The 115,343-nt window shown below is 43.7% G+C and carries 106 protein-coding genes, 1 rRNA gene and 1 riboswitch (1 of these 108 running past the window's edge); of the genes, 40 read left to right on the forward strand and 67 right to left on the reverse strand.

The features are described from left to right. Window positions 1-46: 46 nt before the first annotated feature. The 4 genes from BET10_RS13625 to BET10_RS13640 form a co-directional block, all read right to left on the reverse strand. Window positions 47-1,585 (reverse strand): 16S ribosomal RNA (locus BET10_RS13625). Window positions 1,586-2,149: 564 nt separating this feature from the next. Next, window positions 2,150-4,030 (reverse strand): methyl-accepting chemotaxis protein, encoded by a 1,881-nt coding sequence (locus BET10_RS13630; protein WP_070986151.1) that lies wholly within the window; start codon window positions 4,028-4,030, stop codon window positions 2,150-2,152. Window positions 4,031-4,146: 116 nt separating this feature from the next. Further along, window positions 4,147-5,199 (reverse strand): MJ1255/VC2487 family glycosyltransferase, encoded by a 1,053-nt coding sequence (locus tag BET10_RS13635; RefSeq protein WP_070986152.1) that lies wholly within the window; start codon window positions 5,197-5,199, stop codon window positions 4,147-4,149. After that, complete coding sequence (locus BET10_RS13640) at window positions 5,196-5,717, reverse strand: phosphatase PAP2 family protein (RefSeq protein ID WP_070986153.1); 522 nt, start codon at window positions 5,715-5,717, stop codon at window positions 5,196-5,198. Before BET10_RS13640 ends, BET10_RS13635 begins: the two co-directional genes overlap by 4 nt. Window positions 5,718-5,882: 165 nt before the next feature. Between BET10_RS13640 and rraA the strand changes: the two genes are divergently transcribed. Both rraA and BET10_RS13650 read left to right on the forward strand, forming a co-directional pair. After that, complete coding sequence (gene rraA / locus BET10_RS13645; RefSeq protein WP_070986154.1) at window positions 5,883-6,383, forward strand: ribonuclease E activity regulator RraA; 501 nt, start codon at window positions 5,883-5,885, stop codon at window positions 6,381-6,383. Window positions 6,384-6,389: 6 nt separating this feature from the next. Beyond that, window positions 6,390-7,439 (forward strand): formimidoylglutamase, encoded by a 1,050-nt coding sequence (locus BET10_RS13650; protein WP_070986155.1) that lies wholly within the window; start codon window positions 6,390-6,392, stop codon window positions 7,437-7,439. On the opposite strand, the gene BET10_RS13655 is transcribed toward BET10_RS13650, so the two are convergent. Together BET10_RS13655 and hutI are read right to left on the reverse strand one after the other, a co-directional pair. Continuing rightward, the gene (locus BET10_RS13655) at window positions 7,436-9,199 is read right to left on the reverse strand and encodes a GGDEF domain-containing phosphodiesterase (protein WP_083330557.1); all 1,764 of its coding nucleotides are present in this window, start codon (window positions 9,197-9,199) and stop codon (window positions 7,436-7,438) included. The genes BET10_RS13650 and BET10_RS13655 overlap by 4 nt on opposite strands. Before the next feature lie 20 nt (window positions 9,200-9,219). After that, complete coding sequence (hutI, locus tag BET10_RS13660; RefSeq protein WP_070986156.1) at window positions 9,220-10,449, reverse strand: imidazolonepropionase; 1,230 nt, start codon at window positions 10,447-10,449, stop codon at window positions 9,220-9,222. A gap of 95 nt (window positions 10,450-10,544) precedes the next feature. On the opposite strand from hutI, the gene hutC reads away from it, so the two are divergent. After that, window positions 10,545-11,279 (forward strand): histidine utilization repressor, encoded by a 735-nt coding sequence (hutC, locus tag BET10_RS13665; protein ID WP_070986157.1) that lies wholly within the window; start codon window positions 10,545-10,547, stop codon window positions 11,277-11,279. A 43-nt stretch (window positions 11,280-11,322) separates the two neighbouring features. Here the strand turns inward: hutC and BET10_RS13670 are convergent, their stop codons facing one another. Genes BET10_RS13670 through ompR form a run of 3 tightly spaced genes read right to left on the reverse strand, consistent with a single transcriptional unit; the run spans window position 11,323 to window position 14,133 of the window. Further along, window positions 11,323-12,081: a Rossmann-fold NAD(P)-binding domain-containing protein gene (locus BET10_RS13670; RefSeq protein WP_070986158.1), complete on the reverse strand. Its 759-nt coding sequence runs from the start codon at window positions 12,079-12,081 to the stop codon at window positions 11,323-11,325. Window positions 12,082-12,099: 18 nt separating this feature from the next. After that, a complete protein-coding gene (envZ, locus tag BET10_RS13675; RefSeq protein ID WP_070986159.1) occupies window positions 12,100-13,404 on the reverse strand; it encodes a two-component system sensor histidine kinase EnvZ in 1,305 nt (434 codons plus the stop codon). Between the two features lie 9 nt (window positions 13,405-13,413). Then, on the reverse strand, window positions 13,414-14,133 hold the full coding sequence (gene ompR / locus BET10_RS13680; RefSeq protein ID WP_070986160.1) for an osmolarity response regulator transcription factor OmpR: 720 nt from the start codon (window positions 14,131-14,133) through the stop codon (window positions 13,414-13,416). Window positions 14,134-14,318: 185 nt separating this feature from the next. Between ompR and greB the strand changes: the two genes are divergently transcribed. Next, the gene (gene greB, locus BET10_RS13685; protein ID WP_070986161.1) at window positions 14,319-14,792 is read left to right on the forward strand and encodes a transcription elongation factor GreB; all 474 of its coding nucleotides are present in this window, start codon (window positions 14,319-14,321) and stop codon (window positions 14,790-14,792) included. Between the two features lie 93 nt (window positions 14,793-14,885). Then, a complete protein-coding gene (locus BET10_RS13690; protein ID WP_070986162.1) occupies window positions 14,886-17,204 on the forward strand; it encodes a Tex family protein in 2,319 nt (772 codons plus the stop codon). Window positions 17,205-17,247: 43 nt separating this feature from the next. On the opposite strand, the gene BET10_RS13695 is transcribed toward BET10_RS13690, so the two are convergent. From BET10_RS13695 to bioH, 3 genes are all read right to left on the reverse strand, one after another. Then, complete coding sequence (locus BET10_RS13695; protein WP_070986163.1) at window positions 17,248-18,165, reverse strand: putative metalloprotease CJM1_0395 family protein; 918 nt, start codon at window positions 18,163-18,165, stop codon at window positions 17,248-17,250. Window positions 18,166-18,181: 16 nt separating this feature from the next. Then, complete coding sequence (locus BET10_RS13700) at window positions 18,182-18,490, reverse strand: hypothetical protein (protein WP_070986164.1); 309 nt, start codon at window positions 18,488-18,490, stop codon at window positions 18,182-18,184. A gap of 101 nt (window positions 18,491-18,591) precedes the next feature. Continuing rightward, window positions 18,592-19,329, reverse strand: coding sequence for a pimeloyl-ACP methyl ester esterase BioH (gene bioH, locus BET10_RS13705; protein WP_070986165.1), 738 nt, complete (start codon window positions 19,327-19,329; stop codon window positions 18,592-18,594). A 78-nt stretch (window positions 19,330-19,407) separates the two neighbouring features. Here bioH and BET10_RS13710 point away from each other — a divergent pair, with 78 nt between their 5' ends. Beyond that, window positions 19,408-20,076, forward strand: coding sequence for a ComF family protein (locus BET10_RS13710; protein ID WP_170829159.1), 669 nt, complete (start codon window positions 19,408-19,410; stop codon window positions 20,074-20,076). Here the strand turns inward: BET10_RS13710 and BET10_RS13715 are convergent. Further along, complete coding sequence (locus BET10_RS13715; RefSeq protein WP_070986167.1) at window positions 20,062-22,593, reverse strand: M14 metallopeptidase family protein; 2,532 nt, start codon at window positions 22,591-22,593, stop codon at window positions 20,062-20,064. The genes BET10_RS13710 and BET10_RS13715 overlap by 15 nt on opposite strands. Before the next feature lie 149 nt (window positions 22,594-22,742). Here BET10_RS13715 and nfuA point away from each other — a divergent pair, with 149 nt between their 5' ends. After that, the gene (gene nfuA, locus BET10_RS13720; RefSeq protein ID WP_070986168.1) at window positions 22,743-23,318 is read left to right on the forward strand and encodes a Fe-S biogenesis protein NfuA; all 576 of its coding nucleotides are present in this window, start codon (window positions 22,743-22,745) and stop codon (window positions 23,316-23,318) included. A gap of 3 nt (window positions 23,319-23,321) precedes the next feature. After that, window positions 23,322-23,597: a hypothetical protein gene (locus BET10_RS13725; RefSeq protein ID WP_070986169.1), complete on the forward strand. Its 276-nt coding sequence runs from the start codon at window positions 23,322-23,324 to the stop codon at window positions 23,595-23,597. Here BET10_RS13725 and BET10_RS13730 read toward each other — a convergent pair. Then, on the reverse strand, window positions 23,542-24,873 hold the full coding sequence (locus BET10_RS13730) for an MATE family efflux transporter (protein ID WP_170829160.1): 1,332 nt from the start codon (window positions 24,871-24,873) through the stop codon (window positions 23,542-23,544). The two genes, BET10_RS13725 and BET10_RS13730, sit on opposite strands and share 56 nt — an antisense overlap. On the opposite strand from BET10_RS13730, the gene BET10_RS13735 reads away from it, so the two are divergent. After that, window positions 24,853-25,878, forward strand: coding sequence for a polysaccharide deacetylase family protein (locus BET10_RS13735; RefSeq protein ID WP_070986170.1), 1,026 nt, complete (start codon window positions 24,853-24,855; stop codon window positions 25,876-25,878). The two genes, BET10_RS13730 and BET10_RS13735, sit on opposite strands and share 21 nt — an antisense overlap. 4 nt (window positions 25,879-25,882) lie before the next feature. Here the strand turns inward: BET10_RS13735 and BET10_RS13740 are convergent, their stop codons facing one another. The 13 genes from BET10_RS13740 to BET10_RS13800 all read right to left on the reverse strand — a co-directional run bounded on the left by BET10_RS13740 (window position 25,883) and on the right by BET10_RS13800 (window position 38,234). After that, window positions 25,883-26,917, reverse strand: coding sequence for a protein-glutamate methylesterase/protein-glutamine glutaminase (locus BET10_RS13740; RefSeq protein WP_070986171.1), 1,035 nt, complete (start codon window positions 26,915-26,917; stop codon window positions 25,883-25,885). A gap of 8 nt (window positions 26,918-26,925) precedes the next feature. Continuing rightward, the gene (cheD, locus tag BET10_RS13745; RefSeq protein WP_070986172.1) at window positions 26,926-27,543 is read right to left on the reverse strand and encodes a chemoreceptor glutamine deamidase CheD; all 618 of its coding nucleotides are present in this window, start codon (window positions 27,541-27,543) and stop codon (window positions 26,926-26,928) included. Further along, a complete protein-coding gene (locus BET10_RS13750; protein WP_070986173.1) occupies window positions 27,536-28,357 on the reverse strand; it encodes a CheR family methyltransferase in 822 nt (273 codons plus the stop codon). Before BET10_RS13750 ends, cheD begins: the two co-directional genes overlap by 8 nt. 67 nt (window positions 28,358-28,424) lie before the next feature. Then, the gene (locus BET10_RS13755; RefSeq protein ID WP_070986174.1) at window positions 28,425-31,088 is read right to left on the reverse strand and encodes a methyl-accepting chemotaxis protein; all 2,664 of its coding nucleotides are present in this window, start codon (window positions 31,086-31,088) and stop codon (window positions 28,425-28,427) included. Window positions 31,089-31,110: 22 nt separating this feature from the next. Then, window positions 31,111-31,617 (reverse strand): chemotaxis protein CheW, encoded by a 507-nt coding sequence (locus BET10_RS13760; protein ID WP_070986175.1) that lies wholly within the window; start codon window positions 31,615-31,617, stop codon window positions 31,111-31,113. Further along, window positions 31,617-33,692, reverse strand: a complete 2,076-nt coding sequence (locus BET10_RS13765) for a chemotaxis protein CheA (protein WP_070986176.1) — start codon at window positions 33,690-33,692, stop codon at window positions 31,617-31,619. The genes BET10_RS13760 and BET10_RS13765 overlap by 1 nt, the downstream gene beginning before the upstream one ends. Window positions 33,693-33,709: 17 nt before the next feature. Further along, window positions 33,710-34,072, reverse strand: a complete 363-nt coding sequence (locus BET10_RS13770) for a response regulator (RefSeq protein WP_070986177.1) — start codon at window positions 34,070-34,072, stop codon at window positions 33,710-33,712. A gap of 9 nt (window positions 34,073-34,081) precedes the next feature. Then, window positions 34,082-34,354, reverse strand: a complete 273-nt coding sequence (locus tag BET10_RS13775) for an STAS domain-containing protein (RefSeq protein WP_070986178.1) — start codon at window positions 34,352-34,354, stop codon at window positions 34,082-34,084. 139 nt (window positions 34,355-34,493) lie between these two features. Then, a complete protein-coding gene (locus tag BET10_RS13780; protein WP_070986179.1) occupies window positions 34,494-35,096 on the reverse strand; it encodes an SCO family protein in 603 nt (200 codons plus the stop codon). Then, entirely contained in the window at window positions 35,096-35,998 is a 903-nt protein-coding gene (gene cyoE / locus BET10_RS13785; protein ID WP_070986180.1) for a heme o synthase, read from the reverse strand. Before cyoE ends, BET10_RS13780 begins: the two co-directional genes overlap by 1 nt. After that, complete coding sequence (locus BET10_RS13790; RefSeq protein WP_070986181.1) at window positions 35,995-37,008, reverse strand: COX15/CtaA family protein; 1,014 nt, start codon at window positions 37,006-37,008, stop codon at window positions 35,995-35,997. The genes cyoE and BET10_RS13790 overlap by 4 nt, the downstream gene beginning before the upstream one ends. A gap of 9 nt (window positions 37,009-37,017) precedes the next feature. Next, window positions 37,018-37,518 carry a transmembrane cytochrome oxidase associated protein gene (locus BET10_RS13795; protein ID WP_070986182.1) on the reverse strand — a complete coding sequence of 167 codons (501 nt, stop codon included), beginning with the start codon at window positions 37,516-37,518 and terminating at the stop codon, window positions 37,018-37,020. Then, on the reverse strand, window positions 37,515-38,234 hold the full coding sequence (locus BET10_RS13800; protein WP_070986183.1) for an SURF1 family protein: 720 nt from the start codon (window positions 38,232-38,234) through the stop codon (window positions 37,515-37,517). Before BET10_RS13800 ends, BET10_RS13795 begins: the two co-directional genes overlap by 4 nt. 11 nt (window positions 38,235-38,245) lie before the next feature. On the opposite strand from BET10_RS13800, the gene BET10_RS22030 reads away from it, so the two are divergent. Beyond that, window positions 38,246-38,548, forward strand: a complete 303-nt coding sequence (locus BET10_RS22030) for a DUF2909 family protein (RefSeq protein WP_083330558.1) — start codon at window positions 38,246-38,248, stop codon at window positions 38,546-38,548. On the opposite strand, the gene BET10_RS13805 is transcribed toward BET10_RS22030, so the two are convergent. The 4 genes from BET10_RS13805 to coxB are packed head-to-tail and all read right to left on the reverse strand — an operon-like array spanning window position 38,454 to window position 42,612. Then, the gene (locus BET10_RS13805; protein WP_070986184.1) at window positions 38,454-39,329 is read right to left on the reverse strand and encodes a cytochrome c oxidase subunit 3; all 876 of its coding nucleotides are present in this window, start codon (window positions 39,327-39,329) and stop codon (window positions 38,454-38,456) included. The two genes, BET10_RS22030 and BET10_RS13805, sit on opposite strands and share 95 nt — an antisense overlap. A 6-nt stretch (window positions 39,330-39,335) precedes the next feature. Beyond that, on the reverse strand, window positions 39,336-39,887 hold the full coding sequence (locus BET10_RS13810) for a cytochrome c oxidase assembly protein (RefSeq protein ID WP_070986185.1): 552 nt from the start codon (window positions 39,885-39,887) through the stop codon (window positions 39,336-39,338). Continuing rightward, complete coding sequence (gene ctaD, locus BET10_RS13815; protein ID WP_070986186.1) at window positions 39,887-41,470, reverse strand: cytochrome c oxidase subunit I; 1,584 nt, start codon at window positions 41,468-41,470, stop codon at window positions 39,887-39,889. The genes BET10_RS13810 and ctaD overlap by 1 nt, the downstream gene beginning before the upstream one ends. Then, window positions 41,467-42,612, reverse strand: coding sequence for a cytochrome c oxidase subunit II (gene coxB, locus BET10_RS13820; protein ID WP_070986187.1), 1,146 nt, complete (start codon window positions 42,610-42,612; stop codon window positions 41,467-41,469). Before coxB ends, ctaD begins: the two co-directional genes overlap by 4 nt. Window positions 42,613-43,238: 626 nt before the next feature. On the opposite strand from coxB, the gene BET10_RS13825 reads away from it, so the two are divergent. Further along, complete coding sequence (locus BET10_RS13825) at window positions 43,239-44,405, forward strand: M23 family metallopeptidase (RefSeq protein WP_070986188.1); 1,167 nt, start codon at window positions 43,239-43,241, stop codon at window positions 44,403-44,405. Between the two features lie 16 nt (window positions 44,406-44,421). Here the strand turns inward: BET10_RS13825 and BET10_RS13830 are convergent, their stop codons facing one another. The 6 genes from BET10_RS13830 to queA all read right to left on the reverse strand — a co-directional run bounded on the left by BET10_RS13830 (window position 44,422) and on the right by queA (window position 50,637). Next, complete coding sequence (locus BET10_RS13830; RefSeq protein WP_070986189.1) at window positions 44,422-44,985, reverse strand: hypothetical protein; 564 nt, start codon at window positions 44,983-44,985, stop codon at window positions 44,422-44,424. Between the two features lie 63 nt (window positions 44,986-45,048). Next, window positions 45,049-45,993: a protein translocase subunit SecF gene (gene secF, locus BET10_RS13835; RefSeq protein WP_070986190.1), complete on the reverse strand. Its 945-nt coding sequence runs from the start codon at window positions 45,991-45,993 to the stop codon at window positions 45,049-45,051. An 11-nt stretch (window positions 45,994-46,004) separates the two neighbouring features. Then, entirely contained in the window at window positions 46,005-47,864 is a 1,860-nt protein-coding gene (secD, locus tag BET10_RS13840; RefSeq protein ID WP_070986191.1) for a protein translocase subunit SecD, read from the reverse strand. Between the two features lie 32 nt (window positions 47,865-47,896). Then, window positions 47,897-48,235 (reverse strand): preprotein translocase subunit YajC, encoded by a 339-nt coding sequence (gene yajC / locus BET10_RS13845; protein WP_070986192.1) that lies wholly within the window; start codon window positions 48,233-48,235, stop codon window positions 47,897-47,899. Window positions 48,236-48,266: 31 nt separating this feature from the next. Beyond that, window positions 48,267-49,391, reverse strand: a complete 1,125-nt coding sequence (gene tgt, locus BET10_RS13850; RefSeq protein WP_070986193.1) for a tRNA guanosine(34) transglycosylase Tgt — start codon at window positions 49,389-49,391, stop codon at window positions 48,267-48,269. A 205-nt stretch (window positions 49,392-49,596) separates the two neighbouring features. After that, a complete protein-coding gene (queA, locus tag BET10_RS13855; protein WP_070986194.1) occupies window positions 49,597-50,637 on the reverse strand; it encodes a tRNA preQ1(34) S-adenosylmethionine ribosyltransferase-isomerase QueA in 1,041 nt (346 codons plus the stop codon). A 250-nt stretch (window positions 50,638-50,887) separates the two neighbouring features. On the opposite strand from queA, the gene BET10_RS13860 reads away from it, so the two are divergent. Together BET10_RS13860 and BET10_RS13865 are read left to right on the forward strand one after the other, a co-directional pair. Further along, complete coding sequence (locus BET10_RS13860; protein ID WP_070986195.1) at window positions 50,888-53,398, forward strand: GGDEF/EAL domain-containing response regulator; 2,511 nt, start codon at window positions 50,888-50,890, stop codon at window positions 53,396-53,398. A gap of 152 nt (window positions 53,399-53,550) precedes the next feature. After that, a complete protein-coding gene (locus BET10_RS13865; protein WP_070986196.1) occupies window positions 53,551-53,748 on the forward strand; it encodes a hypothetical protein in 198 nt (65 codons plus the stop codon). A 30-nt stretch (window positions 53,749-53,778) separates the two neighbouring features. Here BET10_RS13865 and BET10_RS13870 read toward each other — a convergent pair whose 3' ends face one another. The 7 genes from BET10_RS13870 to BET10_RS13900 form a co-directional block, all read right to left on the reverse strand. Continuing rightward, complete coding sequence (locus tag BET10_RS13870; protein ID WP_070986197.1) at window positions 53,779-54,696, reverse strand: hydrogen peroxide-inducible genes activator; 918 nt, start codon at window positions 54,694-54,696, stop codon at window positions 53,779-53,781. 146 nt (window positions 54,697-54,842) lie between these two features. Then, window positions 54,843-56,111: an inorganic phosphate transporter gene (locus BET10_RS13875; RefSeq protein ID WP_070986198.1), complete on the reverse strand. Its 1,269-nt coding sequence runs from the start codon at window positions 56,109-56,111 to the stop codon at window positions 54,843-54,845. Between the two features lie 35 nt (window positions 56,112-56,146). Continuing rightward, window positions 56,147-56,824: a TIGR00153 family protein gene (locus BET10_RS13880; protein ID WP_070986199.1), complete on the reverse strand. Its 678-nt coding sequence runs from the start codon at window positions 56,822-56,824 to the stop codon at window positions 56,147-56,149. Between the two features lie 140 nt (window positions 56,825-56,964). Continuing rightward, the gene (phoU, locus tag BET10_RS13885; RefSeq protein WP_070986200.1) at window positions 56,965-57,666 is read right to left on the reverse strand and encodes a phosphate signaling complex protein PhoU; all 702 of its coding nucleotides are present in this window, start codon (window positions 57,664-57,666) and stop codon (window positions 56,965-56,967) included. Window positions 57,667-57,688: 22 nt separating this feature from the next. Continuing rightward, window positions 57,689-58,516, reverse strand: a complete 828-nt coding sequence (pstB, locus tag BET10_RS13890; RefSeq protein WP_070986201.1) for a phosphate ABC transporter ATP-binding protein PstB — start codon at window positions 58,514-58,516, stop codon at window positions 57,689-57,691. A 28-nt stretch (window positions 58,517-58,544) separates the two neighbouring features. Then, the gene (pstA, locus tag BET10_RS13895) at window positions 58,545-60,194 is read right to left on the reverse strand and encodes a phosphate ABC transporter permease PstA (RefSeq protein ID WP_070986202.1); all 1,650 of its coding nucleotides are present in this window, start codon (window positions 60,192-60,194) and stop codon (window positions 58,545-58,547) included. Window positions 60,195-60,211: 17 nt separating this feature from the next. Beyond that, window positions 60,212-62,446: an ABC transporter permease subunit gene (locus BET10_RS13900; RefSeq protein WP_070986203.1), complete on the reverse strand. Its 2,235-nt coding sequence runs from the start codon at window positions 62,444-62,446 to the stop codon at window positions 60,212-60,214. Between the two features lie 320 nt (window positions 62,447-62,766). Between BET10_RS13900 and BET10_RS13905 the strand changes: the two genes are divergently transcribed. The 3 genes from BET10_RS13905 (at window position 62,767) to BET10_RS13915 (ending at window position 66,977) form a co-directional block, all read left to right on the forward strand. Beyond that, window positions 62,767-63,273 (forward strand): glycine cleavage system transcriptional repressor, encoded by a 507-nt coding sequence (locus BET10_RS13905; protein ID WP_070986204.1) that lies wholly within the window; start codon window positions 62,767-62,769, stop codon window positions 63,271-63,273. A gap of 144 nt (window positions 63,274-63,417) precedes the next feature. Further along, window positions 63,418-65,505, forward strand: coding sequence for a polyphosphate kinase 1 (ppk1, locus tag BET10_RS13910; protein WP_070986205.1), 2,088 nt, complete (start codon window positions 63,418-63,420; stop codon window positions 65,503-65,505). Then, window positions 65,502-66,977 (forward strand): Ppx/GppA phosphatase family protein, encoded by a 1,476-nt coding sequence (locus BET10_RS13915; RefSeq protein ID WP_070986206.1) that lies wholly within the window; start codon window positions 65,502-65,504, stop codon window positions 66,975-66,977. The genes ppk1 and BET10_RS13915 overlap by 4 nt, the downstream gene beginning before the upstream one ends. On the opposite strand, the gene BET10_RS13920 is transcribed toward BET10_RS13915, so the two are convergent. Beyond that, window positions 66,974-68,242 (reverse strand): EAL and HDOD domain-containing protein, encoded by a 1,269-nt coding sequence (locus BET10_RS13920; protein ID WP_070986207.1) that lies wholly within the window; start codon window positions 68,240-68,242, stop codon window positions 66,974-66,976. The two genes, BET10_RS13915 and BET10_RS13920, sit on opposite strands and share 4 nt — an antisense overlap. Before the next feature lie 161 nt (window positions 68,243-68,403). Here BET10_RS13920 and BET10_RS13925 point away from each other — a divergent pair, with 161 nt between their 5' ends. Together BET10_RS13925 and BET10_RS13930 are read left to right on the forward strand one after the other, a co-directional pair. After that, entirely contained in the window at window positions 68,404-69,141 is a 738-nt protein-coding gene (locus BET10_RS13925; protein ID WP_070986208.1) for a substrate-binding periplasmic protein, read from the forward strand. A 36-nt stretch (window positions 69,142-69,177) separates the two neighbouring features. Continuing rightward, window positions 69,178-69,744, forward strand: coding sequence for a PhnA domain-containing protein (locus tag BET10_RS13930; protein ID WP_070986209.1), 567 nt, complete (start codon window positions 69,178-69,180; stop codon window positions 69,742-69,744). A gap of 70 nt (window positions 69,745-69,814) precedes the next feature. Here the strand turns inward: BET10_RS13930 and BET10_RS13935 are convergent, their stop codons facing one another. Further along, window positions 69,815-70,651 (reverse strand): 23S rRNA (adenine(2030)-N(6))-methyltransferase RlmJ, encoded by an 837-nt coding sequence (locus BET10_RS13935; protein WP_070986210.1) that lies wholly within the window; start codon window positions 70,649-70,651, stop codon window positions 69,815-69,817. Window positions 70,652-70,829: 178 nt separating this feature from the next. Between BET10_RS13935 and BET10_RS13940 the strand changes: the two genes are divergently transcribed. The 7 genes from BET10_RS13940 to BET10_RS13970 all read left to right on the forward strand — a co-directional run bounded on the left by BET10_RS13940 (window position 70,830) and on the right by BET10_RS13970 (window position 76,033). Beyond that, window positions 70,830-71,060, forward strand: coding sequence for a cell division protein ZapB (locus tag BET10_RS13940; RefSeq protein WP_070986211.1), 231 nt, complete (start codon window positions 70,830-70,832; stop codon window positions 71,058-71,060). Next, window positions 71,060-71,347: a cell division protein ZapA gene (locus tag BET10_RS13945; protein ID WP_070986212.1), complete on the forward strand. Its 288-nt coding sequence runs from the start codon at window positions 71,060-71,062 to the stop codon at window positions 71,345-71,347. Before BET10_RS13940 ends, BET10_RS13945 begins: the two co-directional genes overlap by 1 nt. A 65-nt stretch (window positions 71,348-71,412) precedes the next feature. After that, entirely contained in the window at window positions 71,413-72,387 is a 975-nt protein-coding gene (locus BET10_RS13950) for a hypothetical protein (protein WP_070986213.1), read from the forward strand. Beyond that, entirely contained in the window at window positions 72,374-73,915 is a 1,542-nt protein-coding gene (locus BET10_RS13955) for a LysM peptidoglycan-binding domain-containing protein (protein ID WP_083330559.1), read from the forward strand. Before BET10_RS13950 ends, BET10_RS13955 begins: the two co-directional genes overlap by 14 nt. 57 nt (window positions 73,916-73,972) lie before the next feature. Further along, the gene (locus BET10_RS13960) at window positions 73,973-74,461 is read left to right on the forward strand and encodes an FKBP-type peptidyl-prolyl cis-trans isomerase (protein WP_070986214.1); all 489 of its coding nucleotides are present in this window, start codon (window positions 73,973-73,975) and stop codon (window positions 74,459-74,461) included. Between the two features lie 10 nt (window positions 74,462-74,471). Further along, window positions 74,472-75,200: an SDR family NAD(P)-dependent oxidoreductase gene (locus tag BET10_RS13965; RefSeq protein ID WP_070986215.1), complete on the forward strand. Its 729-nt coding sequence runs from the start codon at window positions 74,472-74,474 to the stop codon at window positions 75,198-75,200. Further along, the gene (locus BET10_RS13970) at window positions 75,197-76,033 is read left to right on the forward strand and encodes an amidohydrolase family protein (protein WP_070986216.1); all 837 of its coding nucleotides are present in this window, start codon (window positions 75,197-75,199) and stop codon (window positions 76,031-76,033) included. Before BET10_RS13965 ends, BET10_RS13970 begins: the two co-directional genes overlap by 4 nt. Here the strand turns inward: BET10_RS13970 and BET10_RS13975 are convergent. The 5 genes from BET10_RS13975 to BET10_RS13995 form a co-directional block, all read right to left on the reverse strand. Continuing rightward, window positions 76,030-76,797 (reverse strand): YggN family protein, encoded by a 768-nt coding sequence (locus BET10_RS13975; RefSeq protein ID WP_070986217.1) that lies wholly within the window; start codon window positions 76,795-76,797, stop codon window positions 76,030-76,032. The genes BET10_RS13970 and BET10_RS13975 overlap by 4 nt on opposite strands. Window positions 76,798-76,860: 63 nt before the next feature. Then, complete coding sequence (locus tag BET10_RS13980; RefSeq protein WP_070986218.1) at window positions 76,861-77,379, reverse strand: Lcl C-terminal domain-containing protein; 519 nt, start codon at window positions 77,377-77,379, stop codon at window positions 76,861-76,863. Window positions 77,380-77,387: 8 nt separating this feature from the next. Then, complete coding sequence (locus BET10_RS13985; RefSeq protein ID WP_070986219.1) at window positions 77,388-79,067, reverse strand: Lcl C-terminal domain-containing protein; 1,680 nt, start codon at window positions 79,065-79,067, stop codon at window positions 77,388-77,390. A 20-nt stretch (window positions 79,068-79,087) separates the two neighbouring features. Then, the gene (locus BET10_RS13990) at window positions 79,088-79,420 is read right to left on the reverse strand and encodes a hypothetical protein (RefSeq protein WP_070986220.1); all 333 of its coding nucleotides are present in this window, start codon (window positions 79,418-79,420) and stop codon (window positions 79,088-79,090) included. Window positions 79,421-79,456: 36 nt separating this feature from the next. Further along, complete coding sequence (locus tag BET10_RS13995; RefSeq protein WP_170829161.1) at window positions 79,457-80,152, reverse strand: DUF2982 domain-containing protein; 696 nt, start codon at window positions 80,150-80,152, stop codon at window positions 79,457-79,459. A gap of 229 nt (window positions 80,153-80,381) precedes the next feature. Here BET10_RS13995 and BET10_RS14000 point away from each other — a divergent pair, with 229 nt between their 5' ends. The 3 genes from BET10_RS14000 to msrA are packed head-to-tail and all read left to right on the forward strand — an operon-like array spanning window position 80,382 to window position 85,083. After that, window positions 80,382-81,437, forward strand: a complete 1,056-nt coding sequence (locus tag BET10_RS14000; protein ID WP_070986221.1) for an efflux RND transporter periplasmic adaptor subunit — start codon at window positions 80,382-80,384, stop codon at window positions 81,435-81,437. 9 nt (window positions 81,438-81,446) lie between these two features. Next, window positions 81,447-84,548 carry an efflux RND transporter permease subunit gene (locus BET10_RS14005; RefSeq protein ID WP_070986222.1) on the forward strand — a complete coding sequence of 1,034 codons (3,102 nt, stop codon included), beginning with the start codon at window positions 81,447-81,449 and terminating at the stop codon, window positions 84,546-84,548. Further along, on the forward strand, window positions 84,538-85,083 hold the full coding sequence (msrA, locus tag BET10_RS14010; protein ID WP_070986223.1) for a peptide-methionine (S)-S-oxide reductase MsrA: 546 nt from the start codon (window positions 84,538-84,540) through the stop codon (window positions 85,081-85,083). The genes BET10_RS14005 and msrA overlap by 11 nt, the downstream gene beginning before the upstream one ends. 65 nt (window positions 85,084-85,148) lie before the next feature. On the opposite strand, the gene BET10_RS14015 is transcribed toward msrA, so the two are convergent. Together BET10_RS14015 and BET10_RS14020 are read right to left on the reverse strand one after the other, a co-directional pair. Continuing rightward, window positions 85,149-87,023 carry a TonB-dependent receptor domain-containing protein gene (locus BET10_RS14015; RefSeq protein WP_070986488.1) on the reverse strand — a complete coding sequence of 625 codons (1,875 nt, stop codon included), beginning with the start codon at window positions 87,021-87,023 and terminating at the stop codon, window positions 85,149-85,151. A 36-nt stretch (window positions 87,024-87,059) separates the two neighbouring features. After that, a riboswitch (cobalamin riboswitch) is annotated at window positions 87,060-87,212 on the reverse strand. Between the two features lie 159 nt (window positions 87,213-87,371). Next, window positions 87,372-87,854, reverse strand: a complete 483-nt coding sequence (locus tag BET10_RS14020; protein WP_070986224.1) for a YajQ family cyclic di-GMP-binding protein — start codon at window positions 87,852-87,854, stop codon at window positions 87,372-87,374. Between the two features lie 140 nt (window positions 87,855-87,994). Here BET10_RS14020 and BET10_RS14025 point away from each other — a divergent pair, with 140 nt between their 5' ends. Both BET10_RS14025 and BET10_RS14030 read left to right on the forward strand, forming a co-directional pair. Further along, a complete protein-coding gene (locus BET10_RS14025) occupies window positions 87,995-88,345 on the forward strand; it encodes a VanZ family protein (RefSeq protein ID WP_070986225.1) in 351 nt (116 codons plus the stop codon). Further along, a complete protein-coding gene (locus BET10_RS14030; protein WP_070986226.1) occupies window positions 88,338-89,231 on the forward strand; it encodes a ketopantoate reductase family protein in 894 nt (297 codons plus the stop codon). The genes BET10_RS14025 and BET10_RS14030 overlap by 8 nt, the downstream gene beginning before the upstream one ends. Before the next feature lie 27 nt (window positions 89,232-89,258). Here BET10_RS14030 and thiI read toward each other — a convergent pair whose 3' ends face one another. Together thiI and BET10_RS14040 are read right to left on the reverse strand one after the other, a co-directional pair. Continuing rightward, window positions 89,259-90,719, reverse strand: coding sequence for a tRNA uracil 4-sulfurtransferase ThiI (gene thiI, locus BET10_RS14035; RefSeq protein WP_070986227.1), 1,461 nt, complete (start codon window positions 90,717-90,719; stop codon window positions 89,259-89,261). Between the two features lie 105 nt (window positions 90,720-90,824). Continuing rightward, complete coding sequence (locus BET10_RS14040; RefSeq protein ID WP_070986228.1) at window positions 90,825-91,481, reverse strand: TetR/AcrR family transcriptional regulator; 657 nt, start codon at window positions 91,479-91,481, stop codon at window positions 90,825-90,827. Window positions 91,482-91,670: 189 nt separating this feature from the next. On the opposite strand from BET10_RS14040, the gene coaD reads away from it, so the two are divergent. Next, window positions 91,671-92,153: a pantetheine-phosphate adenylyltransferase gene (coaD, locus tag BET10_RS14045; protein ID WP_070986229.1), complete on the forward strand. Its 483-nt coding sequence runs from the start codon at window positions 91,671-91,673 to the stop codon at window positions 92,151-92,153. Then, entirely contained in the window at window positions 92,150-93,520 is a 1,371-nt protein-coding gene (locus BET10_RS14050) for a capsule assembly Wzi family protein (protein WP_070986230.1), read from the forward strand. Before coaD ends, BET10_RS14050 begins: the two co-directional genes overlap by 4 nt. Before the next feature lie 217 nt (window positions 93,521-93,737). Here the strand turns inward: BET10_RS14050 and BET10_RS14055 are convergent, their stop codons facing one another. The 7 genes from BET10_RS14055 to argC all read right to left on the reverse strand — a co-directional run bounded on the left by BET10_RS14055 (window position 93,738) and on the right by argC (window position 100,509). Continuing rightward, complete coding sequence (locus tag BET10_RS14055; protein ID WP_070986231.1) at window positions 93,738-94,265, reverse strand: hypothetical protein; 528 nt, start codon at window positions 94,263-94,265, stop codon at window positions 93,738-93,740. Window positions 94,266-94,294: 29 nt separating this feature from the next. After that, on the reverse strand, window positions 94,295-94,459 hold the full coding sequence (locus BET10_RS21520; RefSeq protein WP_170829162.1) for a hypothetical protein: 165 nt from the start codon (window positions 94,457-94,459) through the stop codon (window positions 94,295-94,297). A gap of 213 nt (window positions 94,460-94,672) precedes the next feature. After that, complete coding sequence (gene argH, locus BET10_RS14060) at window positions 94,673-96,538, reverse strand: argininosuccinate lyase (protein ID WP_070986232.1); 1,866 nt, start codon at window positions 96,536-96,538, stop codon at window positions 94,673-94,675. A 23-nt stretch (window positions 96,539-96,561) separates the two neighbouring features. Continuing rightward, complete coding sequence (locus BET10_RS14065; RefSeq protein ID WP_070986233.1) at window positions 96,562-97,767, reverse strand: argininosuccinate synthase; 1,206 nt, start codon at window positions 97,765-97,767, stop codon at window positions 96,562-96,564. A 13-nt stretch (window positions 97,768-97,780) separates the two neighbouring features. Next, window positions 97,781-98,701, reverse strand: a complete 921-nt coding sequence (locus BET10_RS14070) for an ornithine carbamoyltransferase (protein WP_070986234.1) — start codon at window positions 98,699-98,701, stop codon at window positions 97,781-97,783. A gap of 9 nt (window positions 98,702-98,710) precedes the next feature. Continuing rightward, window positions 98,711-99,490 (reverse strand): acetylglutamate kinase, encoded by a 780-nt coding sequence (gene argB, locus BET10_RS14075; RefSeq protein ID WP_070986235.1) that lies wholly within the window; start codon window positions 99,488-99,490, stop codon window positions 98,711-98,713. After that, on the reverse strand, window positions 99,484-100,509 hold the full coding sequence (gene argC / locus BET10_RS14080) for an N-acetyl-gamma-glutamyl-phosphate reductase (protein ID WP_070986236.1): 1,026 nt from the start codon (window positions 100,507-100,509) through the stop codon (window positions 99,484-99,486). Before argC ends, argB begins: the two co-directional genes overlap by 7 nt. A 178-nt stretch (window positions 100,510-100,687) precedes the next feature. On the opposite strand from argC, the gene argE reads away from it, so the two are divergent. Both argE and BET10_RS14090 read left to right on the forward strand, forming a co-directional pair. Continuing rightward, window positions 100,688-101,842: an acetylornithine deacetylase gene (argE, locus tag BET10_RS14085; protein WP_070986237.1), complete on the forward strand. Its 1,155-nt coding sequence runs from the start codon at window positions 100,688-100,690 to the stop codon at window positions 101,840-101,842. 60 nt (window positions 101,843-101,902) lie between these two features. Then, a complete protein-coding gene (locus tag BET10_RS14090) occupies window positions 101,903-102,946 on the forward strand; it encodes a LacI family DNA-binding transcriptional regulator (protein WP_070986238.1) in 1,044 nt (347 codons plus the stop codon). Window positions 102,947-102,972: 26 nt separating this feature from the next. On the opposite strand, the gene gtfA is transcribed toward BET10_RS14090, so the two are convergent. Continuing rightward, window positions 102,973-104,442 carry a sucrose phosphorylase gene (gtfA, locus tag BET10_RS14095; protein ID WP_070986239.1) on the reverse strand — a complete coding sequence of 490 codons (1,470 nt, stop codon included), beginning with the start codon at window positions 104,440-104,442 and terminating at the stop codon, window positions 102,973-102,975. Window positions 104,443-104,605: 163 nt separating this feature from the next. Between gtfA and BET10_RS14100 the strand changes: the two genes are divergently transcribed. The 3 genes from BET10_RS14100 to BET10_RS14110 all read left to right on the forward strand — a co-directional run bounded on the left by BET10_RS14100 (window position 104,606) and on the right by BET10_RS14110 (window position 109,361). After that, complete coding sequence (locus tag BET10_RS14100; protein WP_070986240.1) at window positions 104,606-105,802, forward strand: MFS transporter; 1,197 nt, start codon at window positions 104,606-104,608, stop codon at window positions 105,800-105,802. Between the two features lie 201 nt (window positions 105,803-106,003). Continuing rightward, on the forward strand, window positions 106,004-108,400 hold the full coding sequence (locus BET10_RS14105; protein WP_070986241.1) for a TonB-dependent receptor domain-containing protein: 2,397 nt from the start codon (window positions 106,004-106,006) through the stop codon (window positions 108,398-108,400). A gap of 10 nt (window positions 108,401-108,410) precedes the next feature. Beyond that, complete coding sequence (locus tag BET10_RS14110; RefSeq protein ID WP_240503703.1) at window positions 108,411-109,361, forward strand: carbohydrate kinase family protein; 951 nt, start codon at window positions 108,411-108,413, stop codon at window positions 109,359-109,361. 51 nt (window positions 109,362-109,412) lie between these two features. On the opposite strand, the gene BET10_RS14115 is transcribed toward BET10_RS14110, so the two are convergent. Next, entirely contained in the window at window positions 109,413-111,839 is a 2,427-nt protein-coding gene (locus BET10_RS14115; RefSeq protein ID WP_070986242.1) for a zinc-dependent metalloprotease, read from the reverse strand. Window positions 111,840-111,997: 158 nt separating this feature from the next. Here BET10_RS14115 and BET10_RS14120 point away from each other — a divergent pair, with 158 nt between their 5' ends. Beyond that, window positions 111,998-112,966 carry a class 1 fructose-bisphosphatase gene (locus BET10_RS14120; protein ID WP_070986243.1) on the forward strand — a complete coding sequence of 323 codons (969 nt, stop codon included), beginning with the start codon at window positions 111,998-112,000 and terminating at the stop codon, window positions 112,964-112,966. Between the two features lie 30 nt (window positions 112,967-112,996). Here BET10_RS14120 and BET10_RS14125 read toward each other — a convergent pair whose 3' ends face one another. Together BET10_RS14125 and BET10_RS14130 are read right to left on the reverse strand one after the other, a co-directional pair. Further along, window positions 112,997-113,476, reverse strand: a complete 480-nt coding sequence (locus tag BET10_RS14125; protein ID WP_070986244.1) for a GNAT family N-acetyltransferase — start codon at window positions 113,474-113,476, stop codon at window positions 112,997-112,999. A gap of 15 nt (window positions 113,477-113,491) precedes the next feature. Further along, complete coding sequence (locus BET10_RS14130) at window positions 113,492-113,821, reverse strand: hypothetical protein (protein ID WP_070986245.1); 330 nt, start codon at window positions 113,819-113,821, stop codon at window positions 113,492-113,494. A 29-nt stretch (window positions 113,822-113,850) separates the two neighbouring features. On the opposite strand from BET10_RS14130, the gene BET10_RS14135 reads away from it, so the two are divergent. Continuing rightward, the gene (locus BET10_RS14135) at window positions 113,851-114,180 is read left to right on the forward strand and encodes a C1orf53 family protein (RefSeq protein WP_070986246.1); all 330 of its coding nucleotides are present in this window, start codon (window positions 113,851-113,853) and stop codon (window positions 114,178-114,180) included. Here BET10_RS14135 and BET10_RS14140 read toward each other — a convergent pair. After that, window positions 114,177-115,004 (reverse strand): sulfurtransferase, encoded by an 828-nt coding sequence (locus tag BET10_RS14140; protein ID WP_070986247.1) that lies wholly within the window; start codon window positions 115,002-115,004, stop codon window positions 114,177-114,179. The genes BET10_RS14135 and BET10_RS14140 overlap by 4 nt on opposite strands. Window positions 115,005-115,099: 95 nt before the next feature. Between BET10_RS14140 and BET10_RS14145 the strand changes: the two genes are divergently transcribed. Continuing rightward, window positions 115,100-115,343: the 5' portion of a glycosyltransferase family 9 protein gene (locus BET10_RS14145; RefSeq protein ID WP_070986490.1), read on the forward strand. 776 nt of this gene lie beyond the right edge of the window; the window shows 244 of its 1,020 coding nt (coding positions 1-244); it begins with the start codon at window positions 115,100-115,102; its stop codon lies beyond the right edge, outside the window.

Genomic DNA, 115,343 nt, shown 5'->3' on the forward strand with positions numbered 1-115,343 from the left:
AACAATCATCTGTGTGGACACTTCGAACAAATCTGTTCTAAATCGTTAAGGAGGTGATCCAGCCCCAGGTTCCCCTAGGGCTACCTTGTTACGACTTCACCCCAGTCATGAATCACTCCGTGGTGAACGTCCTCCCGAAGGTTAGACTATCCACTTCTGGAGCAACCCACTCCCATGGTGTGACGGGCGGTGTGTACAAGGCCCGGGAACGTATTCACCGCGGCATTCTGATCCGCGATTACTAGCGATTCCGACTTCATGGAGTCGAGTTGCAGACTCCAATCCGGACTACGACGTACTTTAAGTGATTCGCTTACTCTCGCAAGTTCGCAGCACTCTGTATACGCCATTGTAGCACGTGTGTAGCCCTACACGTAAGGGCCATGATGACTTGACGTCGTCCCCACCTTCCTCCGGTTTATCACCGGCAGTCTCCTTAGAGTTCCCGACCGAATCGCTGGCAACTAAGGATAGGGGTTGCGCTCGTTGCGGGACTTAACCCAACATCTCACAACACGAGCTGACGACAGCCATGCAGCACCTGTATCAGAGTTCCCGAAGGCACCAATCTATCTCTAGAAAGTTCTCTGTATGTCAAGTGTAGGTAAGGTTCTTCGCGTTGCATCGAATTAAACCACATGCTCCACCGCTTGTGCGGGCCCCCGTCAATTCATTTGAGTTTTAACCTTGCGGCCGTACTCCCCAGGCGGTCTACTTAATGCGTTAGCTTTGAAAAAGTTGTCCGAGGACCCCAGCTTCTAGTAGACATCGTTTACGGCGTGGACTACCAGGGTATCTAATCCTGTTTGCTCCCCACGCTTTCGTACATGAGCGTCAGTGTTGACCCAGGTGGCTGCCTTCGCCATCGGTATTCCTTCAGATCTCTACGCATTTCACCGCTACACCTGAAATTCTACCACCCTCTATCACACTCTAGTTTGCCAGTTCGAAATGCAGTTCCCAGGTTAAGCCCGGGGCTTTCACATCTCGCTTAACAAACCGCCTGCGTACGCTTTACGCCCAGTAATTCCGATTAACGCTCGCACCCTCCGTATTACCGCGGCTGCTGGCACGGAGTTAGCCGGTGCTTCTTCTGTAAGTAACGTCACAGCTAAGCCGTATTAAGACTTAACCTTTCCTCCTTACTGAAAGTGCTTTACAACCCGAAGGCCTTCTTCACACACGCGGCATGGCTGCATCAGGCTTGCGCCCATTGTGCAATATTCCCCACTGCTGCCTCCCGTAGGAGTCTGGGCCGTGTCTCAGTCCCAGTGTGGCTGATCATCCTCTCAAACCAGCTAGGGATCGTCGCCTTGGTGAGCCATTACCTCACCAACTAGCTAATCCCACTTGGGCCAATCTTTAGGCGTGAGGCCCGAAGGTCCCCCACTTTGGTCCGTAGACATTATGCGGTATTAGCAGTCGTTTCCAACTGTTGTCCCCCACCTAAAGGCATGTTCCCAAGCATTACTCACCCGTCCGCCGCTCGACGCCGAATAGCAAGCTATTCTCGTTTCCGCTCGACTTGCATGTGTTAGGCCTGCCGCCAGCGTTCAATCTGAGCCATGATCAAACTCTTCAATTAAAAGTTTTTTTGTTTGAAGTAAACTTCAAACGGCGCTCATTGAATTCTGATTTTGTTCTTGTTACCAAGAACGAATTGACTGTGCTGCAACAAATTAAATTTATTGCCGTTGGTCACTCAGTTCAATTGAGACTCTAAATNTTTTGTTAGAACTCAATCTGTACGAGTGCCCACACAGATGATTGCTTCATATTTTTAAAGAACGTTGCGATGATTCAGCGCTTGACTTCATCTCGTTAGGGGTGTGCATTCTAAGCATTCCCTATTTTTTGTCAACACTTAATTTTAAGTTTTCTTGGTAAGAAAAAAGCAAAGTTAAGTTTTACTCGACGCTGACTCGTTGTTGCTTTGCTTATTCAGCGTAGCGCTCCGTGTCAGTGGGGTCGCATTATAGGGCGATCCTTTTTTTGATCAAGCTTTTTTTGAAGAAAAGTGATGAAAACAGATTGTTTGAACAAAATCCATACTAAAACCTCAAAAGTTGTAGACTTTCTATACTTCCCACTCCTTCTACAAACAAAAATGCCGCTTCATTGCAGCGGCATTTCATTTCTAGAGATAACTTTACACTTTATATTTAGCCACCGCATCTCTTAAGACTTTAGCTTGTTCAGACACTTCTTCACTGCTTTGCGCATTTGCATTGGCATGTTGAGATGCCACTTGTGCGATATCCCTGATACGAACCACGTTTTGATTCACTTCACTTGCAACCTGATTCTGCTCATCAATTGCCGTGGCTATATGTGTACTCATATCCATGATGGTTTGTACATCTTCTGTGATCATACTAAGCAACTCACCCGCCTTCTCTGCTTGCGCAACACTTTCAGCACCCTGATCACGGCATTGCTGCATAATATTGACCACTTCTCTGGTTCTTTGTTGAAGTGTAGAAATAATACTTTCAATCTCTTGTGTTGAATCTTGTGTGCGCTGTGCAAGTGAGCGAACTTCATCAGCTACAACTGCAAAGCCTCGACCTTGCTCACCGGCACGAGCCGCTTCGATCGCAGCATTCAAGGCCAGTAGATTAGTTTGTTCCGCTATACCTCGAATTACATCGAGAACAGAACCAATTGTTTCACCATCTTTTTCTAACTGTGAAACTACCCCAGATGCACCACTTAATGATTCTGACAGTGCAATGATATGCTTAATTGTAGCATCCACCTCATTGCGCCCCTGCTGAGCATTACCATTGGTTGACTCCGCTTTTTGAGAAGCTGCTTCAGTGTTGTGTGAGATATCCTGAATTGTCGCTTGCATTTGGGTAGCCGCAGTTGCAACCATATCCGCCTCATGAAGCTGCTCGTTCATACCTGCACTCGTCTGAGCCGTTGACTCTGTTAAATGAGAAGTCGCATCATTAATGGTACTTAGAGCACTATTTACTTCGGAAATTAAAATCTTAAAGTCATTGATTAAGCTGTTAAAGTCTCTAGTCATAATGGTGATTTCATCATTCCCACTTTGCTCTATCGTCAGCCCCAAGTTGTTCTCTCTGCGTATTCTTTCTATTGTGAGATAGACCCGCTCAACAGGCTTGATGATTGAGTTACTGGTAGATAAAACAAGTACCATAACGAACAGCGCGGCTATGCCAAAGATAATAAAAGCAACATACTGAACATTGCTAGAGCTTTCCTCGATAGCTGACTTGGTCAGTGCAACCACATCAACCACTAATCTATCGCTCGCCTCCACGCTTTTCTTCATTTTGCCCAGCGCACCATCATCAAGATGTAATCCAAGTTTAACCTGCGCATCTACTAATGCCTTAAACTTAGTTTGGTACTCCGATAATAGACGAAGTAAGTCTGCTTCATAATTAGCTGGGAAGCCCGCTGTCTTTATTTGTTTTGAAAAAGTATCAACTAATCCAGAGAACTTAGATAAATACTTTAAATCAAGACGTAGCATGAAATCTTTTTCAGCGCGGCGAAGTTGTAACATAGTGGCAAGCAGTTCGTAGTTCTCTCGCTCTTTTAGCAGCGTTTCAACCTCATGGACTGCACTTCTTAATTCACCATACAAAGCATCTTTTGGGTGCATACCAATTGCTTTTTGCAACTCGATAACTTTTTGAAAATCAGCATTGTACTGTTCAGACAAGCGCCTAAACTCACTAAGCTTAGTCCTATCGATACCAAAGTCGTCAAAGATTTTCTCCAGCTGAACTATCGTGCCTTTCAAGCTGCTATATTCTTGGTCGAACAGCTCCAACGCGGCTTCTTCTTTATAAAACAAGAAGTTCTTTTCATGCTTGCGCATCGTGAGCTCATGTATATTTAGCTCCTTCGAATACTGAATACCATTATTAAGCTGAAGCATTGTTCTCGCTTCGTAAATAATGACGACTAACATCACAATTAATGCAACACCGACAACCAATGCATTAAGTTGCAATCGACGTTTAATAGTTAGATTTTCTAACAAAGCCATACCTTTACCTAGTTATTGCCAATCTAGGGCAAAGTATAGCCGAGATGTTTCTTCACTGCTTCTGTTAAAGTTGCACTAAGTGAAATTTACCGAAAAAAGGGATAATTACATCGTCATTACGCAGCATTCGAGGAGGCATGGCCAACATTTAACCACAACTGATGATGCAATGAATCAACATCATGCCACTGACGATTTATCAACCAGTTGACCAAAGGTGCGGGGTCAGACGGAAAATGCACAACTTCAGCCATTGGTAATTCTAAAAATTCTTCTAGCGCATTAGAACTGAGGTAATGCATTACTTTGGCCCGGCCCATATTCTCCAATGTTAACGCATTGGTGAGTTGTTCAAATTGACCACTTAAGGGTTTGAGCAGAAGTTTCTTGCCAAACTTCATTGCTTCACTGGATAGCTCAAAGCCCGCATTAGCAACGATTCCGCTGGTATTGGCTAAGTCTTTTAAAAACCCACTTCGACTCGGTGTACGCAGGTGCACGTTTGATAATGACTGGTTCTGGGCATCAGGGTGATAACAATAGAATTCCTTGTCAGGAAAGTCTCTAAGCAACTCCATGATTTTTGATAGCTCTTCAAATGGCAAATACACAAGTACCTTATTCGCAATCGACTGACATTGGTTATCTGGCGCTTTATATGGAATAAACGGTGGTATGATATTTTTTGCAAAAGGCTGCCAATGGACGCCTAAGTGAATATCCGCAGGTGCAAACTGCTTCATTAAATGGCGCGTAAAAAAGCCGCCGCCCGCTAATGGTACCTCAGGGAATAAAAATGATGCTTGATGACTCATAGCGATAACGGGTACTTTCGCCAGTTTCGCAGCCCAGGCTGTGATAGGCTCAAAATCATTAAACACTAAGTCATATTTGGATAGGTTTAACTTCCTGACATCCTTAATGAATTTACCTAACTTCAATCTTTTTAGCGTCTCAAACTTATCTACTTGCCCATTTTGTGATGCAAAGCTCAAACCATCTCGGCTTTGATAATTACCAAACACATCCATATCGAAATATTTATCTCGTGCTCTCCCCGAGAAAAAATAATCTACCTCAACACCAAGCTGAGCAAAGCTCGCAGCCATGATGCGCGCCCGAGTTGTATGACCATTTCCAGTCCCTTGCACTCCATACAATATTTTCATAGCGTTCCTACTATACCAATCGCCAAACTTGCGCATCCAACTCCCATCAATGCACCAACTATCACATCTAACGGGTAATGCACGCCTACAACAACACGAGATAACGACACACCAATAGCCCAGATCACAAGCGGAATTGATAATATAGGTAAATGCTCTGATAGACACGTCGCATACAACCAAGCTCCCGCACTGTGCCCTGATGGCAAACTAAATTTATCGCTGGGTGTTAACAATGCTTTTTGAGCAAAACAATCGCATGGACGCACTCTGGCAATACGATTTTTTACGTAAAAGTAAATTGGCCGCTCCATTGCAAAAGCCAGTACAGTCGTCAGAGCAAATAGCTGCCCTAGTTGCTCTAAAAACACCGCACATAATAGCGCCAGCAAAACATACAGTCCGCCGTTACCACTTTTTGACAAACCGAGTGCAATCAACCGCCACCAATGCTTCGGACTGGGCGTAAAAACCTTGAAATATAACGCCGTATCGAGCTGAGCCAGCTTACTTTTCATAACATTTCACTCACATGCTGTGTATAAATTCAGCATAGAAGAGCTAAATAACAAAACCGTGACAATTTTAAGACACTAATATGTAAGTTACTGTTTACCATTGCTAAGGCGTCATATGCGAGTATACTGGGCCTGACTTAATGTTATTTTCTGAGGATAATAGTTATGGATTACAGCACTTCCGACTTATGTGATCACTTTGCCGATGTGGTTGATGTGCTCGAGCCGATGTTCATTAACTTTGGGGGCCAGCCTGCTTTTTGTGGCCGCATTAAAACCGTTAAGTGTTTTGAAAATAACGAGCTTATCCAAAGTATGTTGGAGCAAGATGGTACAGACTGTATTTTGTTGATTGATGGTGGTGGCTCAACACGACGCGCGCTCATTGATATAGATCTTGCTGAACTAGCAGTAGAAAATAATTGGCAAGGCATCGTTGTATATGGCGCTGTACGTCATGTAGATGAACTAGAAGAATGCGATATCGGCATTCAGGCCATTGCATCGATACCTGTTGCCGCCGACAGCGAAGGCTCAGGTGAACAAGGTATTCCTGTCAACTTTGCTGGTGTATCATTCTTTGAAGATGATTATCTATATGCAGATAGTACTGGCATCATTATCTCCGCTGAAGAGTTGTTATTAGAACCGGAAGAACAAGAATAATCCTATATGGCAAAATGGTTACATGTCTACAGTGAGGCTGATGTCACAAGCCTCACAAGCACTCGTGCAAATGAACAACGTTTTTGGCAAGCACTGACTTTTTTGGATTCAAGTTCACAATTAGAGTCAGCACTTAAAGATGCAGCTGCATTTGGTATCAAGTACGTTTTACTAGGAATCAATGAAGACTTTGGCCCTAAAGCAAACTGCGGAAAAGGTGGTGCAACACTTGGATGGCAGGCTTTCTTACAACGCTTTTTGAACCTCCCATGCAATGACTTTCTGACACCGAACAATGTGCTTTTGTTAGGGGAAATTGATTGTGACGACCTCCAGCAACTGAGCGATCAGTTGGACAATGCAAATCCAGAACAATTAACCGCATTAAGAAATTTGTGTGAACAGTTAGACGAGCGCGTGTCGCAAGTTTTAGCGATGGTTTTCGCCGCAGGACTTGAGCCTATCATTATTGGTGGTGGCCACAATAACTGCTATGGCATATTAAAAGCTCTATCACAAACATCAGGCATGCCTTGCAACGCGATTAACTTTGACCCTCACGCTGATTTTCGAGCACTTGAGGGAAGACACAGTGGTAATGGCTTCCATTATGCTTATGACCAATCCTTTTTAGGGGATTATCATGTTGTGGGCCTACACGAACAAAAAAATAATCAAGCGATTGTAACAGCGCTTAAACAAGCTAGATTCAGCTTTACCAGTTACCAAGAGATTCAAGTCAGTAGAGAATACTCACTTACTAAAGCATGCGAAATTGGCCTACAACGTTTTGCGAATAAAGCGCCACTGGGCATTGAAGTTGACGTCGACAGTATTAGCTATATGCCAGTTAGTGCTTTTACCAACTGTGGATTTAGCGTAAGCGATGCGGAGCATTTCGTTTATCTGGGAGCCAAACAGGAGAGCTCACGCTACTTACATTTATGCGAAGCGGCACCTGCAAACCATCCACAAGGCTTACCTCAAGGTATGCTTGAATCTGGCCAGGTTTTAAGTGCCCTTGTATGTAGTTACCTAAGAGGTAAAGTCGATTAATCATTGCGTTGCAGATGCCACTTGTGCAACCAACTCATCATGTTTTTAGTGTTCATAGGTGAGGCTAAGTGATGCCCTTGTATGGCATCGCAATTCAACTTTTGAGCGAGCACTAACTGCTGCTCGCTTTCAACACCTTTACAAATCACTTTTATGCCTCGCAATCGCTGCATCGCTATCAGATCAGATAGCACTTTGTCGATCCCTTGTGGCTTTGGGGGCTGCGTCAAAATAGGTGATAATTTGAGATAATCCACATGCAAATTCGCTAGCGTGCTTAAAGTTATAGGGTGTTCACCAAATCTATCAATACCCACATCGACACCTCGTTGACGCAATTCTTCGATACGGCTTTGGCTTTTCTTATCCAAGTGTTCATGCAAATACGATGGATATTCAAGGTGAATTTCACCAGCTTGAAGGTAGTGCTCTAATAATACGTGCTCCATAAAATCTAAAAAGCCATCTTTAAACATTTCAGGCCCGAATATGTTAACTGACAAAGGCACCTGAATATCTTCCATCTTCAATGCCATTGCAATTTCAGCCGCACGCTCTATAACAAAGTGCGCGACGGGAGTGGCCAATCCTGCCAAACGGATATCATCAATAAACTGCTCTGCGCTTAAAAGACCCAATTTCGGGTGCGGCCATCGAAGCAATAATTCTAAATAAGCAATATCTCCGCTTGGATGAGTAAATGCAGGTTGAAAATAGACCTCAAACGCTTCATTTATTACGATATCGGCAAGCTCTCGTAATCTCATTTGCTGGTCTACTTGGGAAATTTGCATATTTTGCTGATAGGCACAAATGGCGTGCCTAGGCATTTTATCTAGCGCTAAATACGCACACGAAATAAGACTATCAAATTGGCCTAGCTCTTCATCACAATGCACATAGCTAGCTCTTGCCGAGATCTCTAGCGTACAATTTCCAACGTAAAAGGGCTGTAGAGTAGATTGTAATATATCGTCGATGAGCTGTTCATGAAGATGCTCATAACGAACAAGACGACAAACAAAGGCAAAGTGAAGCCCACCTAAATGGGCTAACCTAGAGACCGAGTTTCCATGTGGAATAGGAAAGATATCGTTGCTGTGTAATTGCTGTTTAATACGATTTGCAGATTCGGATAACAAAGTATCACCGAATTCTCGTCCTAGTTGCCGATTTATCTGCTCTACCCCTTCCAGAAAGATTACCACTAACATTGCCGCGCCAGGGTCCAGTTTTCTTTGATTTTCATACGCTTGACGTAGACTGGCTCTGTCAGGTAAACCAAGATCATTGCCTAGTTTTCCCTGTTCATGCTCATCTTCATGAGAGAGCTCAATGTTGTAATCATCGTTTATCGCATACATGAACCCAAAATATATAGGGAGTAAAGCAGTTGCACTAAGCATTATGGGCCATTGGGAGAGCAAATAACCTGAGAGTAAGACCGCATATATGCATGTACATATTGCAATAAGCCGCGCAGGCCAAGGCGATGAAAAAGATAAAGAGTAAATAAAATATACGGCAAATACGATAGCCAGCAAATACATTGCCAACGGAACATTCAATGAAAGGAGCAACAAGGTGATGGCGCAAAGGGCTGCATGCAACCCTTTTATTAGCATTTCTCTTGCTGCAATTGTAAGCATAATACCAGCACAGCAAACAGCTCCTAACAACATAGCCTCAAGTATCGAAATCATACCGACGCTCACACTGCTAAAAGTTGGTGCCAACCAAGTCGAAATGAGTATTAGCACTCGCTTACCATAATAAAAATCTATGAGTAGTTTATAAGTTTACCCGAGATCCATAGATTTGACAGATCGCTAACACCAAATTGATAACTAAGCTGAGCTGGATGCTCAACTTGCCATGCAGCAATATCGGCGCGCATACCAACTTTAAGCACACCGCGATCACTCAAGCCAAGTGCTTTGGCAGCGTTAACTGTGACACCTTGCAACGTCTCAAGCGGCGTCATTTTAAACAAAGTACAAGCCATATTGAGCATCAGCCTAAGTGAGCATAAAGGTGCAGTGCCTGGATTAAAATCGCTGGCGATAGCCATTGGAACTTGATGCTTTCTCAACAAATCTATTGGAGGTTGCTGTGTTTCACGTAGGAAATAAAAAGCTCCCGGTAATACAACAGCTGTCGTACCTGCTTTTGCCATTGCGATAACACCTTGCTCATCTAAGTACTCTATATGGTCCGCTGATAGCCCGCCAAACTCTGCTACCAACTCACTACCATGCTGATTTGACAACTGCTCTGCATGGCACTTTATCTTTAACCCTAATTGCTTTGCTTTAGTAAACACCCGTTTAGTTTGCTCGTAGCTAAAGCCTACGTTTTCACAAAACACGTCAACGGCAACTGCGAGCTGCTGCTTTGCAACCTGTGGCAGCATTTCTTCACACACTAGTGTGATGTAGTCATCCGCCCGTTCCTTGTACTCTGGCGGTAAAGCATGCGCGCCTAAAAATGTACTCTGTACATCTACGGGATGATTTTCATTGAGCAACTGATTGACTGTTAGCAGTTTGATTTCATTCTCACAATCAAGTCCATATCCAGACTTACTTTCTACTGTAGTCACGCCCTCACGTAACAAACTACTCAGTCGCTCTTTGCCCAGTACAAACAGCGTTTCTACGTCAGCCTCGCGGGTCGCTCGTACCGTACTGGCAATGCCCCCACCTTGTTGTGCAATTTGTTGGTATGACACACCATTTAAACGCTGCTCGAACTCCGTAGCACGGTTACCTGAAAACAGAATATGAGTATGGCAATCAATGAGGCCAGGCGTTACCAGTTGCCCCTTTGCATCGTGAAGTGGCGTCGCCAAAACGTCAAACTCAGGCATATCTTGCATCTGACCAAGCCAAATTATGCTTCCTCCTTTAATCATCACAGCCCCTTGTTCTATTAAGCCATAAGGTGCTGGAATATCTGCATCCATCGTTGCCAACGTGGCGTTGGTGATCACTAAATCTACATCAAGCATACATAGCCTCTTAAAAAATCAAGTTGCTAGGAGTGTAGCAAGCTTACTTGTATATACAATATAAGTGTGCCATCTTTATTTTATAATAATTAAACATGAGTACTAAGGCATTGGATGCGCAACCTAAATTTGCCCAAATAAAGCAGTACATTATTGATAATATCCGTGCGGGAACTTGGCATGAAAATCAGAGGGTTCCCTCTGAAAATGAGCTTGCCGAACAATTTAACGTAAGCCGGATGACGGCAAGACGGGCACTTAGTGAGTTAACCGACACAGGGATTCTAACTCGCTCTCAAGGTCTTGGAACCTTTGTTGCGAGTTTTAAATCGCAGTCTTCGCTCCTTGAAATAAAAAATATTGCAGACGAAGTACGACTTCGCAATGGTCACTATTCATGTACAGTTTTATCACTAGAGTCGATGGCTGCAGTCGCCCCAATTGCGATTGCATTAGGTGTTGAAGTCGACAGTCAGGTGTATCGTAGCGTCTTGATACATAACGAGAATGACACACCCTTGCAGGTTGAAGAGCGTTTTGTAAACCCAACTCTAGCAGGAGACTACTTGCAACAAGATTTCGCTGACTTTACACCACACGAATATTTATCTCATGTTGCCCCTTTAACCGAAGCTCGACATACCGTAGAGGCCATTATGCCCAGTAATGAAGTTTGCCAGTGGCTAGGCTTATTTAATGAGGAGCCTTGTTTACAAGTGATCCGTCGCACTTGGAGCGCTGAAGGCATTGTGAGTTTTGCTAGGCTCATTTCACCTGGCAGCAAATATCGCTTAGGTGGCCACTTAACCTTTAAGAAAAAGCAGCCTTAGTATCACAGGAACAAAGCGAACCAAAACCTATCGGATTATTAGCTTATATGGGGTGCTGGTAGTTAAAGCCCAACTGGCAAATTGCCGTGCCATCGATGATCCGCTCTACTTTCTCATCACTAGCAAAAGTTGGCGCAGGAGTACCTAACTGTTCACACTTTTGCTGATAGTACGCCTCACGGCTCGGGTGAGATGGGTAACAAACATTGTAGATATCCTTCGCCTCATGCCAGTTATTAAGCACTGTAAATACAGCATTGAGCACATCTTGCTGTTGAACCATATTTACGCTTCCCTGTGAAGAACTTCGCAACTGTTTTGCTGACACAAAGCGTCCAGGTTCTCTTCCTTGGCCTACCAATCCTGCAAGCCTGAGTACCTTTCCACCGTAACTCAAAACTTGCTGCTCCGCACTAACTAGCACATGCTGTCTTGATGATGCTAGACTTGTCTCACTTTGCTCACTATAACAGCCGCTATCATTGCTATAAACGCCCGTGCTTGAGCATAATAAAAAACCTTGGCAATCAAGTTTTTTACTCAACAACAACGACTGTTCTAGAGTAGCTAAATAATTACTTTCCTCACTGCGAGCCCTCGGTGGAATTGCACATACCCACCACGCATCACGAAGCGTCACATTATGTTGCAATAATGCTCCGTCTAGGTGAAGTTTTCGTTCAAATTCATCTTCCTGCCGAGGTTGCGTTCGTGTCCCTTCAACGAGCCATCCTTTAGCCATTGCTTGTACGCATAATGGCCTCCCTAACCAGCCAGCTCCAAGTACTACAAGTTTGTTCATTGTGATGATTTAACCTTATTAATTCTTTGTGGTAGGCAGCACAACTTCAGCACTTAAACCGCCTTCGGCCCTGTTTCTTAAGCGAACTTTACCACCATGAGTGGTGACGATACGCTTGATGATTGCCAAGCCAAGGCCGCTGCCCTCACTGCCTCTTGCTTGGTCGCCTTGTTTGAACGGCTCAAACACATTTTCAAGCTCCGATTCTGGAATGCCGGGGCCCCTGTCCTTAACTTTTATAGTCACCTCCCTCTGGCGAGCATTGTAATGTGTACTTACATCTACCGCAGCTTCGGAATAACGAATAGCATTTTCTATCATGTTAGTAACCACGCGCTTGAGTGCTACAGTATTCATAACAACTGGTGGGATATTCTCAGCTTGGGCAAACCGAATCGTGCGTTTGTGCTTCTTTTCCGCCTGAACAACATCGTCAACCACTGCATTAATGTCTTCAGCGGCCATTTGTCCACTATGATGATGGCGAAGATATTCAATAAACTGGTCAATGATCGCATTCATATCCTCTATATCATCGATAATTCCTTCTTTTAGATAATCTTCTTCATCAGCCATCATTTCGGTGGCCAAGCGAATGCGAGTCAGCGGTGTACGTAAGTCATGGGAGACACCCGCCATAAGGAGCCGACGATCATTTTCTAATTGCGCTATCCCCTTTGACATTTGGTTAAATGCTCTCGTTACTTCTCGGACCTCTGTGGAGCCATCTTCGACTAAACGGGTGGAGAAGTCCCCAACACCCACACGGCCCGCTGCCGTTTGTAATGCCTTGAGAGGCCTATTTAAATGACGAGCGAACCACCAACCACCTAACACACTTAAAAAACCAATACTGGAGAGGTAAAACACCAAGAACTCCAACTTTGTTTCACTCAAACCCGTCAGCGGTACCCTAACCCAATAACCTGGAGCTTGTGGGGCTTCCACCCAATAAACTATTGGATCGCCTTGACTAATTCTCACCCTAGCGGAGCCATTCAATTGCTCAGACATACTCTTGGAAAGCAAACTATACTCTTTCGCTCTATCCAAACCATTAATATAGGCTTGGCGCTGAGTCATCACCTCTATCCCAGTGATTTCGAAGAACTTATTGGATAGTTCATCGTTAGTTTCAACCCCATCCTCCCAGTCGATAAACACCGTTTTAACCTGCTTAGCAAGCATCAAATTAACTTGTTCAAATGTAGGTTTAAACACATAAAGCGTGACGGTAATGTAGGACACTATCTGGTTTAAAAGTAGCAGGGCCCCGACAAAGAATACCGTTTGCCCGAAGGCACTTCTAGGAAATAGACTCATAGCCAATAACTATTTTTGACCATCAGGCACAAATACGTACCCTAAGCCCCATACTGTTTGTATGTAACGTGGGTTTGCAGCGTCCTCTTCAATCATACGGCGAAGCCTCGACACTTGAACATCGATACTACGTTCAAGCGCGCTATAATCTCGACCTCGAGCCAAATTCATTAATTTGTCTCGGCTAAGAGGTTCTCTTGGATGACTCACCAGCGCTTTTAAAACTGCAAATTCGCCGCTAGTCAAAGACAGCACTTCATCTGCCTTATGCATCTCACGTGTCGCCAAATTTAGCTTAAATATGCCAAATGCGACTTCATTCTCTTCTGCTGAAGGCGCACCTGGTACTTCTTTTGCGCGGCGACGCAATATGGCTTTAATGCGAGCAAGCAGCTCTCTTGGGTTGAATGGCTTTGGAATATAGTCATCTGCACCTAGCTCTAACCCTATGATGCGGTCTACTTCGTCTCCTTTAGCGGTCAACATAACGATGGGAATGTCATTTTCTTTTTGCCTTAATCGGCGGCAAATAGACAACCCATCCTCTCCAGGTAGCATGAGATCAAGGACCATTAAATGAAAATTTTCACGCTCCAATAGCCTATCCATTTGCTCACTATTTGCAGCAGTACGCACGATAAAGCCTTGTTCCACTAGGTAACGCTCTAAAAGGCTGCGTAAACGCATATCGTCATCAACAACCAACACTTTGGTAGTTTCATTTCCCATACTATGTTCTTCTTGTTATTAAACACATTGGCTTAATATAATTGAAAAATGTCTAACTAGACACCATACCATATAAGAACTTTTGTTACCGAACGTTACAAATTGAATAATGAGTGTCATTAGCTAATAGCTTGAGTACAATCCGAACTGTATTTTACGTTCACAAACCTGATAAATAGCAAAATATGAAAACCAACCTGATCACCCCTGAAGGCTATCGACAACTTCAACAAGAGCACGATCACCTATGGCATGAAAAACGGCCTGAAATAACGAAGATTGTTTCTTGGGCAGCCAGCTTAGGCGATCGCTCAGAAAATGCCGACTATACGTTTAACAAACGTTTGCTCAGACAAATAGACCGCCGTGTGCGCTACTTACGTAAACGACTACCTGACTTGCAAATTGTTGAGTATTCTCCACAGCAGGCCGGCAAAGTCTATTTTGGCGCTTGGGTTGAAATAGAGAATGAACAAGGTGACATCAAACGCTTCAGAATTGTCGGTCCTGACGAGATATACGAGCGCAAAGACTATATCTCCATCGATGCTCCGATGGCGCGTGCCTTACTCGGAAAGCAGGTAGATGATGAATTTAGTGTTCGAACTCCTGAGGGAGAAAAAACCTGGTTTGTAAACAGTATTGAATATTGTATCTAAGCTTCTTATTCAATGTGGCTATGGTATGATTTGACTTATTCACGCTGCGCCTGTTGGCCACGCGTATGTAACTGAACTTTATAAGGATTTTGCATGAGCAACATCTCGGCTCGTTTAGCACAAGAACTAAACGCCAAAGAGCAACAGGTTATCGCGGCAACCGCGTTACTTGACGAAGGAGCAACTGTCCCCTTTATTGCACGTTATCGTAAAGAGGTCACAGGTGGCCTTGACGATACTCAATTACGTTTACTTGAACAGCGCTTAAGCTATTTACGCGAGCTGGAAGAGCGTCGCAGTTTTATACTCAATACGATTGCTGAACAGGGTAAGTTAACGGACGCGCTAACAGCAGATATCAATGAAGCTCAGAGTAAAACAGAGCTGGAAGATCTCTACCTTCCCTATAAGCCCAAGCGCAGAACTAAAGGTCAAATCGCGATTGAAGCAGGCCTAGAGCCACTTGCCGATACATTGTTTGGCGATCACACGCTCGACCCAGAGCGTGAAGCTCAACAGTTTATAAATAAAGAGCTTGGCATAGATGATGCCAAAGCAGCACTTGATGGTGCAAAATTTATCCTAATGGAGCGATTTGCCGAAGATGCTAAACTGCTCGCTAAGTTTCGTCGTCACATAAAACAAAATGGACAACTTGAAGCTAAAGTCATCTCGGGTAAAGAAGAAGCTGGTAGCAAATACCGCGACTATTTTGAGCACAGCGAAAAGTTACTTAAAGTTCCGTCTCACAGAGCACTTGCCATGCTTAGGGCTCGTAATGAAGGCATACTTCAATTGGCGATCAATCCAGAGCCAGAGGTTGAAGACTCGCAACAGTTTTGTGCACAAATGATAGCTGATCATTATCAACTCAATGTAAGCAACGCTAACGCAAGTAAATGGCTTATGAGCGTTGTTCAATGGGCATGGAAAGTTAAGCTTGCTCTACACTTAGAAAATGAGTTTCTGGGTGCTTTACGGGAGAGTGCTGAAACAGATGCTATTGATGTTTTCGCAAAAAATCTAAAAGATTTACTTATGGCAGCGCCCGCTGGACCTCGTGTCACGATGGGTATTGATCCTGGCCTGCGTACGGGATGTAAGGTCGCTGTTGTGGATGCAACAGGAAAACTGTTAGCCACCAATACCATCTATCCCCATGCTCCACAAAACCATTGGGACAAGTCGTTACGTACTTTAGAACAGGTATGTCGTCAGCACAAAGTCGAACTCATCGCTATTGGTAATGGTACAGCTTCAAGAGAAACGGATAAGCTTGCCTCTGAACTACTGAAAAGCGCTTCTGAGTTGAAACTTAACAAGATCATGGTGAGTGAAGCTGGTGCATCGGTATATTCCGCGTCAGAATTCGCCGCCAATGAATTCCCAGATTTAGATGTATCACTGCGTGGTGCAGTCTCGATCGCACGTCGCTTGCAAGACCCGCTTGCAGAACTGGTAAAAATCGAGCCCAAATCAATTGGTGTTGGTCAATACCAGCACGACGTTTCACAAAGCCAATTGGGACTGAGCCTTACTTCTGTTGTTGAAGACTGTGTAAACTCGGTGGGTGTGGATGTTAATACCGCATCAGTCCCATTACTTACGCGAGTATCGGGATTAAATAAAACACTTGCGACTAACATCATAAAATATCGTGATGAACATGGTTCTTTCACCAATCGCAGTCAACTCAAAAAAGTTGAGCGTCTTGGGCCAAAAGCATTTGAACAAGCTGCTGGCTTTTTGCGGATAATAAACGGTAAAGATCCACTAGACAGTTCAGCTGTCCACCCTGAGGCTTACCCTGTCGTGAAGCAGATTTGTGAAACGAAACAGATTCCGGTTACAACCTTGATAGGTAATACAGAGTTGCTTAACTCTCTTGTTGCAAATGATTTTACTAGCGACAAGTTCGGCTTACCAACGGTAACTGACATTATCAAAGAGCTTGATAAACCAGGACGAGATCCGCGCCCTGAATTCAAAACAGCAACCTTTAAAGCAGGCGTTGAGACCATCAACGACTTGAAAGTTGGTATGATTTTAGAAGGCGTTGTCTCAAACGTTGCCAATTTCGGTGCTTTTGTTGATGTGGGCGTACATCAAGATGGCCTCGTTCATATCTCTGCTATCACCAATAAGTTTATCTCTGATCCAAGAGAAGTCGTTAAAGCTGGCGATATTGTAAAAGTAAAAGTGATCGAAGTGGATGCCTCTAGAAAACGGATCAGCTTTACTATGCGCTTGGATGATGACGTCCACAACACGCCAAAGAGTGTGCAGCAAAATACACTACAGAAAAAAGCACCACACACCAAGCCTGCCAACAAACCAAAGCCCAAGCGAGATGCAGGCAATGCAGCAATGGGTAATGCGTTTGCAGAGGCCTTTGCTAAGTTGAAAAAGTAAAAGAAAAAAGCCGTATCGCAAGATACGGCTTTTGGTTTAGAAGCTATACCCGAAGTGACAGCGAAGCTGGTGTATCGGGTGATGCTATATGTTGATAAAAGTCGTTAATTCTAAGCGCCCTTGCTTGTATCTGTGGGTCTCGTTCAATCGGTAACGCAACGGCATATGGATCCGCATCATCTTTGAGCGTTGCACTCTCGCGTTGAACTAAACGCTCCTCTTCATCTTCGTCTTTCAGACGTCGAGTTTGATAAGTACCTATGCTACTGGCTTGCTTCTTCTCACCATCGTCACCACTGATTTGCTGTTTCGCAAGTTCAGCCTGAGCTGAAGAGATCTTTTGCGTTGCGTCTGCTGCAATAGCTCTATCTGCACCCGATGGTTCCGCAGGGGCTAAGGCTGCAGCCCTTACCGTTTGCATCTTATCAATAGTTTGCGCCGGATCCCCTGGGATCTCAGCGACGTCGATCATGACCTCTCCACCAACGGCGTAATTGTTACCATCAGGGCCGCGTTGATACTCATAGCTTGGCGAACCTGCATACTGACCGCCCACCCTAGCATGTGCTTGCTCATGCAAGCGAACTTCTTGGTCTCTTGCTTTGAGCTCTTTAATTTCTTGCTGCTGTGCCTTTTCTTCGCTATCAGAGCGAGAATCCTGTTTCTGTTTCTCTTCCTCGTCACCCTGTTGCTGCTGACCTTGCTGCTGTCCTTGCTGCTCTTTCTCTTCTATGGTTTTGTTTTTGGCCAGTTGCCCATTATTTGTATATAAAGAGGAGTCGTCAGGCGAGCTTGCCCGAGTTTTATCTCCCTCATTCGCAGGCTTATTCTCTGTAAAACTAGCTGAAGTGGGAGGAGCTTTTGGGATTATTTCACGCAGCTGATTATCACGCTTAGCCGTTTCGGTATAAACGTTTGCTGTGTTGAGGTTCATCGCCGGTGGAGGCGTTACTATGTTCATAACATATACAGGACTACTAAACTTTAATATCTATCAAAGTACCTAATACTTCATCTGCTGTTCGAATTGTCTGTGTATTTGCCTTCGCGTTAAACTCTTCAACTTTCAAGTTTACTAATGCTTCATCAAGCTTGGCAGGCTGAGATACTGGTGCTGTAGTCGCTTCATCACTACTGGCAGCTTGTAACTGACGCTGCTGCGCCTGTTGCTCATCCGTCTGCGTTTGAACTGTCGCACGATTAATCTCAGCCGTGGCTCGTTCAACCCCTTGACTTGCTCGGTTGAAACCTTCCAGTCCCGTGTTTAACACATCACCTATAGGCATAAGTTACTCTCGACTCAAATACACATGGTTAATTATTGCGCAAAAATGAGTAAAAATAAAGTATGATTAAATAAAACTTTCCCCACCCTAAAGCGCTACTTTTAAAGTATTGATTTTAGGTAAGATATAAACTCTGCTCGGTGTGAAATAAAAGGTGCATGAGATGCCTTTGGCGCAATTTCATACTTAAAACTAGGGTTCAATTGCGCCATTTTGCTACATACTTTCTTAGGAACTAAGGCGTCCAAACGACCAAAAAAACCAAAAACGGGCTGTTGCAACTGGCTAAATGTCTGCCGTAAATCTTGAGTTTTGAGCATATCTAATCCAGCACTTAAAGCTTCTTCATGGGGTTGTGGATGTTTTTTTAGTAATATTCTAAGCTGCTTGATATCCTCTTTGGCATGTTCACTTCCCATTGCTTGAATTGCCAAAAATCTCTCTATCGTTTTGTTACTGTCTTGACTAAGCTGCTGCTTAAAATCATCCAACACATGCTCTTTTATACCAGCCCAATTCGTGCTTTCTACAAAATAAGGGGTAGAAGCTAACATAACTAGCTTTGATACTTTTTCTGGATAATGCTTTGCCAAATATAGTGCAACCAACCCCCCTAGTGACCAAGCAACGATCACACTGTTCGGCGCAATCTTTTTAGCCAAAGTACCTGCGACCGATGCCAAAGTATATTCTCCCTGCGGAAGGTCTGCGCCACCAAACCCTGGTAGATTTAAACAGTGAATGTCTCCGCTGTAATGAGTGCTAAGCTCTTCTATACACACCTGCCACACGGCTTTGTTCATTCCCCAACCATGTAAAAATACCAAGCTGTTTTGCATTTCTATACTTCCTAAACCAAACTTCGAGATATGATAACGTCTTAGCAAGATAAAGTAACGAAGGGACTCGGTATGATTATGGAGTGGTTATTTCCTTCCCAATGCGTTTGCTGCCAAACTTTTACATCTCGCCGAACGAAAATATGTGAATTTTGCCTTGATGACTTCCCATTTTTTGCACTCGAGCAAAGTAATTTATTATTGCGCCCTGACATCGCTCGACTTATGAACCTACCCCATTGCGATGGGCTAATAGCCTGTGGTTGGTATCAAGGCGCATTAAAAGTTTGGCTCAGTGATTATAAGTTTCATCGCAGAACACACCACAAAGCGATTTTGCAGCAATTAATTACCCACCAAATGCAGCGATTCTGTCAAACAAGTAACTTTTCACCCGATCTGTGCTTGATAATGCCACTCACCTATCGACGCTATTTTTGGCGAGGATACAATCAAGTTAGCCAAACTTGGAGGCCAGCATTAGAAAACATAGCTCCGATAAATAGCTGTTTAATGCGTGTAAAACAAACCAAGCCACAGAGCGAATTGAATCGAAGACAACGCCGTAACAATATCAAAGGCGCATTTTGTGTTACACAAAGTCTACGCGGGAAGAATGTAATAGTCGTTGATGATGTTATAACAACAGGCAGCACAATGGATGAGGCAGCACGAGCTTGCTTAGAAGCCGGTGCTGCCAAGGTTTGGGCGTTTGCAACCGCCTTAACGCCTTTATTCAGTAAGTAGGCCACCAAAGAATAGTGCGTTGGTGAGCACTCTGCTGGTGCCATACCAATATCCCCTAAATACGGGGTTATCTGTCATAGCGATTACAGAACCTCGACCAAAACGATGCGCTATGACACTGGCGTTGTTAGCAATCTTTTCAACATTTTCAGGGGCTGTATATCCCGCAAGTTGAGGGTTTTTTAGATAATATCCAACAGTAAGAAATGGCTGCTCTGTAGGCTTCAGTAGCCAAGTGCTATTTTTAAACACAGGTAACAACTCCCTTTGCAAACCAAAACTTAGCGGGTGAGAGAGGTCCATATGAGTCGCAAAAATCGCTCCCGCAATGCGCTGTTTTGCGGATAAATGGTCGCGATCTTTGTAACTTAGATTCTTAGTATCAAACTGTTCTGACATCTCCTGACGTGAGATGCTTTGTGCTTTAACTAGTTGATTATCAACCAACCATTTTGCGCCACGTTTGTGTCCCCAGATTACACCGCCGGCTTTCGTCCATTGCTTTAACTTACTTTTCAGCTGTTCAGTAAACTCTGAATAACTACCATCAACCAAGATGATGTGGCTATATTCGTCAAGCGAAATGTGAGATAAACGCCCTTGTTCGACAATACTAGGGGCTAGCTCGAGGTGTCTATCCAAGTGATACCACACTTCTCCTAGCTCATACTGACTTACTCCTTCGCCGCCAACGAGTAATACTTTTGGGGCCTGTACTGGACGCATAAATCGTGAGCCTAGATCAATTCCTTCGCTCGTCAGGCCACTTTGGATTGCTGCGATATCTATATCAAATTTGTTCTGTGCTTGATTTAATATCGTTAACCACTTTTCGTTATTTTGTAACCCCGCTGCAATGATCACACTGCCAGCTTTGAATTGGCTAATACCCTGAGTGGTTTTTGCACTAAACCCCTCCAGTGCAACACGTGCTTCTATACCATTTTTTAATAGGTAATTGAGCATTTTCGGCGCATTAAACTGCTGCCATGAAAAACCAAAAGCATAACCATCCACTAACTCGCTTTTGGGCTTGGTCGGCTGCTTTTGCCATGCGCGAGCATCAAGCTTTAATGAGCGCGTGCTTTTAATAGTCTCAAATGGCAGGTTGAAAGCATGAGGTAATGTCCATCCTGATACATCGTAGAATGTATTGTCTTTAAAGTTCTTTTGTTCAGAAAAGGCGGCCTTGATTAAACGATACTGAGGTTGTTCAAGGGGAATAAAAACATCCCCTACCTTATAAGTCTTATAGTCACTCTTTAGAGGATAAGCTTCAATTTGGTGTTGCTTTAGTAAGTACAGAAACTCAATCAACTTTTGCTCATCACCCTCTGCAGCCACGAGATAACCTGAATAATCTTCTTTTGCCGCGAGCTTTTTAGCCTCACCATAGAAGTTTTGCTGATAAGTCAATAATTGTGCTTTATGTTTCATCACACCTGCAAAAGTGGATAAGCTTGTGGTCAGTTGGTTTTTTATGGTTTGAGCAAAATGCAAAGTGCCATTAATAGTCTCCTGAACGTGTCCACGACTGCTCGCCTGTTCAAACAAAACTCCCACAGAACCGTTAATATCGGGGTAGGTTGACCCTTTACCGTAATAGAAGTCATCAAAACTTTCTTGAGTGAAATACAATTGCTGCTCATTATCCAGCGCGTTAGCATGGAAGCTTGCCAACATATTTGTGAGTTCGACATTGCCATCAGGGGTTAAAGGGTGTGTTCTAGATGGGATCCCAGGTTGGAAAAAGTAGCTGCTATTTGGGCCCATTTCATGGAAATCAGTGAGAACATTAGGCTTCCAATCGTGAAACTTAGCTATGCGGGCTTGTGACTCTGGATGTTGTAACAATAACCAATCGCGGTTTAAATCAAACAAATAATGATTAGTACGCCCCGAAGGCCATGCCTCAACATGCTCCCTATGCTGTGGATCAGCAGACAATGTCATCCCTCTATTGCTGTTAGCCCACTGTGCAAAGCGTGCTAGGCCGTCAGGGTTTAGAGAAGGGTCTAGAAGAATAACCGTGTTATCGAGTAACTTTTCAACCTCAGCTCCTTGAGCGGCTGCTAAATAATAGGCAACCAACATTGCCGCATTACTGCCTGAAGGTTCATTGCCATGAACACTGTAGCCCATCCATAATACTGCAGGTCCATTGTTATCTTTTGACGAATCTTTTAAGCGTGCCAAATGCTGCTTTCGTATATTTTCTATATTATCTAGCTGGGCTTTGTTAGAAATGGTTAGCAATATTAGCGGACGTTGTTCGTGGCTGTAACCGATAGTTTCAATGTTGATGCGTTCACTTTGCTGAGCCAATATGCTTAGGTACTGTACTAACTGGTCATGACGTACATGCCACTGACCCACCTCATAACCCAATACATCTCTGGGCTTAGCAATACTTGGGTCAAATGTGATTGAGTCTGAAAAATAATAATCAAGTGGCTTTGCTGTTACAAAGAACAAGCTTTGTATAAACAGTATTGCCAGAGCCAATGAGTAGCGCATAAACTTAAACCTTTTTCTTAATTGAATGGCTCCACGCTAGCAGGTGTTGCCAAGCCCTGCCAAATTTTTACGCTCAACACTGGCGACAATACGATGAGGGGAGTATCATAGGCATTAACCGAGTAATTTAGTCAAGTATAGTCAGAGTTATGATCACAATTTCAGAATCAGCCCAAACGCATTTTGCTAAACTGCTTTCAGATCAAGCTGAAGGCACCAACATTCGAGTATTTGTAGTAAACCCAGGTACCTCTCAAGCAGAGTGCGGTGTTTCATACTGCCCAGCTGACGCGGTGGAAGAAACTGATATTCGCTTACCATTCAATGGCTTCGATGCCGTAGTCGATCAAGAAAGTGCACCGTTTTTGGAAGATGCAGAAATTGACTTCGTCACCGATAAGATGGGTACCCAGTTAACCTTGAAAGCGCCGAATGCGAAAGCTAAAAAGCTAGGTGAAAATGCGACGCTACATGAGCAAGTTGAGCACATGCTTACAACCGAGGTTAATCCTCAATTGGCAAACCATGGTGGCCAAGTGAGCTTGGTAGAAATCACCGCTGATGGTATTGCTGTCGTACAGTTTGGCGGTGGTTGTAACGGGTGCTCCATGATCGATGTGACCCTCAAAGAGGGCATTGAAAAGGAAATGATCGCCAAGTTTGATGAGATCACCGGTGTGAGGGATATCACAGAGCACCAAGCTGGCGAGCACTCATACTACTAAACCATGCTTAAGCAGCTCATTTATCGTTTAGGGCAACAACCCAAAGTTAGCCTCAAACGCTTTTTAATAGGCATCGCTTTGTTTGGCTGCGCACTTGCAGCCATTGCCTATGGTTATTACTTCCAGCCCGTAGTGCAAATTGTTGGCCTGATAATTCTTGGCCCTGCAATGTTTTTTGCACTTTGGGGTTATCTGGGTATTTTTGCCAATCGCTTCGCTCAGATTATTGTAACAATGTACCCTGACGACAAAGTTGAGAATAACGATAAAGCAAAGTAGCGCCCCTCAGAGCCATAAAGCAGCTCATAGCGAACCATAGCCCATGATTTTGCCATGATACCGTTAACGCAAAAGGTAGAAAGAAGCCAAAGGCTGCCGAGAACAACATACTATTGCGCATTGCCTTGGCCCTCGTTAAACCAACAAATACACCATCAAAGATAAAACATCCCATCGCAATAAGCGGTAAAAGGGTTAACCAAGGTAAATACTCCTGTGCATGTGCCACGACCTCTGGTATGTCCGTAAGTAACTGGATTAGCTTTCTGCCCAAAGTAGCAAAAAACAAAGCATATAAAAGCGCGAATATGCTTCCCCAAAACACGCTAATACGTACCCAAAGCCGCAGCTCGCTCATGTTTTTCTGCCCTTTTGCATGCCCGACTTTGGCTTCAGCAGCATAAGCTATCCCATCCAACGCAAAGCTTACAAGCATTAAGAAGTTTAGTAACACAGCATTGGCAGCAAGCGTTGTTTCTCCCAAACGTGCACCATAAAATGTCATAAAACTAAAACACAGTTGGAGTAGCAAAGAACGTATAAAAATATCTCTATTGAGGCTCAATAATTGCTTTGTCTGTGTAAGCGTTGGCAATGTCCAACACCAAGCAATCTGGTGCTTGACAAATAATTTTTGCACCAGAAATATCGCCAAGCCCAAAGCACTGTAATCAGCTATTAAAGAAGCCCAAGCAGCCCCAGCGACACCCCATTCAAATACAACCACGAACAAGATATCCAAAATAATATTGACCACATTGGTAAACAGCACTAGGTAAAACGGCCCTTTCCCGAAGTGCATTCCCAACATAAAACCCAATAATACTAAATTACACAATGCTGCTGGCGCGCTGTAAATTCTTATTGAAAAGTATAACTGTGCTTGATGGACAACCTGCTCAGTTGCACCTGACAGCTTAGCAATCGCTGCCATCAATAATGGCTGTAATAAAACTAGAGTAATCGCAAAAGTCATAGCCAAAATAATACTGCTTTGAAAGAGCATTCTGAGCCTGTTAGTATCTTTTGAACCCAGAGCTTGTGCGATGACTCCGGTGGTACTCATTCTCAAAAAGCTGGCAAGCCAGAATAGTACCGCTATGCTGCTCGCACCCAGCGCAATTCCAGCAAGATAATGCGCCGATGATAAATGACCAATAACAGCGGTATCAACCAAACCTAGCAGGGGCACAGAAATGTTTGATAAAATCATTGGCCCTGCCAAAAACAACAAACTCAGGTGGTAAGATTTATAATGGCTAAAAAAATTCTTCATTTATTGTCCGCGTTGCTATTGATAAATATGAAATGCGTTTCAGCGGCGGTGATCTTACAGTATCACCATGTGAGCGAAAAGCTGCCAGCTGTTACCTCTTTGAGTGCTGAGCAGTTTAGGGCCCATTTAAATTACCTAAAAGAGTCACAGTTCAAGGTATTACCGTTGGATGAACTGCTTGAATCGCTGCGTAAAGGCGACACATTACCAACAAAAGCCGTTGCCATCACCTTTGATGACGGATATGACAATAATATCGAGCAGGCCGCGCCGATTTTGGAAGAGTTTAACTTCCCCTACACGATTTTCGTAAACCCAAAACTGATCGATGAGCAGCAAAGCTATGTTATGACTTGGTCACAATTACGGCAACTCGCATCTCAAGGAGCGCTCATCGCCAATCACAGCGCCAAGCACGACTATTTACATAAACGTCTGCAAGGTGAAAACCTAGAGCAATGGAAAGTAAGGATTAGCCACGACATTTCTTGGTCAGAACAACGCATCAAAGAAGAGGTTGGTCACAATGCAAAGTTACTGGCTTACCCATATGGGGAATTTAATCATGACTTAAAGGAACTAGTTACATCTCTTGGATTTATTGGCATAGGGCAGCACTCTGGTGCGGTAGGTGTAGATTCAGACTTCACGCGCCTCCCTCGCTTTCCCGCATCTGGAGTATACAGTGACCTCAACACACTTAAGGTAAAACTAAATTCTAAACCTTTCGCCATCGCTGATCTAAATTATGCGGATTCGGTGACTGACAATCAACAACCCACGTTAGTCATTAACTTTAAAGAGGTTAACTTCAACCCCAAACAGTTTACCTGTTATATATCGGGGCAAGGGAAAGGGAATGTTGAATGGTTAGATGACAAGCAAGTAAGCGTCGAGGCGGTAAAAGCCTTACCAAAAGGACGTTCACGATATAATTGCACTGCGCCAGCAGCCGGAGAATCAGGACAGTTCTTTTGGTTCTCTCAGCCCTGGGTGATTAACTGACCAGCTATTTTTTACAGGCATTTAGTAACGCGCGTGTTACCTCATGAAGCGGGGCTATGAGTTTCACAGCATTCAACTCCACCGCTGCTTTGGGCATTCCCCAAACAACCGATGTGGCTTCATCCTGAGCGACGGTAAAGGCTCCAGCTTGAGCTAAGCGTAACATAGCTTTGGCGCCGTCACTCCCCATGCCTGTCAGTAGTGCTGCGTATACAGATTTACCAAAAGGCACGAGCGAATCAAACAACACATCGACAGCAGGCTTGTGTCGGTTAACAAGCTCAGTGTCTTCAAGTTCACATAACAGCTTTCCAGATTTATTAACGACTTTTAAATGCTTATCGCCCGGTGCGATAAATACGTGTCCAGCCAATAGCTGATCTCCCGTTTCAGCTTCTTTCACCTTCACGGAGCAGCAACGGTCCATCCTCAAAGCAAAAGATGTACTAAAAATAGGTGGTATGTGTTGCGTTACAACTACTGGTGGCGAATTGACAGGCAAGCGGATTAAGACCTCTTTGATCGCCTCAGTTCCACCCGTAGAAGCGCCAATAGCCAAAATTGCATCGCTCTTAAACTGCATACGAATATTCTCACTTTTTGGAGAATCTGTATGGCTTGCTTGCACCTTGTACGAACGAACCCGAGCTTGGGCAGCAACCCTCACTTTTTCATGTACAGCTTGAGTATAACTCTTAAGTTGCGACACCGCATTTACGGCAGGTTTAGTGATAAAATCAACCGCACCAATTTCTAGCGCTTCCAATGTCGCAGGTGATCCCTGTTTTGTTAGAGTGGAGATCATCACCACAGGCATAGGTCTAAGGCGCATTAAATTACGTAGGAAGCTAATACCGTCCATTTTGGGCATTTCAACATCCAACGTTAGCACGTCGGGGTGAAGCGATTTTATCATCTCTCTGGCTTGATATGGATCCGCTGCAGCTCCAATCACTTTAATATCAGGCGCCTGATTGAGGATCTCAGTTAACAACCCACGAATAAGTGGAGAGTCATCAACAATCAATACTGTGATCATACCTACCTCTAAAACAGCTCAATATCAGTACTGGCATCTTGAGATTCAATGTCATGAAGGTAACGTACCTCCCGTTTTTCAATAGTATCATTGTGCATTTCTCTGAGCTTTTTGACTTGTGCTTTACCTGTTTGTGGATGAAATAATACCTTTCTGGGCCAAGGTCCACCAACATCATGAGACACAAGTTGCAACCCTTCCTCTTGTACATACGCATTAGCAAAGCGAATATTACCAACACCAATATCTGTCATGGCACGGATAATTTTACCGCCACCAAACAACTTAACTTTCAAATTACTTCGTGAGGCACCATTTTTAATTACTTCATTAATCAAAAACTCCATTGCCCAATTCCCGTAACGACAGTTTAAATCATCAGCATGAATATCTTTAATGTCTTTAGCTCCTGGCAGCATAAAGTGATTCATTCCACCAATGCCTCGAGCATCGTCGTAAATACATGCAGCGATACAAGAGCCCAATACCGTGGAAATATATTCATCATTCCTCGATACGTAAAATTCACCGGGTAAGACTTTAGCGATTACAGCTGAGCGCCCTGAGTCCCAGAAACGCTTTACGTGCTCGAAGCCGCTTAATACTGGTCCCATATGACTATTCATGATCCGCCTTTTGGTACATAGTCTTACCTAAATTGATAAATTCAATGTGTTCTTTTCCCATCGTTTCGGAATGACCAATAAATAGGTGCCCCTTGGGTGCAAGTAACTGATGATAACCGGCAAACAATTGATCCTTAGTCTCTTTGTCGAAGTAAATCAGTACATTCCTACAGAAAATAAGGTCAAACGGCCCTTTCATTGGCCAACTCTCCAATAAGTTCAGTCGCTTAAAAGAGATAAGCTCTTGTAGAGCAGGCTTTATTTTATAAGATTCTCCATCAGAACTTTTTAAAAACCACTTTTTTAGCTCAGAGCCGTCTACCCCCGTAATACTGCGGGCACTATAGACACCAGCTTGTGCTTTTGATAGTACATTTGAGTCCAAATCGGTGGCTAATATTTTTACATCCCAGCCAGAAGGAAAGCGGCCGAGAATCGTCATTGCGATACTGTATGGTTCCTCCCCCGTTGAGCAACCAGCCGACCAAATCCTCACTCTCTTAGATGCACTATTGCGCTCTAAAATAGCTGGAATAATAACTGTCGATAAATAGTCAAAATGGTGCTTTTCTCGAAAGAAAGACGTCAAGTTAGTCGTAATAGCGTTTATGAAATTACTAAACTCTCCACCATTATTGTTATCTACCAATTCAATATATTGCTTGAATGAGGTGAGGTCACAAGCTCTGATCCTTCGCGCAATTCGCGAATAAACCATTTCTTTCTTGTGCGGTCCAAGAACAATACCACAAGCTTTATACACACGTTTAGACAGCCCATCAAAGTCCTCATCCGTAAAGGTAAACTCTCGCATGTTTCCACCTTGCACAAAATTCTCTTAACGAGGGCCAGAACTGCTGACCCTGTGTTTTAACATCGGACTAAAACTCCTCCCATTCCTCAGAACTATCAGAGAACTTATTGCCCACTGGCATAGCCTTCACATCTTGTTTAGCGTTGCTAATCTGTGCTTTTGGGGCTGCACTTATGGATGAAGCAGCCATTGACGACTGTGGCGGTAACATTGAGTGAGCTGCATTATCTATAGTAAAGAAGTGTAATAGCTTACGCATATCATTGGCTTGCTCGGCCATTGACTCTCCTGCTGCGGATGCTTCTTCTACTAACGCTGCGTTTTGCTGCGTCATTTCATCCATTTGAGCAACAGCTTTATTTACCTGTTCAATACCTGAACTTTGTTCAACTGATGCCTCAGCAATATCTGAAATCATTTCTGTAACACGCTTCACAGAAGCGACTATATCCTTCAAGGTCGCACCGGATTCATTGACCAATAGCGTACCGTCTTCAACTTTGCCAACACTGTCTCGGATCAAATCTTTAATCTCTTTTGCAGCTCCCGCAGAACGCTGCGCCAAGTTTCTTACTTCACCCGCAACCACAGCAAACCCCCGACCTTGTTCTCCTGCTCGCGCCGCTTCCACAGCAGCATTGAGCGCCAATAAATTAGTTTGGAAAGCGATTTCATCGATAACACCAATGATGTCTGCGATTTTCTTACTGGACTCGTTTATGGCTGACATACTTTCAACAGCTCTACTCACTACTTCGCCACCTTGAATGGCCTTATCGCAGGTTTCTTCAGCAAGCCCATTCGCCACTTTTGCGTTATCTGCATTTTGCTTCACCGTACTGGTCATTTGCTCCATGCTTGAAGCCGTTTCTTCCAGTGAAGAAGCTTGTTCTTCTGTACGCTGACTTAAATCAGCATTACCTTGTGAAATTTCCTCTGCTCCGCTTGCGACAAGTGACGCCGAAGAACTGATCTTATTGATTACTTCTGTGAGCTTGTCCGCGGTACTATTTGCATCCCTTTTTAACTTCTCAAATGCCCCTTGATACTCACCTGTTATTCTACGAGTTAAGTTACCATTAGCCAAAGCATCTAGCATTTGAGCTGTATCAGATACGGCATCATCCACAATGCTAACCAACTGATTTAGTCCCTTCGTTAAACGTAAATAGAAGCCTTCTTTTCCTTCCTCTTCAATGCGAACACCTAGATTCCCCGTACCTGCTGAGGCCACTAGATCGTTCACTTCTTTTTCAATCGCAACTTCCTTAGTTCTATCATCCCACTCAACAACTGTACCAATACGCTCTCCTTCAGCACTGAGTATAGGGTTCGCCACTAGTCCAAAAGTTCTCCCACCGACAACAATTTCTGTACTATAGGAAGATGTTAGCTTGGCTAGCATACCTCGTTGATGTGCTGGGTTTTTGTGAAATAGGTCTATGTTTGAGCCAATTAGACTATTTGCATCAAACTGCGGCAAGTCTTTACGGATATCACTTTCAGCGTTGCGCATCATTGCTAATACGGCTTCATTCATATACACAATGTCATGTTCGTGATTTGCAATCATGGTATTTGTAGCGACATTATCGAGTGCTCGTTTAACTCTAAGGTTCTCATAAGCAGTCTCTCGCGCCTGTTGCTCTTTGATAAGTCTTGCAGTTTTATCTTCCCACTCCACAACGGTACCAAGGCGATTATTTTCATCATCGAACACGGGAGTAGCGATAAGTCCAAACGTAAAGCCTGCAACTTCGATATCGGTCTTGTATGTATCTGTTAAACCATCCAACATTTTACGCTGATGGCTTGGGTTAGCATGAAACACATCGATACATTCGCCGATAAGGTTTTTGGCATCAAAATTAGGTAAAGACTGGCGAAGCTGCGCTTGATTATCACTGAGCATTTCCAATACTGAGTGATTGGCATAAACAATATTACAGTCCGCATCAGCGAGCATGACGTTTGCCTGACATACATCCAATGCGCTAGTGATCCTTGCATTGTGAGCAGCAAGTGTTGCTTGCTTCTGTTCAAAGGCAAGTTTTTCAGTCACGTCTTTCCACTCTACCAATGTGGCAATACGTTCGTTTTCAGAGTTAAATACTGGTGTTGCAATCAAGTCAAACGTCAAACCCGCAACATTTATTTGCGTGGTATACACGCGGTTAAGTGTCGCCAAAATACTTCTTTGATGAGCAGGGTTATGGTGAAACTCGTCGATATTGGTTCCAACCAAGCTGTCGACATTAAACTGAGGCAAGCTCTCTCGCAGCTTACTCTCATTTGCCTTAAGCATTTTTCTAACAGATTCATTCAAGTAGGTAATATTTAAGTTTGTATCTGCAATCATTATATTGGCTTGGCAAGTGTGTAGGGCATTAAGCAAACTTTCGATGTGATCTTTATCCTCACTAGGACCCGCTTCCACAGTATGAATACGAGTCAGCTCAGGTAAGGCACTCAAATCTAACCGTGACATCATATCTGGCTCTGTGAGTTGTAAGTATGGTAAAGCCGCATTTAAACATGCAAGTTTACTTGTAGCAGTATCAAGTACTCGCTTTAAATACAGCACGGCGACCAACACTGCAACAACAGGAAAACTGATAATTAAGCCATTTTCAGCGTTAATCGTTACGCCTAAAAATTGAAAAGCACCGATGATGACGGCCACCAGCACTACCCCAACGATTAACAACTTATTATTGATATCACTTTGCATGCTTTCACCTTTTCCGTTATTCCTAACTTTGCGCTACTTGTTTTGAGTTCAGGTCTAATACTTTTGCTAAGTTAAGCAATACAACCATTTTTTCACCCACATTAACGAGTCCGTGTACGTATTGTCCGTTATCTGAATCTTGAAAATCCGGTACATCTTTTGCTTTTTCCTGCGAAATGCTATACACATCTGACACAGCATCTACTACCAGCCCCATCACCTTTTGTTGCTCCCTTATTTGCACTGAAACAACAATAACTACCGTCAAAGGACCATAGCTAATACTCGGTATTCCGAACCTCAATCTTAAATCTATAATTGGTACGATTGTGCCACGTAAATTTATTGCTCCCTTTACAAAATCAGGGGCATTTGGGATGGCTGTTACATCTTCCCAACCACGAATTTCCTGAACGGCTAAAATATCCAAACCATACTCTTCATCAGCCATCATGAATGTTAAATATTGATTCTCATCTTGCTGTTTTCTCAAGTTTAGCTGATGATTTAAATCCTTTTGCTCACTCATTAAGCCACCTCAGTTCCATGTTGTTCCACTAGCAACTCTTGTGAACCTGGACGCTTTAACCCACTTAGTTTTATCAAGCCAGATATATCAACTATCAATGAAACTCGGCCATCTCCTAATATTGTGGCCCCCGAAATACCATCGACTTTTTGATAATTAGCTTCAAGGCTCTTAATCACAACCTGTTGCTGTGCCAGCAAATCATCTACCAATAAGCCCACTTTGTGATTATCACTTTCCACAACTACCAACAATGTTTTATCAAGCTCTTCAATCGCGCCTTGATGATCAAAGATGTCATATAAACGTAAGATCGGAATATACTCATCTCTGAGCCGAAGCACGTCGAGATCTTTACCTACTCGACTCACTTTACTGATGTCTATTTGTAGCGATTCAACGATCGATATGAGTGGAATGATGTATGTGTGTTGTGCAACTTGGACAAGCTGACCATCTAGGATAGCCAATGTTAGCGGTAAACGAATAGTGAAAGTTGAACCAACACCAGGAGCTGATGACACCTCAACGGAGCCGTTCAAAGCTTGAATGTTTCGCCTGACAACATCCATACCCACACCTCTTCCTGAGATATCGCTCACTTCATCTGCTGTTGAAAAACCTGGCATAAATATCAATTCATTGACTTCATCGCTGCTAAGTTCTTCGTGTGCTTGAATAAGCCCATTGTCAATCGCTTTTTGGCGAATTCTCTCGGTGTTCAAACCCTGACCATCATCCATAATTTCGATCACAATATTGCCTCCCTGATGAAACGCATTGAGCGTTACAGTGCCAACAGGGTCTTTTCCTGCCGCTATCCGCCGTTCGGGGATCTCCAAACCATGATCTAAAGAGTTACGAACTAAATGCACCATGGGATCAGATATTTTCTCCATTACAGTTTTATCTAGCTCGGTTTGCTCTCCAAGTAACTTTAATTCCACCTGCTTGTTTAGCTTTTGAGAAATATCTCTCACTAGACGGGGAAACCGGCTGAATACAAAGCTAATTGGCAGCATCCTGATCCGCATTACATTTTCTTGTAAATCTCGAGTGTTATGCGCCAGCTGTGCTAGCCCTTCTTGTAAAGCTGTGATTGTCGACTCAGTGATTTCCTGCTCTCCAATCTGGCTCAACATAGCTTGAGTGATCACTAACTCGCCCACCATGTTGATCAACGAATCAACTTTGTCGATACCGACACGGATCGAATTAGATGTAGAAGAGTCGGTACTCTTTTTACTCTCAACCTTTTTTGCGAGTTCTTTGTTACCCGCAGGTGATACTAGCGCTTGAGTTGCTGTTTTTTGTACTGATAGCGGCTCATTTTCTTCAGATAGTGCTGCTGCATCTTCAAAAATCCCACCACACACATTTATCGTAATTTCGGCATCATCTTCAACCCACTCAAATATCTCCTCAATGGCGCTTTGTTCTTTATCAGTTGTTAAAAAAAATCGCCAACTTAAAAAACACTCATCAGGATGCAATTGATGAATATCTGGAACGGCATCGTAAAAGGCTTGTGTTTCAATCTCGCCAAGCTCACCAAGCTCACTTATCATAAACAGTGGCTCATTACCCGTTTTAAACAGGTGTGGCTTAGGTTTGAAGTCGATTTGATATGTATTTTTAGCTACTTCTGTGACAGCGTCCGATGAGCCAGTAGGTTCAGCAGTACTTTCCATACCGAGAATCGCTTCAAACTTACCCCGCAGTTCATTTGCTTCTTCGAGATCAGGGGTTTCTTCAGCTTGTAGCGCCCTAAGCAGTGTGCGTAAGCAGTCCACTGATTTGAGTAATAAATTTACATACTCAGTAGTCAACTCACGCTGACCATCACGGATTTGATCTAAAAGGGTTTCAAGTACATGAGTAAAGTCAGAAACAGACGTGAAGCCAAAAGTGCCACTGCCCCCTTTAATAGAATGAGCAGCCCTAAAAATGGTATTGATTGTCTCTTTATCTTCAGTGCCTGGTTCTATATTTACCAGCTCGGACTCCATGGCGTCCAAACCTTCAAAACTCTCTTCAAAAAATACTTCAAAAAACTGGCTCAGATCGATGCTCATAAACCCAGCTCCTCAGATTAGCGAATTACTTTTTTTAACACCGCTAATAACTGCTCGGGATTAAACGGCTTTACTATCCAACCTGTCGCGCCTGCTGCTTTACCCTCTGTTTTTTTATCCAAACCTGATTCAGTAGTCAGCATTAATAAAGGCGTAAATTTATAGTTAGGTAAATTGCGTAGCTCTCTAATCAACGTGATACCATCCATGATCGGCATGTTCACATCTGAGATCACGGCATCAAAGCCCTGTTGTTTTGCAATACTGAGTGCTTCACTACCATCGCGTGCTTCTGTTACATCAAACCCTGCTTTCTTAAGCGTAAAGCCAACCATTTGTCTCATTGATGCTGAATCATCTACTGCCAAAATTTTCTTCATACCAACCCCTTAATTTGTACCATTCAAAGCTAAAAAATCCGTTAAACCAAGTTCTTCCACAGCGTGGGAAAGAGCTTGGCTCTGCCCATACCATATTATCTTGTGGCTGACTGTAAAAAGGTGCTTTTGCAACGAACAAAGCAACTGGATTGATGCTGTATCTATACGGCTTACTTCAGATACATCGACACATACATCCTGATCAGTCTCTAGCTCTTGAAGCAAATGCTGATGCAGCTCTTCGACCTGACTAACAGCTAATTCTGAAGGAAGTTTTAACATGCGTGGACACAGTTCTGATTTAAGTACTCATAAATTTAGCTTAGACGTAGATCACAAAAAAGCCATAAAACTTGCGACAAGAAAGACAAATTAATGAAGGTGTTAGGAAAAGTATTCGGTGGCCATACGCCACCATCAATTACTCTGTATATTGCGAAGAAACTATTTTAAAATCCTCAACGATAAGTTCACCATTTATCAATGGGACTTCATTGGGGAGAAACTGTGCTTTAAAAATTGCACTCAGTTCTCCTTTAGGGTTGATCAATGCAACAGAAGCGCTATGGTCAACATAATAGTCATTACTGTCACTGTTATTGATAGCGTAGATTAATCCCAAGTTTCTCACTAATGGAAACAGTTGGGCATGGTCGTTACTCAATGCCTTAAAATGGTCATTAAAATAGTTAATGTAAGCTTTGCGCTTCTGAGCATCATCCCTTTTCGGGTCAACGGAGACAAACCAAACATTGATAGGATAAACGTCCCTTAGTTGCTCATAGACATTGGTTAGTTTTGCCAGTGTCATGGGGCAAATGTCAGGACAGTGAGTATAACCGAGAAAAACTAAGGTCCACTGCCCTAATAAAGCTTGTTCAGTAACCAAGTCATTATTTTGATCATATAACTCAAAGCTCGATAGTGCTTTTGCTTGTTTATAATGAAGCGTATGCTCAGACACCTCGTTCGGTTCTGAGCATGATACCAATAACATTAATAATGCAGCCCACCAGCCCCTCATTACATCCACCATTTATCGATAAATAATGCGACGAATAGTAACAGTAAATAACTGATAGAAAAACGGAAAAGCGCCATAGCGCGTTGCTCACATTGGTGTAAATATAAATTGATACTTTTGCCGATAAATAACAAATTGAGTACCGCAGCTGACAGCAAATAGATCCACCCTGACATCCCAATCAAATACGGCAGCATACATACTATGGCTAACAATATGCTGTACGCGATGATACAAAGTTTAGTAAATGCAACACCATGAGTGACTGGCAACATTGGGATATTAGCTCTTTGGTAATCATTTTTGCGGGCAATCGCTAATGCCCAAAAGTGTGGCGGAGTCCATGTAAAAATGATCATCACTAATAGCCATGGCGGTGCACTTAAAGTTCCTGTTTCACTCACCCAGCCTAGCAATGGCGGCATCGCTCCAGCAAGCCCGCCGATCACAATATTTTGCGGTGTAGCCCGCTTAAGAAATAAGGTATATACCACTGCATATCCAACAAGCGCACCAAGCGTCAATAAAGTGCACAATAGGTTACTCCAAATCAGCAACAATACGCAGCCAATCACAGCAATGACGAAAGCAAATATCAGGGCTGAGCTGATGCTAAGCTGCGAGGTTGCAATTGGGCGATGACGCGTACGAGCCATCTTTTTATCTATTTCTCTATCTACCACATGATTCACTGCAGCTGCAGAAGCTGATAGTAAACCAATTCCCAATAAACTCATGATTTGCGCGAGCCAACCACGCTGCATATCTGGTGCTAACGCAATACCTATCCATGCAGTCAGCACCAGCATAAGCACAACTTTTATCTTACAGATCTCTAGATAATTACTCAGAGTCAGTTTTGAAGCCAAGTGCCACTTTTGAGATAATTCTAATACGGTCATATTGTAGCTCCTTGTTTGGCTGCTAGTAAAAAGCACAATCTAACCATGCTCAGCAGTAGTAACGCAGCCATCACGTTGTGAAATAGAGTGAGAAGTAACGGAAACTGAAGGTGGACTATCAACCCGCCAAGGAAAAGCTGAGCAAAAAGCACACAAGACACTAAAATAACAGCGCTTCTTATCTTAGAGCTTAGCTCTGCTCTATATATTTTCCAACCAACCCAGATAAGGGTCAGCGCTGTGACCATCGCCCAAATACGATGTATAAAGTGGATAGACAATCGCGTTTCAAACGGTAAAACTCCAAATTCGTAATTGCTTTGACCTATCGGTAAATGAAACAAACTTTCGAGTGAGAAAAGTTCGATATTGCTGCATACTGGGAGTCCTGAACAATGCGGCGCAGCATAATTTGCGGCAACCCACCCACCCAGTGCAATCTGGATCACTAACACAACTAGGCCTATAATGGCGAGCAGGAAATGTCCTGTGATGGATGGTGCGGTAACATCAGCTGGCTGATGAACACGCAAATACATCAATACCAACAAGGCTAAAATAGTAAAGCCTCCCAATAAATGACCCATCACAACAAACGGTTGAAGATTCATCGTAACCGTCCACATACCAAGCAAACCTTGAAACAGCACCATCGCCATCAAAAGTAGCGCGTGTTTAAAAGGAACAACTACCTGCTTATGATTTTTATTTGTGCGCTGTCTAAAAGCCACTATACACAATGCAACTATCATCAACCCCAGCAGCGACGCAAAATAACGGTGTACCATTTCAATCCAAGCTTTTTTAGGCTCAACTTGGGCATTTGGAAAATTCTTTTCAACTATGGTCAACTCGTGAGACTCATTGGGCACGGTTAGAAAACCATAGCACCCAGGCCAATCTGGACAGCCTAAACCAGCATTACTTAGGCGCGTATACGCTCCTAATGACACGACCAATAAAGCGAGCGTACATGCCGCCAAAATAAGTAACTTATATCCCTTACTCATGTGTACTCCTTAGCTACTACGCGCATATTTCAACAGTTTCTTTAAGTCTTTTAGTAGACCTTTGTGTTCAAGCCGATTCTTTTCATCGTCTTGAAAATACTGATATTGCAATACCATAAGACCACGATGGTCTATTAAATAAAGATGTGCAGCAGGCAAAGTCTCTGCTAATTGATAGCTTTGATATTGATCTATTGCTGCTACTTCTTGACTACGATTGAGTACAGCAAGGCCGACATGTTTTTGATGCTTACCAAGCGCGGTATATAAATTTTGCAGTGCATTCAATTGCTTCTCACATGCTTCTAAACAGGCGTCCGGCGCATTAATAGCAATGGTCCACAATTCATTGTTTTGTACATGCCAACTGGGCACTCGCAATTCTGATTGCAAAAATTGCCCGTGATTCGTTGTATGCTCTGGTAACCACTCCAGCTTAACCGCCGCATAGGCCAGTGCTAAAGGCACGACGCAGCAACCAATAAACACACCTAAAGGTTTTGAGATCATTCATGCGCTCCTTTTTTTATCGCAAAGTAAGCCACCACAGCTGCCGCCACAGCGATTAATAACCACTGCAGTGCATAGGCTTTATGCTTTTCTGGTGGCATAACCACATGTGTGTAATGAGGACTGGCAATAATGGGGTTGTTTGATTGTTGATACGCCACCAGTGGAAAAATTTGTTCATCGGTTTGCTTGGCAAGAAAGCCGATATCTATGTATTGCAGCAACTCTGGCTGTGTGGGGTCCATACTGGCTTCAGATGCAAGGGTAAAACCTGCTAAATTTTCTGACTTTATGAGTACTTGCAACGAGAGCTGGTGCTCTGGCAAAGAAATGCTTGGTGTCTGGCGCTTGCTAAGAGATTGAATAAACCCTAAGTTTACGAGCACTCTCTTTTGGTTATAACCATTTAAAGCAAATAATGCGAGTACATCAAACCCCACTTGACCGTTTAATATTTGGTTATCTAAAAACCACACAAAAGGCGGTAAAAACCGACCGCTTATTGTAGTTAACAGGCCATTGCTTTGCTGTGCAGGTAACGCTAACACTTGCTCTGCCGTTAAGTTAACTTGTTTCTCCTGCTGTGCCAGTAAGTGCGCTTTATCTTGCGCTCTTTGCCACTGCCATACTGCCAGAGCTAAGCAAATACATATTACGATTGTGACTAACACCAACGTAATAACTGAACTAGACTTGAGCTTAACTATTTGTTGCATAAGGACTCACTATGCTTATTAAATTTATTATTATTCTTTTACTGCTTTTTATTATTTTTAACTTATTTAGAGCTCTATTTCTGATGCTGAAAAACCCCAGTGATGGCAAGCCGATGTCTTTCTATTTGGGTCGCCGTGTCATATTCTCCGCTATCGCTTTATTGATAATCATCGTCGCAGCTCAATTGGGTGCGATTAAACTTAACCGCACCCCAACGCTTACAACACATATACAAATACAAACAGACACAACCAAACAACATCTACAAAGTGCCAGTACCAAGCTGCAGCCTGAAACGCAAAATGTTGCTTAGCGTCTAAATGTCCTTTAAAAATACGTATCAACACTATCAGTAACAACACGGTTCCTAGCGTAACGTGCATACCATGGAACCCCGTCAACATAAAGAAAGTGTTGCCATAGATGCCAGCTTGTAGGGTCAAATCAAGGTCTTGATAGGCGTGGATATATTCGAGTACTTGCAAGGCTAAGAAGATACAACCCAACAACACAGTAGCACTCAAAAACAGTTTCACTTTGCTACGTTGATCTTTTTCAATGGCAGCATGTGCAAAATGAATTGTGACCGATGAGCTAAGTAAAATCAGCGTATTGATAAGTGGTAAACCTTGCCACCCCATAGCCTGAGTGGTCTCTCCTGCAGGAGTTGAAAGCAATGGCCAAACCGCTTCAAAAGCAGGCCAAAGCACTTCATTGGTCATGGCATTATTGCCCTCACCACCTAGCCACGGAACAGACAATACTCGCGCATAAAACAGCGCACCAAAAAACGCACAAAAGAACATCACTTCCGAAAATATAAACCAGCTCATGCCTTGCCTAAATGAGCGGTCCATTTGCTTCGAGTACAAACCAGTCTGCGATTCGTGTATGACGTTTTTAATCCAACCATAAAGCATATAAAAAAGTATACCCAGCCCGGCATACAGCACATACTGACCACTACTGGCTTCACTAGAAAGCTGCATCACGGTTAAGCCCGCCCCCGCAGCAATTAAGAACATTGCCACCGCGCCTATAATCGGCCAATGGCTTTGCTCTGGTACATAATAATTCTCATATTTTTCCATGATGATCTCCTAACCTGCCTGATGCTTAGCCTCTACCGTGGTATGAGCGGTGGATTCGCTAATATCAAATACGGTATACGACAGGGTAAGCTCTTTAATTTCTTCTGGAAGCTCTGTATCAACGTAAAACACTAACGTAAATTCAACTTCCTGATTCGCCTCAAATGCTTGCTGATCGAAACAAAAGCAAGCCATTTTATGTAAGTATTTGGCTGCCTTTCCTGGGCTTACTGAAGGTACTGCCTGCATAACGCGTGCTTGAGAACTCATATTCTTCGCACTAAATTTAACCTCAGCCATTTCTCCTGGCTTGACGTTAACGCTGTACTGATGGGATTTGACCTCAAACGGCGCGCTTTGCTGGCTATGTGTTGTAAAGCTCACATCGACGCTTCTGTTGCTAACCACATTCTGACTTGCATTGGCGACTTCAAGTGATGGCTTGCCGTTGAGTCCTGTTACATCACAAAACACGTCGTATAAAGGCACTAAGGCGAATGCAAAGGCAAACATGCCAATGACCACCAGTGTCAATTTTTTTAACAAGCCACTGTGTGCCATTACTTCACCTCTGGCGGTGTTGAAAACGTGTGGTAAGGTGCAGGTGATGGTACTTCCCACTCTAGACCCTCTGCCCCATCCCAAACTTTATCAGGCACTGACTCACCACCTTTTGCACACTTATAAACCACCAGCACAAATAATAGTTGTGATAAACCAAAGGCAAAGCCACCAATACTGATAATCGCGTTAAAATCCGCAAATTGCAGCGCGTAATCAGGGATCCGTCTCGGCATACCAGCCAAACCCACAAAGTGCATAGGGAAGAACAACACATTGACACTCACCAGAGATAACCAGAAGTGCCACTTTGCCAGCGTGATGTTATACATATGACCTGTCCACTTGGGGAGCCAGTAGTACGCTGCAGCCATAATGGAGAAGATAGCACCAGTAACTAACACGTAGTGAAAGTGTGCCACCACGAAATATGTGTCATGATATTGGAAATCAGCCGGGGTGATAGCCAACATCAGTCCCGAAAAGCCTCCTAGGGTAAATAACACGATAAAGGCAATAGCAAATAGCATCGGTACTTCAAAGCTAATTGATCCGCGCCACATCGTCGCAACCCAGTTAAATACCTTCACACCCGTCGGCACCGAAATTAGCATTGTGGCGTACATAAAGAATAATTCGCCTGCCAGTGGCATCCCTGTGGTGAACATGTGATGCGCCCACACGATGAAAGATAATAGCGCAATGGAGGAAGTGGCATACACCATTGAAGCGTAACCAAATAGCTTCTTACGCGAAAAGGTAGGTATTATGGTCGAAATGATACCAAATGCAGGTAATATCATGATGTATACTTCTGGGTGTCCAAAGAACCAAAATATATGCTGGAACATCACGGGATCACCACCACCTGCCGCATCGAAGAAGCTAGTACCAAAATATTTGTCGGTCAGTACCATCGTCACTGCACCTGCAAGTACCGGCATCACAGCAATCAGCAAGAATGCGGTGATTAACCACGTCCAAACAAACAATGGTAATTTCATCCACGTCATCCCTGGTGCTCTCAGATTCACTATGGTGACGATGACATTGATAGCCCCCATGATGGAACTTATACCCATAATGTGCACCGCGAACACAAACAGGGCGGTATTATCATTACTATAAGTCGTAGATAACGGCGCATAGAAAGTCCACCCAAACGCAGGACCACCACCTTCCATGAATAATGATAACAATAGAATCGCGAACGCAAATGGCAGTATCCAAAAGCTCCAGTTGTTCATTCTAGGTAGCGCCATATCTGGTGCGCCAATCATCATCGGTACCATCCAGTTTGCAAGTCCCGTAAAGGCTGGCATCACCGCACCAAAAACCATGATTAAGCCATGTACAGTCGTCATTTGGTTAAAGAAATGTGGGTCAACTAACTGCAAACCTGGCTGAAAAAGTTCAGCGCGGATCACCATCGCCATAGCCCCACCAATCAGAAACATGGTCAGTGAAAAAATTAAATACAGCGTGCCGATATCTTTGTGGTTTGTTGTGTATAACCAGCGCTTTATACCCTTTGCGCCATGATGTTCGTGATGGCTGTTATGTGACTCTGCTACCGTACTCATTGGCTGGCCTCCTTATTCGCATCTATGCGCGCTTGTACTTCGCTAGGTTGTATTACCTGATCTAAATCGTTCCCCCAGCTGTTACGCTTAAAGGTGACAACACCCGCAATTTCTTTAATTGATAGCTGCTTGGCAAATGCCTGCATTGCCGTGCCTGGTTTACCATGCAAAATGATGTCGATATGATCTTTAACATCACCCATTACGATTGGGCTGTCCTTAAGTTTAGGGAATACACCGGGAAGCCCCATGCCTGTTGGTTGGTGACAAGCAGCACAATACGCCATGTACACTTTTTCACCCGTTTCCATCAACTCTTCTTTACTAAGAGTTTGATCCAACAATGCCGCACTTGCTGCAGCTTCATCTAACTTTTGTTGCTTCGCTTGTTGGAGCCAACTATCAAATTCTTCGGGGGGGCGAGCATCGACTACAACGGGCATAAAACCGTGATCTTTACCGCATAATTCGGCGCATTGCCCGCGATATATACCAGCCTCATTCACTCGCGTCCAAGCTTCATTGATAAACCCAGGATTAGCGTCTTTTTTGACAGCAAAATCAGGCACCCACCAAGAGTGAATGACATCGTCAGAGGTCATTAAAAATCGTACTTTTCTATCTGTGGGAATGATGAGAGGTTTATCTACCTCTAATAGGTAGTTTTCGGTTTTCGCTTCTTGGTCATTGATTTGTTCCATTGGCGTGGACAAAATAGAATAAAAATCAACGTCATGGCCCATATATTCATAGTGCCACTTCCATTGTGAACCAGTCACTTTAATGGTCAAATCCGCTTTACTGACATCTTCCATCGCTATCAGTGTTTTTGTTGCCGGAATGGCCATTACAACAAGAATTAGAAAAGGAATCGCAGTCCAAAGAATCTCAACTTTTGTGCTCTCATGGAACTGTGCGGGTTGCGCCCCTTTTGACTTACGGTGATGTATCATCGCCCAAAACATCACAGCAAATACAACCACTCCGATCGCACAGCAGATCAAGAATATGGTCATATGGAGCTGATAAACATTCTGGCTGATATCAGTAACACCCTCACGCATATTAAATGCGCTATTGCCATAGGTGACTAACGGATTAGCAAGCAATAAAGCACTCACTAACGATAGGTATTTGCTCATTTGACGTCTCCTGCGTTATCCATTTGCTGCCTAGGCCAAACGATGAATAACCATTATTATTATTTGGATGACTGTCTAACCATGCGAAATGAATCGCAAGTCAACTACACGACTCTTAAACAATTAGACAATAAATAAACAATTGGCAAGTTTTGTCCGTTTTTCAAATAAATTCTCGGAAGTGATTGATTGCTAGAAGAAGAGCAACTCGTTTAGTTACAAATAATATGCCCGTTAGAGCCTTAAACAACACGCTTAAAGCCCTATTTTTATATAGTTCAACTACCTTGTTAGACCTGTAGTAGACTTTGCGACACTATCAATGAATTTTTTCGTCATATATGAACTTCTGGTCACGATAGATAAATTATTGCTATTTATAGAAATACCTTTTGTACTATATAGTTAGTTAATTCGTGTGCGAGTTTTATCCAGCATACTCATTCCTGTCCTTTATTCCGCGCCATTAGCCACTGATGCAACAATCAAGAAAACTAGACCACTGTATCTGTAAACAATTCAGCACAAAAACCAAACAAGCAACAGCTCAAAAATAAAACAATTTATTTACAAATAATATACAATCACAGTATTGTTAAAAAGCAATTGAACAAAAGGGATACAACATGAAAAATACATCAACTTTACTATTATTGAGTGCTCTGAGTGCCTCAGGCACTGTTGTGGCGCAAGGACAAGATAGTCATGTAAATGACTTTAGTTTCAGCGGACCAGAACTTGCAGCACTTCCAACATACTCAATTCAACTCATCGATGAGCAAAGTTTCTTATTTAATAACACACTACAAAGTTACGATTGGGATAGCTTTTTTCTCAGCTATGCACCTCATCTCGCAGACAAAAAAGAGGTTATCCTGCATTGGGCTGGTTACAGTAGTATTAACCCTAAACTGTTAATCGCACTGATGGAACAACAAAGTCAGGTTATCAGTGCACCAACCAAGCAAAACCTAAACGCCCCCTTTGCAACGCTTTCTTCTCGCACTGGGTTTAACAACCAAATTGAAGACATTGCACTGATGCTGAGTAAGCGCTATTACGCATACCTTGAGCTAAGTGAAAAACTCAATGTACAAGATGCACCTTCAACCAATGCGGCTACCGTTGCACTTATCAGCTTGTTGCAAAAACAACCAAACGGCGTGTCTAAGATCATTGCTCAATATAACCAACTGTTTGACGGTGACTCACTCCAGTTGCACGCTGACTCGCAAGTCAAAACGGCCAAACCATCGAACTTCCAAGCACAAGCAGCATTCAGTATGCAACTGCCTTGGCCATCTGGCTATGCTTGGTATAGTGGCGGGGCTCATTCAAATACGGGGTCAGGGTATCCGTATTCTTCGCTCGACTTTAACAATGGCTCGGGTGGTTGGGGCAGTAACACGCCTTGGGTACAAGCCTCTCACGGTGGTACAGTCACCCGCTATTCATCATGTAATATACGTGTGACTCACTCAAGTGGCTATGCAACTCAGTACTATCACATGGACAACCTTCAGTATCAAACTGGTGATGTGATCTCCTCAGGAGCATGGCTTGGCAGATATGCGAACAATCGCAATCAGGCACTGTGTCAAGGTGGCAGCTCTACAGGTCCACACGTACATTTCTCATTACTGAGCAATGGCCGTTTCATTTCATTGCATAATTGGTATATCAGCGGTTACCGTATTGATGTTGGTAATAGCAATTACGACACTAATTGTTGGAACTTCTACTTTGAAAAGAATGGTTACAAGACCTGCGCTTGGAATCCACTATATAGGTAATTTTAATGCACACTCACTAACTGTAATCTGGTGAGTGTGCCTGTTCCATGGTAATGGTTTGTACGAGAGATAAATGCGCAATCAATTCTACTATACTCTCGCTGGCCAACTGGTATTCGGTTTCCTTTAACCCTTCCTCATTGGCCCATGCTGATAGCATGATAGGCTGCATCAATAAGTCTTTCACGTGATAGCAAATCGCAGACTCAAATTGCGACAACTGTTCATTTTGCTTCAATTGTGAGCGTATCGATTCATACGGCAAAGATTGCAGTGAATTTGACAGGGGCAAGAGCCTCGCAACATAGTCACTACATTGCGGTTGTTGCTCAACAAATAAAGCCAAGATTGTTTGTGCTTGAAAGCTTAGTGTATCGCTGTGAGCTTTGATAACACTCACATCTGAACCTATTTGTAATGATGTCAATAGCTGCTGAGCCTGCTGCTCAAATGCACTCAGCAAATCCATAAAAGTGTGTAACTGTTGTGATGTGCTATCTCGCTCAACCGTATTGAGTTTCTGCTCACCACAGCCAAAAGCTAAAGCGCACAACAACAAGACAATTATCTTTTTATACATAAAATACCCTCGCTTCTACTCATAAAAAAAGCCGCTTGAAGCGGCTTTTTTCACCCAAAGAGATTAAGGCATTGCGTCGAGATCAGCGCCTTCTTTTTCAACTTCTACTGGTATTAGATCCTCTTTGCTCACGCCCATTGCCACAGCAACCGAGCTGGCAACATAAACTGAAGAATAAGTACCAATAAAAACACCAAACAACAGGGCTGTCGCAAAACCGTGAATAGTCTGGCCACCCCATACAAACAGTGCAATCAATACCAAAATAGTGGTAATTGAAGTCACTAAAGTACGGTTAAGTGTTTGAGTTAGAGAGATATTGATGATCTCTAGAGTATCATCGATACGCACCTTTCTAAAGTTCTCACGAATGCGGTCAGATACCACGATAGTATCATTCAACGAGTACCCTATTACCGCCAAAATTGCCGCTAATATGGTTAAGTCAAATTCTAAGTTAAGTATTGAAAACAGACCCATAGTTAAGATCACATCGTGGAACAAAGCAGCTACAGCACCTATAGCAAAGCGCCATTCAAAGCGAAATGCTACGTAGATTAAGATACAGATCAGCGCTGTAAGCATGGCCAACCCGCCCTGCTCTTTTAGGTCTTCACCCACGCTTGGGCCCACGAATTCAATACGGCGCATTTCAACGCTGCTGTCCGCTTGCTTAAGCGCCGTGATCAACTGATTGCCAATCACCTCTGCTTTAACATCATCACCACGTGGTGCTAGACGAACCAACACTTCTTTACTCGTACCAAACAACTGCACGGAAGCATCCGAAAATCCGTTCTCAGCTAACACATCGCGAATCTTGTTCAGATCAGCCGGTTGTGAAAAACCCACTTCAACGGCCGTACCACCGGTAAAATCTAGACCAAAATTCAACCCTCTAATTGCCATAGAAGCAATCGACGCTACTATCAAAAACGCTGACAGTGCCATCGACAACTTGCGTGCTGACATGAAGCGGATAGTGCCTTTTAACTTTAATAATTGCATTACCCGTCTCCTTAGATTGAAAGCTTATCTATACGCTTACCGCCAATGCATAGGTTGATCACCGCTCGGGTACCAACAATGGCTGTAAACATAGAAGTGATAATACCAATTGCGAGCGTTACGGCGAAACCTGCAATCGGACCGGTGCCCACTGAGAACAGGATAATCGCTGCAATTAGCGTGGTGATATTGGCATCAAAAATCGTACTAAAAGCGCTATCATAACCATGGTGAACCGCTTGCTGTGGGCTGCGTCCATCCAAAAGCTCCTCACGAATACGCTCAAAGATCAGCACGTTAGCATCAACTGCCATACCTACTGTTAATACAATACCCGCAATACCTGGCAATGTTAGCGTCGCACCAGGGATCATTGACATCACCCCAACGATTAATACCAAGTTAGCTGCTAGCGCAAGGTTTGCTACCAGACCAAAGCCTTTGTAATAAATCAACATAAATGCCAGTACAAACGCAAAACCTAACACCACAGCGGTCATACCAGCTTCGATATTTTCCTGACCTAAGCTTGGGCCAACTGTACGCTCTTCAACAATTTGAATTGGTGCAACCAACGCACCTGCGCGTAGCAATAGACTTAAGTTGTGTGCTTCTGCTGGGTTATCAATGCCAGTGATACGGAATGAGTTATTGAGGCGGGCTTGAATGGTTGCCACGTTAATAACTTCTTCAACTTTGATAGGCGGTAGCGCTTTACCATTGGCGTCTTTTTTACCTGATGGCTTGTATTCGATAAATACCGTTGCCATACGTTTACCAATAGCACGCTTAGTGAACGCATTCATTTTTGCGCCACCTTTACTATCAAGGTTAATACTCACTTGCGGGCGCTGGTATTCATCCATACCAGATTGTGCACCTGTGATATGACTACCTTCTAAGATCACACGCTTTTTCAAAACGACTGGATAGCCATCTTTGTGATTGATCACCTCAGTACCTGGCGGTATACGACCCGCAGCGGCTGAACGTACATCCGCATTTTCATCCACTTCGCGGAATTCCAGCGTTGCTGTCGCACCTAAAATCTCTTTGGCACGCGCTGTGTCCTGTACACCCGGAAGCTGAACAATAATACGCTCTGCACCCTGACGCTGAACATTTGGTTCTGCTACACCAAGTTGGTTGATACGGTTACGAATAATCGTTTCGTTTTGTTTGATTGCGTAATCACGAATTTCTTTAAGCTTTTGGTCACTTAGACTCACATAAAACGCAAGATCATTACTACTGTCATCCACAAAATTGTATAGTGGGTAGCGACTGGTTAAGAAACGCTCCGCCGCATCTTTGTCCTCATCATTACGCATAATCACTTGCAGACGTTCGCTGCCAGCAACACGACGCACTGAGCGATAACGTAACTTCTCACCACGTAAATCGCTCTTGAAGTCTTGTTCCATGGTTTCTAACGCATTATCAAGCGCCGTTACCATGTCTACTTCCATGGTAAAGTGCACCCCACCGCTCAAATCCAGACCTAGCTTCATTGGGTTACCACCCAAGTTCTTTAACCACTCCGGCTGCGCTGGGCTCATATTGATTGCTGAGATGTAATCTTCACTTAACGAGCCACGTAGCAAGTCTTGAGCTTTAAGCTGCTGCTCAACGTTTTTAAAACGTACAAGCACTTGGCCATTTTCAAGCACTGATGACTTTACTGTGATGTCGTTCTGAGCAAGTGTGTTGTTAACTTGATCAAGTACGCTGAGGTCGGCACTTGCACCCTTAGTGCCAGATACTTGTATGGCCGGGTCTCGGCCATACAAGTTAGGCGAGGCATATAAAATACCTACCGCCAACACAGCAAGTACCAGCAAGTATTTCCACATTGGATACTTATTTAACACTGGACTATCCCTTTATTTTTATTCTTATTTTCTTATAACGACTTCATCGTACCTTTTGGTAGTACTGCAGATATCGCTGATTTCTGTACTGTCACTTCAGCTTGATCGTTCAAAGCGATAACCACAAAGTCTTTGTCATCAGCAACCTTGGTAATTTTACCAACTAGGCCACCTTGAGTGAGTACTTCATCACCCTTTCCCAAAGCACTCATTAGATTTTTGTGTTCTTTCACTCGCTTGGCTTGTGGACGGTAAATTAAGAAATAAAATACCAAACCAAAAATACCCAGCATAATCAGCATTTCCATGCCACCACCTGCTGGTGCAGCACCAGCTGTACTTGCATGCGCACTAGAGATAAACAAACTCATAACACTTCCTCTTTAAATTTTATATTCAATTCTATTTAGTTTCGGCCAACGGCGGCACTTCTTGTCCGCGGCGAGCATAAAAATCTTGTACAAAAGCGTCTAACTGGCCTTCACTGATAGCATTACGCAGCCCTTCCATAACACGCTGATAATAACGTAGATTATGGATTGTGTTGAGTCGTGCCCCTAAAATTTCATTACACTTGTCTAAATGATGTAAATAGGCACGAGAGTAATTTTCGCACGTATGACAATCACATTCAGGATCCAGCGGCCCTGTATCTGTTTTATGTACAGCGTTACGGATTTTAACCACTCCTCCGGTAATAAACAAATGACCATTTCGCGCATTACGTGTTGGCATTACACAGTCAAACATATCAATGCCACGGCGAACAGCCTCAACCAAGTCTTCAGGTTTACCAACACCCATCAAATAACGAGGCTTGTCTTCTGGCATTTTGTAAGCACAATGGTCAAGAATGCGGATCATGTCTTCTTTTGGTTCGCCCACAGAAAGACCGCCTAATGCATAACCGTCAAAGCCTATTTCTTCGAGGCCTTTTTGCGATTCTGCACGTAACTCTGGGTACATACCACCTTGGATAATCCCGAATAACGCTGCAGGATTATCACCATGACCTTCTTTGGAACGCTTAGCCCAGCGAAGTGACAACTCCATTGAATCTCGAGCTTCTTTTTCAGTTGCAGGATAAGGCGTACATTCGTCAAAAATCATCACGATATCTGACCCCAAATCGCACTGAACCTGCATTGCCTTCTCTGGTGATAGCATGATTTTTTCACCGTTTACTGGAGACTTAAACAGCACTCCTTCTTCTGTGATTTTACGCATCGCGCCAAGACTGAATACCTGAAAACCGCCAGAATCAGTTAAAATAGGTTTATCCCAATTCATAAAATCATGCAGATCACCGTGTTGTTTGATGATCTCAGTGCCAGGACGCAGCATCAGATGGAAAGTGTTACCCAAGCAAATTTGTGCACCAGTGCCCTTTAACTCATCGGGTGTCATGCCTTTTACCGTGCCATAGGTTCCCACAGGCATAAATGCAGGCGTCTCAACAACACCTCTTTCAAAAATCAAGCGACCACGACGGGCTTTACCATCGGTACGATCTAATTCAAATTTCATTGTTACCTCAAAGTCGGAAAAACAGTCCAACTGTTAATAGTTGCTAACAGCAAGTTAGGTTAGCAAACAGGTGAAAAAAACCGCCCAATTCTACCTTGTTTGACAAAGCAATTCTAATTATTGGGTCAAAATTTGTGTTTTAAAGTACACGCCCAATAAAACCCAGTGAATAGAGACAAAAAACCCAGCTAATGCTGGGCTTTGTTTATGAACGAGTGTGTTTCGTTAAAAACATCGCATCACCATAACTGAAAAAACGATAACGCTGCTCAATCGCTTGGTGGTATGCATTCATAATATGGGTTTGACCGGCAAAGGCACTGACCAACATAATCAAGGTGGACTCAGGTAGGTGAAAGTTTGTCACCATGGCATCCACAACTTTGAACTCATACCCTGGATAGATAAAAATATCCGTGTCTCCAGTAAACGCTTGTAGTTCTCCACCATGCACTTTGGCGGCAGACTCTAAAGAACGCACTGATGTGGTTCCAACTGCAATGACTCGACCACCTTTAGCCTTCGCTGCTGCAATTGCTTCAACAACCGATTCTGGCACCTCAATGTATTCAGAGTGCATCACATGCTCATCAACCGAATCAACTCTCACAGGCTGAAAAGTACCTGCGCCAACATGTAGCGTGATAAATGCGGTTTCTACACCTTTGTCTTTGATCTGTTGTAATAGCTTTTCATCAAAATGTAGACCGGCCGTTGGCGCAGCAACAGCGCCTGGCTTCTCATTGTATACGGTTTGGTAGCGTTGCTTGTCTTCTTCTTCGTCGGGTCTGTCAATGTATGGCGGCAAAGGCATATGACCAATTTCTTCCAAAATGCTCAATACACCTTGCTCTGCACTAAACTCTAACTCGAACAATTCGCCTTGACGCCCCAACATAGTTGCTTCGGCTTTGCCTTCTAAGATAAGCGTTGCACCCGCCTTTGGTGACTTACTTGAGCGAATATGTGCCAGCACTCTATGTTCATCAAGTACTCGCTCCACTAATACCTCAACTTTTCCGCCCGTAGACTTTTGTCCAAACATACGTGCGGGGATAACTTTAGTATTATTGAAGATCATGATGTCATTGGGTTGCAGCATCTCCAAAATATCAGTAAAGACCTTATGTGAAATTTCGCCGCTATCCCCATCGAGCGCCAATAAACGACTACTTGAACGTTCTTTTTTGGGGTGACGAGCAATTAATTCATCGGGAAGTTCAAAACTAAAATCAGCTACGCGCATGACAACATCTCATGTAAGAAAATAGGCGCCAAGTCTAGTGATCCTAATGGGGTAAATCAAGTGCTTGTAACCTTGCACAAATAGCATTAACCTAGCGTGGTTGCGGTTAGCCTAAAGAAACTAAAACTACCAGCTTGGTAAAAAAACTAACGCTAATATTTTTTAATTTTAAAAACAGCAACTTATTATAAAAAGCAGTTCAGAGGTGTCGCTTGTTGTTGAATAAATACGTGGAGTTAAGGCGTTAATCGTGGCCAGACAATTAAATTTATTGATTGTAAACTCTAGTGAGCAAGAGCGAAACACAATAAAAAATACACTACAGAAATTAGATGTCTTCACTTTTATCGAATGTGAGGACAGTCAAAATGCGCTGCAATTTTTGAAAAAACAAGCGGTTGATGTGGTAATTTCTGGACTAGATGTAGGGAAAATTGACGGCTGGCGCTTTTCACGTATGGTGCGCTCTGGGCTGCTCAATACACCTAAAAACACCCCGATTGTGCTCATTCCTCCGATATACTGCGAGCGTATTGCAGAAACAACCGCACGTAGTTATAGCATAGATGCTGTATTACCTTTTGAGCGACATGCAGCATTGCCCCAAGTGTTGGCCAATGTGCTATCTACTCACTTAGAAAAAAGCAGCCGTTTAAACTTGTTGCTTATGGAGCCAAAGCAACAACGCGCCGAGGAAATATGCGAACATTTGGCGCTTAATTTTGCCTGTACACATGTTAATACAACGCAAGATGCGCTATCACTGTTCAGGCAAAGCAGCTTCGCCATTATTTTACTAGATGCCACAGCGACTCGTGCCCCCGCAGCCAAGGAGCTGGTGACACATATTTTAAAGCACAACCCCAATCAAGCAATTGTAACGATTATTGATAGTCGTGATGCTGACTACGCTGAACAACTCCTGTTGCTTGGGGTGACTGACTTTGTTCGTGAACCTTACGATATATCTATTTTGAGCAAAGTGTGTGATCACGCTGCGCGACGCGAAGATTTCATGGTGAGCTATGCGGAATTTGAAGAGAAGGTATCACAATTAAGCCGTAGCGAACAAAGCTATAAAGAGCTATTTTCAGCGCACCAACGGATCCTGCTACACCTGAATACCGTTGTTATGGAACTTGACCAAGAGGGGTTAATCCGCTTTATCAATCCTGCTTGGGAAACACTCTCAGGCCATGGTATCAAAAGCAGTCTCAATAAGTCGTTATGTGAATTTGTCACCGAAGAATATCAGCATGCATTGGAAAAGGTCCTTGGAAAAATCATAACAGGCTCACAGCATCAAGCAAAAATCGAACTACAGATTTGCCACCAAAAGCAAAGGCACATATGGGTAGAATGCCGATTCCAATTAATTAAAAACAGTACCAGCAGAGCTACAATCACAGCGACCTTAGATAACATTCATGAGCGCAAACAAGCTGAGCTACAACTTAGGCATTTAGCACTACACGATACCCTAACGGGGCTGCACAATCGATATTACTTTGACCAACAGTTACAACATATATGCTCATCTGTTGCGTCAAACCGCGAAATTGAGCATGCGTTGCTATATATCGATTTAGATCATTTTAAAATCATAAATGACAGCAAGGGGCATCAACAAGGTGATATCGTTCTCAAAGAAGTATCACAGTTATTTGGCGAAAACATCAGTGATGAGCACTTGATATTCCGAATTGGTGGCGATGAATTCGCGATCATTTTAAGCAATACGAATCTACTGGATGCGCATTTAGCAGCCGAAGGGATATGTATGGCAATAGAAAAGCATAAGTTTCATTCGGAAGAAAACAGTTACTCGATTAGCTGCTCTATCGGGTTGACGCAAATCACTATCGACAACCATGATGCTAACGAGTGTCTCAAGCAAGCGGATATTGCTTTATATGTGGCCAAGAGTCTAGGCCGAAATTTAGTGCATTGTTACAGTAAAGAAGATGCCAAAAGCAGTACCTTACAATCAGGATTAGAATGGGGGCATAGCGTTCGTGAAGCCTTGCAAAATAATCTAATTGAATTGCACTACCAACCGATATGGGACTTTAAAAACAACAAGATTGCTTACTTTGAAGCTCTACTGCGATTAGTCGTCAAAGGCGAGCTGATTTATCCAAACCAGTTTATTCCCGCTTTGGAGCTGCTCAATGACACCTTCCTAATGGACCAATGTGTCATTAAGCACGCGATTGCTTCTGTTGCGCAACACCCTGAGTTAAACCAAGTGGCGATTAACTTATCCGCTCAGTCGTTTTTAGACGAACGTTTACTGCCGCATATTCAAACCTGCTTAGTTGAGCATCAGGTTGCCGCCGAACGTATCATTTTTGAAATAACTGAGTCTGCAAGTATCAAAAACCTAACCGCAACTCAGGCCATGATCGCAAAGCTCAATCAACTAGGCTGTCATTTTTCTATTGATGACTTTGGTACTGGATTCAGCACATTTAGTTATTTAAAACAACTACCTGCACAACATGTAAAAATCGATGGTTCATTCGTTAGAGACATGCTCAATGACCCTATTGATTTAGCACTGGTCAAAGCGGTGCATGACATCAGCCATTCGCTAGATAAGCGTTCGGTAGCAGAATACGTTGAAAATTACGAAATATTTAAAGCACTAAAGGAGATTGGTGTTGATTACGCACAAGGCTTCTATATTGCCAAGCCTATGCCGATTGAAAAATTAAAAGTAGCTATCCCAACTATTTTAGCTAGCAAAACAATCCGATAACAAATATATACAAAAGTCGACTTTTTCTTCCTATAAACTCATCTATAATTACTTTACATGGTGCTGTCCAGCTAAGTTGTTGATTTTGCCATTTTGACTGGACATTCAAAGGATTGAGCTACATCACCTTATGGACGTCTAGGAGTGTAACTATGAGCCAGTTAATGATTTTTTTGTTTATTATCAATATATTGGTAGCAATTCAGTGCTATCGAAATGCACGATTAAAGGGCTACCCAAGTAAAGTTTTTACTATATTGGGCTTGGTCCCCTACTTTAACTTGGTTGTTTGGGTCTATCTACTGTTTTTACCCGACCTTAGCTCAGCCAGTAAATTTGAACCTTCCTAACATATTGTGGGCGCGATGCGCCCTGATTTTTTAGCTTTTCGACTGTGCACATTGTACATTGACGAACTCAGAAACTTGCTCACTAAACAGACGAAAGTCTCTAATTCTTCCTGTCGTTTTGCGCCACAATAAACCAATTTCACGGTATGCATCACCCAGAGTATCGCGTGCCACCATTGGCTTGCCATTTAAGATCCCAGCATTTATCGCCATTTGGGGTAAAAATGTCACACCATTTTGATATTCAACCATGCTCAACAAAGTATGCAAATTAGCAGCCTCAAAAGGATTAATACAATCGCTACGGTTTAGATGGCAAGCACTCAGCGCATGACCTGTCATACAATGTTCCCGTTCGAGTAGAAAAACACTCTGCTCTGGCAACAAGTTAAAATCAGTTACATTATCTGCGATATGGTAGTCTTTGTGGTGGACCAATGAAAAATGGTCTTTAGCAAGCACCTGCGTATGAAAACGTTCCGTACGATAAGGTAGTGCTAGCATCGCCATATCAATGTGTCCATGTTCCAGCTTATCCAGCAACCTATCACTTGTATCCTCCACAAGTACCAGTTGTAGTTGCTCAAAATGTTGTTTACAGAATTGATAAAGCGGCGCTGCGATAAAACTGGCGACTGTAGGAATAACCCCCAAAGTTAACTTACCACTAAGCGGGTGCTTGTAACTTTTGGTAAGCTCCTTGACGCTCATGGTATCGGCAATGATCTTCTTTGCACGTGTAACCACTTCCTCACCAATATCAGTAAACATCAAGCTGCGATTCTCACGCTCAATTAACTGACAACCTAGGGTTTCTTCTAAGGTTTGAATTGCACTACTTAGTGTGGATTGACCAATAAAACAGGCCTCGGCCGCACGGCCAAAGTGCTGATGCTGATGTACAGCAATAAGATATTGGAGTTGCTTAATACTGGGCAGGTTATTCACTATGGACAAGTTTTATTAAGGTATACAATGATGTCAGTATAACCCTGATGTACAACGAGTAAAACCTTCTTTAGATGCCCATAAATAAAAAGACCCCAGCACTTAAGTGCTGAGATCTTTTCAAGCTAAAAGTCTGTCTTTCTAAGCTACACGCCGAACGCGGTTCTTAGAATGTAGAATATAACAATAGCAAGAGCAGCACCAACTGGCAATGTGATCACCCAAGAAACTACAATGTTTCTGATCACACCCATGTTTAATGCAGCGATACCACGTGCCATACCCACACCCAACACGGCACCTACCAGTGTTTGAGTTGTCGAAATTGGCAAACCAGTACCTGATGCAATTACCACTGTTGATGCAGCAGCAAGTTCAGCAGCAAAACCGCGGCTTGGCGTTAGGTGTGTAATACCTTCACCGATAGTTTTAATTACTTTCTTACCTAGAATAGCTAGACCTGCAACAATACCTAGGCCACCTAGTGGTAAAATCCACCAAGCAAGTGCAGCTTTCTTCGCCATCACACCGTCATTTTCTACGATGTTCACAACCGCAGCAAGAGGACCAATCGCGTTTGCTACGTCATTTGAACCATGTGCAAAAGCCATACAACAAGCTGTTAGTACCATAAGCACCGCAAATACTTTCTCAACGTTGTTGAACTGCATTTGCTTGTCAGCTTTAGGGTCCATCTTCAAACGTGCGATAGCAATCTTGCCTATGATACCTACCAACACAGCAATACCAATCGCTAGTGCGTAGCCTTCAACTGTGCCAAGGTTAATACCAACGTGCTTCAGACCCTTTTTGATGGTCACTAGTGACATCACAAAACCCGCAAGACCCATATAGATAGGTACGTAGCGTTTCGCGTTTTGCAATGGTGCTGAGGTATCAAAAATCAGTTTTTGCGCGCTCATGAAGATCAGGTACGCTATGAAACCCGATATCGCAGGCGTCACAACCCAACTACCTACAATCCCAGCCACTTTACCCCATTGAATCGCCTCTGTGCCTACTGCAACTAAGGCAAAGCCAATGATTGCACCAATGATTGAGTGTGTTGTTGATACTGGCCACCCTAACACTGAGGCCAATAGTAACCAAGCGCCCGCCGCAAATAATGCCGAGATCATTCCTAAAACCATTAATTCAGGAATATCCACAAATGGGGCTGCGTCAATGATCCCTTTACGAATGGTTGACGTTACTTCACCGCCCGCTAAATACGCGCCAGCAAATTCAAAGATCATAGCAATTAAGATTGCTTGTTTAATGGTTAGTGCTTTTGAACCAACCGATGTACCCATCGCATTAGCAACGTCATTTGCGCCAATGCCATAAGCCATAAAGAAACCAACTGCTGCTGCAATAAGCACCAGCATGGTACCGTAGGATGCAATGATATCCATTGTAAAACCTTACTTTGTAAACTTCGTAATTTGAATTAACGTGCGAGCATCAGCTCTAAGCGAGAACCAACGCGTTCAGCGATATCGGCAAGTTCACCCACCCATTCGATGATCTTGTACAAGAACATCACATCAACAGGGTTTAACTCCCCTTCAACAGCGCGTAACTCTTGGCGGATTCTTATTTGCATTTCATCCGTATCTTGCTCGATCGCATCCAATTCGACCAACATATTTTCTACCAAAGTTACTTCACGGCCACGGAAGCCTGTTTCTAATAGTTCATCAAGTTCATTAATGGCTTTAGAGGCTTGCTTTGTCGCATCAACACAACGTTTTAAGTAAGCTAGGAATTCTGTTTGAATTTCTTCTGGAATTTCCATTTCGCGACCAACAACACGACCTGCGATGTCTTTCGCTTTATTCGCTATTTTGTCTTGATGGGTAATTAGCTCAAGTAGATCGGTACGTTCTACAGGCATGAATAGACCACGAGGCAACTGTAAACGAACTTCTCGTTTTAGTTTGTCTGCTTCGCGTTCATAATTGCGGATTTGTACACGTAGCGCTTCGGCTTCGGTCCATTCCCCTTTAAAAACATGATCAAAAAACGGCACTAAAGCTTTACTTGCTTTGTGAACAATTTTGATGTGTTCTTCGATTGGTTTAATAGGTGATTTTGCAAAAACCCCTAAAAACGCATTTGTAGGCATAACTGACCCTTAAATCATATTTATATGCTTTGCGGTATGTAATTTTACAGCATTGAGCGTCATTGTGAACGATTTTTATCGGTAAGATAAATTAAGCTGAGCTTAACGACTAAAGTTAAGCTCAGCTTGGATGATGTGAGTTATAGAGATTTTTCTATATCTTCTTGAGATGTATGGCGAATATCTTTGCCATTAACAAAATAAATGACATATTCTGCGATGTTTTGGCAACGATCACCAATGCGCTCTAAAGAGCGAACAGACCAAATTAAATCCATGATTTTTGGAATCGAGCGAGGGTCTTCCATCATGTAAGTCATAATTTGACGTGTTAACGCTTCGTATTCTCTATCTACTTTGGCATCTTCTTTGTGTACTTCAAAGGCACGTTGAGCGTCCATTCTTGCAAATGCGTCAAGAACATCATGAAGCATTTTCGATACTTGACGGCCCATGTTCTCAATATTTACCAATAAATCTTGCTGATCCTTTGTAAATGAGTCTAATGCTACGCGAGCGATACGCTCCGCTTCATCGCCAATACGCTCAAGGTCTGCAATGGTTTTTGCTATCGCAACCACCAGACGCAAATCACTCGCTGCAGGCTGACGCTTAGCAATGATACGCGTACACTCTTCATCAATATTCACTTCCATTGCGTTGACTTTGTAGTCATTTTCACTGACTTTGCGGGCTTTTTCGGCATCGCAATCATTGACTGCATCAAGCGCTAAATTCAGCTGTTGCTCTACCAAGCCCCCCATGCTCAGCACATGGTTGCGTACATTTTCTAGTTCTTCATTGAAGCGACCAGAGATATGTTTATTTAGATTGTGTTCCATATTTTTCCCCTATGTCAGCCGCTTAACCGTAACGACCTGTAATGTAGTCTTCGGTTTTCTTCTTCGATGGGGTCGTGAATAGCGTGTTAGTATCTGCATATTCAATCAGCTCACCCATGTACATGAACGCGGTCTGATCCGAAACACGAGCAGCCTGTTGCATGTTATGCGTAACAATCACCACTGTGTATTTATTCTTAAGATCGTTTATTAATTCTTCGATAACCAAAGTAGAAATAGGGTCCAATGCTGAGGTTGGCTCATCCAGCAGTAGTACTTCTGGCTCAATTGCAATAGAACGTGCAATAACCAAACGCTGTTGCTGACCACCCGATAACCCAAATGCACTGTCGTGTAGACGATCTTTAACTTCATCCCACAACGCGGCACCACGTAAAGACTTTTCAACTACTTCATCTAGCTTACGCTTATCTTTGATCCCCTGTAAGCGTAACCCATAAACAACGTTTTCGTATATTGATTTAGGAAACGGGTTTGGACGCTGAAACACCATGCCTACATTACGACGTAACGCCGCAACATCTACACGTTTGTCGTAAATGTTTTGCCCTTGCAAAATAATTTCGCCTTCGATACGACAACTATCAACTAAGTCATTCATACGGTTGATACAACGTAACAAGGTTGATTTACCACAGCCTGATGGACCGATAAACGCAGTCACCTGACCTTTTGGGATCAACATGTTGACCTTGCTCAGCGCTTGCTTATCACCATAGTAAAGATCTAGGTCTTTGATTTGCAGAGACGTTTGCTCTGGTGTCAAATTTGCAAGATCGAGCTTTTTTTGGCCATTGGCCTGATTAACTTCTGGAGCTACTGTAATCATTACTTTTACCTACTTAAAATCTTTACTATTAATGTTCAAGTGATCTAAATTTTTCACGCAAGTGGTTGCGAATACCAATTGCTGTGATGTTTAGGGCGATGATCACCGTCACTAACAAAAATGCTGTTGCATATACTAACGGTCGTGCGGCTTCGACATTCGGACTTTGGAAACCTACATCATAAATATGGAAGCCTAAGTGCATAAACTTACGATCTAAATGAATATATGGGAAGTTTCCATCCAACGGCAGTGTCGGTGCCATTTTCACAACCCCTACCAACATCAGTGGTGCGACTTCACCCGCAGCCCGCGCAACGGCCAAAATCAGTCCGGTCATAATCGCAGGGCTTGCCATTGGCACGACGATACGCCATAGTGTTTCAGCCTTAGTAGCACCGAGTGCTAGTGAACCATGACGCACCGTACTTGGAATGCGCGATAAGCCTTCTTCGGTTGAAACAATAACCACAGGCAAGGTCAAAATAGCTAATGTTAATGCAGACCAAATTACCCCAGGTGTACCAAACACAGGGCTAGGTGCGGCTTCTGGATAAAATAGTTGGTCAATTGAGCCTCCTAACATGTAGACGAAAAAGCCCAGACCAAATACACCGTATACAATCGAAGGAACACCAGCCAAATTGATTACCGCGATGCGGATCATTTTTGTCACCGCATTTTTTGCGGCATATTCGTGTAAGTAGATTGCAGCTACCACTCCAAATGGCGTCACGATCACAGCCATCAACATAACCATAAATACCGTACCAAATATCGCTGGGAACACCCCACCTTCGGTATTAGCTTCACGCGGGTCATCGCTGATGAATTTTCCAATTTGTGAAATATAGTGACCAACCTTGGCAAAATAACTCATATTATTCGGGAACCAAACATCAAGCACTTGATATAAAGGTAAGGTAACGAGTTCACCACGCATGTCTCGAACAATTACCTGATCACGTTTCGCCTGCTTGCGTAATTCAAATAAACGTTCTTCTAATACCTTATACTCTTCACGTAACTGTGCTCGACGTGTCTGTAGTTCAGCCATTCGTTCATCAGTTAACGCATTATCAAGAACGTAGCCCTTTTCTTTTAAGCGCATACGCTCAAGTTCATAGTTAATATGGCCAATATCGCCATTTTGTAGATCTAGCGCTTCGTCATTGAGCTCTACTGCGCGCTCAACAAACTCATACAAGCGCTCAATGGCATTGTTTTCAACCACTTTGCCATCTTCAATCACCTGTTCTACATAACCATAGAAGTTACCATTTTTGCTACGCTCAAATACCGCGAGATTTGCAGGTGTTGATTGCTGCTGTATATCCGTTGAAAGCACCCAACGGAAATCCAACTCAACGTATTCACGGTTACCCGTTTTAATCAACAAGCGTTCGATAAACTCTTGGTCGTAAGCTGATAAATCATAACCTGCTGCCTCTAGTCGAGATTTAGGCACTTGCTCACGATCGTAAATCTCACCTATGACGACTTGTTTCGCAACAGAGCCATCTAAATGCATCTCTACAACCTGAGATGGCCAGAAAAAGCTTAAACCTTTCCAAGCTATCATTGCCAATAGGCCGAGCACCGAAATCAAGCTAATACTTACTGCACCACCTGTCATCCAGATCCACGGAGACCCTGACTTAAACCACTGTTTTACCATGTCATGAACTCCAACTATTACATCGAGCTATATTTTTCACGAAGCTGCTGACGGACAAACTCAGCAACCGTGTTAAATACAAAGGTGAAAATAAATAATACAAATGCCGCAAGGAACAGAATACGATAGTGTGAACTGCCAACTTCTGACTCAGGCATTTCAACCGCGATATTCGCAGCCAACGTACGCATTCCTTGGAAAATACTCCAATCCATAATTGGCGTATTACCGGTGGCCATCAATACGATCATGGTCTCGCCCACCGCACGTCCTAACCCCATCATAACCGCAGAGAAAATGCCTGGACTTGCTGTTAGTAGTACCACTCTAACCAGTGTCTGCCATTGAGTTGCACCAAGCGCTAACGAACCATTTGATAAGTGTTTAGGGACACTGAAAACAGCGTCTTCAGCGATAGAGAAAATAGTCGGTATTACGGCAAAACCCATCGCGATACCAACCACCAATGAGTTTCGTTGGTCAAAGGTTAGGCCCAATTCATTGGTCAAATATTGACGCACATTACCATCGAACATCCAATCTTCTACGCTGCCGCTAATTGCAAACGACACCCAGCCGACAATTAACACCACTGGGATCAGCAGGATTGAGTGCCAGCCTTCCGGTATAACATGTTGAATCTTTTCTGGTAACTTAGTCCACAAGAAGGCCGTGCCTATCATTGCCGCAGGTAGCAACAGTAACAAGGCGACAATAGCAGGGAGATGAGTTTCTATCAGCGGAGCCAACCAAAGGCCAGCTAAAAATCCGAGAATTACGGTTGGCAACGCTTCCATTATCTCTACCGTAGGCTTTACCACGCGACGCAGCTCACTAGACATAAAGTAGGCTGTATATACGGCCGCTGAAAGCGCAATAGGTACAGCAAATAACATGGCATACATGGCCGCTTTAATCGTACCAAAAGAAATTGGCACTAAAGAAAACTTCGATTCAAAATCGTCTGATGCTGATGTTGATTGCCAAATATAATCTGGCTCTGGGTAGCCTTCGTACCAAACTTCTTGCCACAATGCCGACCAAGTAACTTCAGGGTGCTCGTTATGTACATCAAACACTGACAGTTTGTCATCTGCAACGATCAGCACCGCATTGGAGCGTGGAGAAACGGCAAATGATTTAATTGCCCCTTCACTGACCTTACCCTGCCATAAATGTGCTTCACTGGTGGTGTAATAAAGGCCTAAGTCACCGCTGTTGTTTGTCGTAAAGAATGTGCGTCGGTAATACTCGCTGTAGATATCAACATCACTATTTTTGCTGGTTTCAAATGCTCTGATTTTTTGAAATTTACGTCCTGTATCAGAGTTCACTTCAAACCATTGTGACACCTCACCGTTGTCATTTGCTAACATAAGAGAGTTAGCACCCGCTAACAGAGATGTACCTACTAAATTAGCATTCTCTTCATTTGCTGCCAAAACTTGTATTTGTTCAACATCGCTTGGGTAACGAGTATCAAAAATATAGACTTGATTGGCTGAACGAACGAAAGTACGAGTTGTATCAGGGGTGATCAATAACTCATCTATACGGCCATCAATTTCTAACTCAGTACGCTCAACCACCCACTCGACTTCACCACTAAACATATTTTCTTCTGCCACGAATGAGGCAAAGATAAGGCGTTTATCTGCAGTGAGTGCAATCACAGCGGTTTTATCTTCATAATGGCTAAAAGCAAAACGTTTAATTGCTTTTTCCTGCTCATCAACAAGCAATTGTTTGCCATCTAGAGGGTAGCTTAAGCGTGGTGAAATCACGCGTTCGTTACCAGGAAAAGTAACTAAAAACGAAGGTTTTACTAACTGAACCTGACCATTGTCCAGTCCATAAGCATACTGGCCTAAAAAAGGGGCACTTTTTGCTGCACTGGTTACTTGTCCATCTAAATTTACGGATAAGCGCTCAATTAACCCGCCCGCTTGCTGTCCCTTTACCTGATAAAAGTCGACATGTCCTGTACGACTAAGCAAGTACGCAATCTCAGTTTGCTCCTCAATACCAATGCCCACATATTGTTGTGCGCTACTCAACGTCACATCAACACGCTTCTCTACTTTTGCGGACTCAAATATAGGCTGAACAACATAGAGTAAATAGAAGAAGATCAGCAACAATGCGATCAATACCATCACTCCACCAGCTGATATACCAAACTGTGCAAACCGATCTTTGAATAGACGGCTTCTATCCGTTCTAAAAGACGGTTGCTGCGGATTTGAAGACATCAAAACACCCTTTCATTTTAAAGTTGGCGGGCATTATATTTCATCAAGATGACAGTTATGTTACACCGTGCTCAGTGGAATATTATAATATCGGGTACAATTTGTGACTAAATTATTGCTAACATAGCATAAAAGGGATTGTTTTCATTTCTTTACAAACCAAAGGGGAATTGGATTGGACATCATAAATTGGTGAACTAATCTTAGAACGCGGAATCTACCATTGAGGCTATGTATAAGGATCATCCCTCACATATCGAAGCCGCTTTTTTCCACCGCTATGTAGTTATTCATGGCAAAAATAATAAGAGACACGCATTATGAAGCAGTTAGTTTTAACAATAATTGGAAAAGACCGACCTGGTCTAGTTGAAGAAATATCTTCAGCCGTGCTTGCACATCACGGCAACTGGCTCACCAGTAATCTCAGCCACTTGGCAGGACAATTTGCAGGGATAGTTCAAGTTGAAGTTGCCGAAGAACACTTACAAGAACTTCGTGATGGTTTGGCAGCTTTGCCAGGACTAGACGTAAGAATGGAAAGCGGTGATGTAATACGAGAGCAAGAATTACCTGAAACCATTAATTTAGTGATCACAGGCAATGACCGTCCGGGCATTGTACAGGAACTCGCGACAGTTATCCGCCATAAAGGCGCCAACATTACGCATTTAAACTCAAGGCAACAAAGTGCGCCTAACTGGGGCGTACCAATATTCAGTGCCTTTGCAACCGTAACGCTACCTATTGGCATGAATAAAGACACTGTAATTGATGCACTAGAGTCAATAACTAGTGACCTCATTGTCGATATAGAAACAGAGTAACTCCTCTCATTATACTAACAAGCGTATTGATTTTATTGCCACGAACAGATCGTATGACAAGTTGTCGTTTTAGAAGACACTTGTCATACCGCCGTCACATTATGGACCTATATTTGACGCAGCTAATTTGTCGTGGATATCAACATGCAGGCTCTACCTTCTCAACCGAAAACTGTTAGTTATTTTGCAAAAGAATTAAGTTGGCTATCATTTAACGAACGCGTATTACAAGAAGCTAAAGATAGTAGCAACCCAATCATAGAGCGGATACGCTTTTTAGGGATTTTTTCAAACAATCTCGACGAGTTTTTTCAAGTACGTGTTGCTGACGTAAAGCGTCGCGTTCTACTTAACAACTTACCCAATACTAACTTTGATGAAGATGAAGTGTTGCTTAGCCAAATAAACCAAAAAGTACTTCAGCTTGGTAAAAAGTTTACTCATATTCACCAGCAGATTTTGAGTGACCTCGAGAAATATCACATCCACTTAAGTCGGCCTCAAGAACTATCTGAGTTTCATCAAACTTGGCTCAAGCGTTATTTTGAAGATCAGGTTTTACCCAATATGTCACCCATGTTGCTGACAGAAAACAAAGACTATTCGGACAACATGAACGACACGATGACCTATCTGTTTGTGCACATGAATGGTGAGAAGCAACATTATGCCCTACTAGAAGTGCCCACCGACCGACTGGCACGATTTGTACAGCTTCCACCTGAACGCTCACGACGCCAAAAGCACATCGTGATGTTGGATGACATCGTGCAGTTCTTTTTGCGCGATGTCTTTAACAGCTTCTTTCATTTCGACAGTATTGAAGGCTACGCCATTAAGCTGACCAGAGATGCCGAATACAATCTTGACGATGAAATAGAAGAAGGACTGCTAGACAAAATGTCAAAAGGCCTGAAACAAAGGCTATATGCCGAGCCGGTCAGGTTGGTATACGATGAGTCAATGCCAGAAGAAATGCTCAAAGTGATGAAAAAGCGCCTAGGTGTTACCCATCAGGATGCGCTTATCCCAGGAGGGCGTTATCGCAACTTTAGAGACTTCATTGCTTTTCCGAATGTTGGTCGCCGCCACTTAGAAAACAAGCCACTGCCACCATTACAAAGTCAGGCATTTAAGCACCATGAAAGCGTGTTTTCAGCAATCACTGAGCAAGATATCTTGCTCTATTACCCCTACCACACTTTCAATCATTTGCTGGAGTATGTTCGCCAAGCAGCTTTTGACCCTCATGTTACTCAAATTAAGGTCAATATATATCGTGTTGCAAGCAACTCCAGAATGGTCGCTTCGCTTATCAATGCCGCAAAAAATGGCAAACACGTCACGGTCATGGTCGAGTTAAAAGCCCGCTTTGACGAGCAGAATAATATCGAGTGGGCTAAACGTTTAAGTGAAGCAGGGATCAAGGTAATGGTCGGGATCCCCGCGCTCAAGGTGCACAGTAAACTGTGTGTGATCCATCGTCGCGAAAAGGGAAAAATTGTCAAATATGCGCACATAGGTACGGGCAATTTCCACGAAAAAACCGCAAAAATTTACACTGACTTCAGCCTGTTTACTAAACATCAGGATATTTGTGAAGAATGTGACAGCGTATTTCGTTTTATTGAAAGTAGCTATCGTCCTTTTCATTTTGAACACCTAATGATCTCGCCACTGAACGCGCGAGATCGTATTCTTGATTTAATTGACCAAGAAATGAAGCACGCCGAGCAAGGAAAGATTGCTCGAATAACCATTAAAATAAATAACTTGGTCGATAAACAACTGGTTGATAAATTGTATTTTGCGGCCCGTCTTGGCGTTAAAGTCAGAATTATTGTACGAGGCATGTGCGCTCTGGTACCAGGTTTGCCACGCTTTAGCGAAAACATTAAAGTGATCAGCATCGTTGACCGCTTTTTAGAGCATCCTCGTGTGATGGTATTTGAAAACTTAGGGCACCCTTTAGTTTTCATTTCTTCTGCTGACTGGATGACTCGCAACCTTGATCATCGTGTTGAGGTGGGGGTGCCCATATACAGTGAAGAATTGAAACAACTCATCATTGATATCCTTGAGCTACAATTTCGCGATCGCACCAAAGCTCGAATTATCGATGCAGAGCAAAAAAATCAATACGTAAGACGCGGTAACCGCAAAAAAATCCGCTCACAAATTGCCATATATGACCACCTTAAAAAATGGGAAAGTAACAAGAGTTCACTATGACAGAATACCCCTCTATTGCGGCCGTAGACTTAGGCTCAAACAGCTTTCATTTATTGGTTGCAAGAGAAGTTGATGGTAGCTTTCAGGTGCTTCATAAAGAAAAGCAACGCGTTAATCTAGCGGCAGGGCTTAATGCCGATATGACGCTCAGTGTGGCAGCCATGGAAAGAGCATTGGCGGTACTGAAACAGTTTGCCGCCACGTTACAAAATTTTCCCCATAGTCATGTGCAAGTCGTCGCAACGTATACACTGAGAAATTGCAAGAATATTCAACAATTTCTGGTCAAAGCCAAAGCGTGCTTCCCATTTAAAATCAACGTTATCTCGGGCCAAGAAGAAGCTAGGCTCATTTACCAAGGTGTTGCAAACTATGAACACAGCGACGGTAACCGCCTAGTCATTGATATTGGTGGTGGCAGTACTGAACTCATCATTGGTGAGCATTTCACGCATAAATTACTAACTAGTCGAAATATGGGCTGCGTGAATATCAGTAAACAATTTTTTGCCAACGGACGCCTGTCTGAAAAGCGCTTTATTAAAGCACAAATTCGTGCTGAACAATTATTAGAACCGATTACCGCCAGTTATAAAAAGATGGGCTGGCAACGCTGCTATGGCACCTCTGGCACCATCAAAGCACTGCATGCGATTGCGGTACAGTTTGGCTACAACACGCTAACTTATGAGGTGCTGATTAAAATCAAAGCCCTTATCCTAGAATCTAAAAGCTGTGATACCCTACTCATTGAAGGGTTGTCTGAGGAGCGAAAGTCCAGCATCGCTGGCGGTCTTGCGGTACTCCTTGCAGTATTTGCTCAGTTGAATATTCACGAGCTTCACTACTGCGATCATGCACTGCGCGATGGTCTGTTACACGAAATATCGCAAAATGACGAGTTTGATATACGTACTCGCACAATTCAAACACTCAGTGAGCACTACAATGTCGATACCCAGCATAGTGCAAGCATTTGTCATACGCTCAAACAATTTTACCAGCAGCTCAGTGCAAATTGGTCATTGAAAAAGCTCGACTTGCAACTGCTTTGCTGGGCCGCACAACTGCATGAAGTGGGTCTCGTTATCAATTCATCGGGGCTACACCGCCATAGCGCCTACATTGTCAGTAACAGCCAACTGCCAGGTTTTACACAAGAGCAACAGCAGGTGCTGAGTTATCTCATCCGATTTTATCGGAAAAAAATCAAAATGAGCGAACTGAAACTGTGTAGTGCAATAGAAATGGTTAAGTTTTCACGCTTATTAAGTTTATTTAGACTCGCGGTATTACTCAATGCCAAACGTCAAGACACACTCATTCCCGAGGTAAAATTGAGCAGTTATGCAGATACTTTGCTTGTTGAATTTAACAGTGGTTGGCTAAAGGAGCATACATTGATGGCGGCTGACTTGGCTCAAGAACAACATCATTTGAAAAAGTTAAATATATCTTTGAGTTACACTTAGCTTTTTACGACCGAAAAGACATCATCGCCATATTCTCGGCTTTCCATAGCTAAATCATACAAGTATTTGGTTTTTGTTGCTGGGCGAATGGCCTGTAGGATCATTTCAGCTTCTTGCCAATCATTCTTTTCAATTGCCAGCGTCAATTGCAGCGCGCCCCCCAACAAGCCTTGATAACTCAAAAGTGCGCTGCTCAGTGAACTATCTAATGAAAACTCAGCAACAATGATAGATAACTCGACCTCTAAAACCGCGTCCAATACCGACATTAAACCTATTAAATATCCCTGTTCCGCCATTTCCTCCCCGCCAGGGCGTAAAAACAACTGCATAAACTTCGCTCTCACCAAACCCATTTTGGTCAGTTCAGCTGGTTTATCAACACCTAACTCACTTAATGCAAGCACCCTAACAAACTGCCGTATGGCATCTTCGCCAAGATAGACAACCGCCTGAGAAATCGATTTCATTTCTATCTTTTGGCTACCCGCTTTAGAGTTTGCTAATTTAAGTACTCTCGCAGTCAAGCTTAAGTCTTTTGAAACTCGCTCTTGTACCTCCCGAAAGCACAGGTCCTGTTTGGCCGTACAGCGTAGCAGATCGAAAACGATTAACTTAGACGGTTCAATGTTGCCGTGATTGAGCATTTCTGGGCGAGCAAAATAAAAGCCTTGGAAATAATCAGCCCCAGCATTTTTAACAAACTCGTAGTGCTCTTGTGTCTCAATGCGCTCCACAATGATCTTAATGTCTGGGTAGCTACGTTTGAGCTTTTTAATCATCATGGTGGTTTTGATAATGGGTGTTTCGATTTCTAGCTTAATATACGACATCAGCTCAATAAGAGGCTGCCATTTGGGGTTGCCATCGTAATCATCTAGTGCAAAGCGATAGCCACGCTTGCATAGCGCTGCCACCATTTTCACTAGCTCGGGAATATTCTTAGAGCGCTCGACAATTTCTACAACCAAATTATCTGGCTTTAACAGATTAGGCAATTCTTGGAGTAAGGACTCATCAGATAAATTAATAAAGGCACGCTGACCTGCAGCTAGTCGCTCTACACCAACAAACATCAGGGAGTTAAAAAACATTCTTCCCGTTGCTTGTCCATCAGACACACCCATAGGAAAGGCGTTGTTATTTGAGTCCCTGTATAGTAGCTCGTACGCATGTATTTTTCGTTCGACATCAAGGATAGCTTGACGCGCTATATATTGTACGGCTGTATTTTTTACTTTCGTAACAGTGCCACTCATTAACATCTATATCCTTCTCTAGCGCATTAATAGCCGTAGCCTAAGATTCAGAATACGTGATGCTCTAGTGTCGAGCAAATAAAAGTTTAACTTTCGCAGTAAAACTCACGACCAACTTAGTCTTTTGGTAATTGCTCATGTTCAGATTGTTAGTCTAGTATAAGCGTATGAGAACTTTAATAATGATAGCTGCTTTTTATTTTTTAAGCCCGCTGCACGCCAACACCAAAACTCAGCTCACTTATAGTGTAAGTGGCTCGGGGAGCTATTATCCATATTATACACATGATCCAGAGCAACCAGGCATTCTCCCCGAGGTTGTCACCGCTATTTTAGACACGGCTAATATTGAAGGCACAAATTTACTACTACCGGCAAAGAGAACCGTTTTATACCTAGAGACGGGTAAAATAGACTTTGATCTCATCAGCCCCAGTTGGCTGAATGACCAGCAGCGAAACGACCCGCGATTTATATACTCAGATGCTATTTTATCAGTTGATGAATATATAGTTTCAACTAAAAAGCTTTCATTTGAGCCTAAGCTTAAGGGCGCTGAAGTTGGCACCGTTCGCGGTTATTACTATCACGATGATATTCACTTTGAGCGCATTGACTTTAATTCCGAAAAAGAATTGTTGCAGGCGCTTGCCAAAGGTCGTATCGACCTAGCAATTATTGGTGATCTCCCTGCCATATATTGGGCAAAAGAGTTAAATATTCCGGTTTACCTCAACTCTGTTCACTCTCAAGGTGAAATGCATATGCGACTACAAGCCAAGCATAAAAAACTGCTGCCCGTGATAAATCAGGCGATTAAGACGCTGCATCAGCAAGCTTTCTTTAAAACCATCACTCAACGCTATGTTCAATCTATCCCTTCCGCTGGTGCGCTGGGGCATTGAGCAGTATAATACGACTTTTGCCTACGGGAATAAGTTATGAGTATCGAGGCCACCCTCCAAACACGCAGCAACCAGCAATGTGAACTATGTACCAGCACCCATGCACTGTCCATCTATGAAGTTCCACCGGTTGTCGAAGCTCACTCGGATAAATGTGTGTATCTTTGTGAAACTTGTAAGGCGCAAGTAGAGGGCAAAACCGATTTGATCGCAAATCATTGGCATTGTTTGAACGACAGTATGTGGAGTCAAGTACCAGCGGTACAAGTCGTGGCCTATAGAATGCTAAAGCGTCTTGCTGCTGACAATGGTTGGGCGCAAGATGCGATAGACATGCTTTATCTAGAAGAGGATACCCTAAGCTGGGCACAGCAAGCGCTGGCTGAGGAAGAAGATATTGTGCACCTTGATAGTAATGGCGTGCGGTTAAGTGCGGGTGACACCGTTGTATTAATCAAAGACTTGGACGTGAAAGGTAGCTCTTTAGTTGCTAAACGTGGCACCGCCGTGCGCAATATTGGTTTAACCTCTAACCCTGAACATATCGAAGGGCGAGTCGAAGGCCAGCGCATTGTTATCCTAACTAAATATGTGAAAAAGTAATAAGCTTGCTAAATTTAGCAAAGCCCTTGTTTAGGGCTTTGCCGCACTTGTGCGTTAATGGCAGTCCTCACTACTCATCAACGAGTTGCTCACTGCGATAAAACCCATCAGCTTTACTCAAATATTTAACTAATTCAGGTAACACCGCATCCATAGTCGTTTTCAAGGTCCATGGTGGATTAACCACTATCATACCAGAGGCAGTCATACCATGTTGTTCCGTATCCTGCTCAGTGGCTAGTTCAAAAAGTTGAATATTTCTAATGCCGGAATCAATTAATGTTTGTTCTAACAAATCAATACGACTACGCGACACCACAGGATACCAGATCATGTATGTGCCTGAAGGAAAACGCTTGTGTGCCTTGGCTATCATAGTCGCCGCTTGCTGGTAGTCGGTTTTTATTTCGTAGGGTGGATCCATAAGCACAACGGCACGCTTTGAAGCAGGTGGCACAAGCGCTTGTAAGCCCTTGAAGCCATCTTCACCACGCACTCGTAAAGACTTTTTACCTTGCATATTCTGCTGTAGCAAAACTAAATCTTTTGGATGTAACTCAAAAAACCAGCCTTTATCCTGACGGCGTAAATGATGTTCTGCTATCTTTGGCGAACCTGGGTAAAATGATAAGTTGGCTTCATTAAAAGATTTAATTAACTGCACATAGTCTACTAACGCCGTATTCTCTCCCTGATAATCCCATAACTTAGCAATGCCATCTAAATACTCTTGCGTTTTTTGGGCATCCGCACTGTTGAGCTCAAACAGGCCTGCGCCAGAGTGCGTATCAATATAATCAAACCCCGATTCTTTGCGTGTCATGTATTCAAGTACCTGAGAAAGTACTAGGTGCTTTAAAATGTCCGCTGGGTTTCCCGCATGAAATGAATGTCGATAGCTAAGCATATGATCGCCTGTTACTAAAACGGTATATTTCGCTGAACCGCTTCTGAATAAAATAGAGTGTTAAAGGCATTATCGCTTAAAGTTACACAAAAATCAGTATAAAGCCGCGTATTCGCTAGCATCCGAAGCCACTTTGTTTTACATTTGCATGACAAAACACTGTGATAAGAGCGCATTTATGAATAACGAAACACTTCCCCAACTCGAACAGCTAATTGATCAACTAATTGCCCGTAATGAACGATTAAATAATGAACTTTTACAGCTTAAAGAACAAAACTCTAAGCTAATAGACGAAAATGAAACACTTCAACTAGAAGTGCTTGAAAGTGAAGAGAAGCAAAAAGATACAAGTAACACTTTGTCTAACCTTCTTGAAAAGCTGCAAAGTGCTACTCAGGCTAGCTAATGACTGAGAAAAGCAATCAAGTTGAGGTCACCTTACTAGGTAAGACGCATCAATTTGCCTGTACTGAGGGGCAGGAACAACTGCTCCTCGATGCTGTTGCTTTGTTAAATCAAAGAGTTGATGAAATGAAGCAGAAATCAACAGTAAGAAACGAGCAAAACGCATTGTTGCTTGCTGCGTTGCACTTGTGTCACGATTTACAAGACCTGCAACGAGTCAATAATTCTCAGCAAACTCAACAACAAACCCTAATTGATAAGCTGAAAATGCATTTGGCCGGTAATTAGTTGCTTCCCAAAAAACGCATTATCGGTTAAATTATCACCTCTTTTGTTGTAATACTTGGGCGATTATGCGTTTTATTTTAGCTGTCGTTGTCAGCCTACTCACTAATCTATCCTATGCGGATCAATGGTATAAAGTTGATGAAGCCACTTGGCTGATATCCCCCTCAGCTCACGCCCGCTATATACAAGTTAATCAAGCTGTTATTCACGGTCAGCACTGTGCCGCAATCATCAATGCCCATGGCGATTTTGCACAACTTGAGCAAATGATTAACAGCGTAAAAAACAAACTAACTGTACCCGTATGCTACTTATTCAGTACCTCTGCAGAACAACAGCAAATACAAGGTATGGCTTTGTTACAACGTGCATTTCCCAGCGCCAAATGGTACGCAAACGACAAGGTAGTGAAGGGCTTTACACAATACCAGCAAGGATTAATAGCAAAGCTATCCATGCTGGCACAAAGTTTATCTATAAGTAAACAAAGGGCCAATAAGCTGAGCGACACAGAGCAAAATCAATGGCAAGCTCACCTTGAGATAGCGCAACAAAGGTTAAGTGACTGGCGCACCTTGCAGCTCACACCACCTATCGCTATCAAACAATCGCTTTCTTTAGATCTCGGTGACTATCCTCTCACATTGACAGCTAGCAGCGCATATAGTCAGGGAGATATGTTTATTTTTAGTCAAACTAACGGTGCCCTGTTTGCAGGCAATACCGTTGATGAATTACCTTACGTAACGCATCATCAGTTGGCGCCTTGGCTGGCCTGTTTGCAAACTTTCAACCAAGATAACACGATAAAATGGCTGCTTCCTGCACACGGCAAGCCCTACAAAAGAGTAGCGCTTGCACGCCCAATCACATTCATTCAGGCGTTGCTGAATAACGTACCTGCGACTGAATTTATCAATAAAGTAACAGCACTGTACAAGATTGATGAAGCAACACAGACTCGCATGGCGCATTATTATCAGCTGGCACAACGGCGCTTAGCCACCACAACGGAGTCTGACCCCAATGCTGTTCTCTAAGCCGCTGTGGAGTGTCACCATCTTGCGCGCTGTATTCATCGTTGGGTTTGGCGTGTTCGCCAGTGCCTGTCAAACGACGTCCCCTACACAGCGCACTAAAACCGTAGTAAGTAATGACCATGATGTTGCCGCGATAAGTGCTTCTCTTGTCAGCACGCAAATGCTGGCACAGCCAGCTGTGAAACAAACATCACAAAGCCAACCTAATATCGCCGTCAAAAAACCGCTCAGCAAAGCGCCTGCCCAAAAAGCCAAGCCCATAACAGATCTATGGCAAAGGATCAGTGAGCAGTTAAGTTTTGATATTGAACTCAATGATAGATTAGAAAGTAGGATTAACTGGTATTTATCGCAGCCATATTATCTATCCAGCGTATCTAAGCGCGCCGCTCCCTACTTATACCATATTGTTGAAGAAGTTGAGCGTCGCCGCATGCCTATGGAACTAGCACTGCTGCCCTTTGTAGAGAGTGACTTTAGACCTAAAGCAGTTTCTTCTCAACAAGCAGTTGGCGCTTGGCAGCTTGTGAATGCGACAGCATATCATTTTGGTATTACTACCGATCATTGGTATGACGGTCGCCAAGACATCTTAGCGTCAACCAGTGCTGCCTTGGACTATTTGAACTACCTGCACAAACGATTTAATGGTAATTGGTTACACGCGCTCGCAGCCTATAACAGCGGAGAAGGTCGAGTCAAAAAAGCCATCGCTAATAACAAGCGTAAGGCTAAAAGTCGACACTTCTGGCACCTTTCTCTGCCCAAAGAAACCGAAGACTACGTACCCAAGTTGATTGCACTAAGCTATTTACTGCAAACAGAACATCCAAAATTTAAACGTCCATCACTGCCAAATTACGCTCTGACCAGTCCATTGGATATTGGCCAACAGTTTGATTTTTCGGTATTGGCTTCATTAACAGGTATTGAAAAAGCAGCCCTTCATAGATTAAACCCCGGCTACTTGAGGCACCAAAGTTCACCCAATGGACCGCACAAAGTTTTGCTACCACTGACAGAAAAGCAGTTGCTGAGTAGTCCATTCTTTCAAAAGTACTTTAGTCAGACTTATGTGGTAAAGCCTAATGATACGCTTTATCGGCTTGCTCGACGTTTTAACACAAGCGTAGAGACTATCAAGTTACTCAATAATAAAAAAGGTAACATGATACGTGTGGGTGAAAAGCTAAAAGTAAAACAGGCACAGCAATTCGACAGCTTGTTAATCGATTATCAGATCAGCCCATACGTTGCTCAGGTGCAAAAGCCTAAACAGCTGACCATGGAGCTTCGCCATACCGTAGGTGAAGGTGAGTCATTGTGGAAAATCAGCAAACAATACAAAGTTTCTGTACGTGATCTCATTGTATGGAACAAACTCAAAGAGAATAAGGTATTAAAACCTGGAAAGGTACTCGTTTTGCACCTGCCCAAAGGCAATGAAACACCACAAAAGCCAGCCAGCAATGTGCTGCTATCCGATCTTGAGCAACTGGTTAAGCCAGAAACTCGCTCTAATCGCTAGCCCTCATGGCCTTGCTCACGTAAAATGATATGACATATTTTGAAAAACGAGATAGTCATGCAGATTGCAAAAGATACCGCTGTTGAATTTCACTACACGCTAAGCGAAGCTGGTGAGCAAATTGAAACTAGCACCACGGGTGAGCCACTAACATACTTACATGGTAATGACAGTATGTTACCAGGTCTTGAGAACGCCCTAGAGGGCAAAAACTCTGGCGATAAGTTCAGTGTTACACTCGCACCAGATGAAGCCTATGGCGAATACCAAGAAGGTTTAGTTCAACGTATTCCGCTGAAGCATCTGCAAGGTCTTGGGAATAACAAAGCGTGGCAAGCTGGTATGTCTGCCATTGTAGAGTCAAACCAAGGTCGTCATCAGGTTACCGTGGTAAAAGTAGGTCGTTTCAATGCAGATTGTGACCTTAACCACCCATTTGCAGGCAAAACTCTAACGTTCGATGTTGAAGTGATCTCTGTACGTGAAGCTACCGCTGAAGAACTGGCACATGGCCATGTGCACGGCGCAGGCGGATGTGGTCATTAAGGAACACTAAATGAGCAAAGTTGCCATAGTTACAGGTGGCAGCTTTGGCATTGGCTTAGCCATTGTCGAGAAGCTGCTTAGCCAAGAGTATCAGGTTTTTAACTTAGATATTCATCCCTCACCAGTTGGTGACTATGTGCATTGTGATGTCAGCAAGGTTGCAGATGTACAAAAGCACATTACCGATATTATTCACCAAACAGGCCGAGTTGATGCCCTAGTTTCTAACGCAGGTAAGCATCTCAGTGCCAACATCGAAAATACCGATGAAACAACGTTAGATAGCTTATTCGCCCTCAACGTAAAAGGTGCTTATGCGGCCACAAAGGCAGTGTTGCCCGTCATGAAGCAACAAAATAATGGCGCTATTGTGTATATTTCTTCGGATCAGGCACTCATTGGCAAAACCAACTCATTTGCCTACAACCTTACAAAGGCTGCGTTGGCATCAATGGCACGTACTACAGCCTTGGATTACGCTTCGTTCAACATTCGCGCTAATGCGGTGTGCCCTGGTACTATTGAAACGCCTTTATTTCACACAGCCATTGATAGCTATTGTCACAGAAGTGGAGCTATTAAAGATGAAGTAGTCGCTGATGAGGCGAAAATGCAGCCTCTTGGCCGGTTAGGCCAAGCCCATGAAGTCGCCGCATTGGTCGCATTTTTACTCAGTGATGATGCGTCATTTATCACGGGAAGCTTACAGAGTATTGATGGAGGCTACACAGCCCAATGACCCAGATTATTGACCCTCATCTACATTTTTTTGACTTGCAGAAGGGTCAATATCAATGGCTGGTTGGCTCCTCTCCACCAGCGTGGCCAAACCTTGATAAAATTAGACAAAATCACGGGCTTGCACAATTGGTGCTGGGGGATGACCTTTGTCTAGCTGGCCTTGTACACATCGAGGCTGGGTTTGACAATCAAAACCCCGCTACCGAGCTCAAATGGCTAGCAACACAAATTTCCACGTTACCATACAAGGCGATTGCCTATATTGATATGACACAGGCACCCAAAGACTTTTGTGCCCAGTTACAACCATTATTGGATAATACCAACTTTATTGGCATTCGTGATATCAGTGAAGGGCCGGATGCCAATAAGCTGTTACACCCTAATGTTGCAACAAACCTTGCGGTTTTGGCTGAACACGATCTGGTGTTTGAAGCCCAATTTGAATTGCATCATGATTCAGTCGCTAAGCATTTGTCGGTTGTATGTCAGCAACTACCTAAGTTGCAAGTTGTCATCAATCATAGTGGCTTTTTACAGCAAGATACAAAATGGCAAGGTGGTCTGCAACTGATGGCACAGTGCCGCAATGTCGCCATTAAATTTTCAGGTCAAGAACACGTAAATAATCACTTAGATAGTCACACTCTGCTGGCGGTGCTCATTGCAGCCTTTGGTGATGAGCGCGTGATGTTTGCGTCAAATTATCCGGTGTGTTTAATGCGAGATGATTACGCCAATGTATGGCACCATTATCGCCAATTAGTGGATGACGATACCCTATGGGGGAAACTCAGTTACCATAACGCGAAGCGCGTATATCGACTTTAAGAGCGGATCTGCACCAGATCGTAAGCCGCTAAGCTCGGCACTATGCTCTGTAAGCGTGTTTCTGTATTTTCTAATGTATTAAGGCATTCACAATACTCTTCAGCCTTTGCTTCAAGCTGCTGTGCTTTCTTTTGCAATGACTTATCGATTTCTCTGGAAATGATTTCCATGCGTTGTCCCATATCCGTGATCCTATCTTCGATATTTCCCTCTCGAGATTTAAACGCATCACCCAACGACATTAGGATAGCACCCAGCGAACCATGTACCGCAGAGTGAATTTTTTTGCTTATTTCTTTGGTAAAAAAGTCATCTATTTTCGACAGTGATTGCGGCGCAATGAAGAAAAAGTCATCACCCCGTTTAAATTTGTCCATTAGTGCACGCTCAACATATTGCAATTGTGTTTTAAGTACCTCAGGCTCTTTATCAGACATACCTTCAACCACTTGCTCAATAGCGCTTAATCCTAGGTTGACACCATCCGTTGCCAAGCTCACCAACTCTGGAACTGTGTCTCTAATACCGCGTGAGTATTCGTACAATACTTGGGTTTCTTGTTCAGAGAGCTCCACCCAATAACCACGGATCAACAACTGGTCATCATTGTTGATTTGCACGCGTGTTTGGCCATTATCAACAATGCGGATCTCGCTGTCGGTAATAATAAGGCCATGGCTCAACTCAACATCGCATTTATTTTTTGCCAATACAGGCAAAGCACTCAATAGCACTAATGCTGCGAAACTCAATGAACGAAACAACGATTTATCACTCCCCGTCAAGAAACGAAAAGAAGAGTAGCAAACTTTTATCTAATGCCAAAGCTATTTGGCATAGCGAACTAAACGCAAAAAGATATCTGAGGTTTTCGCCTTCAAATTATTCTTACCATCAGCCAATTGATATGCCCATGCATGATCTTGCTGAGATATCGCGGTTGTACTGGTCCAATAGTTGTCATTTTGTGTTGATAGAAACACTTCTTGATTGATGGCGGGGTCCACACAACTATGCTCAATAATACTTGCTAGTTCTTTCACATTAGGTACGTGCCAATCCGTGTAATCGGCATAATTACTGTTTTTTGCAGCTACCAATGCCTGCTGCCAATTGACCTGTAACGCAGCACTGTTACACGTTTCACTCACGGCATCATAACTTTGTCCAAATTCACAGACTTGCCACATTAGGCCCGTTTCATTGTCAGTCGTCGTACCATCAGGGTTCATGGTGAAACGCTCTGTGGGTGTAGTGCTTGGCGCACTGGTTGCCTCAACACAAGTTTGCTCAGCCAAGGTCGCAAAAGAGCTCAGTAGTACAAAACCGGATAACAACAGTTTCATATTTTCCCTCATGGTGTTCTCACTAACCGCACATAGGCGGTATTTGCTTTTGGATATGCCAAGTCATTGCCTGTTTGCATATCAAGTATGAATGCTTGAGTGAGGCTACGACCATCCACACTGGTTTGTGCACTCCAATAATACAAGTGCCCCAACTCTGCTGCATCTGGTAGGTTAGGGAAAAAGTCAGGATCAAGTAGATGTGAGTCGCCCTGTCTACCAAAATCAATCAGACTTAGTAGCTCAAAGTAAGTCGGTAGTCGCCAGTTACTACCACCACAAAAATTGCTGGCGTTCACTTCATCAATAAATGCTTGAATACCGCAGTCAGTGTCACTCGGGCAGGTCGAGTTTGCAGGGCTAACAACGCTACCAGGGTATGCGGCATCACTCACACGGTCTATATGCCAAGTGTAGTGATTAATACTATCCCGTGTGTCCGTGTTGGGGAGCGTGCCAGTACCACTGAGTTTAACTTCCCAGATAAGACCGTTGACGTTATCTCTTACACAACTGAACTGGCTAGCGGTGTCTGGTAACTCATCGGCGAATTCGTTCAACTTTGTGTAGTCAAAAGCGGCGCGCCCTTGTCCCACTTTATCTAAAAAGTCAGCGACACTGTCTCTGCCAATATCTGCGTCTTGTTCGGGGTAATCGGCATCATCGCAGTCAATCTCTGTGCTGGCATCAAAACATGTATCTAGGCCACTGTCTTGGATCAGCCCCAGCGCCTTGGGTTCTAAGTTTACGGTCACCGTGTCAGTTGCGCTATACCCATTGGGGTCGGTGACCGTCACCTGAAACGAAAGCTCTGTGGTCACATCCACATCTGGAGCAACGAATTGAGTTATACACTGACTAGGTTCATTGATAGTGACCATGGTATTTTGTCCGGTTTGGACAAGGTGCTGCCACAGACAACTAAACTGTCCCGACGCTGTTTTACTTTGTGTGGCATCCAGTGTCACGGTATCAAACTCAATCGCTGTTTGTACCTCTCCTGCATCAGCAATAACAGGCTGGTCAGCCTTTAACAAGGTCACGCTGTATTCTGTGCTAGCACTGCCGTCTTCGTCATCGGTTACTGTAAGCCTAAACTTTGCGGCTTGGTTTGTGACCAATAACGGATGTACAAATTGTAATGTTTGTTCTGTAGTGCTGCTAAAACTTAATGTCGGTCCTGATACTTGCTCCCACAAATAACCAACTACTTGACCATTTTCATCAGGATCTGAAGATTCTGCGGCACTTAACTCAACGGTGTCTAAATACTGGGATTGTCCTTCGCTAGGTAGGGTTTGCAAAACAACAGGAATAGGTAATTGATTCTGCGAAGTAATAAATACAGAAACTTGATCAGAAACAACTTGTCCATTTGGCGCAAGGTAATCTACTTTAAAAACGGTTTCACTGTCTGATTTAACATCTGGCGCTGTGACTTCAATCTCCATGCCCTCTTGTGGAAAACCTTCAACATTTGGGCCGCTTAGGACTTGCCAACTCACCGTGCCACCCGAAGGCGAGACCAAAGCAGATAAACTAAATAGTGACTTTTCCAGTACAGTTACATCTTCACCAGCGTTGATGCTGGCATTTTCCGTGTTAGATCCTGAGTCAGAACCCCCACCTCCCCCACAAGCAGCTAACAACAAGCCCAATACAAAGGGAAGTATTTTGGTTCTATTCATGACCACTCCTTGCCTAATTCTTACAAATAACTGTCTTGGTGAATTCTTACAAATAGCTTGGTGCCAATTTTTGAATAGTCTACTTTATACTCTCGACCATCTAGCGCTTGAATGAACAACAAACGTTTCACTTCACCGAACACATCCACACTGGAGACATGCACGACTTCGAGATAGCGCTCTTTCGCCTCTCGACGATTTCTCGGCAACTCTTCTTTAAATGGCACTAACCCCATCGGTGTTACTTTAATCTTTGGGTGTGCTTCACCGTTCACAATGACTAAATCGAGCTTCTTCTCTTTATGAATAATGGTGTTGCGGCCACTTTTAATAAAGGCTCTTTCTGTGCTCATGAATTGATCCTGTTACTTCTTCGTTAAGGCGGTTTGCTAATCAAGCAAAGATCCTACCACCTCATCTGGATTTAACTTCCAGCGATTCAATAATGTCGAAAAATGCCATATGTCCCTATCCAAAACGTTTGCTGGTAACAGTAAGTCGTACCCTGTTAACGCTTTAAGATTATGCATTCTATTTGCAAACATCGCTATCAGACCTGTATATACATTGCCAGACGCTGAGCGATAATCACTCGGTTCAACCAGCCATTCTGGTGGGCAGTTACCGTTTTTACAATATACTTTAACAGCTTGTAAAAAAATATACCTCTGTTCTACCAACAATTTTCCCGCTAACCTTGGGCTCAAGTCATGTAAAAATGTGTCGATATTATTAAGTTTAATACCAACCGCATTTAACTCAAGAATTTCAAGCTCCTGTGTTACAGATGGGATACCAGCCGAGTGAAAATTATCAACCTCAATGTGCATATTTCCAAAACGGTGGACATAACATATTTCTTTATTATCAATAAGTAAACTATAGAATGGCTGCTGACTTTTTAAAAACCCCAGTAAAATAGCCATTAAAGCCGTACTTGCCAATAAAATTTCAACTATGCTGATTGGGGTACTTCGCAACGCGACAAATGTCATGATCACAGCCAAACATATCGCTCCAACGAGCATAAACTCCATGCCATGGCGATTTGCAGTCGCTCTCAATTTAGCTTGCTTAATCGACATAGAAACCAAAATAAAAGATAAACATCAGCACCGCCCAAAGCAGCACATAACGTATTGTAATACAGGTTTTACAGGGGGGTTGTTTTGCCACTTATACTCTCACACTCTGCTGATACTGTTTCCTATCATTCAATTTTTCGGCCAACTCACAAAATAACGAGATACCTAACTATATGTATACGGGCCGTATTTTGTACACTATTAACATCTCTATTTGCGGTATATTTTTATGTTTACACAACAATCAGGCAAAGCACTTTTTCCGTTTATTATTTTAGTTCTCGTTGCCATTTTAAGCTACTTATACCTGCCCATTAGCCAAGGTCAAGTGAGCAGAGCTGCAGGTGCACCAACAACAGTCAGTGCACAAACCGCATCAATGCAGGAAAAGACATTGTATATTTCCGCCGTTGGTAGCGCCCGTGCAAACCAAGCCATTCATATCTCTAGTTCGCAAAGCGATTATATAACAGATATTTACTTTAACGATGGTGATGTAATCAAGCAAGGCGACAAATTGGTCCAACTGCAAAATGAGCAAGAACGTTTGGCGGTAAAAGAGTTAAAGATAAACCTCAAAGAACAACAGCGGCAACTTAAACGCCTTGAGGACTTAGCCAAAAGTCAATCAGCTGCTCGCTCACAATTAGAAACACAGCGCTCGGTTGTCGAGGCACTTCAAGCCAAGCTGCAACTAGAGCAAACGCGTCTTGATGAACTATTAATAAGTGCTCCTTTCACAGGCATTTTAGGTAAACGTCTAGTGTCTGTTGGGAGCTTTGTTAACTCTTCAACCTCTTTAACGACGCTGGATGATATCAGCATCATCAAAGTTGATTTTCAGGTACCAGAAAAGCGCCTAGCAACACTTCATACGGGCATGACAGTAGTAGGCAAAAGTGATGCTTATGGTGAGCGTGCATTCATAGGTCAGGTTTCACATATTGATCCTCGTATCGACAGCGCCACCCGTAGTGTACAAGTTACCGCCAGTTTCGAGAACCCAGAATCTTTACTACGCCCAGGTATGCTGATGCACCTAGAGTTAGAGCTACAGACTTATAATGCCATCATGCTGCCAGAGAAAAGTGTTATTCCGCGCCAACAAAAACACTATGTATTTGTCATTGATGAACAGCAAAAAGCTAAACAGGTCGAAATCAATATCCTAGCCCGTTTCAATGGTTGGGTCGCTGTATCTTCGGGTGTTGAAACTGGCCAGCAGGTGATCACCGAAGGAGTGATCAAAATTCGCTCTGGCAGCACTGTATCGGTTAAGAGTTAGGAGTAGCGCGTGAAAATCACTGATACCGCGGTAAAACGCCCCGTTTTTGCGATCGTTGTAAACCTGTTACTGCTCACTTTTGGTATTGTTGCCTTTACGATGCTACCACTTCGTGAGTACCCAGACATTGAAACCCCCATAGTGAGTGTAAGCACCAACTACACAGGTGCATCAAGCGAAGTAGTAGAAGCAAAAATTACGCAAGTGCTTGAAAATAGAATTTCAGGTATTGAAGGTATAAAAAGTATCAACTCTTCCAGTCGCAATGGGCGCTCAAATATCACCATTGAGTTTAATATTGACCGCGATATTGATGCCGCCGCCAATGATGTGCGTGAACGCGTGTCCCGCGCACTGGATAGCTTGCCTGAACAAGTTCGCCCACCTGAGGTGTCAAAATCAAACTCAGATGAAAGCCCAATAGCTTGGTTTGTACTAAACAGTGAAACCATGAATACACTCGAACTTTCTGATTATGCGCAACGTTTTATTGTTGATCGCATCGCGGTTGTTGATGGCGTATCTAACGTACGTATTGGCGGAGAGCGACAATACGCAATGAAAATCTGGCTCAACCGGCGCGCCATGGCTGCTCGCGGTGTTACGAGCAGCGACATAGAACAAGTATTAAGACGTGAAAATGTAGAACTCCCAGCCGGCGAAATTGAGTCGTTAGATAGAGACTTCGCCGTTCGTATTGCTCGCAGCTACAAAACCCAGGAAGATTTTGCCAATCTAATCATCAAGCGTGGTGAGCAGGGCTACCTAGTAAAATTACATGAGGTCGCGGATGTTCAACTTGAAGCGGTTGATGACGAAAGCACCTTCCGTGGTAATGGCCGTAACATGATTGGTCTAGGTATCGTCAAGCAGGCCAAAGCAAACACCTTAGATGTGGTGGACAATGCTCGTCGAGAGCTTGAAAAAATCAAACGCAATCTACCTGTTGGAACAACTATAGAAGACAGCTACGATTCCTCTGTATTCATTCGAGAAAGTATCTATGAAGTATATCGTACGCTAGCGATAGCGATGGGGTTGGTGGTATTTGTCATCTTCATGTTCTTGGGAAATATACGCGCCACGTTAGTACCCGCTGTAACGGTACCCGTTGCTTTGGTGGCAACTTTCATGTTTTTACTCGCTATGGGCTATTCAATTAACTTACTAACATTACTTGCCTTAGTGCTAGCAATTGGCTTAGTGGTTGATGATACCATTGTTATGTTGGAGAACATTCACCGCAGAATTGAGCTAGGTGAACCACCTTTGCTCGCCGCTTATCGGGGCGCACGACAGGTAGGTTTTGCAATTATTGCTACCACATTAGTACTGATCGCGGTATTTGTGCCGCTGGTGTTTATGGATGGCCGCATCGGAGCATTGTTCACTGAGTTTGCCATGGCAGTCAGCGCGGCTGTACTGTTCTCGAGCGTGACCGCTTTGACACTCTCCCCTGCGCTTTGCTCTAAAGTACTTAAGCCCAGCGCTAAAGAGAACCGATTCAGTCAATGGATGGAAAAAATACTCTCTCGCATAGAACAAGGCTACAGAAAAGTACTACAGGATAATTTAGCCCGCCGCTACAGCTTAGTGACAACCTTAGCCCTGGCAGGGTTTGTGAGTTTCGCCCTACTTCAACACATCCCCTCTGAGCTGACGCCAAAAGAAGACAGAGGCACCTTTTTCATCATGATGAATGGCCCCGAAGGCGCAAGCTATGAAAACAACCTAGCCAATATGGAGCAAATAGAGCAACGCTTGTTGCCATATGTTGATAAAGGTGAATTGAGCCGTGTGTTAGTCCGTGTGCCAGGCTGGGGTGGACAAGGTGGCGTTGCTATCGTCGGCATGCCAGATTGGGACGAACGTAAGCGGTCAACTTGGGAGGTTATGGGTGAGATAAGCTCAACAATGCGAGAGGTCACAGATGTACGTGCATTTGCCATCATGCGCAGAGGTATCGGTGGTGGTGGTCAATCGCGTCCAGTCGAGTTTGTATTACAAGGGAATGATTACGATGAGTTGGCCAAATGGCGAGACCGGATCATCAGCAGAGCACAGCAAAATCCGGGACTGGTTAGAATTGATCATGACTATAAAGAAACCTTTCCACAGTTTTTGATAAGCATCGACAAAACCAAAGCGGCAGATTTAGGAGTGTCTATTAGCGATATCGGTCGTACGCTGGAAACCATGCTGGGACAGCGTCGCGTGACGACTTTTATCGACCGTGGTGAAGAGTACGATGTGATCTTAAAAGGGATTAAGTCTGACTTTGCGGCACCGAATGACATCCACAACATTTTTGTAAAATCACGCACTGAGGAATTGGTGCCACTGGATAGTTTAATAACCATTCGCGAAGAAGCGACCGCCGCCCGTCTGAATCGCTATAACCGTATGCGAGCAATTACTATCTCGGCCAATCTAGCTGACAACTACACCCTTGCTGAAGCATTGGAGTTTCTAAACCAAGTTGCCAGTGAAGAAAATGATATTGACGGTGCGATAGATTATAAAGGTGAGTCTCAACTGTATTATGAAGGTGCCTCGGCAATGACATATGTATTCATTCTAGCGCTCACAGTTACCTTTTTAGTACTTGCGGCACAGTTTGAAAGCTTTGTTCACCCGCTTGTTATTATGCTCACTGTACCACTTGGTTTAGTTGGCGCTATGTACGGGTTATACATTACCGACAATACCCTCAATATCTATAGTCAGATTGGTATCGTTATGTTGATAGGGTTAAGTGCCAAAAACGGCATCCTTATTGTAGAGTTTGCCAATCAGCTTAGAGATCAAGGTATCGCGTTTGAGCAGGCTATTTTGGATGCCTCTGTGCAAAGGCTTCGCCCTATTGTAATGACATCGCTCACAACAGTGATGAGTGCTATTCCACTGGTTTTAGCAACAGGCCCAGGTGCAGAAAGCCGCATGGTAATAGGAGTTGTAATTTTTGCGGGCGTGAGTGTTGCCACCATACTGACCTTGTTTGTTATCCCATGTGCCTATAACCTGTTAGCTAAACGTACTCAATCTCCTGAGTTCATCAGTCACAAACTGGCGGCCCAGGAAGCACAGCATAAGGAACGAAATAATGACTGAGGTACAGATTGCGACTTTGGGTGGTGGCTGCTTTTGGTGTATAGACGCTGCATTTCGTCGCGTAAAAGGAGTTTTAGAAGTACGCTCGGGTTACTGTGGTGGACATACACAACAACCCACATACGAGCAAATTTGTCACGGCGACAGTGGTCATGCTGAGGTGGTTGAAATTAAATTTGATCCACAACAAATAAGCTACGTACAAGTGTTAGAGATGTTTTTTACGTTGCACGACCCTACGCAACTAAATCGTCAAGGTAATGATATTGGTACTCAATATCGAAGTGTGGTGTTTTACCATAATGAACAACAGCTGCAACAGGCCAAGACAACTATAGAATCGGTACAACAACAGTACATGGCCCCAGTTGTTACTGAGCTCAGTGAAGCATGCCAGTTTTATAGTGCTGAAAGCTACCATCAAGATTATTATACTAACAATCGGGCGCAAGGTTATTGTAGTGTGATGATAGCGCCAAAGCTGGCAAAGTTTCAGCACCAGTTTAGCCAGCAGTTGCTAGAAGACGACACATAGAATGCAAGCAAGCACAAAGGCGGATTGTTGTTTCATCCGCCTTTTTAATTTACTTTGAAGTACCTTTAAAAGCTAATTGACACGCCAACATATGCTTGCCTACCCAGCGGCACATATCCTAGTATTTGCCCATCGCTCGCAAGCCCAGTCGCAGCTGTCAAATAGGTTTTATCACCCAGATTTTCCAGTCGTGCTGTCAGTTTCACATTATCAAACAGCGCATAGTTTGCGGCCAAGTTAAAAACAGTGTAGCCGCTGAGTTCTTTGTTATGTGTATTGAACTGACTATCATACAAGGTGATGGTTGGCCTTGAGGAACGATAAATCATGGTAAGGCTAGCATCTAACTTGTCCCAAGACTTAGATAAGGTATAGTTAAAAGCAGTATCTGGTCGACGAACTAAGTCTTCACCCGTTGTCTTATCTTTAGCATCGAGCAAGGTTAGATTAACTTTATGCTCAAACCCTAAAGCTGAAGCCGTTGCCGATAATTCCACCCCTTTCATAGCCGCTTGATCAACGTTAGCCGCAACATATTTGCCGCTTTCACCTAGCAAACTGACAATCAGTTGATCGATTTTGTTATTAAATACCGCCACATCGTATTTACCCCAGCGAGTATCGAGTGTGACACCAAATTCGCTGTTACTTGCCTCTTCCGGCTTAATATCTGGGTTTGGCAAATACCAAGGGCTATTTTTAACATACGCATGTGTCAAAGTCGGCGCTCTAAATGCTGTACCGTGATTGACCCTAAAGGTAACCATGTTGTTGACCTGATAGCCGATACCCGCTGTGTATGTATTGGCTCTACCATGAAAGTCATAGTCATCAGTTCTTACAACCGCATTTGCCAGCCATGGGCCTTGCTCAAAGAAGCCCCCTACAAATATGGCTTTATTAGTACGGTCTGAGTGGCTGAATTCGGCTGATGCATTACTCAAATCTTCATTGAGCTGACTCACACCCGCTGCAAGTTGTAAAGTTTCAGACCAGCGATACAACGCACGATACTCAACTTCTACACGCTCGGTACTATAAACATCATGATTTGGCGTACCTACTTGCGTATTCTCCTGCTGAGAAACGCTCACGCTGGCATAGTGCTGTAGCTGATCATGTTGCTTTTCCCAGGCAAGCTTGGTGGTATAGTTTTCAAACTCGTAGGCATCATTGCCCCAAGCATTATCATATTCGCCTTCTCCCTCGCTATACTGAGCGCGTGCAGAAACAGTCCCTATATCTTCATGATCATAGCTTAAGTTGAAGCCAATATTTTTATTGCGATAGCCGTCACTATCGTGATCTTTAGTCAATGGCAACTGAGGGTCTTTGCTCGTTACATCATAGCCATCAGTATCCTCATAGCCCAGATTGAAACTCAATGAAAGCGAGTCGGTATTGAACTGCCCTGCTTGTTGATAGTTCACATAGTTGTGACTGCCTGACGTTAAACTAATTTGCTGTTGCTGCGCTTTACGCGTAATGATGTTGATCACGCCCGCCAATGCATCGGAGCCATAAACTGCCGCTTTGGCACCTTTTACCACTTCAATGCGTTCAATACTGTTAAGAGGAATGTTAGTAAATGCTACATCACCAGAGTTAGCATCGCTCACTCGCACGCCGTCAATCAATACCAACACATGTTTAGTGGTGGCACCGCGCACAAAAACACTGGCTTTTTGGCCAAAGCCCCCGTTTCTCACTACGTCAACACCAGCAACAGTGTTAAGCAATGACGGTAAATCTCTAAGGTTGCTTTGCTCAATTTCCTCACGCTCAATCACGTTAACAGTTGTGAGGGTGTTGTTGATTGATTGCTCGAATTTGTTCGCGGTAACGGTAATACGCTCAATGTGTTCGTTCTGAGCTTGTGCCCAAACGTCAGACGACACAGCAGCCAAAATAGCCACTGCCAAAATAGATTTGTTTTGCATGATATCCTCAGACTTGCGCCCACCGCACAAGTAAAACAGTAAGTCGACTTCAAGGCCGGTCTCCGGACTTAGCCTTTTAGGCATCACCGTTGCGGGGGCAGTGTTGGATTTCACTCAGTCCCATGATTGGCACCAACTTCCCGATTATCTTAGCAAACTAACTGATACGAACCGATCTGGATAACACGACGTTACCAAGCTAAGCACCTTGAAAAGAGGCGCTATTGTGCGAAGTTTATGGATGATTGTCAATGGACGTCTAGAAATCTAAAGCAAGTAAGAGGTGTTACTTGCTTTAGCGGCAGATGAACTGGCAAAAAACACAATTAACGAATTGCTGCGCCAGCATTAATCGCGGAAATTTTTGAACTGAAACGGTTGTCCTAACTCGCTGGTGCGGATCAGCTGCATCACTTCTTGTAAGTCATCACGTTTTTTACCTGTCACTCGGACTTCTTCACCCTGAATCGCAGCTTGTACTTTAATTTTTGAGTCTTTGATAAGCTTGACCAACTTCTTGGCCATATCTTTCTCAATTCCCTGCTTTAAGCCTACTTTACGTGATACATGTTTGCCCGCACGCTCAATATCTTTAAGCTCTAAGCTTGCCACATCCAAACCACGTTTAGATGCTTTACTCGCTAAAATATCAAACAACTGCATTACTTGTGGATCAGCTTCCGCTTTTAACGTGATCACATCATTGTTTAATTCGATAGATGCATCAACACCACGAAAATCATAACGTGTTTCCAGTTCTCGTTTTGCGTTATCAACCGCATTTTTTGCTTCTGTCATTTCAATTTCAGACACAATGTCAAAAGAAGGCATGTTATTCTCCTAAAATATGAATATCGCGATTATATCAACCTAAAATAAGAATGTGGGAAAAAAGTGATATTCACCCACCAGCCAGTTTTAGGTGATATACTTGACCCCAAATTAGCGGCTATTTATCTTTAGGAAGTATAGTGACAAGGCGCGTTTATCAAGTTTTATTATTGGTTACCCTCGCAGTATGTACCTATTTGTTTGCCAAAGAGTTTCAACATTCAGGTATTCGCTTTCAACATGCGGACAAAGTAGTTCATTTTTTAATATTTTTTAGTCTCGCCTTTATCATGCACCATGCGTTTAAGTGGCCTACTATCACACAACTTGTTTTATTGGCCAGTTATGGCATTGGTATAGAGGTCATGCAGGATAGCCTACCTTACAGACAAGCCTCTCTTGGAGACTTCATCGCTGACTTTTTGGGCGCTCTGAGTTACTATGCCATATATATAGCACTCAATAAGTGGCGTACAAAAAAGTATGACTGATATTCACATTGTTGGCGCAGGCGCAATTGGTCTGTCATTTGCGCACGCTCTGAGTCAACGTCATAATGTGTCGGTGATTACACGCACTCTTCCTACCGATAAATGGCTTATCAGCGAACACCTAGGCACCAAAGTAATTAATGCCAAGCCAGTTGTACTAGCGCATACCCAGTCTCTATCTATCGCCAATTGTTTTATTTGCGTAAAGGCCTATCAACTGCCACAGGCGATTGCCGATGTACTCCCCTATTTGTCTGATCATGCCAACCTCTTTATTAGTCATAATGGCATGTGTGATTTGAGTGAAGTTCTTGACCAGCTCAAACCAAACCAAGCACTATTTTTTATCAGTACCGCTCGTGGTGCATTAAAGCTAGATGATAACCATGTAAAAATAACCGGCTCTGGTGATACGTATTTAGGTGCCTGTAACACGCAGGCTCATTCAATTATTAAACATATATTTGGGATTTATTTTTCAGGTATATTATCGCAGAGCTTTATTCATGAAGATATGACGCTATTGCGCTGGCAAAAGTTGTTAGTCAATATCGCAATCAACCCTTTAAGCGCGTTACATCAAGTTCCAAATGGGCAACTACGCCAACCAAAATTCAGTGCCACAATCCTCGCTTTACTCAATGAAGCCTGTACGGTTGCAAACAAAGCAGGTATTAAAGTCACTTTGTCTCAAGCCTTGGATAACGCATATCAAGTAATGTCTCGCACCAGTGCTAACTTTTCTTCTATGGCGCAGGATGTAAAGCATGGTAGAAAAACTGAAATTGAGGCAATCTGTGGCTATGTTGTTGCTCAGGGTCAATTACTTAATGTGTCAACACCATACAATGCTCAGATGCTGCAAGCACTTATAAATAAGCACTAAAAAGCCGAGACTCGCTCGGCTTTTTTATTACTCTGGCTTATACACTTTCACATTGTTAAAGCCATTCTCATGCAATATTAATGCTTGAAGCTGGCTCATCACACCTTTAGCACAATACAGGTAATATTCTTTATCTTGTGGTAAATCTGCAAACTTGGTAGCGAGTCTAAAAAATGGTAAATGCACAACTTCGACGCCTTCAATTTCCAGTGGATTGGCATCTTCCTCATCAGGGGAGCGAATATCCAGAACCACACCATTTGCAGGCAGTTCACTGGCAGTTTCAGCTTCTTTAACCTCTTCTTTTGCTTCAGCTTCTATATCGCGAATGTCTTTCACTACGGCGTTGGCCACTACGGTATCTAAGACATCAAAATCGAACTTCTGCTCTTCTTCTAAGATGGTTTCAAGTTTGGCTTTTACGGTCGGCTTTTTAGAAATCACACCACAGTACTCTGGCATCGCTTCTGCCATTTCTATGGTACCTATTTCACGAGCGATCTTAATAATATCGGCTTTATCGTGCTGAATAAGCGGACGCACGATTAATGTTTCCGTCACTCTATCGATTACATTCAAGTTAGCCAAAGTTTGGCTCGATACTTGGCCGATGCTCTCACCGGTAACTAATGCCGGAATATTAAAGCGTTCGGCAACTTGGCTACCCGCTCTCATCATCATGCGTTTGAGCACAACACCCATTTGCCCATTTTCGATATTTTCCAAAATCTCAGCGACAACAGGTTCAAAATCGACAGTGATAAACTTAACTCTGTGAGTCGAGCTATATTGCTTCCAAAGATAGTGACTAACCTGCTTCACCCCAATCTCATGAGCCGCACCACCTAGATTGAAAAATAAAAAGTGCGTGCGAGCACCTTTTCGGATCATCTGATAACTGGCCACTCCTGAGTCAAAACCACCAGAAATAAGAGAAAGCACATCTTCTTGAGTGGGTAACGGGAAGCCGCCAATACCATAATGTGTATGTGTCACGATATAGGCTAAGTCATCTTTGATCTCTATCTTCACAGTCACTTCAGGTTTGCTCAGCTTCACGCTTGCACCTGACACGTTTTGATTCAAGCCACCACCTACATAGCGCTCAACATCGCTTGAAGTAAAGTCATGATTACCTCTGCGTTTCACTCGAACACAGAAGGTCTTGTTTTCAATAGTGTGACCAGCCAAAGTTAAGGTGCGCTGATAAATATCGTCAAGGCTGTCAAAGTGTGTTTCTTGTACTTCAATAAACTGCACAATACCAGGCACGCGCTTTAAATTATCGATGAGTGCTGATCGCGTGGATGGATCCGATTTAGCACTCGTAACCGTAATATTGTCCCAGTTATTCTTTACTTTGATTTGCTCGTCAATACGGCTGAGAAGGATTTCGATGTTCTTCTCTAGAAGTTTGGTGAAGCGTTTACGAACTGATTTGCTTTTAATGGCAATTTCAGGATGCAGTTTGACGATAAATTTAAACATAGAAATAACTCTTTTGCGTGGCGAAAGCGCGCCTAGACATCGGGCGCGCGAGTATATCAAATTTCTATGCGTCTAGGAAATAAACAAACCGAATTGCTGCCTATGTTACGCTATGCTGGGCAGTGATTCATCTGCAAGACGTTGATATTGGTCTTGTAATTCCTGAATTTTGGCTGAACTTAAATCCGTACAGTACGGCTTAAATAACATCAATACTTTAACGATACCATTATAGATATCTTGCTGCTCAAGTACCCCTGTCATTCTGCGCGCTTTTACGTATGGCGTCCAAAAGCTGACCGTCATTTTCAACATATGAGCCAGCTCTTTTGCATCTTCGTCGCTAATATTGATAACGCGACTTGTGCGCAAACCAATCACGACAGAGCGCACCTGTTCAAACAAGTCTGTCTGAAACTCAATGTATTGCTTTTTTAACACGCCATCTCTTGCCAAAATGTCAGTAAGATTGTCGTAAAAAAAGTGGTAACGCCACATCAAATCAAACAATGAGTCTAGATACTTAGTTAATTGTTCTAGCGGCTCAAACTCGGTATTGAGTGGTTTAAAATGAGTACTTAAGTGCTCTCGGTATAAAGAAAATATATTGCGAATAATGTCTTCTTTATTTTTAAAATGGTAGTACAAATTTCCTGGGCTTATACCCAGATTTGAAGCTATATGATTCGTCGTTATTGCCCGCTCTCCATGTAAATTGAATAAAGCGATGCTGGTACGAATTATTTTTTCCTTGGTATTCATATCCTGATCTCTATGACACGCGATTAATATTAGGATGTGTTTCACTAATTGGGTCAGTATAGCCAATTAGGCTAAGTGAAAATAGCACTAAAGGGTATATGATATAAGTGCACATAGCGCAAAGCAGACCAGTGAAATATCTGTAAAACATTGCTACCATATGCCAAATTTTATTGACGATATCGTGTTATGAAAGTCACAGCTTTATATCCAGGTACTTTTGATCCATTAACCAATGGCCATGCCGATTTAATCAAACGAGCCGCAAAAATGTTTGATGTGGTACTACTTGCCATTGCACACAACCCAAACAAAAAGCCTTGTTTTTCTTTGGAAGAACGGGTTGCTTTGGCGGAAAAAGTACTTGCTGAACACAAAAACGTAAAAGTGATTGGATTCTCTGGTCTGCTGGTTGACCTAGCTAAGCAATATAAAGCTAATGTGTTGATCAGGGGCATTCGCGCAGTGTCAGATTTTGACTACGAGTTCCAACTTGCCAATATGAACCGACGCCTAAACCCAGACTTAGAAAGCGTATTTTTAACCCCGTCTGAGCGCAATTCATTCATTTCTTCTACGTTGGTAAAAGAAGTCGCTCTACACAAAGGTGATGTGAGTGAATTTGTCCATCCACTTGTTGCAAAAGCTTTACAGGAAAAATTACACGGATGAAATTAACACGCCTTAGTACAGTCTTACTTGCCGCTACGAGCATTAGCAGTTTCGCGAGCCCTTGGATAAACACCAATGAAAGCGAGTTAAAACATTCCATAGATATGCTGGTCAGTGCTGGTTTAATTAACCGCCCTGTCAATCAATACCCTTTGCTATGGCAAGGCCTAATTCAAGATTTGGATAAAATAGAACAAAAGCAAGTTGCTCATAATGCACAATTTGCACTTACACACCTACGCCACGCCCTGACTCAAGCCAAACGCGCTCGATATTCCAGCGTAACTGCATACTATGACGATGAAGCAACCTTACAAGACGGTTTTGGTGAGCGTCAGGCTGCGAAGTCAGGCATCTCAACTTATGGCATCATGACAGGTAAGCATGTTAGTGCCAAGGTACAAGTAAACTATGCTGATGAAGCACTCGATGGTAAGCAAATTAACCATTATGGTAGCCACCTTGCCATCTTATTGGGCAACTGGTCATTCAGTGCTGAGCGACTCAACTACTGGTGGGGCCCTGCCAACGAGAACGCCTTGCTACTTTCAAACAACGCGGCCCCTATGACCGCAGCACGTATTAGCCGTGCTAATAGCAATTACGACGGCCCCAGCTGGTTATCCTTCATTGGGCCATGGCAAATCACCGCATTGGCGGCAAAACAAAAGCCCAGCCTTAACGATAAACGCGATGGTGAGTTTTGGGGAATTCGCCTGTCCAGCACGCCTGTTCGAGGATTAGAGCTGGCATTGAGTGCCACCGCCAGTGATTTTGTGCTTGAATTACCATTAAACGCAGAGCTACCAACTGCCAAACAAAGAGTAGCAGGTATCGATGTTAAATATTCAAGGCTCATTGGCGGCCAGCCTATTTCGGTTTATGCGGAAATTGCAGGTAACAACGATCATGGCATATTACCTGCGAAGACTACTTATACAGTGGGTATTGAACATTTTATGGGGGATGCGGATTATCGTCTGAAGAGTTATCTCGAGCTCAGCGACAACACCACCAATTGTCAGGCCCTTGAGGTGAACTTTCAGTGTAACTTTCAAGCCTCTGAAGGGGGCTCACAATATACTGAGCGCGACCAGTGGCTAGGCGCGGCTATTGGACCACAAGCTAAAAGTCTCACCTTAGCTAGTGACTACTACCAAACTGGTGGCTATGGCGGGTTTGCCAAGCTCAAACTCATAGATTTTGAAGCTTTAAATATCGAACGTAAATTGCTAGAGCTTGGTTACCAACAAGGCTTATTTAGCGGTCTGTTAAAAGCCGGCGTATCCGTGTGGCGAGACACCAATAGCAATGAAGATAAACAAACACAAAGCGCAGCTAAGCTAAGCTGGGAGTATCAGTTTTAATATCAAAGAGTAAAGCTCCATTAGGATGCTTTACTCAACTTTTTATCTTTGCCGCCTTAATTAGCTTTCAGATTTTGGCTTATTGTAACAAGCCTCAGGTAATCTTTGTTGCTGAACAATGAAATAACTATCAAGGTGTCCGAAAGTTTTATGAGCCAGCTATATAAATACCATCAATTCGTCCAGCTTTAGAGGCTCTAAAACTTTGTTTGTGATTCTACTTGGTATTTAACACGCCTGACACTTTAGTAAGTGCTTTCACTTTGTTCCATAAACTTCCTAGTAATAAGAGGTCGCGATTTAAAATCAACACAGCTACCATCATCAAATCAAAGAAATTAATTGAAACACTATAAACAGTCCAAAACCACCACGGCTCACTATTTTCCAAAATAAATCTGTCGGTGTGCATGGCTATGAATAATAAACCGTTCATTGATAAACCGAATATGACATACCAATAAGCTCTTGATGGCTTCAGCGAGAGTAATTTATGCAGCAATACAATCGCACACACTGTTAATAAATCGCTGATAAAAAACACCAAATAAGGGTATGTTGATGCTAGTATTTCTTTAAAAAAGTGGTTAGATATAAAGTAAGAGGTTGCAATAATGCCAGCGGTGACCACTAATGAGTCACTTTTAACTATATTGAGATAGCGAAAGCTAAGGTTAAATACAAACGCCAGTATTAAACCTAACAGGATAATCGTGTCAAAATGTAAACTTAGCTCACCAAACAAAATTCAACCTCTTTAAACCTCTCGATGTCTTAATCGTAACTTTCAACTATGACACCTGCGCCACGCGCGCCACTCACTTGCATGAGTAATTCTTTATTTGCTAATACCTTAGCAGAAAGCACTGTCGCTTGACCAGAATTACCATTTAAGCTTGAGCGTTTTTTACTCGCTATTGTTGTTTTTAGTAGTTTCATATTTACCTCATTTAACTATCATTTTTAGATAATACAATATTAACTTTTTAGTTACATATAGAGTGCTATTTGAAGCAAATACCAAGCCACTATTTTTGACACCATCACTTCGAGCGCCTAATTGACAAAAAAAGAGGATAAACAACAGGTGAGGGTAAATAATAAAAGGGCGACTGGGATCAACCAGACGCCTTTTATGGTTTTTCAGGGAGTTTAGGCAACAAACTTACACGGGATCACCGCACCTTTTGCCGCCTTTAATAGGAATTCCATTGCCACTTCATCACAATGGTCTTTACGTAAACATAAATCACAATCCTTCATCACTTTTTCAGGGAGAGTGTCTTTAGTACAGTAACTAAAGCCCTGTTTAGTGAAGAACCCTGGCACTCGTGTTAGGACAATTACTCTGTTAAGCGCCAATTTGCGTGCTTTTACCAGTAAATACTGTACCAACTGCATACCTTGGCCTTTAACTGGCGTTTGTGGGTCAACGCCTAAAGAGCGGATTTCAGCTAAGCCGGTATCATAAATGTAAAGCGAGGCGCACCCGGTGATCTTGCCATCCACTACAGTTACGGCGAACTCATTGATTGAGTGGATCATATCGCTTTTTGCTCGCGGCAAGTTTTCGCCGACTTTGGCCCAATGCTGAATCAGCCCAGCAATCGCGTCTACATCGTCTAAATTAGCGTCTCTAACTAGGATCTGCTGTTTTTTTTTCGCCGCGCGTACGGCTAGTTCAACTTGTGTGACCGATGTACCGCCCAGCGCCTGACGAGCGGCAATCCCAGCATCCAATTCCAATACAGGATATACATCGTCGCTTATTACAGCGCAAACCTGTTGGAATGTCTCCAAGGTGAGGTCTTCTAAATTTTTGCCCTCAGCAATGGCAATTTGCACCAGTTGCCCAACAATGTGATGCCCTTCTCTAAATGGGATCCCTTTAGCAACCAAGTAATCTGCCAACTCAGTGGCATTGGCATGTCCACCTTGCGCCGCCTTACGAGTCGTCTGAGCATTTACCTTTAGACCTTTGATACAAGCTTCTGCCATGTGAATACAAGCAAGCCAAGTTGGCATAGCATCAAACAAGCCCTCTTTATCCTCTTGCATATCTTTATTGTATGCCAGAGGTAGCGCTTTTAAGGTCATCATCATGGCGCTAAATGCGCCAAAAACACGCCCTGTTTTACCACGGATTAACTCCAGCGCATCGGGGTTTTTCTTTTGTGGCATTAACGAAGAACCAGAAGTAACATTGTCTGCCAGCTCAATAAACGCCGCTTCACCCGAATTATAAAATATTAGGTCTTCTGCAAAACGCGACAAATGCATCATAGAAATACTGGCACAACTGAGTAGCTCAACCACAAAGTCTCTGTCTGAAACCGCGTCCAAACTGTTACGACTGGCGTGGCTGAACCCTAAATTGGTCGCCAATGTCTCTCTATCTATTGGATAAGCGGTGCCCGCTAATGCACCACTACCAAGCGGACAGACATTTAAACGAATGAGCGCATCTTGTAGACGAGATTCATCCCGCTCAAGCATTTCAACATAAGCCATACACCAATGACTAAACAGCACGGGTTGTGCACGCTGTAAATGCGTATAGCCCGGCAAAATCGTGCCGAGTTCACGCTCTGCTAAATTGACAAAGGCCGATTTTAAAGATCCTAATGCCGCCAGTAACTGCTCGGCACATTGACGGCTCCACAGTCTAAAATCGGTGGCTACTTGATCGTTTCGACTGCGCCCCGTATGGAGTTTTTTAGCTAAATCGCCTACTTGCTCGATAAGCTTTGTTTCCACATACGAATGAATATCCTCATACCCAGCATTTGCAACCGCACTTAAATCTTGCTGCACGTTCTCTAACAACGCATTCAGCGCAGCAACCAACTCTTGATGCTCCTCTTCATCGAGTACATTCACCTGTAAAAGTGCGCCAGCCCACGCAATGGAGCCGACGATATCCTGCTCTGCCAATTGATAATCAAAAGGCAAAGAGTCATTAAATTGCTTGAATGCCGCATCCGGACCCGATGAAAAACGCCCGCCCCATAACGCCATAATGTTTCTCCTAACGCTCTGTATTACGACTTTTTGTTTAATGCAGCTATCCGACTGGATAGCGAGAATAAACGAATAAACCCTTCGGCATGTGATTGATCGTAAACATCATCTTCACCAAACGTTGCAAAGTCCTCACTGTATAAACTGTTCACGGATTGCTTTTGTACCGCGCTCACTTGCCCTTTGTACAATTTTAAAACCACATCACCTGTGGCTACCTCAGACAATGCCTCAGCACCTGCTAAAATTGAGTCTTTCAGCGGTGTAAACCAACGACCGTCATATACAAGATGTGCAAATTCACTGGCCAAAGTCTCTTTCCACTTACGGCTTGATTTATCTAAAACCAACTCGTCAATTGCTTGTAGCGCCGCCATGATCACGGTGCCCCCAGGCGTTTCATAACAGCCGCGAGACTTCATACCCACTAGACGGTTTTCAACGATATCAACACGACCCACGCCATGCGCAGAGGCAATCTGGTTTAGCTGCACCAAACATTGATACGGACTGTATCGCTCACCATTAACCGCCACAACGCGACCTTGCTCAACACGCACTGAAACAAACTCAGCCTTGTCTGGCGCTTGCTCTGGCGATACCGTCCAAGTCCAAACCTGTTCGCTTGGTTGGTTCCATGGGTTTTCAAGCTCACCCCCTTCGTGTGAAATATGCCATGCATTGGCGTCACGGCTGTAAATCTTGGTCGCTGATGCTGAACATGGAATATTACGCTCAGCCAAATACTCCAATAGTGATTCACGGCTTGATAGATTCCATTCACGCCATGGCGCAACCACTTTTAGATCCGGTGCCAGCGCAGCAAAGCAAGATTCAAAGCGAACCTGATCGTTCCCCTTACCCGTACAGCCGTGCGATAACGCATCGGCACCGACTTTGCGGGCTACCTCAACCTGTGCCTTGGCAATGATAGGACGCGCCATTGACGTGCCCAGCAAATAAGTGCCTTCATAGATGGCACCTGTTTTCAGCGTTGGATAGATATAATCACTGACCAGCTGCTCTTTTAAATCCACGATATGACATTCAGATGCACCAGAGGCAATGGCTTTTTCTTCAACACCAGCAAGCTCTTCTTCACCTTGGCCAACATCCGCTACAAACGCTACAACTTCACAGCCGTAGTTTTCTTTTAACCAAGGCACAATTGCCGATGTATCTAAACCACCCGAGTAGGCCAATACAACTTTTTTTATTTCGCTCATTTGCTTTACATCCTTACACGTAATTTGGATTTAACAGTGATACCAGCAAAGCATTCTGGGCATGCATGCGGTTTTGTGCTTGTTGAATTATTTTTGAATTTTTGCCGTCCATTACCTCAGAGGTGATCTCATACTCTCTGTGTGCAGGTTGGCAGTGCAAAACGGTGCTTGCACCGGTTTGTTTTAATAAAGCCTGATTGATTTGATAGGGCATAAATGTTTGTTTCACTTGCTCAAGCGACGTATTGTTGCCCATAGATACCCAAGTATCTGCATACAATGCGTTAGCGCCTGCAGCAGCCTCTATTCTGTCGCTGATCATTACAGACGCGCCATTGGCAGCAGCGATTTGTTCGGCTTGCTTAACGATTTGTGCATCTGGTGAATGCCCCTTTGGACACACTGCCACAAAGTCAGTACCTAATGTAGCAGCCAGCAACATCAAAGAGTGCGTTACATTATTGCCCTCACCTAGATAAGCCAATTTCAACTGACTTACATCACCATGTACTTCTTGTAGCGTTAAAAAGTCAGCCAATGCCTGGCAAGGGTGATATAAATCACACAAACTATTTACCACCGGAATCGATGCATGCTCTGACAAAGTCGTAAGGGTGCTGTGATGATTTACCCGAGCAACAATAGCGTCTGCCCAAGCTGAGATATTCAAAGCGAAGTCTTGCACCGACTCTCGGCTACCAATAGCACCATTTTGTTGGTCTAAATAAACGGCATGACCACCTAGTTTGTTAATGCCAATATCAAACGATAAACGTGTACGCAAACTTGGTTTTTCATACAAAGTGACGATTGATAGGCCGGCTAACGCCTGTGCGTACTCTTTCGGCTGACTTTTAATATTTTGTGCTAGTTTAAGTAACTTGAGAATCTGTGCCTTATCAAACTCAAGTCCGGTTAAAAAATGTTGTAACATGTGCAAATCCTATGGAGTGATTTTGGTTCCGATGTGCGCCCCATCAACGAGAGCGCCCAAGTTTTCTGGCTTTTGCCAGCTTGAGATATACACTCCACGTCGTAAGTGTTGGGCTGCGCGAAGGCTGGTCTTTACTTTGACCTCCATTCCGCCCACTATCACTCCTGTTGCTATTAATTCCTCTATTTGTGACTTACCTAATTGATGCAATGGCTGCTTATTAGCATCCAATACGGCTTCCACATCCGTCATAAAAATGAGTTCTGCGTTGAGTTGGCTGGCAATGGCAGCGGCCGCTTCATCTGCGTTAACGTTATAGAGCTGCCCATCTTCACCAAGCCCCACTGAGCTCACTAAAGGAATACGACCAAGCGCCAGCAAGGTGTTCAAAATGCTCTTGTCATGCGTCGTACACTCCCCCACTTGACCCAGTGCTTTGAGCTTTTGCTTAGCCATCAAACCCGCTTCATATAAACAGCACCCCACTGGCGATAAGTTCGCATTGATGGCATGTGCCATCAGTTGCTTGTTGGCACACCCTGCAAGCGCGCCAACAATGTAGGGCATTTGTTCTTTTGGACTAATCCGCAGGCCCTGATGTTTTGCCGTAGCAAACCCCGCATCATTCAACCAGCGATCCACCAATGAGCCGCCACCATGAACCAACACAAATTGCTTAGATGTATCGCTGTGAATGAGTTTCGCAAGCTCTAAAAATAGCGACTGTGCTGCGTCTTCAGTATCCAGTACTGCGCCGCCAATCTTGATCACCCAAGTTTGCATTACCATGCTCCTTTTAAGCCCTGTTCGCTATTAAGCGCACAGGCTAAGTTCATGCATTGCAGCGCTTGACCCGCTGCTCCTTTGAGCAAGTTATCAATTGCCACCACAACGATGAGTTGCTGCCCCTGTTGTTGCCAACCGATGTCCACAAATGGTTGCCCAGCAACACTTTTTATTGAAGGCAATTGCGCCCCTTTGAGCCGGATCAGCGGTTCATCCGCTAGTACCTGATATGCCTCATCGACTTGTGGCGGTGTTACTTCGGGTTTAAGTTGAATATAAATAGTCTCTAAGATACCCCGTGCAAAATTACCCAAGTGTGGGGTAAACAGCACATCATGGCCAAGGTATTGACTGATCTCTGGCGTATGACGATGCTTGAACAAGCCATAAGGTGCCAAAGATACTTCGCAAAAATGAGTATTTAAACTGGCCTTTCTACCCGCTCCCGTCACGCCTGAGACCGCATTAATGATCACTTGTTGATCCGCTAGCAGATCAGCTTGCTTCAGAGGTTTTAACGCATTCAGTGCCGCCGTTGGATAACATCCAGCAACTGCGACCAATTGCGCCTGACTGATTGCTTGAGCATTCCATTCAGCTAAACCATATTCGGCCTGCTCTAGCCAATGTGGATAAGGGTGGCTAAAGCCATAATATTGTTCATAATCAGCGCTGCTCGCTAAGCGGTAACCGCCAGATAGGTCAAATACCTTTTTACCCATCGCTAAAAACTTAGGGGCCAGTTCAACACTCACTTGATGATCAGTACACAAGCAAACGAAATCCGCTTGCTCATTGATATCTAAAAAAGCGTGTTCGGTTAAAGGCAGTAAGGGCGTGTCGAGCAAAACTCCATGCTCTGGATACAACTGGCTCAATGACTTGTTCTTATCCAAGCTTTGCTCTGACACGTAACAACCCGACAGGGAGAAGTTGGGGTGTTTGGCTATAAGGCTGGCAAGCTCCGCACCGCTGTATCCGCTTGCGCCGACTATCACTACTTTCTTGTTCACATTCATCATTTTTATTCGGGGTCTCTTATTTGTATTGCGTTTACAGGTCAAAATGAAATTAAATAGTGAATGAGTATCGTCGCATGTCAGCCTCTAAAATATTTATGCTAAAAAAGTGAATTGATATTCATACTAAACACCTTTAAATTGTTATGCAAACACTTTGAATAAATATTTTGGATTTTTTATGGCAACCCCGACTTTTTTAGATATGTATCAACAGCTCATCGCCAATCCATCAGTCAGCGCATTGGACGAGTCCCTTAATATGAGCAACCGCCCTGTAATAGAGCTGCTAGCTGGTTGGTGTGAAGCCCTTGGCTTTACGGTAGAGATCACCGAGCTGAAAAGTGCGCCCGGTAAATTCAACTTACTCGCTAAGCGCGGTACAGGCGAAGGAGGCTTAATGCTGGCAGGCCATACTGATACCGTGCCGTTTGATGATAGTCGCTGGAACTTTGACCCATTTCAGTTAAAGCAACATGACAATCGACTTTACGGGTTAGGCTCAATCGATATGAAAGGTTTTTTTGCATTTGTGTTAGATGCCATCAAAACACTTGATGAGCAAGGTGTGAAACAAACAGAGCCATTATTAATCTTAGCCACTGCTGACGAAGAAACCACGATGGCTGGTGCACAACAAATCGCTAAACATCCCGATTTAAAGCCCGCGCGTTGTATCATAGGTGAGCCGACAGATATGACCCCGGTATACACCCACAAGGGCCATATGAGTAGTGCTATTCGTATTCTTGGCCGCTCGGGCCATAGCTCCGATCCTGAGCGCGGTTTAAATGCAATTGAAGTCATGCATATGGTAATTGCAAAATTATTGCAGCTAAAAGAACAATTAAAGAATAAATATTCACTTTCGGATTTTGCTATTCCGTATCCGACATTGAATCTGGGACACATCCATGGCGGCGACAACGCCAATCGTATTTGTGGCTGCTGTGAGTTACATATTGATTTGCGCCCTCTGCCTGGGCTGAGCATCAAAGAGCTACAAATGTTACTGCTGGAAGCTGTGGCGCCTGTTAATGCGCAATACCCCAACAGCGTTGAAGTTATTGACCTGCACGACCCGATCCCAGCGTTTAGTGGCAGCACCGACAGTGCCTTGGTAAAATTGGCAGAGCAAGTATCAAATACACAAGCTGTGGCCGTTAACTACTGTACCGAAGCGCCATTTATTCAACAGCTAGGGTGTGAAACCATCGTCATGGGACCAGGTTGCATAGAGCAAGCACACCAACCCGATGAATTCCTCGCGATGGAAAAAGTAGCGCCAGCACAACAAAAGATCAGTCATTTGATAAATGCTCTGTGTTTTAGTTAACACTTCAAGTAAGCTCATAGGTTGATGTAAACTCGCAACAAAACTAAGTAGCCAGGTACAATGACAGCAAAAAAGTGGACCTTAAAAAGCATTGCCGCACAACTGGGTGTATCAAACGCAACCGTATCAAACGCGTTCAATCGGCCCGATCAGTTGTCCAAACAAAAAAGGGAAGAGATCTTATCAGCATGTCATGAACTTGGTTATTTTGGTCCTAATCAGGCGGCGCGCTCTTTAAGAAAAGGTACATTTAATATCGTCGCGCTCGTGCTACCCGATAGTGTGGAATATATGGTGTCAGATCCAGTCGCCAGTAGCTTTATGCGTGGCGTGGCTAAAGAGCTGGAACCCCAAGGTATCAATTTATTGCTTTTCTCTGGCGGTGCGGACAATGTCAACAACATCGTAGATTTTGTTGATGGCTTTATATGTTACGGCAGACCGCGAAACGCCAAGCTTATTGACCACCTTGAAGCGCTTAATAAAGAAGTGGTTGCTGTCGATTTTGAACTCAAAGGCCAAGCTAGCGTCAATATCGACAACTATCAGGCTGCCTATGAGGTGTCTAAACAAGCACTTGCTGCCTTCCATGACGCTGCCACGCAAGCAAACGTTGCTATTTTGGGGCTGCGATTATTAGATACAGATTTAATCTGTCGCGTGTATGACCACCATCTACCAAAACTCAATACCTCGATTGCTCACCAACGCTTAGCTGGATTCAGACAAGCGTTACAAGAGTCACATATCGCTTTATCTGATGATAAAACTTGGAATATCCCAGAAAGTAGCGAGCGATGGGCGCGCATCGCAGCCAAAGAGGCGCTCAACGTACAACCACGCCCTAATGTATTGCTGTGTATGAGTGATTTGATAGCTCTAGCTGCGGCAAGAGAGGCACTTGAGCAAGGTATCAAAGTGCCCGAAGAGTTAAAAATAGTTGGCTTTGATGGGATTGACGAAGCGCAGTTATTCAACCCAGCTATCACCACGATTCATCAAAACAGCGAAGCCAAAGGGCAACGCGCCGCTGAGCTTTTTATGAGTAAACAAAAACAGCAATTAATTTTGCCGTTTGAATTAAAGGTCGGCCAATCCACCTAACTATTCTACACTTGCTGATTACACAATTAGTTGAGTAAGTCAGCCAGGTCAATCGTCTGTGCTTGGTGTGTATCACCTGTGGTAAGCAAAGCTACGCGCTTGGATAAATCAACCTCTAAACTGGCGAAGTCATCTATGTTCTGCCACTTCATAGTCAGGCTACTCTGAGCCCCTTGCACTGAGAACTCACCGTTAAACGCCGCGCTGCTATTACGCAATTTGATAAGCTTACACAGTCCTTTCACAACTGGTTTGCCTAGGTGTTTATGTACTTGTTCTAAAGATAAATAGCTACGGTTAATATCTCTGCCAACTTGAGTTTGTTCCAGTAGGGTCATGTCGTTATTGAGTGCTAGCAAACCACCATAATAAACTTGCGGCACACCGGGCGAAAAGAACTGGATCGCGCGGGCAGTTAAATATGCTAAATCGTCTCTACCCAGTGCATCGTAATACGTACAATTGACTTGATAAAGATCCACATTGCTCGCTGCGGACCCTGTAGCTTTTAAGCTCTCTCCATGACTATTTGCATGAATGGTTTGCACTAAGCTATCCACTTCGCTGGCATTTAACAAGCCTGGTTTACCCCCTTCGGGACCCGCATCTACAATGCCAATGCCGTCATGCGTATCAAGCACTGTTAAACAGTTACGCGGCGAAATATTTAACCACGACACCAATGCATCGACATTTTGATTAAACAAGGTGTGTAAAATTAGTGGTGGCAGCGCAAAGTCGTATACCCTATCTACTTTTTTCGCTATCGCTATTTGAGTTTGATAGTGACTGTGGATCTCTGCAATAGTCTCCATCCCTAATGCGTGCGCTTGTTCCGCCAGCTGTTTAATAAATACAAACGTTTCATCCGTCATAAAACAGCTTGTCCCGGCACGCTTTATGGCAAAGCCAGCGGCATCAAGACGAATAATCTTTACGCCACTTTTTGCAAACAAGTTGAGCACATCATCTAAATAACTTTTACCTGAATCGGTCTCTACATTAATATCGATTTGATTATCAGTAAAAGTGGTCCAAAAGTTTACCACCTCCCCCGTTGCCAACTTTTTAGGCGAAAAGCAGCTTGTTGGTCTAGGCCTAAAGATCATGTCAGCTTGGGCGGGTGTTATCCCATTTGGAAACACATCTGTTTCTTTTAAAAACATCGACCAATAAGACGAGTGACGACCATTTTGCAATACATCTTGAAATTCATTCGACTGACCCGACACATGATTGACGATTAAATCCGCCATCACCTCGTAGCTTTGTCCAATTTCAGACAGAGTCTGCCAAGTCCCCAAGCGGCTATCAACCTGCGTATGGTCAATCGGATCGAACCCCGCATCACTGCCATCAATCGGATAGTAAAATGGCAAGATATGTACACCTGAAAACAACCCACAAAACGATTCATCAAGTAGTTGCTTTAATTGTGTTAAGCCATTTCCTGTCAGGCGATCGGCATAGGTGATCAATTGCACTTGGTTTTTCATAGTTTCGCTCAATATTCTAAAGTTGATTCTTAATCGATTAAGATATATCTTTATTCAACACCTAACTATATTCAAGCATTATTTAAAATTAAATTGGCTGACACCCCCGATACACGCACTAGACTTACTATAAATCAGCCAGTTAACCGTTGAGGCAACTACTATGACAACCAACAACCTAACAACGCTTCGCTGGCTCACGTATATGATGTTCTTTATGTTTGCGATGACATCGGATGCTGTGGGCGTGATCATTCCAGAGTTAATCGGCCAGTATAATCTAAGCATGACGCAGGCCAGTGCATTTCATTACGCCCCCATGATCTGGATAGCGATAAGTGGTTTATGCTTAGGCTTTTTGGCAGATAAGATTGGCCACAAGGCCACTATCTTAATTGGCTTCACCTTGTTTGCTTTAGCGTGTTTTACCTTTGCTATAAGCAACAACTTTATCATTTTCGTGCTGTTGTTGAGCCTCATCGGTATTGCGATTGGCCTATTTAAAACCGCAGCATTGGCACTGCTTGGAGACTTAAGCCCTAGCAATCATGTGCATACCAAAACAATGAATACGGTCGAAGGCTTTTTTGCCATCGGTGCGATTGTCGGCCCCGCCTTAGTCAGCTACATGATAACCGCAGGCGTTAGCTGGGTTTATCTTTATGTTTTAGCAGGTGTGTTGTGTATTTTGCTGAGCTTAGCAACGCTTAAGGTGCGATTTGTCGCCAAACCAAAGGCTATATCAGATCAACCTCCAAGCCTAAAACAAACGCTATTAATGTGCAAAGATTTACACGCATTGGGCTTTTCAGCCGCGATCGCGCTATATGTCGCAACAGAGGTCGCTATCTATGTTTGGATGCCGACTTTATTAAAGACGTATCAAGGTGAATGGACCTTGCTGGCCACCTATGCGTTAACTATTTTCTTTGTTTTACGCGCAGTCGGCCGCTTTATGGCAACTTGGCTATTGAATATATTTAGCTGGCAAGTGGTTATGTTGGTGCTCAGCATTGCCATCTTCTTGTGTTATCTCGCTACCTATTTATTTGGTGTAAACGCTGCGGTTGTCAGCCTGCCACTGAGTGGGTTGTTTATGTCGATGATCTATCCCACCTTGAATTCCAAAGGCATATCTTGTTTTGCAAAACATCAGCATGGCTCTGTCGCGGGCGTGATCTTATTTTTTACCGCGCTGTCGGCGGCGCTTGCTCCGCTATTAATGGGGGTAGTCAGCGACTACTTTGGCCATATTCAGTACGGCTTTGCGCTTGCCACTCTATTTGCCGCTTTGCTGATGCTCGCTATGCTTTATAACTGGTGGCGAAACCCCGCACAACTTCGTCTCGCTACGGTTTAAGCCTGCCACAAAAGTGTTCAGCAGTGCACCAGTGTTGAACACTTTTTTATTTTTAATAACAGTTAGTTAAATCATTACGCACAATTATCGAGCAGATTTTCATTGCAAAACAGTCAATTTTTGCTAACTTACTTAATCGATTAAGTAAGTAACTCCACTATCGTGGTGCCATACTCTAAATAGACAACAATGAGGCACATTATGAGAAGAAAAAACCCAACTTGGTTTGCGCTAAGTGTAATCACGCTGGCTATCAGTGCAAATGCGTGGGCACAAGAACAAGCCCCAAATAGCACCAAGCAAAAGAATGAACTAGAAAAAATAATCGTAACTGGGGTGCCACAAAAACGTACCGTCATGGCCTCAAGTGTTTCTGTAAGCAGTATCTCTGGCGAACAAATCAATGTATCAACGCCTAGAACCACGGCAGAGGCGTTCAGGATCCTTCCTGGTGTGCGCTCTGAATCAACAGGTGGTGAGGGCAACGCCAACATCGCCGTTCGGGGATTACCTGTGGCCTCAGGTGGCGCTAAGTTTTTACAACTGCAAGAAGATGGTCTGCCTATTTTACAATTTGGCGATATCGCTTTTGGTAATGCAGACATTTTCATGCGCCTCGATAACACCATACAAACGGTGGAGTCTATTCGTGGCGGTTCAGCCTCAACCGCAGCAAGTAATGCACCGGGCGGTATTATCAACTTTATCTCTAAAACCGGAGAAAGTGAGTCAGGCAGTATCGCAACCACTTTCGGTTTAGATTATGACGAGTTTAGAACCGACTTTGAGTTTGGTAGCTACCTGTCTGATTCGGTGCGCTTTCATATTGGTGGCTTTGTACGCCAAGGTGAGGGGGTAAGAAATACGGGTTACACAGGCAATAAAGGTGGGCAAATCAAAGCCAATCTGACAAAAGAATTTGATAACGGTTATGTTCGAGTCTATTTCAAACATTTAGATGACAAAAGCACCGGCTACCTACCTATGCCCATGCGTGCTAACGGCGACTCTTTAAGTGGCTTTGACGCTCTCGAAGATACACCACATTCCGCCTATTTTATCAATACACAAGGCTTAGGCGCGAACAATGAAATTCGCCAAGGCGATATGCGCGACGGTATGCATCCACAAGTTAACAGTCTAGGTGTAGAGGCCAGCTTTGATTTGAGCAATAACTGGCAGGTCGAAAATCGCTTTCGGGTTTCCAGCGTCAAAGGCACATTTAACGCACCATTTCCTGCTGAAATCGGCGATGCACAAGATATTGCAACGAGTATCGCAGGTGAGAATGCTAGCTTAAAATATGCCAATGGCCCGCAAGCAACAATGGCAGTAAATGACGAAAACATCATGCGAATTCATACGTTTGATGTACAAATGCGAGATTTTGGCTCGCTCGTCAATGATATTAAGTTAACCAAAACCTTACAGGATGACACGACCATCACATTAGGTTTTTACGCGTCTGAACAAACCATAGCCATGTCGTGGCTATGGAACTCGTATTTAATGGAATTAAAAGGTGATAATGCCGCCTTGATTGATGTGTTTGCAGAGGATGGTACATCCTACTCAGACAACGGTTTGTACGCTTATGGCACGCCTGCTTGGGGTAACTGCTGCCAGCGTAATTATGATACCGACTATTCAACCCGTGCGCCTTATCTCGCTGTGTCTAGTCAATTTGGTGATATCACTGTTGATGCCAGTGTACGTTATGACTGGGGTGACGCAACGGGCACTTACGCGGGGGCTGTGGTATCCGAGCGAGATGTTAACGGCGATGGCGTTATCTCAAAACCCGAGGAACAAGTAGCGGGCATTGACCTGGCAAACCCAGATATTGTGAATTATGACTGGAATTACACCAGCTATTCCATCGGTGCGAACTATCAGATCAACAACAGCCAAGCGGCTTTTGCCCGTATCAGTGAAGGGGCACGCGCCAATGCGGATCGCCTGCTCTTTGGTAAGGTGGCCCCTGATGGCAGTGTGGCAAAAGAAGATGCCATTGATGAAGTCACACAGGTTGAGCTGGGCTTTAAACAGCGCTTTGACAATGGCAGCCTATTTGCCACAGCCTTTTATGCGCAAACCGAAGAACAAAACTTTGAGGCCACCAGCCAGCGGTTTTTTGACCGTCAATACGAGGCACAAGGGATTGAATTAGAGGGGATCTATTTTGTTGGCTCATTTGATTTTAGAGGCAATTTAACATGGACCGATGCCGAGATAGCCAAAGATGCCTTGTCTCCTGAGGTGGTAGGCCATACACCACGCCGTCAGGCCGATTTTATTTACTCTCTTATGGGACGTTACAATATGGAACAGGGCGCGGTAGGCGTCAGTTTAATCGGCACGAGTGATGCGTATGCGCAAGACAATAACGACTTAAAGCTTGATGGTTACACACAAGTCAATGCCTTTGCCAGCTATGATGTAACGCAGAACCTTTCTATTTCTTTGAATGTTAACAATCTATTCAATGCGGTGGGTATTACCGAAGCGGAAGAAGGCAGCATACCAAGTAACAACATCATTCGTGCGCGCAGTATTAATGGCCGAACCACGTCGTTTACACTTAAATATCAATTTTAGCGAGATGAATATGTCCCAATGTACTGCGATAAAGTTAACCTGCTTTGGCGAAGCACTAATAGACTTGCTCCCGGGTCAGCACGGGGCGTTTCTACCCATTGTAGGGGGAGCCCCTGCCAACGCTGCTGTCGGTTTTGCTAAACTTGGCGGTACGGCCGAGTTTTTAGGCGGCTTGGCAACCGATGGGTTTGCGCAACAGATCCGCAGTACATTGGATTCATATGGTGTGTCCACAATGCACTGTCCAACGATAGCTCAAACGAATACTGCGCTTGCTGTCGTCACCCTTGACGAGAATAACGAGCGTCAATTTAGCTTTTATCGCAATCAAACAGCTGATCTGATGGTTAACGCAGCTGACTTTGCGCCGTTTCAATGGCCTGAGGCTGGCGTATTTCATTTTTGCTCCAACACACTGACCACCAGCGACATTCGCCAAACTCATATGGCTTTGCTTGAACAAGCCTTTAGGCATCATCAGCTTATTAGCTTTGATGTGAATCTTCGCTTGGCTCTGTGGCCCGATGTATCCCAGCTCAGCGCCAATATTGAGGCGTGTTTTAAGTACAGCGACATACTAAAGTTTAGCCTTGAAGAGCTAGAGTGCCTATGCCAAACGGCGAATACGACCACACAACAATATTGCCACTGGCTGTTTGCATTGGGCGTTAAACTGATACTTATCTCTAACGGCCAACACCCTGTACAGTTGCTCACCAAAAAACAGCAGATTGAAATTGCCACGCCCACGGTTCAAGTAACGGATACCACAGGGGCTGGAGACAGCCTGATCAGTGGCTTTTTGTTTTATTTAGCAAAGCTAAATGTTCACAAAACAAATCTTGTGGATGACATTGATAAGCTAGAGCAAGCGGCTAAATTTGCCGTTAAATGTGGCGCGCATACCTGTACACAGCTTGGCGTCATGCAGGCTTTGCCGACACTTGAGCATGTCAGTTGATATTTCAAAGTACATTAAAAAAGCTGGCAACCTGCCAGCTTTTTATCCGTCTTAAATCGGTGAGCCCGGAGGCATCTTCAATGCTTTAAAACCTTCTGGCCATTTACCACTTGCTAAAAAGACATTGACCTGCCTTGCCAGCTCATGACGATAGGCGGTTTCTTCACTGACATTGCTAAACAACGATTGTTGGTCAAACTGCTTAGCAACACGCATCAGCTGGAACCTAAGCTGTGCCTGCACCTCTGGCTCCACTTTGTCTGAGCTTGCCAATTGCGCCATACGTGCAGCCGTTAAGTACTGAACACGCTGTGTTAGCTTTTGTGCCATACCGCTACTGGCGCTTGCATCAAACACCTTGCGATACAATGCATTCATTACCTGCTCCACACCTAAATGCTTAACATCTCTTGCTTTGTGCTGCGCCAAACGGTTTAGTCGCTCAGCATTGAGCAACAAATTCAAGCTGTGATTGGCAGCAACTTCGGGCAAAGCCATGGCATCAAGCGTGAGCCCCGTTCTACCATACACGCTTTCACGGGTTTTGCTCTCGCCATATGCTTTGGGTGGGATCAGCGCCAAAACACTTTCAGGAATGCGCAGCTGTTGTGCGTCGAGGGTTTTCAAAATTGCCTGTAGGGCTTGCTTTTGCATGGCCTTATCAACAACTTTTGCGCCTTTAACAGCATTGGCTGTACGAACTTCATAGTCATAGTCAACGCCACCAATTAATTTAACAGCAGACTCAACTTGATAGCGATGGAATAAAAATAACGGCACAAGCTTTTCTTCCAACTGAGATAACGCCACGCCAGTTTTAATATTGTTGATACCAAAAGTGTTCAGTGCCTTTTGGCGAACATCTAGCACACGCAATAGCTCCACCGCTGGATCCGTCCCATTGTCCCATAAGTGTGCTGTTGGATGAGCACCACCTTGTGCGCGTGCATCGCTGTCTGAGATAAACTCTAAACCCAGCTCACGATTTTGCGCCAAAATATCAGCCAAGCCCTGCGCTTCATCGCCATGGCTAAAATCACTGTAACCATATTTAACAACTTGGGTATCCCATGCCCCCATTCCTTTGGCGTAGCCTTGAGTTATATCTAGTTTGCCATTTGCGTCGAATGAAACCAAAGGGTGTGGATAGTCCATCACAGAAGCTCTGTCTTTGGTTGAGGCAGAGAAGTTGTGTGCAATCCCTAAAGTATGACCAATTTCGTGAGCGCTCAGCTGACGAATACGATCCAATGCCATGTCATGCAGACGACTGACCACCTCATCACCCTTAACAAACGGTGCAGCGAGCGCCTCTGCAATGAGAATGTCTTGGCGTACTCGTAAAGAGCCAAGCGTCACATGCCCTTTGATAATTTCACCTGTACGTGGGTCAATCACCGATGCACCATATGACCAACCTCGAGTCGCTCGATGTACCCACTGGATCACGTTGTAGCGCACATCCATAGGGTCGGCATTCTCTGGCAATATTTTGATCTGAAAAGCATTTTTGTAACCTGCTGCGGCAAAGGCATCGTCCCACCATTGACCACCTTCTAATAGGGCAGTTTTAACGGGTTCTGGTACACCGGGGTCAAGGTAGTAAATAATCGGCTCAATCGGCTCGCTCAGTGTAGCACTGGGGTCTTTCTTCGCTAAGCGGTGGCGTGGAATGTAACGCACCAACATAGACTCTCCCAGTGGTGCCGAATAGTCTTTATGTTCAATACTCCAATAACCTGATTGCGGGTGGAACTTACGCACCTGATAGTTATCATCTGGCAGTTTGACTAACGAGTGATGCTGATGAACCGTAATAGCATATGGGTCAGCCACCGCTTGACGCACATATTCGCCCGGCTTATTGCCCGTAAAGGTCAACACAGCTTCCAATTCGGTGTTATCAACAAACGCTTTACTGCGCTCCATAAACACCGCGCTGCGGCTTTTATCTAGGTTAAAGCTGCCCTGCTCGCGTTGTGCAAGTGTGCGACTCACGGCATGAACGTCTGATAAAAGATAAGGGGTGTAATCAATCAATACACTATCGCTATCTTCTGCAACGACACTAAAGCCCTGTAAAATACTCGATGCGAAGGCTTCATTTACGCTTTGTTGCTCAGCAGGGTTTGAAGAGCTGGCACGATAGTAACTGTTTAAGGCGCGCAGCATCACTTTGTCACCAAAACGTTCAAACTGTACCAAATAAGTGCCGCCAAGCTGTCCTCTATCTAAACCGATATCGTTAGAGCCAACACCGTAAGGTAGGCTATGCTGTAGTAGAAATGGTTGCTTGAGCTTGTCCACATCCAGATAAATTTTGCCGCTGGAAGTGTCAGCATAAAAGGAATAATACCCCGGAAAACGATTTAACTTGTCAGTAAACTCGTCAATAGACTTAATTGCTGCGACAGCTTGAGTTATCATAGCGCCTAGCAAAGTACAGAATATGACGGATAGCTTGGCTATTTTTCGCATGATCTTACCTTGTTATTAGTGGTTTTAATGGCTGATTCAAATCCAGTATATAAAATTGTATACAAAGTTCAGCCATTTTAAGACGAAATTAATTGCGGCCTGAGTTCTCCTCTCACACTTTACAGACTCAAGCCACAACGTTATCAGGATCAAAAACTATGCGTAGACTCCCTCCAGTGCTTATCGAAGATGGTTGCTCAAGAGAGTTACTTTCTCTTATCCGTACAATTTTAGCGGCCTGTAAAGAGATCTCTTTCCGTGTTGGTCAAGGTGCCCTTTCTGGCGTACTCGGCTCAACGTTGGATGAAAATATTCAGGGCGAAACTCAGAAAAAACTTGATGTACTCTCAAATCAACTTTTAAAAGATATTCTACTTGAGTCTGGCTACGTTAAAGCCATTGCCTCGGAAGAGGAAGACTTCACCGTTGCGGGCAACCCAGATGCCGAATACATCGTAGCATTCGACCCATTAGATGGCTCATCAAACACAGATATAAACTCGCTGGTTGGTACAATTTTCTCAATCATGCGTGCACCGAAGGGCTCTGATGCGGCTGATCCTGCTATTTTCATGCAGCCGGGCCACCAACAAGTCGCGGCGGGCTATGTGTTGTATGGCCCATGTACCACATTGGCTCTGACCATAGGCAAAGGCACGCGCATCTTCACGCTAGATAAAACTCACGGCAGCTTTATGCTTACGCAAGAGTTTGCAAAAATTCCTGAGGATACCAAAGAGTTTGCCATCAACGCGTCAAACCAGCGTCACTGGCAGCCAGCTATGCAAAATTACATTAGTGATTTGTTAGCAGGTGAAACAGGCCCGCGTGGTAAAAACTTCAACATGCGTTGGATTGCAGCCATGGTTGGCGATGTACACCGCGTACTATGTCGTGGCGGCCTATTTACGTACCCAGCTGACACCAAAGACCCAAACAAGCCATTTAAGCTACGCCTACTGTATGAAGCCAACCCGATGGCGATGTTGGTTGAGCAAGCAGGCGGCATGGCACACACGGGTGATGAACGTATTTTGGATATCGACCCGCAAGAAATCCACCAGCGCGTGAGTGTGATCTTAGGCTCGAAAAACGAAGTTGAAACCTGTTTGGGGTATCATAAGTAAAACGTAAATTCGCGTGATAAAAAGCGAGCATTAGCTCGCTTTTTTCATTTCTTGCCATTGTTTAAGTGGTATTTCGCGTGCAACCAGTGCTGGGTTGCTAAATCCCCACTGGGTTTTTAGCCACGTCAGCATGTTTGTTTCCAATACTGGCTCCAGCGCCAGCCATGCATTGTCCAGCCAATAATGTAACTCACAGTCGTAGCCGTCTACCTCACTTGGGTCTATGTAAACTGAGCCAATACACTCTTTTTCTTCGCTATCGAATACACAAAAGCCATAGGCGATGTTGTCATTAAACTCACGTAAATGATGTTCCATCGCAGCGATGTTATTCGCTAAAGTCATATCGGGTTTAGGCCAATCTGCTTGCCCTGCAAACAAGGCTCTAAGGCGCTGTTGATTACGCATCACCAAGTGGTAATCTGGCTCTGAAAATTTAGGGTGCATAACGTGTAATGTGAAATGCTCATCGTGGTAGCTATGATGAATCGCTTTAGCGCTCAGCGACATAAGTGTTAGTCCTTTTTATTTATATAAGTTGAGTAATTGCGTTACTTTCTCATGGCTCATTGTACCCATTTGTTCGGGGTTTGCCAGCGCATACAGCAGCCCTTCAACCTGTGAATGATCGATATCGCCGCGTATTTCTAGCAAGTTTGCCCACATTTCCAACGCCTCAATCTCTACCTCACCATTTTGTACCTGAGCCAGTGCGAAGCACGCATCTTCAGTGGTGACGCGATACACTACCTGTTGTTGCGAGTAGTGTATCAATCGCCCATATACTTGCTGATAACCCTCAGCCAGGCGGGCAATCGTTGCTAAATCTCGGTAGTGAGGTGTGTTATGATCCATATCGTTATTGTTCATACTGGTATTTAAGAATGTCTTGTTCAAATTGTGGTAAAGCGCTGACATGCAGTGCTGATCAAGGTTGTTGGTGTATGGCTTTGCCCAACATATTGCCCATATCACAAACCCAAGGATGCCTGTGTAGGACGTGTCTAATCGAAAAACTCAAGGCACACATCGAATCTATCAGTACATACCCCATTGACGAACAGCTTGCGCTTGCAAGACCATTTAAACATTCGGCTGCAATTGAAGGTCTTGACTATAGCATCGAAGATGGCCTGCTGGTGATGAGTCGCTGGGCACACTTAAAACGCGGTAATTGTTGTGGCAACGGCTGTCGCCACTGTCCATACAGCTAATTGCCCGTAGCTACGGGCAAGTCACTCGGTAGCCCCCACTCGCTCCACGACCCATCATACACACTCAACTTTTGATAGCCACATTCATCCGCCGCCATGGCCAAAATACATGCCGTCACGCCCGACCCGCAGCTAAATTGTAAAGCTTGGTCAGTAATACCACGCTCAGCGAATAAAACCTGAAGTTGTTCGACGCTTTTCAGCAACCCGTTTTGGTCCAAAAGCTCAGTGTATGGTAAGTTTTTACTGCTTGGGATATGACCACTGCGCATATTTTGACGAGGCTCAGGGTCTTCACCGCTAAAGCGTTTGGTACCGCGAGCGTCGAGCAGACACACACTGTCATCATTTATTGCTGCTAATACCTGTTGGCTATCAATAAAGTAGCCACTTTGTGGTTTAGCCACAAAGTCGCCAACCAGATCATTGATGGCATAACTGCTAGTGGTGGGAAAACCCAAAGCTTGCCAACGCGGTAGGCCACCATCAAGTACATACACATGTGTAAAGCCCATGCTTTTGAACATCCACCATGCGCGAGCTGCACTAAATAAACCTAAATCGTCGTACACCACCACGGTGTCGTTTTGATTAATGCCTAGCTGTCGCATGTTTGCCTGAAATTGCGCACCGTCACACATGGTGTTAGGTAATGGCGCATCGCTTTGAGTAAGCGTACCACTAATATCGAAACGCTTTGCGCCTTGAATGATGGCCGCTGGCGAATATGGCGAGGCAACCCCTGGTTTCACAATCCCCGCATCCAGTACCTGCACTTGCTCAAGGTGCTCTGCCAACCACTCACAGCTTTTCAAGTTTTTCATTTTAAATCCTTTATTGACTTATAACGGGTGAAATTACAGCCCTGCTCACGTTATACTAAGCGCTTGTGAGAGTGCAATACAGCAGCAGTATTATTTTGAAACAACTACAAACAAATCAGGTTTCAGGGGCAATTTTGGTTGTCTTGCCCAAATTTATTGGCGACGCCATCAATACGCTACCGGCTGTGGCCATGTTACGTGAACTATACCCAAACAATGAGATTCACTTATTAGCCCGCCCCTACATGTGTGATATTTTTGCTCGCGATAGCCACTATCGACTTAATATCATTCGTGACACCCGTTATGACAAAGATAATAAAGATTCGCTATTTGCAC

The organism is Pseudoalteromonas amylolytica (assembly GCF_001854605.1).
Classification (GTDB): domain Bacteria; phylum Pseudomonadota; class Gammaproteobacteria; order Enterobacterales; family Alteromonadaceae; genus Pseudoalteromonas; species Pseudoalteromonas amylolytica.

Bases quoted from the DNA above. Each gene is read 5' to 3' on its own strand.
- BET10_RS13630 (WP_070986151.1), bottom strand. From the start codon at position 4,030: ATGGCTTTGTTAGAAAATCTAACTATTAAACGTCGATTGCAACTTAAT.
- BET10_RS13635 (WP_070986152.1), bottom strand. From the start codon at position 5,199: ATGAAAATATTGTATGGAGTGCAAGGGACTGGAAATGGTCATACAACT.
- BET10_RS13640 (WP_070986153.1), bottom strand. From the start codon at position 5,717: ATGAAAAGTAAGCTGGCTCAGCTCGATACGGCGTTATATTTCAAGGTT.
- rraA (WP_070986154.1), top strand. From the start codon at position 5,883: ATGGATTACAGCACTTCCGACTTATGTGATCACTTTGCCGATGTGGTT.
- BET10_RS13650 (WP_070986155.1), top strand. From the start codon at position 6,390: ATGGCAAAATGGTTACATGTCTACAGTGAGGCTGATGTCACAAGCCTC.
- hutI (WP_070986156.1), bottom strand. From the start codon at position 10,449: ATGCTTGATGTAGATTTAGTGATCACCAACGCCACGTTGGCAACGATG.
- hutC (WP_070986157.1), top strand. From the start codon at position 10,545: ATGAGTACTAAGGCATTGGATGCGCAACCTAAATTTGCCCAAATAAAG.
- BET10_RS13670 (WP_070986158.1), bottom strand. From the start codon at position 12,081: ATGAACAAACTTGTAGTACTTGGAGCTGGCTGGTTAGGGAGGCCATTA.
- envZ (WP_070986159.1), bottom strand. From the start codon at position 13,404: ATGAGTCTATTTCCTAGAAGTGCCTTCGGGCAAACGGTATTCTTTGTC.
- ompR (WP_070986160.1), bottom strand. From the start codon at position 14,133: ATGGGAAATGAAACTACCAAAGTGTTGGTTGTTGATGACGATATGCGT.
- greB (WP_070986161.1), top strand. From the start codon at position 14,319: ATGAAAACCAACCTGATCACCCCTGAAGGCTATCGACAACTTCAACAA.
- BET10_RS13690 (WP_070986162.1), top strand. From the start codon at position 14,886: ATGAGCAACATCTCGGCTCGTTTAGCACAAGAACTAAACGCCAAAGAG.
- BET10_RS13695 (WP_070986163.1), bottom strand. From the start codon at position 18,165: ATGAACATAGTAACGCCTCCACCGGCGATGAACCTCAACACAGCAAAC.
- BET10_RS13700 (WP_070986164.1), bottom strand. From the start codon at position 18,490: ATGCCTATAGGTGATGTGTTAAACACGGGACTGGAAGGTTTCAACCGA.
- bioH (WP_070986165.1), bottom strand. From the start codon at position 19,329: ATGCAAAACAGCTTGGTATTTTTACATGGTTGGGGAATGAACAAAGCC.
- BET10_RS13710 (WP_170829159.1), top strand. From the start codon at position 19,408: ATGGAGTGGTTATTTCCTTCCCAATGCGTTTGCTGCCAAACTTTTACA.
- BET10_RS13715 (WP_070986167.1), bottom strand. From the start codon at position 22,593: ATGCGCTACTCATTGGCTCTGGCAATACTGTTTATACAAAGCTTGTTC.
- nfuA (WP_070986168.1), top strand. From the start codon at position 22,743: ATGATCACAATTTCAGAATCAGCCCAAACGCATTTTGCTAAACTGCTT.
- BET10_RS13725 (WP_070986169.1), top strand. From the start codon at position 23,322: ATGCTTAAGCAGCTCATTTATCGTTTAGGGCAACAACCCAAAGTTAGC.
- BET10_RS13735 (WP_070986170.1), top strand. From the start codon at position 24,853: ATGGCTAAAAAAATTCTTCATTTATTGTCCGCGTTGCTATTGATAAAT.
- BET10_RS13730 (WP_170829160.1), bottom strand. From the start codon at position 24,873: ATGAAGAATTTTTTTAGCCATTATAAATCTTACCACCTGAGTTTGTTG.
- BET10_RS13740 (WP_070986171.1), bottom strand. From the start codon at position 26,917: ATGATCACAGTATTGATTGTTGATGACTCTCCACTTATTCGTGGGTTG.
- cheD (WP_070986172.1), bottom strand. From the start codon at position 27,543: ATGAATAGTCATATGGGACCAGTATTAAGCGGCTTCGAGCACGTAAAG.
- BET10_RS13750 (WP_070986173.1), bottom strand. From the start codon at position 28,357: ATGCGAGAGTTTACCTTTACGGATGAGGACTTTGATGGGCTGTCTAAA.
- BET10_RS13755 (WP_070986174.1), bottom strand. From the start codon at position 31,088: ATGCAAAGTGATATCAATAATAAGTTGTTAATCGTTGGGGTAGTGCTG.
- BET10_RS13760 (WP_070986175.1), bottom strand. From the start codon at position 31,617: ATGAGTGAGCAAAAGGATTTAAATCATCAGCTAAACTTGAGAAAACAG.
- BET10_RS13765 (WP_070986176.1), bottom strand. From the start codon at position 33,692: ATGAGCATCGATCTGAGCCAGTTTTTTGAAGTATTTTTTGAAGAGAGT.
- BET10_RS13770 (WP_070986177.1), bottom strand. From the start codon at position 34,072: ATGAAGAAAATTTTGGCAGTAGATGATTCAGCATCAATGAGACAAATG.
- BET10_RS13775 (WP_070986178.1), bottom strand. From the start codon at position 34,354: ATGTTAAAACTTCCTTCAGAATTAGCTGTTAGTCAGGTCGAAGAGCTG.
- BET10_RS13780 (WP_070986179.1), bottom strand. From the start codon at position 35,096: ATGAGGGGCTGGTGGGCTGCATTATTAATGTTATTGGTATCATGCTCA.
- cyoE (WP_070986180.1), bottom strand. From the start codon at position 35,998: ATGACCGTATTAGAATTATCTCAAAAGTGGCACTTGGCTTCAAAACTG.
- BET10_RS13790 (WP_070986181.1), bottom strand. From the start codon at position 37,008: ATGAGTAAGGGATATAAGTTACTTATTTTGGCGGCATGTACGCTCGCT.
- BET10_RS13795 (WP_070986182.1), bottom strand. From the start codon at position 37,518: ATGATCTCAAAACCTTTAGGTGTGTTTATTGGTTGCTGCGTCGTGCCT.
- BET10_RS13800 (WP_070986183.1), bottom strand. From the start codon at position 38,234: ATGCAACAAATAGTTAAGCTCAAGTCTAGTTCAGTTATTACGTTGGTG.
- BET10_RS22030 (WP_083330558.1), top strand. From the start codon at position 38,246: ATGCTTATTAAATTTATTATTATTCTTTTACTGCTTTTTATTATTTTT.
- BET10_RS13810 (WP_070986185.1), bottom strand. From the start codon at position 39,887: ATGGCACACAGTGGCTTGTTAAAAAAATTGACACTGGTGGTCATTGGC.
- ctaD (WP_070986186.1), bottom strand. From the start codon at position 41,470: ATGAGTACGGTAGCAGAGTCACATAACAGCCATCACGAACATCATGGC.
- coxB (WP_070986187.1), bottom strand. From the start codon at position 42,612: ATGAGCAAATACCTATCGTTAGTGAGTGCTTTATTGCTTGCTAATCCG.
- BET10_RS13825 (WP_070986188.1), top strand. From the start codon at position 43,239: ATGAAAAATACATCAACTTTACTATTATTGAGTGCTCTGAGTGCCTCA.
- BET10_RS13830 (WP_070986189.1), bottom strand. From the start codon at position 44,985: ATGTATAAAAAGATAATTGTCTTGTTGTTGTGCGCTTTAGCTTTTGGC.
- secF (WP_070986190.1), bottom strand. From the start codon at position 45,993: ATGCAATTATTAAAGTTAAAAGGCACTATCCGCTTCATGTCAGCACGC.
- yajC (WP_070986192.1), bottom strand. From the start codon at position 48,235: ATGAGTTTGTTTATCTCTAGTGCGCATGCAAGTACAGCTGGTGCTGCA.
- tgt (WP_070986193.1), bottom strand. From the start codon at position 49,391: ATGAAATTTGAATTAGATCGTACCGATGGTAAAGCCCGTCGTGGTCGC.
- queA (WP_070986194.1), bottom strand. From the start codon at position 50,637: ATGCGCGTAGCTGATTTTAGTTTTGAACTTCCCGATGAATTAATTGCT.
- BET10_RS13865 (WP_070986196.1), top strand. From the start codon at position 53,551: ATGAGCCAGTTAATGATTTTTTTGTTTATTATCAATATATTGGTAGCA.
- BET10_RS13875 (WP_070986198.1), bottom strand. From the start codon at position 56,111: ATGGATATCATTGCATCCTACGGTACCATGCTGGTGCTTATTGCAGCA.
- BET10_RS13880 (WP_070986199.1), bottom strand. From the start codon at position 56,824: ATGCCTACAAATGCGTTTTTAGGGGTTTTTGCAAAATCACCTATTAAA.
- phoU (WP_070986200.1), bottom strand. From the start codon at position 57,666: ATGGAACACAATCTAAATAAACATATCTCTGGTCGCTTCAATGAAGAA.
- pstB (WP_070986201.1), bottom strand. From the start codon at position 58,516: ATGATTACAGTAGCTCCAGAAGTTAATCAGGCCAATGGCCAAAAAAAG.
- pstA (WP_070986202.1), bottom strand. From the start codon at position 60,194: ATGGTAAAACAGTGGTTTAAGTCAGGGTCTCCGTGGATCTGGATGACA.
- BET10_RS13900 (WP_070986203.1), bottom strand. From the start codon at position 62,446: ATGTCTTCAAATCCGCAGCAACCGTCTTTTAGAACGGATAGAAGCCGT.
- BET10_RS13905 (WP_070986204.1), top strand. From the start codon at position 62,767: ATGAAGCAGTTAGTTTTAACAATAATTGGAAAAGACCGACCTGGTCTA.
- ppk1 (WP_070986205.1), top strand. From the start codon at position 63,418: ATGCAGGCTCTACCTTCTCAACCGAAAACTGTTAGTTATTTTGCAAAA.
- BET10_RS13915 (WP_070986206.1), top strand. From the start codon at position 65,502: ATGACAGAATACCCCTCTATTGCGGCCGTAGACTTAGGCTCAAACAGC.
- BET10_RS13920 (WP_070986207.1), bottom strand. From the start codon at position 68,242: ATGTTAATGAGTGGCACTGTTACGAAAGTAAAAAATACAGCCGTACAA.
- BET10_RS13925 (WP_070986208.1), top strand. From the start codon at position 68,404: ATGAGAACTTTAATAATGATAGCTGCTTTTTATTTTTTAAGCCCGCTG.
- BET10_RS13930 (WP_070986209.1), top strand. From the start codon at position 69,178: ATGAGTATCGAGGCCACCCTCCAAACACGCAGCAACCAGCAATGTGAA.
- BET10_RS13935 (WP_070986210.1), bottom strand. From the start codon at position 70,651: ATGCTTAGCTATCGACATTCATTTCATGCGGGAAACCCAGCGGACATT.
- BET10_RS13940 (WP_070986211.1), top strand. From the start codon at position 70,830: ATGAATAACGAAACACTTCCCCAACTCGAACAGCTAATTGATCAACTA.
- BET10_RS13945 (WP_070986212.1), top strand. From the start codon at position 71,060: ATGACTGAGAAAAGCAATCAAGTTGAGGTCACCTTACTAGGTAAGACG.
- BET10_RS13950 (WP_070986213.1), top strand. From the start codon at position 71,413: ATGCGTTTTATTTTAGCTGTCGTTGTCAGCCTACTCACTAATCTATCC.
- BET10_RS13955 (WP_083330559.1), top strand. From the start codon at position 72,374: ATGCTGTTCTCTAAGCCGCTGTGGAGTGTCACCATCTTGCGCGCTGTA.
- BET10_RS13960 (WP_070986214.1), top strand. From the start codon at position 73,973: ATGCAGATTGCAAAAGATACCGCTGTTGAATTTCACTACACGCTAAGC.
- BET10_RS13965 (WP_070986215.1), top strand. From the start codon at position 74,472: ATGAGCAAAGTTGCCATAGTTACAGGTGGCAGCTTTGGCATTGGCTTA.
- BET10_RS13970 (WP_070986216.1), top strand. From the start codon at position 75,197: ATGACCCAGATTATTGACCCTCATCTACATTTTTTTGACTTGCAGAAG.
- BET10_RS13980 (WP_070986218.1), bottom strand. From the start codon at position 77,379: ATGAAACTGTTGTTATCCGGTTTTGTACTACTGAGCTCTTTTGCGACC.
- BET10_RS13985 (WP_070986219.1), bottom strand. From the start codon at position 79,067: ATGAATAGAACCAAAATACTTCCCTTTGTATTGGGCTTGTTGTTAGCT.
- BET10_RS13990 (WP_070986220.1), bottom strand. From the start codon at position 79,420: ATGAGCACAGAAAGAGCCTTTATTAAAAGTGGCCGCAACACCATTATT.
- BET10_RS13995 (WP_170829161.1), bottom strand. From the start codon at position 80,152: ATGTCGATTAAGCAAGCTAAATTGAGAGCGACTGCAAATCGCCATGGC.
- BET10_RS14000 (WP_070986221.1), top strand. From the start codon at position 80,382: ATGTTTACACAACAATCAGGCAAAGCACTTTTTCCGTTTATTATTTTA.
- BET10_RS14015 (WP_070986488.1), bottom strand. From the start codon at position 87,023: ATGCAAAACAAATCTATTTTGGCAGTGGCTATTTTGGCTGCTGTGTCG.
- BET10_RS14020 (WP_070986224.1), bottom strand. From the start codon at position 87,854: ATGCCTTCTTTTGACATTGTGTCTGAAATTGAAATGACAGAAGCAAAA.
- BET10_RS14030 (WP_070986226.1), top strand. From the start codon at position 88,338: ATGACTGATATTCACATTGTTGGCGCAGGCGCAATTGGTCTGTCATTT.
- thiI (WP_070986227.1), bottom strand. From the start codon at position 90,719: ATGTTTAAATTTATCGTCAAACTGCATCCTGAAATTGCCATTAAAAGC.
- BET10_RS14040 (WP_070986228.1), bottom strand. From the start codon at position 91,481: ATGAATACCAAGGAAAAAATAATTCGTACCAGCATCGCTTTATTCAAT.
- coaD (WP_070986229.1), top strand. From the start codon at position 91,671: ATGAAAGTCACAGCTTTATATCCAGGTACTTTTGATCCATTAACCAAT.
- BET10_RS14050 (WP_070986230.1), top strand. From the start codon at position 92,150: ATGAAATTAACACGCCTTAGTACAGTCTTACTTGCCGCTACGAGCATT.
- BET10_RS21520 (WP_170829162.1), bottom strand. From the start codon at position 94,459: ATGAAACTACTAAAAACAACAATAGCGAGTAAAAAACGCTCAAGCTTA.
- argH (WP_070986232.1), bottom strand. From the start codon at position 96,538: ATGGCGTTATGGGGCGGGCGTTTTTCATCGGGTCCGGATGCGGCATTC.
- BET10_RS14065 (WP_070986233.1), bottom strand. From the start codon at position 97,767: ATGAGCGAAATAAAAAAAGTTGTATTGGCCTACTCGGGTGGTTTAGAT.
- BET10_RS14070 (WP_070986234.1), bottom strand. From the start codon at position 98,701: ATGTTACAACATTTTTTAACCGGACTTGAGTTTGATAAGGCACAGATT.
- argB (WP_070986235.1), bottom strand. From the start codon at position 99,490: ATGGTAATGCAAACTTGGGTGATCAAGATTGGCGGCGCAGTACTGGAT.
- argC (WP_070986236.1), bottom strand. From the start codon at position 100,509: ATGATGAATGTGAACAAGAAAGTAGTGATAGTCGGCGCAAGCGGATAC.
- argE (WP_070986237.1), top strand. From the start codon at position 100,688: ATGGCAACCCCGACTTTTTTAGATATGTATCAACAGCTCATCGCCAAT.
- BET10_RS14090 (WP_070986238.1), top strand. From the start codon at position 101,903: ATGACAGCAAAAAAGTGGACCTTAAAAAGCATTGCCGCACAACTGGGT.
- gtfA (WP_070986239.1), bottom strand. From the start codon at position 104,442: ATGAAAAACCAAGTGCAATTGATCACCTATGCCGATCGCCTGACAGGA.
- BET10_RS14100 (WP_070986240.1), top strand. From the start codon at position 104,606: ATGACAACCAACAACCTAACAACGCTTCGCTGGCTCACGTATATGATG.
- BET10_RS14105 (WP_070986241.1), top strand. From the start codon at position 106,004: ATGAGAAGAAAAAACCCAACTTGGTTTGCGCTAAGTGTAATCACGCTG.
- BET10_RS14110 (WP_240503703.1), top strand. From the start codon at position 108,411: ATGTCCCAATGTACTGCGATAAAGTTAACCTGCTTTGGCGAAGCACTA.
- BET10_RS14115 (WP_070986242.1), bottom strand. From the start codon at position 111,839: ATGCGAAAAATAGCCAAGCTATCCGTCATATTCTGTACTTTGCTAGGC.
- BET10_RS14120 (WP_070986243.1), top strand. From the start codon at position 111,998: ATGCGTAGACTCCCTCCAGTGCTTATCGAAGATGGTTGCTCAAGAGAG.
- BET10_RS14125 (WP_070986244.1), bottom strand. From the start codon at position 113,476: ATGTCGCTGAGCGCTAAAGCGATTCATCATAGCTACCACGATGAGCAT.
- BET10_RS14130 (WP_070986245.1), bottom strand. From the start codon at position 113,821: ATGGATCATAACACACCTCACTACCGAGATTTAGCAACGATTGCCCGC.
- BET10_RS14135 (WP_070986246.1), top strand. From the start codon at position 113,851: ATGTCTTGTTCAAATTGTGGTAAAGCGCTGACATGCAGTGCTGATCAA.
- BET10_RS14140 (WP_070986247.1), bottom strand. From the start codon at position 115,004: ATGAAAAACTTGAAAAGCTGTGAGTGGTTGGCAGAGCACCTTGAGCAA.